This window comes from Pseudomonas anguilliseptica (assembly GCF_900105355.1).
In the GTDB taxonomy this organism is placed as follows: Bacteria; Pseudomonadota; Gammaproteobacteria; order Pseudomonadales; family Pseudomonadaceae; genus Aquipseudomonas; species Aquipseudomonas anguilliseptica.
In genome coordinates, this window is the sequence record NZ_FNSC01000001.1 from 4474075 (window position 1) to 4587361 (window position 113287).

Consider the following 113287-nt stretch of genomic DNA (forward strand, 5'->3'; position numbering starts at 1 on the left):
GCCTGAAGAAGAAGCCGTCCACCAGCGAGCTGGTCGACTGGCTGAAACTGCTGATGGCCGACAATATCGGCGAAGCGGTGCTGCGTGAACGCGACCCGACCAAGGCCATCCCGCCACTGGCCGGTGCCCTGGTGAAAAACGAGCAGGATGTGCAGCTGCTTGAGCGCCTGGCCTTTATGAGCCGCCGCGCTTCGCGTTAAACATTGGCCCAGGGAGGCGAATCCATGCACAGCGGCAGTTGCCTTTGCGCTGCAGTGAGATACCGCATCGATGCGCCTATCGAGTCGGCGACTCATTGCCATTGTTCGATGTGCCGCAAAGCCCACGGAGCGGCATTCGCCACTTACGCCAATGTGCGGCGCAAGGATTTCAACTTCACCCAAGGCAAGGAATCACTGGGCGTCTACCAGTCCTCGTCGGGCGTGACGCGACTTTTTGCAAGCACTGTGGCTCGACCCTGCAGTGGTACAGCGAACAGCCCACCCGAACTGGCTGTCAGTCGCGCTGGGCACGCTGGATACGCCAGTGGGTGAAATCGCGCAGAAGCATATTTTTCCAGAATCGAAGGCCGACTGGTACGCCATCAACGATGGCCTGCCATTGGAGCGGCGCTCCTAGCGCCATAGTCAGTTGAATTCACGAGGGCGCAGCCATGCTGCTCAACCTGTTTAACGAAATGCGCGCTGCCAAGGTGCCGGTGTCGGTACGTGAGCTGCTCGACCTGATCAACGCGTTGAAGCACAACGTGGTGTTCGCCGATATGGACGAGTTCTATTTCCTCTCGCGCACCATCCTGGTCAAGGACGAGCGGCATTTCGACAAGTTCGACCGCGCGTTCGGCGCCTACTTCAAGGGCCTGGAAAACCTTAACCAGCATATCGAGGCGCTGATCCCCGATGAGTGGTTGCGCAAAGAGTTCGAGCGTTCGCTGACCGATGAGGAGCGCGCCAAGATCGAATCCCTCGGCGGTCTGGACAAGCTGATCGAAGAGTTCAAGAAGCGCCTCGAAGAGCAGAAGGAACGCCACGAAGGCGGCAACAAGTGGATCGGCACCGGCGGCACCAGCCCGTTCGGCTCAGGCGGCTTCAACCCGGAAGGCATCCGTATCGGTGACGCCGGCAAGCGCCAGGGCAAGGCGGTCAAGGTCTGGGATCAGCGCGAGTACAAGAACCTCGACGATCAGGTCGAGCTGGGCACGCGCAATATCAAGGTGGCCCTGCGCCGCCTGCGCAAGTTCGCCCGCCAGGGCGCCCAGGACGAGCTGGATCTGGATGGCACCATCGACCACACCGCAAAGGACGGCGGCCTGCTGAATATCCAGATGCGTCCGGAACGGCGCAACGCGGTGAAGTTGCTGATTCTGTTCGACATCGGCGGCTCGATGGACGCCCACGTCAAGGTCTGCGAAGAGCTGTTTTCCGCCTGCAAAACCGAGTTCAAGCATATGGAGTACTTCTACTTCCATAACTGCGTGTACGAGTCGGTGTGGAAGAACAACCTGCGCCGCACATCCGAGCGTTTCTCCACCCAGGATCTGCTGCACAAGTACGGCGCGGACTACAAAGTGGTATTCGTCGGCGACGCGGCCATGGCGCCCTACGAGATCACCCAGGCCGGCGGCAGCGTCGAGCACTGGAACGAGGAGCCGGGTTACGTCTGGATCAAGCGCTTTATGGAGAAGTACAAGAAGCTTATCTGGATTAACCCCTACCCCAAGGACACCTGGAACTACACCGCCTCGACCAACATCATGCGTGAGCTGTTGGATGATCAGATGTACCCCCTGACCCTACAGGGTCTGGAAGACGGGATGAAGTTTCTCTCCAAGTAAAACCAACGGGCCCAGCAGGGCCCGTTGTTCTTTAGGAGGCCTTAATCTGAACGGGTATCGCTGCCAGTCAGGCAGTCGACCAGTGCTGCAGCAAACCCCGACAACAGCTCGCGCTTGCGTACACAGACCTTCAAATCGCGCTGCGCCCAGGGTTCCTCCAGCTCAATCACCGCCAGCTGCGCCCCGGTTACCGCACTGCGCGGCACCAGGCCGATGCCAACGCCTGCACTGACCATGCGGCACACGGCCTCAAAGCTGCGCACCTGAATCCGCACCTCAAGGTGTCGCCCCAGCGCGGCGGCGGCATTCATGGTAAAGGTGTGAATCGCCGAGCCTGAATGCAACATGACAAAGGGGTAATCCAGCACCTGGGCAAACAGGCTGCTGGCACTCGCCGCAAGCGGATGATCAGCCGGTGCAATCAACACCAGGCGGTCGGCCCGGTATGGAATCAGCTCAACTTCAGCCCCCTCAATCGTCCCCGCCACCACGCCCACTTCCACCTCGCCGCGAGCCACCGCCATCAGCACCTGCGGGCTGGTGTGCTCCTCCAGAGAAATACTGACTTGCGGGTGGCGCTGCAAAAAAGTCGAAAGGCTGTCGGGCAGAAAGGTATGGGTGGCGTGGGTGTTGGCCCACAGGCTGACATGCCCACGCACGCCTTTGGCGTATGGGGTAAGGTCGGCATGCATCTGCTCAAGCAGGGCAAACACCTGGCGCGCATGACGCAGTAACGCCTCGCCGGCACGGGTCAGGCTGACCCCGCGTGGTTCACGCAGCAGCAGCGGTGTGCCAATCGACGCTTCCAGCAGACGCATGCGGTGACTGGCCGAAGACGCCGCCAGATGCACACGCTCGGCACCTCGGGTGAGGTTTTTCGCCTCGGCGATGGCGACAAACAGACGCAGATCAATCAGGTCATAGTGCATAGCGTTAGTTAAATCCGAACGATCACTTATGAAATAGCCAATTCCACAGGGATTCTAACCCCAGCATCATTCGGTTCAGCACAACTCTTTAGGGCGTTATTTACCATGCCATGGAAAACCTGGTCAGCCGAACGGTTAGGCATCGCACTCGCGGTGCTCGCTGCATTCGGTTTCTCGTTCAAGGCGATTTTCGTCAAGCTGGCCTACGCCGCCGCACCTGTGGACGCGGTCACCCTGCTGACGCTGCGCATGAGCTTTGCACTGCCTATCGCGCTATGGGCCACGCTGTGGCTGTGCCGCGCTGCGCCGCCGCTAACGCGCAGGGACTGGGGCATGCTGATCGCTTTGGGGCTGCTGGGTTACTACGGGGCCAGCATCCTCGATTTTATTGGCCTGCAGTACATCTCGGCGGCGCTGGAACGCCTGATTTTGTTTATCTACCCGACCATGACCGTGCTAATTGGCGTGCTGTTTATGGGTAAACGTCTGGAGAAACGCCAAGTGGCGGCGCTACTGCTGTCCTACGCTGGTATCGGCCTGGCCTTCGCCCACGACCTGCAAGTAGCAGAGGACCTGCATACGGTTCTGATCGGTGCAGCCTTTATCTTCGGCTCCGCCCTGTCCTACGCGCTTTACAGTTCGGGGGCCGAAGTGGCGATTCACCGCTTGGGCACCATTCGCTTTGCCGCGCTGGCGATTATCGTCTCCACCTTTGCCACGCAGCTGCATTTCCTCGCCACGCAGCCATTCAGCGCACTGCAGCTGCCGGTCGAGGTGTATGCCTACAGCGCGGCAATGGCGATGTTCTCAACCGTGCTACCGATATTTTGGCAATCGGCTGCACTACGGTTGATTGGCTCGGCGCGTACCGTACTGATTGGCACGCTGGGGCCGATCCTGACGATTGTCTTCGCCTGGATGCTGTTATCGGAGCCTGTTTCGCTTGCCCAGCTAGCGGGGGCTGGACTGGTTTTGGCGGGTGTGTTGCTGGTGTCGCGGCGTAAAACTGTGGCCGTTCAGCCCGCACCTACTGCTGAGGGCGTTCACACTAACAAGCAGACACTCGCCACCCCGGCCTCACCCGGTCAGTAGGCTTAGAGCAAGGGCTCTTGCGAGCCCTTGGGTGATTCAACTTAGCGCCAGTGCCGCTGCTGCACCTTCTGGCTGCGACCCACACCAAACAGCATGCCGATCAGCAGAGCCAGGCTTTCCAGCAACCAGGCCAGCAACATGGCGCAGACAATGCCCCAGGCGATGGCCTCGGGAGCGAGCAACACCTGGTAGCGGTAGGCGGCGAAGGTTTCTTCCATTAACTCGTGGTCGGCGGCAGTAGCCAGATGCCAAACCTGACCATACCAGGGCCCTTGCATGGCCTTGGATTCACGCTCAAGAAATGCCGAACGCTCAACCAGGGTGCCCAGGCTCTGCGCATCACTACGCATCACTGGGTCGGTGCTGGCCTGGTAATGGCCAACCAACGCCACCAAATCGCCTTTGAAAAAGCGCCGAGCCGTTTCACGAAAGCCCTTGAGGCCCAGTTCCGACTCAATGCGATGGGCTTCGACGCGCTTACTGTAGTCGTCGATAAACCCCGGCACCTGCACACCAACCAGCAAGCCCAAGGCAAACAAGGCCAACCGCAGATAGCTTCTAAACATCTCCCCTCCCCCAATTCAGTCCGTTATGCCTTGCGCCACACATTCACCGCCACGCCATAAACGCCACTCACCCGGCTGGTAAAGCGTCCAGCTCTCGTTATCGGTCAACGGCTCGGTCGCCAACACGCTGACCACATCATTGGGCGTGGTTTCTGCCTGGAAATCCACCTGCATATCGGAATCTTTCAGGTGCGCCGGGCCAAAGGGCGCTCGCCGGGTTATATGCGCCAGCTTGCTGCTGCAGAAGCTGAACAACCAGTCGCCATCGCTGAGCAGGCAATTGAATACACCGTGCTGACGATAGCCGGCGCAAGCACTGACCAGAGTGGGCAACAACTGCTCCACCGCCACCGGTTCAGGAAGCGCCTGACGCAGGCGATTGAGCAAATCACAGAAGGCCGCTTCGCTGTCGGTGTCGCCAATCGGCCGGTAGTTATCCAGCTGCGGAGCGAAATCGGCTAACTGGCCGTTATGAGCAAAGCACCAGTTACGCCCCCACATCTCGCGTACAAACGGATGGGTATTGGCCAGGCAGACCCGACCGACATTGGCCTGACGAATGTGGCCAATCACCACTTCACTCTTGATCGGGTAGCGCTGTACCAGCTGCGCCACCTCTGATTCACTGCTGGCGCGCGGGTCCTGAAACAGGCGCAGGCCGCGCCCCTCATAAAAGCCGATGCCCCAGCCATCACGATGCGGGCCGGTACGCCCGCCGCGTTGCATCAGGCCGGTAAAGCTGAAGACGATATCGGTCGGCACATTGGCGCTCATGCCCAGCAACTCACACATTGGCTAAAGCCTTGCGCAGTTGCTGCGCCTCAATTGCCAGGCGCGCCTCGATACGTTTGCGCGCCAACGGCAGAAACCGCGTCAGGGCGCGCCAGAGCAACTGCGTGACATCACCGCGGCGCCGTGGAATCAGGTGCAGATGCAGGTGCGGCACATGCTGGTTGGAGGTCGGCCCGTCATTGATCAGAAAGTTGATGCCCTGCTTGCCATACCCGGCCGCGCGCAAGGCGGCGGCCATGCGTTGCGCCAGTGGCAACAACTGCTCACAGGCAGCAGTGGAGAGGTCTTTTAGAAATGGCGCATGTTCGCGACTGACAATCAGCACATGGGCCGGGCGCAGGGGGAAGATATCCAGCAGGACGATAAAGTGTTCATCCTCATAGATACGCTCAGCAGGCAGTTGCTCGGCGGCAATTGCACAGAACACACATTCCATAACCCCTCCTGAGGGTCTGTTCCTGTTTCGTTCGTGGCCGCGCCGGAGCCAGTTTTAGCGCGAGGCAAGGCACGAGAAGCGATGTTTGGTGTTCCAAATGAGCGTCGAGAAACGCAGCATCGCGCTAAAACTGGCCCGGCCCTTCGGGTTGCGCGGAAAATCTCGCCATACGGTGTTGTAGGACTTGGCAAGGGAACACCATTACCTGCGTCCTACGCCTAGCCTGGCGAGATTTTCCGCTGCAACGCGGCTCACGAACGGCACAGGAACAGACCCTCGTAGGGGGCATGCTGAACGGCTGTGTGCTTTGGCGCAAGGGCAGCGGCGTCGGGCGACGCCGCCTAGGCGACTTACAAACGTGGCTCTACGCGCAAGCGGCGGTCGCCACGGGCATCGTAACGGGTGTCGCCGAAATCCTGCTCATCACGCGCCATCACCTCGCGTAGGGTCGGCTCGTCATCGGCAATCGCTGGCCCTTTGCGCGCCTGCCACCAACGTTCCACGGGCCAGCGCACGGCAACAAACAGCAGGTACAGGGTAAACATGATCAGGCCGTACATGCTCAGATCTGCCACCGCGCGCCAGGCGTTATTGCCAACATCAAGCAACAGGTCCATGGCAGTGATCGCTACTGCGGGGGCGAACTGGTCTTTGCCGGGGTCAACAATAGTCGGGCTAAAGAGCAACACCAACACCAGCACACGCAGCGGCTCACGCAGGTAACGCCACATCCAGCTGGTCAGGCGAAACCACACCAACAGGCAGCCAAGTGCCGCCACCAGATAGGCGCTCCAGGCAAGCAGGTAGTCGTTTTCAATCATAAAACGCAAATTCTCTGGCATTGAAGACCGGACGGCGCACACGCAGAAGTGCACAGATTTCAGCAGCCGACGGACGAAGTGGCGCTTATCATAACGGCTTTTGCCTGCTTAGGCGCCCCTGCTGTCGGCCGCAACCCAACGGAGTTACCCCATGCAATACGCCCCCATCGCCCGCGTCGACAATGCTGCCGACCCGTATCGCTGGCTGGAAAAACGCGACAGCGCTGAGGTGCTTGATTACCTCAAGGCGGAAAATGCCTACCTGGAACAGCAACTCAGCGAGCAACTGCAGCTGCGCGAAACATTGTTTCAGGAGATCAAGGGCCGCATCCGCGAAACTGACCTCAGCCTGCCGTCGCCTTGGGGCCCTTATCTGTATTACCAGCGCACCACCGCAGGTGATGAATATCCACGGCATTACCGCTGCCGCAAGCCCGCCGATGGCTCGCTGACGGTCGATGAAGCCAGCGAACAGCTGCTGCTTGACCCCAATGCCCTGGCCGATGGCGGTTTTATCTCGCTCGGCGCCTTCAGCATCAGCCCCGACCATCAACGCCTGGCTTATAGTCTAGACACCAGCGGCGAGGAGACTTACCAGCTGTTCGTCAAGGAGCTGACCGACGACAGCCTGACCGAACTGCCGTTCGAGGACTGCGATGGCAGCATGACCTGGGCCAATGACAGCCAGACCCTGTTCTTTGGCGAACTGGACGACACCCACCGCCCGCACAAGCTGTATCGCCACCAACTCGGCACAGACAGCGCCGAACTGGTGTTCCATGAACCCGACGGCCGTTTCTTCCTCAGTTGCTACCGCAGCAGCTCCGAGCGCCAGCTGATTCTGCAACTGGGCAGCAAGACCACCAGCGAAGCCTGGATACTGGATGCCGCCACCCCACAAGCCGCGTTCAGCTGCGTGTCCCCACGCGAAGAAGGCCACGAATATGACGTCGATCACGGCACGCTGAATGGCGAATGGCGCTGGCTGATCCGCAGCAACCAGCACGGCATCAACTTCGCCCTATTCAGCACCAGCGAAACAGCGCCAAGCCGCAGCGCTTGGCAATTGCTGCGCGCCCATGACCCAGAAGTAATGCTGGAAGGCTTTAGCCTTAATCAGCACGCGCTGGTGCTGAGTCTGCGTGAAGGCGGCCTGCCGATTATCGAAGTGCAGCTTCAGGGGCAAGCGGCCTACCGCGTGCAGCTACCGGACGCCGCCTACAGCCTGTATGTACAGGACAGCCTGGAATTCGACAGCCCGGCGATTCGCCTGCGCTACGAAGCGCTCAATCGCCCGGCGCAGGTGCGTCAGCTGACGCTGGCCACGGGCGCGCAAGTGGTGCTCAAGCAAACCCCAGTGCTTGGCCCGTTCGATGCCGACAGTTATATCAGCCAGCGCCTGTGGGCCACTGCCGAAGATGGCAGCCAGGTGCCGATCAGCCTGGTGGCCAAACGCGACGTGCTCGGTACCTCTGCCCCGCTCTACCTGTACAGCTACGGCGCTTATGGCGAAAGCCTCGACCCCTGGTTCTCCCATGCGCGCCTGAGCCTGCTGGAGCGCGGCTTCGTGTTCGCCATCGCCCATGTGCGCGGCGGCGGCGAGCTGGGCGAAGCCTGGTATCGCGCCGGCAAGCTGGAGCACAAGCAGAATTCCTTTAGCGACTTTATCGCCTGCGCCGAACACCTGATTGCGCAGGGTTACACCAGCTCTCAGCAACTGGTGATCAGCGGCGGCAGCGCCGGTGGTCTGCTGATGGGAGCAGTGCTCAATCAGCGCCCCGAGCTGTTCGCTGCCGCCATCGCAGAAGTGCCGTTTGTCGATGTCCTCAACACCATGCAGAACCCTGACCTGCCGCTGACCGTCACCGAATACGACGAATGGGGCGACCCCAACCAACCCGACGTATTCGAGCGGATCAAAGGCTACGCGCCTTACGAAAACGTGCAGGCTCAGGCCTACCCGGCGATTCTCGCAGTGGCCGGGTACAACGACAGCCGCGTGCAGTATTGGGAAGCCGCCAAATGGGTGGCCAAGCTGCGTGCGCAGAAAACCGACGGCAACCTGTTGCTGCTGAAAACCGAACTGGACGCTGGCCACGGCGGCATGAGCGGCCGCTATCAGGCGCTCAAGGACGCAGCCCTGGAATACGCTTTTATTCTCAAAGTGCTGGGGCTGGCTTGAATCCCCCCGCAGCTCTAGTGAGCTGTCTGTAAAATTCGTTAATCCAATGCCGGGCCAGTATACTGCGCGCTCTATCGTCATGAATTGAGCTCCCATATGGCCCGGCCAGCAGCCCCATTCTTCTTGAGTCCCAGTGATGCCGACATGCTGCAAGGCTGGTTACGCATGGGATCGCTGCCTCAGAGCATCGGCCAGCGGGCCAGAATTCTGTTGCTGCTGGCCAACGGTCTCACGCCCAAGGAGATCAGCGAGCAGCTGCAAGTCTCTGCGCCAGTGGTCTTCAAATGGCGTAAACGCTACCAGGAGACCGGTCTGGAGGGGCTGAGTGACCTGCGGCGCAGTGGAGCGCCTCGCAAGCTCAACGAAGCGAAGATCAAGGAAATCCTGACGCTGACGACCCAGCGAGTCCCGCGCGAAGCTACCCACTGGAGCCTACGGTTGATGGCCAAGTACGCTGGGGTCAGCATCTGGCAGGTCGCACAGGTGTGGGCTGCTGCCGACCTCAAGCCGCACCGGTTGAAAACCTTCAAGATCAGTAACGACCCGCACTTTGCAGACAAAGTGGTCGATGTCGTCGGGCTCTATTTGAATCCGCCCGACAACGCCCTGGTGCTATCTGTTGACGAAAAAACACAGATCCAGGCGCTGGACCGCACACAGCCCATGCTGCCGCTCAAGCCCGGGCAGATTGAGCGGCGGACGCATGACTATAAGCGCCACGGTACGGCCAGTCTGTACGCAGCCTTTGACATCCTGACGGGTAAGGTCATCGGCCGTATCACCCAGCGGCACAGGGCCAAGGAGTTTTTGGAGTTCCTTCGACAGATCGACCGCAGCACCCCCGTCGAGCTGGACCTGCATGTAATTCTGGACAACAGCTCGACTCACAAGACCGCTGCCGTCAGGGAATGGCTGGAGAAGCATCCCCGTTTCAAGCTGCACTTCACACCGACCAGCGCCTCGTGGCTGAACGCCGTGGAGGGCTGGTTTGCGCAACTGGAAAGACGGGCGCTTTATCGTGATGCCTTCAGCAGCGTGGCTGACCTGAGAGCGGCGATACGTCGCTTCATTGAGGCTCATAACGAACATTCGGCTAGGGAAACCCTGAAGAAGACTTCCTGAATTTGGCAAAATACCTGAACTCCACCCGCCGAGTTTTCCGATGAAGCAGATGACCTTCGCCGACGCCGAGTACGCCGGCAAGCGCAAGCAAACCCGCAAAGAGCTGTTCCTGATCGAGATGGATCAGGTTGTGCCGTGGAAGGGTTTGATTGCCTTGATCGAACCGCATTACCCCAAGGGTGAAGGCGGACGTCCAGCCTATCCGCTGATGGCGATGTTACGGGTTCATTTGATGCAGAACTGGTTCGGCTACAGCGACCCGGCGATGGAGGAGGCTCTGTACGAGACCACCATCCTGCGCCAGTTTGCGGGTCTGAGCCTGGAGCGCATTCCCGACGAAACCACCATCCTCAACTTCCGCCGATTGCTGGAGAAACACGAACTGGCTGCGGGCATCTTGGCCGTCATCAATGGCTATTTGGGTGACCGCGGTTTGTCATTGCGCCAAGGCACCATCGTCGATGCCACGCTGATCAATGCGCCGAGTTCGACCAAGAACAAGGACGGTAAGCGTGACCCGGAAATGCACCAGACCAAGAAGGGAAACCAGTATTACTTCGGCATGAAGGCGCACATCGGCGTCGATGACGAGTCGGGTTTAGTGCATAGCGTGATCGGCACGGCAGCCAATGTTGCAGACGTTACTCAGGTCGACAAGCTGCTACACGGCAAAGAAAACATGGTGGGTGCCGACGCGGGTTACACCGGCGTAGAGAAGCGGCCAGAACATGAAGGCCGTGAAGTGATCTGGCAGATCGCAGCCCGCCGCAGTACGTACAACACGTTGAGTAAGCGCAGCGCGCTGTACAAAGCCAAGCGCAAGATCGAGAAGGCCAAGGCGCAAGTTCGCGCCAAGGTCGAGCACCCGTTCCGGGTGATCAAGCGTCAGTTCGGTTATGTGAAGACGCGTTTCCGTGGCCTGGCCAAAAACACCGCACAACTGGTAACGCTGTTCGCCCTGTCGAACCTGTGGATGGCCCGTCGACATTTGCTGACGAATGCAGGAGAGGTGCGCCTGTAATGTGGGAAATGACCGCTGCGAGGTGCTCGCGGCGGCCAGAAACACCGAAATGAGCGGATGACTTGATCGTTTTTGATCAGTTTTCCGCTTTCAAAATCAGCGGAGGCTGAAGTTGACCGGAAATACAGGGCTACTTCAGACCATCCCTAAGCCGTTCCGCTGGAGCAAAACGGCTGAGTCGATTATCAGCTCCGTGCATCGAGCAAAGCTGGCTGTAATTCGGAATGAGTTATTGGATTAACCAGACAGGCCACTAGCGCCCGCTCTTATGCGGGCTAATAGAGCGGCGCAGGCTCAGAGTAATTCGCGCTAAACAGCAAACGTTTAGGGCGAAAAATTACTTGACCGTCCATGCAGATTTAACCCGCCTGACTTGTAAGTTCGACTAGTCTGAATGACACGCTGGCGTACTGCCATCTCACCCATTCAGCTGCCTGCTTACCATGGACGGTCTGTGATGAAAAACTGGAAGATCAGAACCCACCTATTCCTGCTTGCCGGCTGCCTACTTCTTGGCCTGCTGTGTGTTGGAGGTCTTGGCCTGTATGGTTTGCAGGCCACGGTAAAAGGCCTTCAAACGGTTTATCTGGACCGAGTGGTGCCGCTGCGCAACCTCAAACTGATTGCCGACCTGTACGCCGTTAATATCGTCGATGCCACGCACAAGGCGCGCAGTGGTGAGCTGGATGAAAAAACCGCTCAACAGCTGATCGAACAAGCCCAGGTACGTATCGAAGAAACTTGGAAGGCCTATCTGGCCACCGAACTGATCCGCGAGGAAAGCCAGCTGATGCAACAGGCACAGCAACCACTGAATGAGCTGCAAAGCCTGCTCAACCGTGGCGATAAAGCGGGCATCGACGCATTTGCAAGTCAGCGCCTCTATCCACTGATCGATCCGCTGTCGGAGAAGTTTGCCTAACTGATCGACGTGCAACTGCTTGAAGCCAAGCGTCAATACCAGCTGGGCGAAGCCGCCTATGCCAGCAACCTCAACCTGAGCATCAGTGTGCTGCTGATTGCTCTGCTGATTGGCCTGGCGCAGGTAATCTATTTTCTTCGTCTGATGACCCGGCAACTGGGCGCCGAGCCCGGTGAACTGGAAGAAATCAGTGCACGGATTGCCGAAGGCCGTCTGGGCGGCGGCAAAAGCCTGGGCAACCAGGTGCTGACCCGCGTGATGAAATCTGTGCAGAGCATGCGCCGTGGCCTACAGGACATGATCGGCAACATTGGCGAAGCCTCCGAGCAGATCGAATGCGCCACCCTGCAACTGGCCGCCTCCTCCGAACAGGTGCTGACCAGCGCCAACGTGCAGAGCGATACAGCGTCGGCCATGGCTCCCACCGTTGAGCAACTGGCGGTGAGCATCAACCACATTGCCGAAAACGCTCAGCAAACCTACGACATGGCCAAAAAAGCTGGCGACATGACCGATGAGGGCATTTCTGTGATGGCCCGAGCCACCACAGAAATGCACAAGATCGCCGAGCTGGTGGCCGAAAGTTCCCAGGATGTAGAAACCCTAGCCGCGCAATCACGCAATATCAGCGCGATTGTCGATGTGATTCGCGGTATTGCCGAACAAACCAACCTGCTCGCCCTCAACGCCGCCATTGAAGCAGCGCGCGCCGGCGAGCAAGGCCGCGGCTTTGCCGTGGTTGCCGATGAAGTACGCAGCCTCGCCGGGCGTACGGCCCACTCCACCACGGAAATCATCGCCCTGGTCAATGCCATTCACAGCGGCATGCACAAGGCAAAAAGCAGCATGGCCGCTGGCTGTGAACGGGTCAGCATCGGTACCCAGCTGGTCGATCAGGCGGGCAACTCGATGACGGGAATTCGCCAGGCCCTGAATGAATCACTCCAGGCCGTCAGCGTGATTTCGCTTTCGCTGCAAGAGCAGCGGGCTGCCAGCGAGCAGGTGGCCATGAGCGTGGAACTTGTCGCGCAGATCGTCGAAGAAAACTCCGCCGCACAGGGCGGCATCGTCCAAGCCATTCAGGCCCTGCAAGCCATGTCTGGACGCTTGCAGGGTGTAATGCGGCGTTTCAGTTTCTGAACCGTATCCCGTTCAGGCCACTCGGCAGCTAGCCGCGAGTGGCGCTGGCGGGCCTAATGGCGTACGGCTAAGGTCAATCTATGCGACTGACCTCGCGCTACGTTTATCCAGGCTGCCGTCCATGCCCGCCCACTCTCAATTAATTGATGAAATACGCGACATGCTGCTCGATTGCGGCCTGTTCGACAGCCTCACGCCCAACGAGCTGCTCAGCGCCGCCGGCTACTTCAACATCAGTAAATGTGCACCGGAGGCCAGCATCTGCCGCGAAGGCGACCCTGGCACCTTTATGTGCATCATCCACTCAGGTGCCGTGTCGGTGCGCAAGATCAACTCCAGCGGCGAAACCATCGAACTGGCCAAGTTGCGCAAGGGCCGTGCCTTTGGCGAGATGGCGGTGCTCGACGGCGAACGCCGCTCAGCCAGTTGTATCGCCGTAAGCGACTGCAGCCTGCGGATGCTGGCCAGGGACTCCCTGGACAAGATGCTCGGCGAAACTCCGAAAACTGCTGCCAAAGTCATCCGTGCTATTGCTATTGCCATGTCCCGACGTTTGCGCATGGCCGATGGGCAATTGGTCGAGCAACAGCTCTAGGCACCGAAAACTCAGTCGTCGGATTTTGGTAACGGCTGGGTATTGCGTTCGCGCTGCTCTTTCAGCAACGGCAACTCCTGGTCGCGGCGCGGCTGGCTGGACTCTGGCAACGGAGCCTGCTTGAGCAGCGGCGGGTTATTGCGGGTCGGCGCAGGCAGGTGCTGCGGTGCAACCGGCGCATAAGGTTGCGGCGTTGCGGTACCCGGAACACCCGTTGCAGGCCCCGTAGCGGGCATTTTGGGCGGTTGCTGAGCCTGCAGCGAAGTGCTGACAAGCGCGCTTAGAACAAACAACAGAGTAGTCAGGCGCATGCGGGTATCTCCCAAACAGTTAGTCACTTGGGCCTCAACCACGGCGTTAAGTGCGCACGGGCAGTTCTCACTGACCACCGGCAAGGCTAGACTGCAACCAAGGCCCACCGTAAGAGACTCCAGATGAGCAGCGACAGATCCCCCTCCGCCACCGGCAAGCTTGACCGCATTCTCGCCGAGGCCCAACGCTCGCGCGAAGAAGGCTACCGCGACAAGGCGCTGAAGATGTACCCACACGTCTGCGGCCGCTGCGCCCGCGAGTTTTCCGGCAAGCGCCTGAGCGAACTGACCGTGCACCACCGCGACCACAACCATGACAACAACCCGCAGGACGGCTCCAACTGGGAGTTGTTATGCCTGTACTGCCATGACAACGAACATGCGCGTTACACCGACCAGCAGTACTTTAGCGAAGGCTCGCTAAGCAGCCCAAAAACCTCTCAGGCAACCCACAATCCCTTCGCCGACCTGGCTGCAAGGCTTAAAAAACAGTAACGCAATGCTGTAGAAGCCCGCTGCTGACGATCTAAGAGTTAGTTATATCGTCAGCAGCTGTCTCCCAGAAAAATCAGGCTGCTGTCATACAGGTATACTCGCGTCTTTTTTGCCGCCCGCCCCCCTTGGTGCGGCTGAAAAATCCCCCCGAAAATTCTGTGCGAGTGCCACCGTGGCCAACAAGAGATACGCCTGCATCGGCCTGTTCAACCCAAAATCCCCGGAAAACGTCGGTTCAGTGATGCGCGCAGCCGGCTGCTATAGCGCCGCCTCGGTGTTCTACAGCGGTAAACGCTATGCCCGCGCCCGCGACTTTATTACCGACACCCAGCGTATCTATATGGATATTCCGCTGATCGGCGTGGAAGACCTGCAGCAGATCATCCCTATAGGCTGTACGCCGGTCGCCGTGGAGCTGGTCGAAGGCGCACGGCCGCTGCCGCAATACACCCACCCCGACCGCGCCATCTATATCTTCGGCCCCGAAGACGGCTCACTGAGCAAGGAAGTCCTCGACTGGTGTGAGGACGTAATTTATATCCCCACTCAAGGCTGCATGAACCTCGCTGCCACCGTCAATGTGGTGCTCTACGACCGCATGGCCAAAGGCATCAACACCAAGTCCGGGCCCGGGCTCAAGTAGTCAGCCCATCTCGACTTAACACGTCCGCACAGGCTGGACAGCCAAAGGCCAGCCTGGCGGCAGTTGATCAAAAGAACTGAGTAATGCTCAGCTTGGCATTGCGCCCCTGGCTGTAAACCCGATCACCACTGAATGCCGGCTGGTAGAAGCGGTTGAACAGGTTATCCACGACGAAATTCACCTCGGTATCCTTCAGCCCAGCGAGCTGCGGCTTCCAGTTGGCGAAGATGCGCTGAGTGTCGTAACTGGCATTGTCGAAGTGATCGTAATAGGTGTCCCCCACCGAGCTGCCCATGCCACCCGAATAGCGGTCACTGGGCAGGCGGTCGCTCTTGCGTACAAACTCACCCTGCCAGCCAATTCGTGTGTCGATTTCAGGGATTTTCACTCCCAGCGTCGCGACCCATTTGACCGGCTGAATGCCCCCAGCCCAAACATTCGGCCCCCAGGGGTTGGTATAGGCGCCCTCGTGTTCGCCGCTCATCCAGGAATACGACAGCGCTGCAAATACCCGCGTACTGTCGTAGAAGCTCTCGACTTCGACACCTTTGATCGTCAGATCACCGATATTGCGGTAGTTGCCCTGCGGCAGATAAGCCCCACAGCTTCCAGACAAGGAACCGTTGCTGATGGACTGCTCCTTACAGCCCACCCCGACGTTCTTGAAAATTTCATCCTTGATGCGGTTGCGAAACAAGGTGGTGCGAACCTGCAGGCTATCGCTCTGCACCAGCAGGTTGGACAGGCTCAGCACGCTGCCGGCGCGCAGGGCATGCATACGCTCCGGGTCCAGATCACGACTGGTGGCCGGACGGCTGCTGCTGTTCTGTACCTCGTACTGTTCATCAATCAGCGGGGCACGCCAGGTTTGCGTGTAATCGGCAAAGAAGCCAAGTTGCTCAGTCGCAGCCCAGAACAACGACAAGCGTGGCGACCAGCCCGAATAGCTCTGGCTGCTGTAGTCGTGACCGAGGGCCGCATTGTTGTAGATCGGCGCCAGGTTCGGCTCAGCTTCGTTACGCACACTGTCGAAGCGCATGGACGGCGTAACAGTCAGGCGGCCGTAACTGATAGCGTCCTGCACATAGAAACTGTGAGTCAGCTGCTCGCCGCTGGGCATAAAGGTCGGCTGAAACAAGCCATAGTTGTAGCGTGGCTTGTTGTAGGTGGAGGTATCGATATACATCAGCGTGTCGCGGTTGTGCTGACGCCATGCACCGCCCAGAGTCAGCGCATGGGACAGGCGGCCGGTGTCAAAACGGCTGGTATTGCGCAGTTCGATGACCCTGTCGCGGTAACCGGTGTCCATCTTGCGGCCACCGGTTGAGGGCTGCACGAAAGCCCCGGGCTCGCGCTCGTCCACCTGTTCAACATCGGACTGCGAGTAGCTGAGAGTCATATCCAGCAGCGGATTCTCCAGCGGCTGGTAGTGATATTTTGCAGACCAGGTCGTGTCGATGGTTTCCCGATGGGCCAGGAAACGCCGCAAAGCCGCCTCATAACCATATTGGTTGATATTACTCTGGGTGGGCGGTGTCGGGAAGCTGGCCGAGGAGAATGGCGTCCAGCGAGCACTTTTCGAACGCGCCCAGGATAGCCCGAATGCATGCTCATCGGTGGCATACAGATTGAGCTTGAACAAGCCGGCATCGAGATCCTGCGCCGAGTTTGGCAAGCGCTGCGGATTGACCGGATAGCGGTTATCGGGATCAGGAATGGTTCCTGCCAGCTTCATATCGCGCCCATCACGACTGGTCAGGTACACCAGGCCATCGGCTCGACCATCCGACGTCTGCCCATACACCGCGCCACTGTAGATTTTCTGTTGATCGTTGCTGTGGTAACCGTACTTGAGCATGGCGCCCAGGTTTCGTCCTTCTTTCAACAAATCCGGCGCATCCTTGGTTTCCATATGCACTGTGCCGCCAAAGCCGCCATTGCCGGTAAACACCGAATGCGGGCCCTTCTCCACCTCGATACGCTTGATCAGCTCCGGCTCGATAAACACCGTGCCCTGCTGATAACGCTCGAAGCCGCTCTTGGTAGCACCATCGAGGGTAAAGGGCACATCTTCGGCATCGCCCAGGCCCCAGATATTCATCGTTTGCCCACCAGGCTTGGCCGAGCCGCCCATGCTCACGCCTGGCAAGGTCTGCAGCAGGCTGGGGATATTATCGGCCTGCTGGCGCTCGATCTCCCTGTTGGTCAAAGTCGAACGGCCCACAGTGCTGGCATCGACGCTGGTTCCACTGCCGACAATAGTCTGGGCATCGAGCTGAATCGTATGTTGCTGACTGCTCTGCTGAGCACGTTTACGCACCACAAAACCTTCGCCCGCAGGCAGCAGCTCCAAGCCCGAATTGCCCAGCAGCTTCTCCAGCGCATCGCGCGCGCTGAAGCTCCCCAGCAGCGCAGGGGCCTGCAGGTCACGCAATTGCGCTTCATCAAAAAGGATCTGCAACTGGCTCTGTTGAGCCAGTGCGGTGATGGCGCTGGCCATCGGTTGCGCCGGCAGATTGAAACTGAACTCCTGAGCCAGAACACTGCCACTCAGCAGACAAGTAGCCATGGCGGTGCTGGCACAGAGCTGACGCAGGGCAAAACGGGTGGTGCGGGTTTTCATGCAAGTCTCCCAGATACTGCAAAACCGCCCTCGCATAAGGCGGACAACAGGAAGACGCAGCAGGCCGAGAAACCCACATATGCGAATGCAAAATATTTTCATTTGTAAAAATACAAAAGAGCCTGCCGGGCAGGCTCGCTTTTAGAGGGGATGAATCAGCACAACACCATCGCCGCGATGCTCAACCCGAACCGGCAAGAGTTGCGGCAACGCGGCAAGAAAGTCATCCGGCTTGGCGATATTCAGGCTGCCGGACAGGCGCCGCTTGCCAAGACTGGCCTGGGCCAGGTGCACCGGGGCTGCGCGGTAATGCGCCAACTCATCCAGCAGCTGCGCCAGAGGCCGATCACGAAACACCAGTTGACCACGTCGCCAGCTGGCAATCTCTTCGCTAACCAGACGCAGTTGCTGCAAGGTCTTGCTGCGGTAATCGAAGTCGACGCCCTCACCCGCGCTCAGCAGCGTTTGCTGCGCCTTATCGGCCTGCGGCTGCACCGCCACCTTGCCGCTTTCCACTGCCACCGCCAGGCGCTCGTCACTGCGACGCACGCTAAAGCGCGTACCGATCACCCGTACGCTGCTCTCGCCAGCCATCACCTCGAAGGGCCGCGAGGCATCAGCCGCCACAGCGAAAAAGGCCTCACCAGCCAGCAGTTCAACTTCGCGGTGATCCTCATAGATACGCACATACAGTCGGCTATCCACATTCAGATCGATACGTGTGCCATCCGCCAACTCGACCTGTCGTTGCTCACCAGGCGCACTGGACAGGCTCAATTCCTGCGTTGGCGGCGCGCTAAACCAGTTCTGCGGCGCAGCCAACACCGCACATACCAGCACCACCGAAGCCGCCAAGGCGCGCCCCGGAAGCCAACTGCGCTTCGGCCGTAAGGTCAGCACAGCTGCCGCCGGCAAAACGGGTCGCGGCAGCAGATCAAGATCAGCCCAAATCAGCTGCATATCGGCCAGTGCCCGCCCATGGGCCGGATCAGCCGCCAACCAGGTATCCAGCTGCGCCTGCTCAGCCCTCGATAACGGGCCGCGGCAACGCCGGCTAAACCAGATGGCCGCCTGTTCATCGATGGAAAGCGAACGCTCCCTGTGCATGCCTGGGCTCATAGCGGCTCCACCGCGGATTGGCCTTGCACACGCCGTTTGCAGTGCAGCAAGGCACTGGCAATGTGCTTTTCCACCATGCTCAGAGAAATTCCCATGCGCTCGGCCACCTCAACCTGGGACAGGCCATCGAATTTATGCAGCACGAAGGCCTCGCGCCGGCGCGGCGGCAGATCATCCAGGGCACTGGCCAGCAGATGCAAACGTTGATGCTGTTCGACTTTTTCCAAGGGGCCGGCGCCCTGCTCATCAACCATGGCGTCCAACCCATGCTGTGAATCGCCATCCCCACAGCGCTGAGGACGGGACTGCTGACGGCGCCAGTGATCACGCAGCAGATTGCGTGCAATCTGAAAGAGAAACGCGCGGGGATGTTGCACATCACCCCGCCCGTCCCGGCCAAGCCACTGAGTGAAGGCATCCTGAGCCAGATCAGCTGCATCGGCGGAGCTGTCCAGGCGCTTGCCGAGAAACTTCAGCAGTTCGCCATGCAGGGTGCGATAGACCAGGGAAATCGGGCCATGGAGTTGTTTATCCATAGCCATGGCGCCCGTACGCCGTATTGTTCGCTAACACCGCCACACCCTTGCACCGCATCAATCTAACAACGCAACAGGGTGCGTGGATCGACAAGCATTAAATGAGAATACTTATCATTAGATATTGATCGACACCTCAGGGTCAAGCTGGCAATGCCACGACTGAGCAAACTGCACCGCAGAAACAGCAACGCCACCCAGCGGCATAGCAATGGATGGCGTTGGAGCGTCGCACAATACGAGCCTTCAGAGCCCGGATTTAAGCCGACTAAAGGCGCGGGTCAAGGCGCGATTGAAGGCCTTGGCGTTGTCGTTCTTGGTGTACAACTGCGCACGTACATCGGCAGCTGGGTAGGTGCCGGGGTCAGCGAGAATCGCCGGATCGACCGTGGCATTCGCCGCCGGCACCGCGTTGGCGTAGTAGATGGTGTTGGTGATGGCGCCAATCACCTTGGGGGCCATCAGGTGGTCCATCAACGCCAGGCCCGCCTCAGGATGCGGCGCATCTTTGGGGATAACCATCGCATCAAACCAGATCAGCGTGCCTTCGCGCGGGATGCTGTAGTGCAGGCTGTAGGGCTTGCCCGCCTGCTCAGCCTGGCCGGCGGCCATCGACACGTTGCCATTCCACGACATCGCCAGGCAGGTATCGCCGTTGGCCAGGTCGGTGATATTGCGGTCGTTGTCGAAGTAGCGGATCGACGGTCGTACTTTGGCCAGATGCGCCTCGGCCAGTTTCAGGTCATCCAGGCTCTGCCGGTTGATATCCAGGCCCAGGTAACGGAATGCAGCGGCAAATACCTCATTGGGATCGTTGAGAAAACTCACCCCGCAGTCGGCAAACTTCGCCACGACGGCTGGGTCCATCAGCATGGCCCAGCTGTCGGTTGGCGCATCGGTCATGCGCTTGGCAATGGCCTGCTGTTGATAACCAAAACCCGTGGTGCCCCAGACATACAGGCCGGCATAGCGATTTCCCGGATCGAAAGTCGCCATATGCCCGGTGAACTCCGGATCAAGCCCGCTGAAATGCGGTAGCGCGGCCTTGTCCAGCGGTTGCAGCGCGCCACTCTGGATCGCCCGCTGCAGATGCTGACCGGCCGTCAGTACTAGGTCGTAACCGCTGCGCCCGGTAAGCAGTTTGGTTTCCACGGTTTCCAGCGAGTCGAAGTGATCGACCACCACCTTGATTCCGGTCTTCTCCTCAAAACTGCTCAGGGTGTCCGGTGCCAGGTACTCGCCCCAGATAAACAGATTGACCTGCTTCGGCGCCTCGGCCGCCAGCGCCTGAACGCTGGCGGCCAGGCTCATAGCAATGCCCAACAGACTGACAAGCAGTTTCATCGAAGCCTCCTAGGCGCGCTTGGGCGCGGCATATTGCGGCATGGTGATGCAGGCAACGTTACCGCCACCGAGCAGAATCTCCCGCGAGTTCTCGATACCGATAATCCGGTGCTTGGGGAACAGCTCGGCCAGAGTGGCCTGGGCAACACGGTCGCAGGGGTCGTTGAACAGCGGCACGACGATGGCCGAGTTGCCGGTGTAGTAGTTGATGTAGGAAGCGCAGATCTGCGTGCCGGCCTGGCGGGTGTGGGTCGAATCATCCTGATCCAGGCCTTCGGCCTCTTCAGCCGTCCACTCCAGTACGCGCGGTTGCGGCAGCTTGTGGATTTCCAGCGCGCGCCCCTGGGCATCGCGGGTACTGCGCAGAATGTCGTAGGCCTCCTGGTAGATCTCCCACTGCGGATCGTTGCGATCGTCCGTCCACTGCATCACCACCACACCGGGGCGGACAAAGCAGGCCAGGTCATCGATATGGCCGTCGGTTTCATCGAACTTGCAGCCGCGTGGCAACCAGATCACCTGCTCGGCGCCGAGATAGTCCTGCAGGCGGCGGGGCATTTCGTCCTTGCCTAGGTGAGCGTTGCGGTTACGGTTGAGCAGACACTGCTCGGTGGTCAACAAGGTACGTTGGCCATCAGTCTGGATACCGCCCATTTCCGCGATAAAGGGCGCGCGATAGCGATCATAACCTTCGATTTCCAGGATCTTCTGGGCGATCTGATCGTCCTTGTCCCAGGGGTAGTACAAGCCGCCATCGAGACCGCCGTAAGCGTTGAACTCGAAGTCCACACCGCGCACTTCACCACTGTCGTCATTCACCAGAAAGGCCGGGCCGCTGTCGCGGAACCAGGTGTCGTTGCAGGTCATTTCCACCACCCGCACATGGGCCGGCAGCTGACGCCTGGCGTTGGCGTACTGGCTGGCCGAAGCACACACGGTGACCGGCTCGCTGCTGGCAATGGCCGTGACGATATCGACCCAGACCTTCTGCGCCGGCTTGGCACCGTTGCGCCACACATCAGTGCGCTCCGGCCAGCCAAGCCAGCAACCGGCCTTGGGTTCGAATTCGCCGGGCAGACGAAAGCCATCGGCTTTGGGGAGGGAAGTCAGGGAACGCGCCATCGGATGCACCTCATGCCTGTGGGGAAGATGGCCACACAGTACGCGGCGCTCTGACCGAGGTTCCAACGACGATAATTACGGAATAACTGAATTCAATTCATCATTCAGCCAGGTGATCACTCAGCCAATCTAAGAAGTCCGCCACTGCCGACTTCTCCAGACGAATGCGTTCACAGACCAGCGCATACTGCCCAAGCGCTGCCACACTGGCGTTGAATGGACGCACCAGACGACCGCAGGCCAAGTCTTCGGCAGCGGTGAGGTTGTCGCCCATGGCCACGCCCTGCCCTTGCGCCGCCGCCTCCAGCGCCAGGCCGGCATGCCCCAGGTACAGATGACGCGCCGGCTGGATATCACTGGCATGGGTGGTCAGCCAGGCGGTCCAGGTCTTGCCGTCCTGATCATCGTGCAGCAGGCCGTGGCGGGCCAGATCACGCGGATGTTTAAGGCCGCCCTGGTTGAACAGACTGGGGCTGCACACCGGAAAGAACTGCAGGGTCGGCAGCGGCCGCACGAAGTAGGCACTGGCATCCTCAGGCCCGGTGCCATAGGTGATCGCCAGATCGATATCCGGGCTCGGCAAACTGGCTTCCAGCGGCTGTTCGTGAAGATGCAGGGTGATCTGCGGGTAACGGTCGCTGAAATCAGCCAGGCGGCTGACCAGCCACTTCTGCGCCAGCTCGGGCGTTACCGCGATACGCAACACCGCCTGCGAGCCAGGGTCACGCAACTCGTCGCAGGCCTCACCAATCAGCTCAAACGCCTGCTGCAAACGCTGCAACAAACGCCGCGCGGCAGGCGTCGGCACGACCTGACGACCCTCACGGGCAAACAGCGCAGTGCCGAGTTGCTCTTCCAGCTGACGGATCTGATGGCTGACCGCGCTGTCGGTGACACACAACTCGGCCGCTGCCCGGCCGAAGTGGGCATGCCGAGCGGCGCACTCGAAGGTACGCAAGGCAGTGAGAGACGGTAGACGGCGCATGCGGCGCTCCTCGCTGGCAACTGCGCCGCATGCTTACTCAGGCGGGTAACTAGCGCAACAGCTTGTTGTCCAGCACCTCGGAGGCAGCGCCCATGACGTTTTCGCTGATTTCGATAAAGTCCTTGGTGCTGGCTTTGTCCAGGCGCATCAGGCCGCGGGTCACGTCATCCAGCGAACGCGGCTGGGTGGTGCCTTTGGTGGCCTGGCGGATTTCCCGATCCAGCTCCTGCAGCAGCAACACCGCGCGGGCCGTGACCGGGCCGCTGGAGTCGTCGGTGCGCAGGCTTTTGACCGGTTTACTCCAGCGGATCAGTTGCTCGCGGATCTTCTGGTAACGCTCCTCGCTGAGGCCCCCGGCGCGACGCATCAGCTCGATGGCGTAGTACTCGGCCAGGCCTTCGGTGATCCAGTCACTGCGATCACGCACCTTGATCCGGCTGAACACATGCACCAGTTCGTGCACCAGGGAACTGGTGCCGTTCTCGCTGACCAGCGGGCGGGCGCTGTGCATGTAGTAGGAATTGGTGGCCGACAGACCACCGCGCCACATCGGGTCGCCGGCGCCGACGATCAGCAGTTTGGCCGGGTCGCGCGGAAACACGTCCTGAGCATGCGGCCAGATAAAGGTCAGCAGGGTCATCACATCCATGCGGCGCATGCCCTCGCCCACTGGCGCGGCGATAGCCACATCGGTTTCACCCAGTTTGGCGCGGCGCGTACCGATCTTGCCGGCCACCAGCCAGCCAGTCGGGCGGTCGAACTTGCGCTGTGGGTTGTCGATGCGGAATTTGTTCTTGCCGACACGCGGCCAGCCGGTTTCAACACTTTTCCAGCCCTTAGGCAGGTCGAACTGCAGACGTGATACCAGCACGGTGTGATCTTCCTGGCGCAGCTTGACCGCCGGCACCAGATCGTCACCACGCAGCAGCGCCCAATCCTTGGTGATCAACGCATCAAAGCGCCCAGCACTGCGCTCATTATTGATACGCACGCGGTAAGTCAGGGTGGATTGGCCTTTGCTCGGCTGCCAGGTGCCCAACTCAGGGCTGTTCTGCGTCCACTGGCCGTCAGCCTTGAAGTCGCTGTAAACGCCCTGGTCGCCCAGATTGAAAGCCAGGCTGATGACCCGCGCGCCGTCTTCCAGGGTCAGGCTGACTTCGGCCTGCTCGGTCTCAGGCAGAAAACGCACGCGGTAATCCAGGTCGACCTTCTTCGCCCACAGCGGGGTACTCAGGCTCAGCAGTACAACGGACAGCAACAGACGACGCAGCAACATGGCAAAGCTCCACAGTGCAATTGGATGGTTCAGGCGAGTTTAGGCTGGCATTTGCAGGCGAGGTTCAGAGGATGCTTACAAGCGTAGCGAGCGACGGCCAAGCAAGGCGAAAGAAGCCGAAAAAGCGGAGTGTACGAGTTGTACATGAGCATTACTCGTTTCACTCGCCCTGCGGGTCGCGCTAAAGCGCGTTAGCCGCAAGCGGCTTGTTGAGGCTGATTTCAACGCAGAATGGCCGAGCGCAGTAGTTTGTAAACCTCCTCTCAGCCGGCGCGGAAGATCATATGGTCCTCCCACTCATCCTCGACCACGCTGTTTTCACTGAGCATGCGCCCTGCCTGGGAAATCCGTTGTTTGTGCACCTGCTCCGGGTCGCCGCACACCAGGTGGTGCCATAGCAACAAATCCTTGCCTTCGCTGACCAGGCGATAGGCGCAGGTCGGCGGCAGCCACTGGAACTGGTCGGCCTGGGCCGGGGTGAGCTGGATGCAGTCGGGCACAAATTTGCGTCGGTTGCTGTAGTCGGTGCAGCGGCAGGTCTGCAGGTCCGCGTGTAATACACGCTGCCATCGTCCTCATCCTCGAGCTTTTGCAGGCAACACAGGCCGCAGCCATCGCACAGCGACTCCCACTCGTCCTGATCCAGCTGTTCGAGAGTTTTGCGTTTCCAGAAGGGTTCGACTTTGGCGGCCATGGCGAGGGTACGGTGAGGAGCGAAAAGGCCGGCAGTCTAGCGGCTGGGGCTTTAACGGCCAAGGGCGGCGAGCTGAATGGTCAATTAATAACCACGGACAAAGTCCACCTGCCCGCGTAGTGCTGAACCTACCTGCCAGCGCGCCAGGTTATCGACAAACAACTTCACCAATAGATGAGGATCAGTCGGCGCAGCACTGTGCCCAGTCAGCAGCAGACGCGGCGCATCCCAGAATGGATGACCAGCAGGCAGTGGCTCTTCACGGCAGACATCGATCACCGCACCCGCCAGTTGCCCTTGCTGCAAGGCGCTGACCAGTGCCTGATCGACCACTGCAACACCGCGCCCGGCATTGATAAACAGCGCGCTGGGCTTGCAGGCGGCGAACAGCGCCGCGTCATAGATATCGCGGGTAGCCGGAGTATCCGGCAGCAGGTTGATCAGGTAATCGGCCTCACCCACCAGGCTCGGTAGTTCGTCGAGCCCTGCCACCTGACGGAACGGCGGCAGATTGCGCGAGCTGCTGGCAATGCCCAGCAACTGCATGCCGAACGGCACGAGAAACTGCGCCACGCTCAGACCAATATCACCGGTGCCGACGACCAGCACCTTACGCCCGGCCAGGCTGCGCGGTAGGCGATTGTCCCAGTGCTGCTCGACCTGGGCGGCCAAACGCGCCAGCAACTGACGCTCGTGGGCCAGCAGGTGGCACAGCACATACTCAGCCATCACCTGACCGAAGATGCCCACGGCGCGGCTCAGGCGGTAATCGGTTGGCAAATCAGCGGCCAACAAGGGCGTGATGCCTGCCCAGGTCGATTGCAGCCATTGCGGCCGAGCGCCTTGGCGCAGCAAGGCAGCCAACAGGTCAGGCTGACCCAGCCACACAGGACAGGTTGATGCCTGAAGCTGCAAATCGCCCAGCTGGTCGCTGCCGAACACTTCCAACCCAGGCGCCTGCTCACGCAACAGCGCGGCATAGCGGCGATGCTCGCCCTCAGCGATCAGTATGCACAACGGGGTTTCAGCTGGAGGGGTCATCAGACCGGATCGTTACGGCGCAGCAGTTCATCGGGCAGGTGCTCGATGTACTCATCTTCCGGTGGCGGCATTTGCAGGTGGTAACCCTGCTCGTCGAGGTTGGCCAGCACCTTGTGGATGTCCTCGCGGGCCAGTTGGCGCTCGGGGGTGAGGATCAATTCGAAGGCCAGAGCCGGGGGGCCGAAGGCGCTCAACAGCGCTTCTGGCACACGCTTGAGGCCATCGCTGCGCAGTACGTAGAGGTACATCTCGTTCTTGCGCGGGCTTTTGTAGATTGAGCAGATACGTTTCACGCGGACTCTCCGGTTGCAGCCAGGCAATTCAACAGCGCCTGGCCCATCAATTCACGCCGCCAGCCGCGCAGCGACTCCGGCAGCTGGTACGGCCCATTGGGATAGCCGGTTTTCAGCAGGGCTTCGAGGGTTTTCTTGCGCAGCATCAGCTCAGGGGCGATGTTCAGGCGTTCACCCTCTCGCAGGCCAATGGCACGCAGATTTTTCAGCAGTGACCCTACTTCCAGCGGCAAAGGCTCCGGCAGCGCTTCAGGCCAATGCTCAGGCGGAGTGGCAGCCGCCTGCTTGATCAGTTGCAGAATAAATTCGCCGTCCTGACGCACGGTTTTCGGGTGCATATCCTCGATCCGCGCCAGCGCCACCAGGTTATCCGGCTGGGTGCGCGCCAGTGGCCACAACGAATGCTCGCGGATAATCCGGTTGCGTGGCTGATTGCGTTTACGCGCCTGCTCTTCACGCCAGGTGCACAGCGTTTTCAACACCGCCAGCTGTTGCCGGGAGAGTTTCCAGGCCAGCTTGGCTTCGCGGTAGGCCAGTTCGGGATCGACTTCGCGTTTGAGATTGCCGACCAGCTCGGCGCCGTCTTCCAGCACCCAGGCGTACTTCTCGGCTGACAGCTGCGCCTTGAGCTGCGCATACACCTCAGCCAGGTGCAGCACGTCTTCGGCGGCATAGCTGACCTGAGTGGCCGACAACGGTCGCTGCAGCCAGTCGGAGCGGGTCTCGCCCTTGGGCAGTTCGATATTCAGCACCGCCTGCACCAGGCGCGAGTAACCCATGGAGAAACCCAGGTTGAGATAACCGGCGGCCAGTTGGGTGTCGAACAGCGGCGTAGGCAGGCTGCCGGTCAGGCGCAGAAAGACTTCCAGGTCCTCGCTGCAGGCGTGCAGCACCTTGACCACTGCAGGGTCTTGCAGCAGCCCGGCAAAGGGCGTCCAGTCGCTGATCAGCAGCGGATCGATCAGGTACGCTCGCTCGCCCTCGCTGACCTGCAGCAGGCCGGCAATCGGATAAAAGGTGTCGACCCGCATAAACTCGGTATCCACCGCGACAAACGTCAAGCTGCGCCAGGTTGCACAATGCTGCGCCAGGCTGGCGTCATCACCAATCCACTGAATATCAATCGCCACGCGGCTCTCCCATCAAGAATGCCGCGCAGTATATATCGCCACACCCAATAGCCGGGCATTGACAATGCTCGACGGGCTGCAGACGCGCTATTCTGCGCCCGCTTGCATCCAGAACCACCTTCAGCACAGGGAATAACAACAATGAAGAAACTGCTTGGCCTGCTTGTGGCCTTGATTGCTGCGGCGGCGATCTACCTCGCCATCACGCCCAGCCCGATTGATCCACTGGCCTGGGAAGCCCCGGCCATCCCGCCGATGACCGGCGTACTGGAACCCAACGATACCTTGATGAAGGCCGAACTGCTCGGCCGTGGCCAGGTGCATGGCCCGGAAGACACGGCGGTGGATGCCCAGGGGCAGGTGTACAGCGGCCTGCATGACGGCCGCATCGTGCGCATCAAGGCTGATGGCAGTGTAGAAACCTTCGTCGACACCCAGGGCCGCCCGCTGGGCATGGACTTTGACGCCGCCGGCAACCTGATCGTCGCCGACGCCTACAAGGGCTTGCTCAGCATCGATGCCCAGGGCCAGATCAAGGTACTGACCACTGAAGCCGAAGGCGTGCCGTTCAAGTTCACCGACGATCTGGATATCGCCCGCGACGGCACCATCTACTTCAGCGATGCCAGCCAGCGCTTCGAACAACCTGACTACCTGCTCGACCTGCTCGAAGCTCGCCCCTGGGGCCGCCTGCTCAGCTACAACCCGACCAACGGCGAAACCAAGGTGCTGCTCAAGGACCTGTACTTCGCCAACGGTGTGGCGCTGTCGGCCAATGAGGACTTCGTGCTGGTCAACGAAACCTACCGTTACCGCATCACCCGTTACTGGCTGAGCGGCGACAAGGCAGGCACCCACGACATCTTTATCGACAACCTACCGGGCCTGCCGGACAACCTGCAGGGCGACCGCAACGGGACCTTCTGGGTGGCTCTGCCAACCCCGCGCAAGGCCGACGCCGACATGCTGCACCGCTCGCCCTGGGCGAAATCACAGCTGGCCAAACTGCCCCGCGCCTTCTGGCCCAAGGCCGTGCCTTACGGCTTTGCCATCGCCCTCAATGAACAAGGCGAAATCACCCAGAGCCTGCACGACACCAGCGGCACCCACCTGCGCATGATCACTTCAGTCAAGCCGGTGGGCGACTACCTATACTTCGGCAGCCTGGATAATGATCGGATTGGAAAGCTAAAGATTCGCTAAGCCAACCATACAAAAAAGCCCGCGCAGCTGCTTAGCTGCGCGGGCTTTTTAATGTTCGGGATTTGCCTATTTGATCTTTTCGGCGATCCAGATGGTATGCCGGGTGCCCTTGTTGCCATGGGCGTAGACCTGTACTTCTTCTACCTTAAAGCCGGCCTTGCGCACCTTGTCGCTGAATACCCGGTCAGCGCTGGCCGACCACACCGCCAGTACCCCCTTGTTGCGCAATGCCTGGTAACAGCGTTGCAGGCCCTGGGCGGAATACAGCCAGCTGTTGCGTTTCTGGGTCAGGCCTTCGGGGCCGTTGTCGACATCCAGCATGATCGCGTCATAACGCTGCTCGGCGTTTTTCAGGCAGTTGGCCACGTCGTCCTGAATCACGCGGGTACGCGGATCAAGGATGGGGTAACCGGCCTTGGCCCCCAGCGGGCCACGGTTCCACTCCACCACCCCTGGCACCAGCTCGGCGACTTCCACTTCGGCAGTCTTGCCCAGATTCTGCAAGGCGGCAGCAAGGGTAAAGCCCATGCCCAGGCCGCCAATCAGCACCCGTGAGTCGGGGCGACCCGCAACCTTCTTGCAGGGAATCGCCGCCAGCGCATCTTCGGAGCCGTGCATGCGCGTATTCATCAACTGACCGCCATCGCCACCGGCGATCTTGATGACGAAGTCCTCGCCGTACTCGAACAGGCACAAAGCGCCCGAGCCATCGGGAATCGGGGCGGTATCGAGCAGTACAAAACGCTTCATGGCGTGCGCAACCTGGGTCAGCTAAAACGGGGATGCAGCATGCCCATAAACCGACAAAGATGCAGCGCCCAGCGGGCAGAAATCTTCCAGAACCAGGCTGCGACAGCTCAATAGCAGGGTTTATGATGCCGGCTGCCCTAGAATCTGTTCAGTATCTCGCGAGCTAGAGTCATGCAAGGCAAAAACAGGCGAGGAAGCGGAGTGTACTTTTGTACATGAGCATTCCGAGCATGTTTTTAACGCAGCAGGGCCGACGCGCAGCAGATCGTGAGCAGATTCTTATTTACCCACAGGATGACTGTATGCCCCTCGCCCAACTGATCACTGCTGCGCAACTGCAGCAGCGCCTTGTCGAACCCGACCTGCTGATTCTCGATTGCCGCTTTGCCCTCGACGATCTGACCTACGGGCAGCGCAGCTACGCCGACGGGCATATCCCCGGGGCGCAGTTTGCCGATCTGGAGCGCGACCTGTCCGGGCCGATCCACAAAGGCGTCACCGGCCGTCATCCCCTGCCAGAGCCCGCACAACTGCTAAATCGCCTGCGTGAGTGGGGCCTGCACACTCACAGTGACGTGGTGCTGTACGACGACGGCCCCGGCGCCTTTGCCGCTCGTGCCTGGTGGCTGCTGGCCTGGCTGGGTAAAAGTGCAGGCGTGTACCTGCTTGATGGCGGCCTCAAGGCCTGGCGCGAAGCCGGCGGAGCCTTGACCCAGGACCTGCCCACGCCCACACCCGGCATTTTCAGCGGCAACGCCGACGCCAGCCTGCTGGTCAGCGCCGCGCAGCTGCAAGAGCGCCTCGGTGATAGCCAACTAACCCTGCTGGATGCCCGCGGCTTGCCGCGTTTCAGGGGCGAAGTCGAACCCATCGATCCAGTCGCCGGGCATATCCCAGGCGCGCAGTGTGCGGCGTTCACCGACAACCTCGACAGCGACGGCCACTTTCTCAGCCCAGAGCAGCTGCGCCAGCGCTTTGCCGCGCAACTCGGTGAGCGCCCAGCTACGGGCCTGGCGGCCTATTGCGGCTCAGGCGTAACGGCCTGTCATAACCTATTTGCCCTGTGCCTGGCTGGCTATCCGCTGGCACCACTGTATGCCGGCTCCTGGAGCGAATGGATCACTGACCCAGCTCGCCCAGTGGCCACGGGGGACTGATTTGTGCGTGGACAGGCTGGCCATGCGGATATTGCCCTCCAGCCTTGGTTAAGTACCAACTGGAATATAGGCAATAACCGAAAGCCGAAAACAATTTAAAAACAGCCTTTTACAGTAGAAAGGTCGCACTACACTTCAACATGAGCGGCTAACCCCGCTCCCGGTGGGGCCTTTATCAGAATAAGTCGAAGCTGCCAGCGCCCCGGCCCCATCGGTCACCTTTCGCCGAGGGCTATATGGGAATTGCCGCCTGCGAGTTAAGCCAGTACGTCATCCGCCCTACCCTGCTCTACCTTGGGCGTCACTCCAACGCCGCCGAAGCCCTGTTGCTGGGCGCAGCGGCCAGCCAATCCGGGCTCGGCTCGGCTCTCGATGACAAACACGGCCACGGCCTCTACCGCATCGCCGCACTGCGCCACCAGCAGCTCTGGGATCAGCACCTGGCGTTGGATCCAGACCTCGCCAGCCAGGTACGCGGCCTCGCCAGCCAGCATGCCTTCCTTGCCGCGCCGCACCTGGAACTGACCGTCAACCTGCGCTACGCCACGGCGATTGCCTGGATGCTGATTGAAACCGAACACCGCGAACTACCGGCCGCCGATGATTTGCTAGGCATGGCGCAAGTCTGGCGCCGGGTATTCAAACCGCACGGGCGCACCAAAGATTTTCTCGCCGCCTGGCAACGCTGCATCGGCAGCCTCAGCCAGGTGGCCTGACACGAGCGAACGACCCGCATTGTCCGACAAGATCAATGCTACTAGCAGAAAATAGCACCACGTTAAAGGCATAAACCGCTCTATCTCCGGAACTTCGCGGGCTTGGCAGGGGTCAGGAAAAGTTGCTAGTTTCCGCCCCCCGTAAACCTAGGAGTCCTCCGTGACTAGAAGAGTCGTCAAGACCTGCCTGTCCCTTGCCCTTGCTTCTGCCGCCAGCCATGGCTTTGCCATCAACGAACAAAGCGTCAGCAACATGGGCACTGCCTTTGCCGGCCGTTCCTCATCGGCCGATGACGCCAGCACTGTATTCGGCAACCCCGCTGGCATGTCTCGCCTGAAACGTGAACAGGTCAGCGGCGGCATTGCCCTGATCCACGCCAAAACCGATATCGACAACGCCAGCGGTTCTGCCAGCGGCAGCAATGACGGCGACATGGTGCCGTTTATCGGCGCGCCTATGGGCTATTACGTCAAACCGCTGGACGACAACTGGAGCTTCGGCCTGGGCCTGTACGTACCGTTTGGCCTGGTGACCGACTATGAGCGCAGCTTCCAGGGCCGCTATCACGGCGACCGCAGCGAAGTACGGGTGATTACTCTGCAGCCGACTCTGAGCTATCGCTTCAACGAGCAGCTGTCGATCGGCTTCGGCCCAACCATCAACCGTATCGACGCGAGCTGACGTCAGCCATCAACAACCCGATTCCCGGTGCGGGTGACGGCAAGGTCGAAATCAAGGGCGATGACACGGCACTGGGCTACAACGTCGGCGTGCTATTTGAAATCACCCCGCAGACGCGCTTCGGCCTGACCTACCATTCCAAGGTGGACTACCGCCTGAAGGGTGACACCACAGTGTCCGGCCCTGGCTTCGTCATTGGCTCTTCCGCCGGCACCTATGATGCCTCGCTGGAGCTGACCACCCCGGAATCGGTGGATTTTTCCGTCACCCACGAGCTGGATGCCGACTGGACCCTCTACGCTGGCAGCACCTGGACGCGCTGGAGCCGTCTGCAAGAAATCCGCGCAGACAACAAAGGCGTGGGTGGTTTGTTGGCAGGTAACCTCAGCAGCATCAGCGAACTGCAGAATTGGCATGACACCTGGGCTCACGCTGTGGGCGCCGCCTACAAGCTGAACTCGCAGTGGACCCTGCGCGCCGGCCTGGCCGTCGACCAGTCGCCAACCAACAATATCGACCGCTCGCCGCGCATCCCCACCGGCGACCGCACAATCTTCAGCCTGGGCACAGCCTGGAGCCCGAATGAGGATGTGACCATCGATCTGACCTACTCCTACCTGATGGAAGACGACGCCCACATCGAGCGGGACGACTACAGCGCCACCTATAAAAACACCGCTCACGGCCTGGGCGCACAAGTGACGTACCGCTTCTAAATCAACCAGCGGTTTGGGTTACACTCGCGCGGCGCTCACAAAAACAATAATGCCGCCTGAGACAGCCCTGATGACTGCACTCTGCACTGCCTTGCCCGAACAGCTCAGCCTGTTGCTGGTGGATGACCACCGGATCTTTCTCGATGGCCTCAGCCTGGCCCTCGCCCCGCTCTGCGCCGACCTGCAGATTCACACCGCCGAATCCGCTGCTGCGGCCGAAGCCTGCCTGCAACACGCCACCTTCGACCTGATTCTGCTCGACCTACGCCTGCCCGATATGCCGGGTCTGGAGTTGCTGCAACGCTGGCAACAGCAAGGCCGCATGACCCCGGTGGCAATCCTGAGCGCCAGTGACTCCAATCTGGACGCCCAGGCCGCACTGACAGCCGGTGCGCTGGGCTTTATTCCGAAAAGCGCCAATAGCGATGAACTGCGCCAGGCAGTAACCCGCGTACTGCTGGGTGAAACCCTGCCCGTGCCGCAGGCGGGCGACAAACCACAGCTCACACCCCGGCAGATGGAAATCCTCCAGCTGCTCGCCGAAGGCTTGCCGAACAAGTCCATCAGCCGTCAGCTGGGCGTTTCCGAGGACACGGTGAAAACCCATCTGAAATCACTGTTTCAGGAGTTTTCCGTACATACCCGCACGGCCTGCGTCAGTGCGGCGCGGCAACGGGGCTGGCTCTGAGCTCTGCCGGTAACAGCACCGCCAAGGCCTGACGCAAACGGGCCGGCAACAGCGGTTTACCGAGCAAGGTGACATGGGCGCGAGTGCAGCGCTCCTGCAGGTCGGCGCTGACGTCCGCGGTAATCAGTAAGGCTGGCAGCATGCGTCCGGCCTCTTCACGCAAGCGTTCGATAACACGCAAACCGTCCTCGGTGGCTGCCAGGCGATAGTCGCTGATCAGCACCTGCGGCTGCGCCTCGGGCAGACACTGCAAAGCCTCGGCTGGATCGGCGCAGGCCCAGACTGCGCACCCCCAACGCTGCAGCAAACCGGACAGCGCCTCCCGACCAGCAGCATCGTCTTCCAGCAATAGCACCCGTCCATTCAATGCCGCGGCAACGGCTGCGGGAGCTTGCCACTCACCGGCTTCAGCCTGCGGCAGTTGCAGGATAAAGCGTGCGCCCGCGCCTGGGCTGGAGTCGAGCCGCAGCGGATGCCCGAGCAGCTGCGCCAATTGCTGAACGATGGCCAGGCCCAGGCCCAGACCACGCTCGGCATTGCGTCCAGGGTTGTCCAGCTGGCGAAATTCTTCGAATACCTGACTCTGCTCTGCTTCACTCAAGCCCTGTCCATCGTCACCGACCTCCAGCTGCACCACGCCCTGCTCCACGCGGGCATGCAGCCAGACTTGCCGCGCCTGGGCGTGACGCAACGCGTTGCTCAGCAGGTTGCGCAGCACACGCTCCAACAGCAGCGGGTCACTGCGTACCCAGAGTTCCGCGCATTGCAGTTGCAACTCGACACCCTGGGCGTCGGCCTCGGTGCGGCTTTCACCGCTCAGGCGCGCCAGCAAGGGGCGCAAGGCAAATACCTGCGGCTTGGCCTGCACCCCACCGGGCAGAGTCAGGCGGGTGTAATCGAACAGCGACTGCAGCAGCCGGCTGAGCTGCTCCACGGCAATCGCCAGACGACTGCTGATGCGGTGCACGCCGGGGTCCTGGTTCTGCTCCAGCAGGTGCTGGGCATACAGGCCCATGGCGTTGAGCGGTTGGCGCAGATCATGGCTGGCGGCTGCCAGCAGGCGCAGCTTGCGCGCATCGTCGGCTTCGGCGCGCTGCCGCGCCAGATCGAGCAAACGCAGGTTGAGCCAGGCGCCGCGCTGGCCATGCTCCTGCAGGTAGGCACCGACACTGCCGATCAGGTTGGCACAGAACAGAAACAAGCCCTGATAACCCAGCGCCACACTGCCGCCGGTGGCGAAAAACCCCAGCCAGAGGAACAGTCCGCACACGCCCCAGGACGCCAGGCTGACGGCTCGAAACGATACCCCGAGCAGCACGTAACCAAACAGCAGCACCAGAAACAGCCCGTCATAGGGCATGGCCACGCCCAGACTCCAGCACAGATGAATGATCACGGCGACGCAAACGCCGTTAAGGGCGTAAGCAGCCACATAGACCAGTAGCGCGCGGCGCGGCGGACTCTGGGGCCGGCGGCAATAGAAGAAGGACAGCAGCGCACCGACTATGCCCAATAGTCGCACTGGCAAGGTCACAAGGCTGGCATTGAGGGGCAGCAACAACAGATCGAGGGCGGCGTAGACCAGCTGAAAGATCACTGCCGTGCTGATGATCAGCAGCAGACGGCGACGGATACGCTGTACCCGGTGTTCGACAAACTCGTCTTCCAGCACACCGGTAAAACACAGTCGGCGATAACCGCGGCGCTGCTGGGCCAATAGCAGCGCTTCCTGACGTTCCAGGCTCACGGCCTACAACTCGGGCGGTTGATTGTCCTGCTGCTTGGCGGCAATGGCGTCATAGGTTTCCACCCGGTGCTGATCTTCGGCGCTGAATAGACGCTGGCGCAAACGCTGCTGCTCCTGTTGCTGATCCGCCGCACTGAGGCCATTGCCCTGCAAGGCGGCAAGTTCCTGCTGGTAGGTGGCATAACGTTGTTGCCAGGCGCGCTCGTTGCGCTGCTCGCTGAGCAGACGTTCGACCGTGGGCGGATCATAGGTCAAGGCAAGCAGCTGGCGCACCTGCTCTTCGCTGGCGCCTTCCTGCCAAAGCTTGTCAGTCTGAGCCTGCAAGGCCTGCGCTTGGATCTGGCGCTCTTCACTGGCACGCATGGCTTCAGGGAGTTGAGCACGTAAACGCTCCTGCGCCAGGGTTTTGCCGTGCTCGCTCAGATCGTCACGAGCCATCAGCGCCAGGTTGTCCAGGGTGTAACGGCCGTAGGCTTCCTCGGCGCCGAACAGGGCCTCGGTCGCCGCACTGGAGAAGTGTGCCCGGCGTAGCTGCGCCAACTGCTCGAAGGCTCGCTGCAAGGCAACCAGCTGGCCATCGGGGGGGCTTTGCTGGGCACTGCTCAAGGGTTGCTGCAGCAGCGCCAGGCTGGCGCGCTTGTAATCCATATAGTCGCCGAGCAGGCCGATAAACTGCCCCAGGGCAGGCTCTGGCAAACGTCCGCGCGCATCGGCCAACATCACTTCAACCACGGTTTCCAGCCCGGCTTGATCGGCGGCGCTGAGGAAGTAATCCAGATAATCGCGCAGCGCCAGATTCAGCTGCAGATTGCCGGCGCTATCCGCCTTCAGCTCGCCATCCACGTCGGTGCCTTGCAAACCCGGCAGGCTTGCCGGCGCGCTAGCCGCAGCGGTATCTGGCTTGGCGACTGGCAACAGCGGGCTAGGTGCGGCGGCAAGAGGAGTCGTGACGGTAACCGCTGCAGCAGGCGCGACGGCTACAGCAGTGGCAGGCCACTGCCAGTAAAGCGTAAGGCCGGCAACGCTGCCGGCCAGTAGCAAAAGAGCAACAGTTGAGCGCAACGACAGGGCCATATGACCTCCAGAATGCGGGCTGCATGGCGCAGCCCGCTGGTGCGACGGTCAGACGCCTTTGTTTTTCAGGCGGTTGGCATGCTGGCGATACAGCGAGACCGGCTCGGTCCAACCGCGAATGCCGAACAGGTGGTTGATCGCATCCACGTGGTTCATGTTGTAACCATCACCGATCACCTGACCCAGGTAGGTGGAGCAAACGCCAACCAGACCATCGTTCTTCTCGCTACCGAATGCCAAACCAGTGATCGCCAGGAACGGATCGACCGCATCGAACACGTTGGTATAGGAGGTATTACCGGTCCAGGAGAAGTAACGGATGTTGTGCCCACGCACGTTGTGCACTTCGGTGGATTTGGCGCAGTAGCTGCTGCTGTTTACACCCCACGGATGGCGACCGTTCAGCGCAGTCGTACCGGCAGTAGTTAGGGATGGTCTGAAGTAGCCCTGTATTTCCGGTCAACTTCAGCCTCCGCTGATTTTGAAAGCGGAAAACTGATCAAAAACGATCAAGTCATCCGCTCATTTCGGTGTTTCTGGCCGCCGCGAGCACCTCGCAGCGGTCATTTCCCACATTACAGGCGCACCTCTCCTGCATTCGTCAGCAAATGTCGACGGGCCATCCACAGGTTCGACAGGGCGAACAGCGTTACCAGTTGTGCGGTGTTTTTGGCCAGGCCACGGAAACGCGTCTTCACATAACCGAACTGACGCTTGATCACCCGGAACGGGTGCTCGACCTTGGCGCGAACTTGCGCCTTGGCCTTCTCGATCTTGCGCTTGGCTTTGTACAGCGCGCTGCGCTTACTCAACGTGTTGTACGTACTGCGGCGGGCTGCGATCTGCCAGATCACTTCACGGCCTTCATGTTCTGGCCGCTTCTCTACGCCGGTGTAACCCGCGTCGGCACCCACCATGTTTTCTTTGCCGTGTAGCAGCTTGTCGACCTGAGTAACGTCTGCAACATTGGCTGCCGTGCCGACCACGCTATGCACTAAACCCGACTCGTCATCGACGCCGATGTGCGCCTTCATGCCGAAGTAATACTGGTTTCCCTTCTTGGTCTGGTGCATTTCCGGGTCACGCTTACCGTCCTTGTTCTTGGTCGAACTCGGCGCATTGATCAGCGTGGCATCGACGATGGTGCCTTGGCGCAATGACAAACCGCGGTCACCCAAATAGCCATTGATGACGGCCAAGATGCCCGCAGCCAGTTCGTGTTTCTCCAGCAATCGGCGGAAGTTGAGGATGGTGGTTTCGTCGGGAATGCGCTCCAGGCTCAGACCCGCAAACTGGCGCAGGATGGTGGTCTCGTACAGAGACTCCTCCATCGCCGGGTCGCTGTAGCCGAACCAGTTCTGCATCAAATGAACCCGTAACATCGCCATCAGCGGATAGGCTGGACGTCCGCCTTCACCCTTGGGGTAATGCGGTTCGATCAAGGCAATCAAACCCTTCCACGGCACAACCTGATCCATCTCGATCAGGAACAGCTCTTTGCGGGTTTGCTTGCGCTTGCCGGCGTACTCGGCGTCGGCGAAGGTCATCTGCTTCATCGGAAAACTCGGCGGGTGGAGTTCAGGTATTTTGCCAAATTCAGGAAGTCTTCTTCAGGGTTTCCCTAAGGTTTTCAGCGCATCGATGCCGCTCTGCGGGTTGCTGCTGCCGGACATCAGATTGATTACCGCACCCAGAGCATTGGCCAGGGCATTGGCACCGCCTTCAATGGCGCTGTTCGGCGGGATCACGCCACGCAGTACGTCGGCGACTTTCGAGCCTTTGTTCACCCCGTTGACCGAGGTTACCGAGGCCACCAGATCCGGGCGCAGCGAGGCCGCGACGCGCGAGGTTGGCGAGCCCTGGCTATGGCCGATAAGGTTGACCTTGCCGCCATTGGCTCCGGCCCACGGCACAATCTGCTTAGCCAATGCGGCGCCGCGCTGCTCGCTGTCATTCAGAGCCGAAACACTGGCGACATAGACCTTGGCGCCATCGCGCTCGAGGTTCCAGGGGATGGTGTGGAAGTAGTTGATCAGACCGCCGATGGTATCGAAGCCGGTCACCCCGTGTACCAGTACGATCGGGTATTTGGTCTTGGTGTAGTTGGCCTGGGCCTCAACCGCGCCCACCAGGGCGCATACAGCGAGAGCAGAAGTAATAACGCGACGCATGGGTGCCTCCTTATTTTTCTTGTTGGCACGCCGGGAAACTGCGTCCGGCGTACTCACAACTCTAAGGAAACTCTGAATAAGACTTCCTGATTTTGGCAAAATGCCCGGACGCCACCCGCCGAGTTTTCCGATGAAGCAAATGACCTTCGCCGATGCCGAGTACGCCGGCAAACGCAAGCAGACCCGCAAAGAGTTGTTCCTGATCGAGATGGATCGGGTGGTGCCGTGGAAGGGTTTGATCGCACTGATCGAACCGTATTACCCCAAGGGTGAAGGCGGTCGGCCGGCCTATCCGCTGATGGCGATGCTACGTGTGCACCTGATGCAGAACTGGTTCGGCTACAGCGACCCGGCGATGGAAGAAGCGCTGTACGAGACCACTATCCTGCGGCAGTTCGCCGGGCTGAGTCTGGAACGTATCCCCGACGAAACCACCATCCTCAACTTCCGTCGTCTGCTGGAGAAACATGAGTTGGCTGCCGGCATCCTGGCCGTCATCAATGGCTATCTTGGCGACCGTGGCCTGTCGTTGCGCCAAGGCACCATCGTCGATGCCACGCTGATCAATGCGCCGAGTTCGACCAAGAACAAGGACGGCAAACGCGACCCAGAGATGCACCAGGCCAAGAAGGGCAACCAATACTACTTCGGCATGAAGGCGCACATTGGCGTGGATGACGAGTCGGGGCTGGTACACAGCGTGGTAGGCACGGCGGCCAACGTGGCGGATGTCACTCAGGTCGACAAGTTGCTGCACGGCGAGGAAAACGTGGTGTGCGCCGATGCGGGTTATACCGGTGTCGAAAAGCGCCCCGAACATGATGGGCGCGAGGTGATCTGGCAGGTTGCTGCCCGCCGCAGCACCTATAAGAAGCTGGGTAAGAGCAGCCCGCTGTACAAAGCCAAACGCAAGATCGAGAAGGCCAAGGCCCAGGTGCGCGCCAAGGTTGAGCACCCGTTCCGGGTGCTCAAGCGTCAGTTCAGTTATGTAAAGACACGCTTCCGTGGCTTGGCCAAGAACACGGCGCAACTGGTGACGCTGTTCGCGCTGTCGAACCTGTGGATGGCACGCCGACATTTACTGACCAATGCAGGAGAGGTGCGCCTGTAATGCGGGAAATGGCTGCCGCGAGCTACTCGCGGCGGCTAAAAACACAGAAATGAATGGGTAATCTGATCGTTTTTGATCGATTTGCCGCTTTCAAAATCGGCGGGGCTGAAGTCAGCCAGAAATACATGGCTACTTCAGACCATCCCTAGGGAAACTCTGAAGAAGACTTCCTGATTTTGGCAAAATACCCGGATTCCACCCGTCGAGTTTTCCGATGAAGCAGATGACCTTCGCCGACGCCGAGTACGCAGGCAAGCGCAAGCAGACCCGCAAAGAGTTGTTCCTGATCGAGATGGATCGAGTAGTGCCGTGGAAAGGATTGGTCACCCTGATCGATCCGCACTACCCGAAGGGCGAAGGTGGCAGGCCCGCCTATGCGCTGATGGCGATGCTGCGTGTGCATCTGATGCAAAACTGGTTCGGTTACAGCGATCCGGCGATGGAGGAAACGCTGTACGAGACCACCATCCTGCGCCAGTTCGCCGGCTTAAGCCTGGAACGCATTCCCGATGAAACCACCATCCTCAACTTCCGTCGCTTGCTGGAGAAACACGAGCTGGCTGCAGGCATCTTGGCTGTGATTAACGGCTACCTGGGCGACCGTGGTCTGTCACTGCGCCAGGGCACCATCGTCGATGCCACGTTGATCAATGCGCCGAGTTCGACCAAGAACAAGGACCGTAAGCGCGATCCGGAAATGCACCAAACAAAGAAGGGCAACCAGTACTACTTCGGCATGAAGGCGCACATCGGCGTGGATGACGAGTCGGGTCTGGTGCACAGCGTAGTAGGCACGGCAGCCAACGTGGCGGATGTCACCCAGGTAGACAAACTGCTGCACGGCGACGAAAACGTGGTGTGTACTGACGCAGGTTACACCGGTGTCGAAAAGCGTCCGGAGCATGAAGGTCGGAAGGTAATCTGGCAGGTGGCGGCACGCCGCAGCACCTACAGGAAGCTCGATAAGCGCAGCGGGTTATACAAAGCCAAGCGCAAGATCGAGAAGGCCAAAGCCCAAGTGCGCGCCAAGGTCGAGCATCCGTTTCGCGTGATCAAGCGCCAGTTCGGTTATGTGAAGACGCGCTTCCGTGGCCTGGCCAAAAACACCGCACAACTGGTAACGCTGTTCGCCCTGTCGAACCTGTGGATGGCCCGTCGACATTTGCTGACGAATGCAGGAGAGGTGCGCCTGTAATGTGGGAAATGACCGCTGCGAGGTGCTCGCGGCGGCCAGAAACACCGAAATGAGCGGATGACTTGATCGTTTTTGATCAGTTTTCCGCTTTCAAAATCAGCGGAGGCTGAAGTTGACCGGAAATACAGGGCTACTTCAGACCATCCCTAAGGAGGTACTGGGAGCTGGGCTATCGCCCAGATGGGTGATGCCTCAACGCTGCGAGGCGATGGCCTGCTCGACGGCGGCCAGCAATGCAGGGTCATCCGGGGAGGTGCTGCTGGGGAAGCTGGCAATCACCTTGCCCTGGGCGTCGATCACGTATTTGGAGAAATTCCAACGCGGCGCCTGACTTTGCGCTGCCAGCTCCTTGAACAGTGGCAATGCATCGCTGCCGGTAACCTGCTGGGTTTCACTCATGGGGAAGGTCACGCCGTAATTGACGTAACAGACCTTGGCGGTTTCTTCGCTGCTGTCGGCCTCCTGGCGGAAGTCATCGGAAGGCAGCCCGAGGATCTGCAGCCCCTGTTCCTTGTAGCGCTGGTAAAGCGCTTCGAGGCCTTTGAGCTGCGGGGTAAAGCCGCAGAAGCTGGCGGTATTGACCACTATCAGCGGCTTGCCGGCGAACTGTGCGCACAGATCGATACGTTCCTCGCTGCGCAGCTTCTGCACCTCACCCTGCAGCAACGCCGGGCATTCAGCAGCCTGCGTAGAGCCAACCCAGGCACTGAGCAGAACGACAGCCAGCAGGGAAAAACGCCACATACGGATCACCTTGATGACATCAGCAAACACCCAAACCCAGCTGCAGAAAGGCCAAACCACTTTGCAGCCAGCCCCACCAGGCCAGGCCAGGCCCAGGGCCAACATGCCGCCCATCACCAGGGCGGTGTTCCAGCGATAGTCGGTATTCATGCATTCACCTCCTGTTGTTGCAAGCGGGCCACGGGCAGCTCACGTACTGGCCAATTCAGCGCGGCGGCCAGCAAGCTGAGCAGCACGGCAATCTGCCAGACCAGATCATAACTGCCAGTGTGGTCATACAGATAGCCGCCCATCCAGCCGCCAAGAAACGCCCCCAGCTGATGGAACAGAAAGACGATGCCGCCAAGCATCGATAGGTTACGCACGCCGAACAGGGTGGCCACGGTGCCATTGGTCAACGGCACCGTCGACAGCCACAGCAGGCCCATGGCCACACCAAAGGCATAGGCGCTCCACGCCGTCAGCGGCGTCATAAGAAACGCCACAATCACCACTGCCCGGGCCAGATACAGTGCACTGAGCAGGCGCGGCTTGGACATCCGCCCGCCCAGCCAACCGGCAATGTAAGTGCCAAAGATATTGAACAAGCCGACCAGCGCGGGCAGATGTTGATCGACCAGATAGGCCGGCAGATGCACGCCGATAAACACCACCTGAAAGCCGCAGACAAAAAAGCCCAATGCCAACAGCCAGAAACCGGAGTGGCTGCAGGCCTCGCGCAGTGCTTCACCCAGAGTTTGCTCCTGACCGGTCAGCGGCAGCGGTGTGTCCTTGAGGATGGTCTGAAAAAGACTTCCTGATTTTGGCAAAATATCCGCACTCCACCCGCCGAGTTTTCCGATGAAGCAGATGACCTTCGCCGACGCCGAGTATGCCGGCAAGCGCAAGCAGACCCGCAAAGAATTGTTCCTGATCGAGATGGATCGGGTAGTGCCATGGAAAGGGTTGATCGCTTTGATCGAGCCGCATTATCCAAAGGGTGAAGGCGGCCGACCGTCCTATCCGCTGATGGCGATGCTGCGAGTGCATCTGATGCAAAACTGGTTCGGTTACAGCGACCCGGCGATGGAAGAGGCGCTGTACGAGACCACCATCCTACGCCAGTTTGCCGGGCTGACTCTGGAGCGCATTCCTGACGAAACCACCATCCTCAACTTCCGCCGCTTGCTGGAAAAACACGAACTGGCTGCCGGCATCCTGGCCGTGATCAATGGCTACCTGGGTGACCGTGGTTTGTCGCTGCGCCAAGGCACCATCGTCGATGCCACGCTGATCAACGCGCCGAGTTCAACCAAGAACAAGAACGGTAAGCGTGACCCTGAGATGCACTCAACCAAGAAAGGCAATCAGTATTACTTCGGCATGAAGGCGCACATCGGGGTGGATGACGAGTCTGGCTTGGTGCACAGCGTGGTGGGTACTGCCGCCAACGTGGCGGATGTCACCCAGGTCGATAAGCTGCTGCACGGCGAGGAAAACATGGTGGGGGCCGATGCCGGATATACCGGTGTCGAGAAGCGCCCCGAGCATGAGGGCCGTCAAGTGATCTGGCAGGTTGCAGCACGGCGTAGCACTTACAAGAAACTCGGTAAGCGCAGCGCGCTGTACAAAGCCAAGCGCAAAATCGAGAAGGCCAAGGCCCAAGTGCGAGCCAAGGTCGAGCATCCGTTTCGGGTGATCAAGCGTCAGTTCGGTTATGTGAAGACGCGCTTCCGTGGCCTGGTCAAAAACACGGCGCAACTGGTGACTTTATTCGCGCTGTCAAATCTGTGGATGGCGCGCCGACATTTACTGACGAATGCAGGAGAGGTGCGCCCGTAATGCTGGAAATGGCTGCCGCGAGGTGCTCGCGGCGGCTAAAAACACAGAAATGAGCCGGTAATCTGATCGTTTTTGATCGATTTATCACTTTCGAAATCAGCAGAGGCTGACGTCAGCCAGAAATGCATGGCTACTTCAGAGGATCCTTGAGCATTGCCGCCAGCGGCACGATCAATGTTACCAGCAGCCCCAGGGCCATCAGCGCCACCGACCAACCGAGCCAGCTAAGCAGGCCCAGAGTGCCTGGAAGCATAACGAACTGGCCAAAGGAGCCCGCCGCCGCCGCGATACCCATGGCCATGCTGCGTTTTTCCATCGGTACGGCGCGCCCCACTGCCCCGAGAATCACCGAGAACGAAGTGCCGGACAAACCAATACCGATCAGCAACCCAGCGCTCAGCGACAGACTCAGAGGCGAGTCGGCCAGGCCCATGCAACCGAGGCCAATGGCATACAGAATGCCGCCGACAATCACCGTACGTTTAGCGCCAAAACGATCGGCCAGCGCGCCGGTAAAGGGCTGGGTCAGTCCCCAGATCAGGTTCTGCAAGGCAATGGCGAGGGCGAACACCTCACGCCCCCAGCCGAACTCAGCGCTCATCGGTGGCAGGAACAGGCCAAAACCATGGCGAATACCCAGCGAAAGTGCCAGGACCAGGGATGCACCTAGCATTAACCAACCACTGGTGCGCCATAACGAAGTCATACGTTGTCCTTTCCGGGAAGCGACCCGCTTAATCGAGAAATCGGCAATAACCAGCAGGTATATACCGCTACCCGCCAAGGCGACAGCTACAGCTGTTCGGCAATGCAGTGCTACAGATTGCACCCTGAGTTAGTCATGCCGGCAAGCCGACCATCGGCTAACAGGCCGCTGAGAAAACTACCGGCGTGGGCAAGCTTGCGTTGAAAACGGCCGACTAATCGAACAGCAGTGGCGCGGCGCTGGCGCGTTGGGCAAAGAACGCCAGCAACTGATCATGGTAGTGGCTGTACACCTCAGGCGGCAGCCAACGCTGGTAGATCGCCAAAGTGCTGGCGGGTGAGGCCGAAAGCTCACGAATGGCCTGATCGAGACGTCCAGCCATGCGCGCGCCCCATGGCGTGCGCGAGCAATAGATGCCCACCGTCACCAGTTCAGCATTTTCCCGCAGCGGCACACTGACCAGCGCATCACTGAGACTGAAATGGCGCATGACCTCGGTGTAAATCACCGGGTAATCGAAGACATAATCCAGACGGTGATGGCTGACCATTAGCAGCAAGTTCTCCCCCGCCAGGCTGCCACCCAGTTCGGGGATGCGACCTTCGGCGTGAGCCTGGAGCAGGCGCTCACGAATCGGCGCGGGATAGACTCGACTCTTGGCCAGAGCGCCGCGCAGATAGGGATTGCCGAACAGCCAGTCGAGGCTGACCTGACCCTCTTCGATCAGCAGTTGATCCAGAGTCTGCCGGCGTACCAGCACATGAATCGGCGTAGTCGCCACATAGGGTACGAAGTAACCCTGCTGGTCACGTTCGGGGCTCTGCAGCTGGCCACTGCTGCACATTTCGCTCCGCTCGCCCATACGCTGTTCGACGCGGGCCATGGGCAATACCTCATAGCGCATCTGCAGCTCAGGCAGGCGTTCCGCCAGCAGTTGCATGGTCTCGAACAGTACGCCATCAACCACCTCTCCATCGCGCACATTGACGACCCCCGGAATCGGCACAACATCCCACACCAGCTCCTCGGCCTGCAATACACCGGCACAGGGCAAAGCCCCAAGCAACGTTGCCAACAGCGTCGAGTAAAACGGCCTGCGCACCATATAGATTCCTGCCACGCCTTGCTGCCCTTACACGCTAGCAGGCCAACGCCACCAGCACCGCGCACTCGGCTATTTCCAGCAATGCTCCGGCAGTATCACCGGTGGTGCCATCCAGACGTTTGAGCATCAAGCTGCGCAGCCAGATAAACACGCCCCCGGCTACCAGCAAGGCGAGCAACGCCGGCCAGCCAAACAGCAACATGGCCACAGCGTTAGCGGCCAGTACCCAGGGCAGTTGCCGACGCGGCAGATGCTCGGCCAATGCCTGACCCAGCCCGCCGGCCCGCACATAGGGTGTAGTCAGAAACAGCAGCGGCAACAGACAACGCGCCAACCAAGGCACCAGTACCAGCAACAACCCAGAGCCGCTCTCCAGCAAGGCCACCAGCGCAGCGAACTTGAGCAGCAACAGCAGCACCAGCACCACCACTGCGATCGGCCCGCTGCGCGGGTCTTTCATGATCGCCAGGGTGCGCTGTTTATCGCCAAAGCCGCCAACCCAGGCATCGGCGCTGTCGGCCAGGCCATCCAGATGCAGGCCGCCGCTGATGCCCACCCACAGGCTCAATAACAACGCGGCCTGCAACAGCAGCGCGCTATCGCCCAGCAGGTGTTGCACGGCGAGCAGCAACAGGCCGATCAGCAGCCCCACCAGTGGATAGAACAGCAGCGAGCGACCGATCTGCTCAGGCCTCGGCATGCCAGCCAGGATCACCGGTAAACGGGTAAGAAACTGCAGGGCAATCCACCAGGGCGTCATACGCGCTCCCACAGCTCGCCTTGTTCATCCAGGCACAGTTGATAGCGCTCGGCATGGCCCACAGGAACCTGCAGCAGATCATTGCGCGGCAAGCCACGGGCCCGTGCCAGCAGCAGGCGGATTACCCCGCCGTGGGTGACCAACAGCAGGCGCTCGCCGGCATACAGGGCCTGCAAGCGTTGTAAGGTGCCCAGTATCCGTGCCTCAAAGGCCAGCAAGGTCTCGCCCTCAGGCGGAGTAAAACCATAGGGATCGCTCCAGAAACGGCCAAGTTCTGCCGCGCTGGTCTGCATCAGTTCGGCGGTACTGCGCCCTTCCCACGCGCCGAAATGCAGTTCCTGCAGATCAGGTTCCAGGCTCAGCGGTACGTCGTGTTGCGCGGCCAGCTCTTCGGCAAAGCGCGCACAGCGCTGCAAGGGCGAGCTGATCAAGCGATCCCAGGGGCCGGCCTCGGCCACCGCCGCGCGCAGCTGCGCCCAACCGGTTTCGGTCAGGGCATCGTCCAGGCTGCCGCGCAGGCCGCCGCCCAGTTCGGTTTCACCGTGGCGCAGCAGCTCCAGATAGACCGTCATAGCGGACGCTCTGCTACCGCCGCCTCGGCAAAGGTGGCCATGTCGTTGTGCAGGCTGCAGGCCAGTTGCAGCAGCGGCACGGCCAAAGCCGCGCCACTGCCCTCGCCCAGACGCAGGCCCAGATCAAGCAGCGGCTCGGCCTGCAGCGCCTTGAGTACCCGCCGGTGGCCAGGCTCGGCGCCGCTGTGGGAAAACAACAGCCAGTCGCGACAAGCTGGATTCATGCGCACCGCCATAAGCGCGGCCACGCTGCAGATAAACCCATCCACCAGCGCGGTGATGCCCTGCTGCGCGCAGGCCAGATAGGCGCCGCTCAACGCCGCAATCTCGAAGCCGCCGAGGCGCTGCAGGATATCGATGGGTTCGCTGATCCCCGGGCGATGCAAGGCCAGAGCAGCCTCGACGACCTTGGCCTTATGCGCCACGCCCGCGCTGTCCAGGCCGGTACCAGGGCCGACCAGCTCCTGTGCCGAGCCTACCAGCAGCAGGCAGGCCATGGCCGTGGCAGCGGTGGTATTGCCGATGCCCATTTCGCCACCTATAAACAGCTGGCTACCGGCTTCACGGGCGCGCTGCACGCTGGCCTGGCCGGCATCCAAAGCCTGCAGTAACTGCGTGGTAGACATCGCCGAGCCCTGGGCGAAGTTCTCTGTACCCGCACCGAGATGCAGATGATGCACACCGCGCAGCGGCTCCAGCGGCAGTGCGGTGCCCAGGTCGATCACCTCAAGGGTCGCGCCCAGCTGTTTGGCCAATACGCTGATCGCCGCGCCACCATTGACGAAGTTGCGCAGCATTTGCCCGGTGACGGCTTGGGGGAAGGCCGAAACCCCTTCGGCTACCACACCATGGTCACCGGCAAAAATGCTGATCCACAGCTGCTCGACCTGCGGCCGCTGACTGCCTTGCATCGCCGCCAGGTCGATGGCCACTTGCTCCAGCTGGCCGAGCGAGCCGGCCGGCTTGGTCAACTGCTGCTGCCGCGCCTCGGCGGTGTTGCGCGCAGCGCTATCCAGCGCCTGACAGCCCTGTTGCCACCATTGCTCACTCACAGCACTTCCCCCTTGAGAACCATCGGCAGACCCGCCACGGTAAACACCACGCGCTCACAGCGCTCGGCCAGGGCCTGATGCAACCAGCCGGCCTCATCGACATAACGACGGGTCAGCTCGCCCAGCGGCACCACGCCCAGGCCGGTTTCATTGCTGACCAGCAGAAGCCGCCCCGGCAGGTTGTCCAGGCAATCCAGCAGCGCATCGCGCTCGCCGCTCAGGCGCGCCGGGTCGTCCAGCATCAGCAGATTGGTCAGCCACAGGGTCAGGCAATCGACTAACAAACACTTATCCGCGCCAGCCTGCTCACGCAGCACCCGGGCCAGAGCCAGCGGCTCTTCCACCAGCCCCCAATGCGCCGGACGACGCTCACGGTGATGTTGAATGCGCTCATTCATCTCGCCATCCAGCGGCTGGCTGGTGGCGATATAGGTGACCGCCAGGCCGGATTCGGCCGCCAACCGCTCTGCCAGGCGGCTTTTTCCGGAACGGGCACCGCCGAGAATTAATTCATGCATGGTTCACCTAGTTTCCCCGTAGGGTGGATGACACTTTTTATATCCACCATCCCACCGCAAATGCTGGATCGATACAGCGTGATCCACCCTACAGGCCACATAACATTCGCAGTTTTGCCGTATCCAGATGCGCCTCGACCAGATCGGCCAGGCGCTCGATATCACGCTCGCGCAGGGCGTGGTAATCCACCGGCTGCACCTCGCGTAGGCCGGCCCAGCGCAGCAAGGCGCTGCACGCATCGCTGCTCTCGAACAAACCATGCAGATAGGTGCCAAGCACCTGACCATCGGCACTCAACGCACCGTCGCTGCGGCCGTCATCGAGGCGCACAGCTGCGTTCAACCCTAGGCCAGAGCTGATCCCCGCATGAATCTCGTAACCGCTGACCGGAGCATTTTCCAGACACAGCTGGCCGCGCACATTGCGTAGCTGCTTCTCCGGCTCCAGTACCGTGCGGAAATCCAGCAGCCCTAGACCTGGGCTGGAACCCGCCGCGCCTTCCAGGCCATGGGGATCGTCGATCTGCGTACCGAGCATCTGCAGCCCGCCGCAGATACCCAGCAGCTTGCCGCCATAGCGCAGGTGTTTGTCGATGGCCGCCGGCCAGCCCTGCTCACGCAGAAACGCCAGATCGCTGCGTACGCTTTTCGAGCCGGGCAGGATAATCAGATCCGCTGCCGGGATCGTCTGACCGGGGCCGACAAAGCTCAGCTCAACCTGCGGATGCAAGCGCAGCGGATCGAAATCAGTGTGGTTACTGATACGGGGCAACACCGGTACCACCACCTTGATCCGCTCGGCCGTCTTAGCGCTCTGGCGAATATCGATGGCATCCTCGGCCTCCAGGTGAAAATCCATCAGATAGGGCAATACGCCCAGTACCGGTTTGCCGGTGCGCTGCTCCAGCCAATCCAGCCCAGGTTGCAGCAAGGCGATATCGCCGCGAAAACGGTTGATCACAAAGCCCTGCACCCGCGCCTGTTCGCTCTCAGAGAGCAACGCCAGAGTGCCGACCAGATGAGCAAATACGCCGCCCTTGTCGATATCGGCAATCAGGATCACCGGGCAGTCCACCGCCTCGGCAAAACCCATATTGGCAATATCACCGGCACGCAGATTGATCTCCGCAGGCGAACCCGCGCCCTCCACCATCACCACCGGATAGGCCTCGCTCAGACGTCGATGGGAATCGAGTACCGCCTGCATCGCCACTTTTTTGTAGTCGTGATAAGCAACGGCATCCATGCTGCTCAGGGCGCGGCCATGAATGATCACCTGGGCGCCGGTATCGCTATTGGGTTTGAGCAGCACCGGATTCATATCGGTGTGCGGCTCCAGCCCGGCAGCCTGAGCCTGTACCGCCTGGGCGCGACCAATTTCTCCACCGTCGGCGGTAACGGCCGAATTAAGCGCCATATTCTGCGGTTTGAACGGCACCACGCTGACGCCCTGCCGTTTAAGCCAGCGGCATAGCGCGGTTACCAGGGTGCTTTTGCCGGCATCGGAGGTGGTGCCCTGCACCATCAATGTGGTCATGGGAGCTTTTCCCCGAAGGCCGACAGCGCCTGCTGCAAACGCTGCCAGCCGGCTTCATCCGGTGGCAGGCCAAAACGCAGGCTCAGCGGCTTTTCAAACAGGCGAGTAAGAATGCCTTGTCGGGCGAGAAACTCATGCAGCAAGACGGCCTGCGGTGTGCAACAGAACTGGAACAACGCACAACCGCCTGTGGGGCTGAGCCCATGCACAACCAACAGTGCCGCCAGGCGTTCGCCATCGACCAGCAGCCGCTCGCGCTGAACCTGTTGGCCGACCATATCCTGCAACAACGCAGTGGCCACCACTCGACTCGGCCCGCTGATGGCCCAAGGCCCGAGTAACTCGGCCAATTGGTCCAGCAGCTGCGGCGACGCCAGCACAAAACCCAAGCGAATGCCCGCCAAGCCGAAAAACTTGCCAAACGAGCGCAGCACAATCAGCCCGGGCAACTCGCTGAACGCCGCCAGGCTGAATGCCGGCGTGCAATCGATAAAGGCCTCGTCCACAACCAGCCAGCCGCCGCGCTCGGCCAGGCGGGCGTGCCACTCCAGCAGGCGCTGGGGCTCGATACGTCGTCCGGTCGGGTTGTTTGGATTAACCAGCAACAGTACATCCAGGCGCTCCAGCGCCCGCTCGATACCGCCCTCGCTGAGTTCAAGCATCCGATGACCTTCGCGCTGCCAGGCGGCGGCGTGCTCGGCATAGGCCGGCGAGACGATACCGACAGTGGCATTACGTACCAGGCGCGGCAGCGCCTGAATCGCCGCCTGGGAGCCCGCTACCGGCAGCAGATTGCTCACCCCATAGTAATCGCGAGCGGCGATTTCCAGGCCGTCCTCCTGTTCGGGCAGGCGCGTCCAGGCGCTGGCGGGAATCGCCGGCAGCGGCCAACCGTATGGCGCAATGCCGGTGGACAGGTCCAACCAATCCTCCAGGGCGATGCCATAACGCAGCGAGGCCGCGCGCATGCGGCCACCATGTTCAAGCATAAAGAAGCCCCCAAACCAGTAGCAGTGCCAGCCACAGCAGCACGCCACCGTTGACCAAATTGACTGCCCGCTCGACATCCCGTGCTCTGGGCTGCGGACCGGCGCCCAGTTCAGGCCGTACGTGCAGCTCGCCGTGATATTCCGCCGCGCCGCCCAGACTGACGCCCAGCGCCCCAGCACCTGCGGCCATCACCGGGCCGGCATTGGGGCTGTCCCACAGTGGCGCCTGGGTACGCCAGCAGCGCAGCGCCAGCGCAGTTTTGCCGAGCAGCGCGTAAGTCAGTGCCACTAAACGCGCGGGAATGTAATTGAGCACATCGTCGATCTTCGCCGCAGCCCAGCCGAAGCGTTCGAAGCGTTCGTTGCGATAGCCCCACATGGCGTCCAGGGTATTGCTCAGGCGGTACAGCACCACCCCCGGCGCACCGGCAATAACAAACCAGAACAGCGCGGCGAACACAGCATCAGAACCGTTTTCCAGCACCGACTCGCTGCCAGCACGGGCCACGCCGGCAGCATCCAGCTGCGCGGTATTGCGGCTGACCATATAACCGACCCGCTCGCGGGCCAGGCGCAGATCGCCCAGGCGCAGCGCCTGGGCCACCGGCATGGCATGCTCGCCCAGGCTTTTCAGGCCCAAGGCAGCATACAGCGCGATAATCTCCACTGCCCAACCCAGGCCGCTGATCTGGCTTAGCAGCCAGGCCAGCAACGTCAGTGGCAGCACCGCCAGGCACCAGGCGCTGACGCCATGGCTGCGCCAGCCGCCACCCGCTGGATTGAAGCGTTGCTCGATACGCTCGGCCATACGGCCAAAGGCCACCAGCGGGTGCCAACCCTTGGGTTCGCCAAAAATCGCATCCAGAACGACGCCGGAGCAGGTACTCAGCACCAGGCTCATGGCGTGCCCCACTGATTCTCGAACAGCAACTCGCTGAGCGGGCGTGGCTCGGCCCAGCCCTGCTGCACCAGCATCGGCGCCTCGTAAAATTCCGTTACCGGCCCCAGACACAGCACCGCCAACGGTTTACTGCCGGCCGGCATGCCTAGCAAATCTGCCAGAGCCTGCGGCTCGAACAGCGACACCCAGCCCATGCCCAAACCCTCTGCACGGGCTGCCAGCCAGAGGTTCTGAATCGCGCAGGCCAGGGATGCCAGGTCCATTTCCGGCAAGGTGCGCCGGCCGAATACATGGGCCTCACGCCCCTCCATCAGAGCCACCACCAACAGTTCGGCACAGTCGCGGATGCCCTCAACTTTCAGCCGCATAAATTCATCACTGCGCTCGCCCAACGCCTCGGCGGTGCGCGCACGCTCCTCTTCGACCAGGCCATGAATCGCCTCGCGCAAGGCCGGGCGGGTGATGCGAATAAACCGCCACGGTTGCATCAGGCCGACGCTGGGGGCTTGGTGCGCGGCTTCGAGCAGGCGCGCAAGCAGCTCGGGAGCCACCTCGCCGCCGCTGAAATGGCGCATATCGCGGCGCTCGGCAATGGCGCGATACACCGCCGCGCGTTCTTGCGGGCTAAAAGCCTGCTCGCTCATGCCGGCGCTCCGGGGCAAAACAGCGCCGCGGCGGCAACCGGATCGGATGGCAGATAGAAGTGGATATAGGAGGCGGTCATCCGCCCCTGGCGATAGACCGCCTCACTGGTGCGCTTGTAATTCGGGCATTCGCCGCGGGTCAGCGGTTGCAGGCCGCTGCTGAGCGCCGAGTAGTGGAAACTGTGGCCGCGCAGCAGCCCTTCCGGCAATTCGGCCTGCTGCAAGGCCATGGCGGTCATGCGCGGTTGCAGGGTGGCTTCGCCGCTTAGCAAGCCAAGCATTTGCCCACTGACGCCCTGTTTATCGGTCAGTTTGTCGAGCAGATAGAGCATCCCGCCGCACTCGGCATGGATCGGTTTTCCGGCAGCATGGTGCGCGCGAATCGATTCGGCCATGGGCTGGTTGGTTTCAAGTGCGGCCAGGTGCAGCTCCGGGTAGCCGCCAGGCAGATAGAGGCTGTCGATATCGGGCAGTTGCTGATCGCTGAGCGGCGAAAAGAACGCCAATTCAGCACCCAGTTCGCCCAGCAAATCGAGGTTGGCCTGATAGAGAAAGGCAAAGGCGCTGTCGCGCGCCACGCCGATCCGCACGCCCTTAAGCAACGGCGCGGGCCTTACCTGCTCAGGCGCGGCGAAGCTGACCGGCGGCGGCAGGCTGGTATCGGCACTGGCGGCCAAGGCATCGGCGGCGGCGTCCAGGCGCGCATCCAGGTCGGCCAGCTCCCCCGCCTGCACCAGACCCAGATGGCGGCTTGGCAAACCAACTTCGGCGCTGCGCGGCAGCGCGCCGTACCAGCGGATCGAGGCTGGCAGAGCATCACGCAGAATCTCGCCATGCCGCGCACTGCCAACCCGATTACCGAGCACCCCGGAGAACGGCAAATCGGGCTGGAACGTTGCCAGGCCATGGGCCATGGCGCCGAAGGTCTGCGCCATGGCCGAACCGTCGATTACCGCCAGCACCGGCACGCCAAAGTGCCGGGCCAGGTCGGCCGCAGAGGGCGTGCCATCGAACAGCCCCATCACCCCTTCGATCAGAATCAGATCGGCCTCACCTGCCGCCTCCCAGAGCAGACGACGACTCTCGGCTTCGCCGACCATCCACAGGTCAAGCTGATACACCGGCGCACCGCTGGCGCGGGCGAGAATCATCGGGTCGAGAAAGTCCGGGCCGCACTTGAACACCCGCACGCGCTTGCCTTGGCGTGCATGCAAACGCGCCAAGGCAGCGGTTACCGTGGTTTTACCCTGGCCGGAAGCGGGAGCTGCGATCAATAAGGCGGGGCAAGAGCGGGCGCTGCTCAAAACTCCACTCCCTTTTGTGCTTTAACCCCGGCTTTGAACGCATGCTTGACCAGGCTCATTTCGGTGACGGTATCCGCTGCCTCGACCATCCCAGGCAGCGCGCCACGACCGGTCACCACCACATGCTGCAGCAGCGGACGCGCTTCAATATCGGCGAGCACCGCGTCGAGTTCCAGGTAGCCATATTTCAGCGCGATATTCAGCTCATCGAGCACCACCAGACCGATGGCCGGGTCATTCAGCAGCTGCGCCGCCACCGCCCAGGCCTCATGGGCCTTATCGATATCGCGCTGACGATCCTGAGTCTCCCAGGTAAAGCCCTCACCCATTACGTGATAACTGACTTCATCGGGAAAACGGCGGAAGAAGCTTTCCTCGCCGGTGCTGGCCGCGCCCTTGATAAATTGCACCACGCCGACCTTGAGGCCATGGCCCAAGGCACGCGCGACCATGCCGAAAGCGCTGCTGCTCTTGCCCTTGCCATTGCCGCTGTGCACCAGCAGCAGGCCGTATTCGTCCTGGGCCTGGGCAATCTTTTCATCGATCAGGGCTTTCTTGCGGGCCATGCGCGCCTTGTGCCGGGCGTCACGCTCAATCGATTCAGTCATCGCACTGCTCCACCGCCACAGGGCGATCTGGCTGGAAAAAGCATGCGAGGACAGGGAAAGCGCGGGGCCACGCACAGCGCAAACCACACGCCAGCCATCGCCCTCCGCGATGCCGTGGACTGCAACAGGCCGGTCTCCGGGCTTGTGAGCGAACCTTGAGGTTCTCAGAACCTAGCAGGCTCTATGCCGCGCCTTCCCATGCTTGAGCACAGTGGCACTTGCGGCGTTTGACTCACTTACCGTTGCGGGGGCAGCGTCGGAATAGCGGGCGTTCACACGCACAGCGCACCGACTTCCCAGTTTCACCCCACACACGCACAGCGTTCGGGGCACCTGTTACAAGGCGCGAAGGGTAGAGAGTTCGCGATTAAGCGTCAAACGAATGCGCCATTTAGCGCAGACGGCTTAAGCCACCAGGGTTACTTGGCCTGACACTTCATCTCGGGCGAGCCATAGCCCCACACCACGGTCGCCTCACTCTGGTGCTCCCAGAATGATTCATTGCGCCCCTGATATTTACTGCCGCTGGCTGCAGGCTGCTGATACATCAACGACACGCTGTCAGCAAACTCGGCCAGCAGGGTCCCAGGCTCGGTGGGGTAGTAGGTGACGATGACTTCCTTGGCTGGCAGGCCATCGCATTGAAAATGCACCGGACCGGTCCCTTTCAGTAACGCGTAGCGCGCCTGCAGTTCGGCAATCCGCAGGCGATAGCTCTCGGCTACGCACTGCTCACGGTCAGCGGCCTTCCAGCAGTCATTGCGGCCTTTTATCCAACCTCGCTGCTCAGCCTTGAGTACGGGAGGATGCTGGTTTGCGGCCTTGGCCGAAGCCTGCTGATAAATATCCGACATTTTCTGATCAAGTTCGGCCAGAGCAGGCGTCTGACAAATCAGCGCCTCGATACTGCCAGCCTCTACCTTGGTGCAGCTGAACGATGGCTCAGCCGCCTGCAGGGTCGCTAACGGCAGGCCGAGCAGAGCCAAAAGGGCAAAACGCTTAGGGATGGTCTGAAGTAGCCATGTATTTCTGGCTGACTTCAGCCCCGCCGATTTTGAAAGCGGCAAATCGATCAAAAACGATCAGATTACCCATTCATTTCTGTGTTTTTAGCCGCCGCGAGTAGCTCGCGGCAGCCATTTCCCGCATTACAGGCGCACCTCTCCTGCATTGGTCAGTAAATGTCGGCGTGCCATCCACAGGTTCGACAGCGCGAACAGCGTCACCAGTTGCGCCGTGTTCTTGGCCAAGCCACGGAAGCGTGTCTTTACATAACTGAACTGACGCTTGAGCACCCGGAACGGGTGCTCAACCTTGGCGCGCACCTGGGCCTTGGCCTTCTCGATCTTGCGTTTGGCTTTGTACAGCGGGCTGCTCTTACCCAGCTTCTTATAGGTGCTGCGGCGGGCAGCAACCTGCCAGATCACCTCGCGCCCATCATGTTCGGGGCGCTTTTCGACACCGGTATAACCCGCATCGGCGCACACCACGTTTTCCTCGCCGTGCAGCAACTTGTCGACCTGAGTGACATCCGCCACGTTGGCCGCCGTGCCTACCACGCTGTGTACCAGCCCCGACTCGTCATCCACGCCAATGTGCGCCTTCATGCCGAAGTAGTATTGGTTGCCCTTCTTGGCCTGGTGCATCTCTGGGTCGCGTTTGCCGTCCTTGTTCTTGGTCGAACTCGGCGCATTGATCAGCGTGGCATCGACGATGGTGCCTTGGCGCAACGACAGGCCACGGTCGCCAAGATAGCCATTGATGACGGCCAGGATGCCGGCAGCCAACTCATGTTTCTCCAGCAGACGACGGAAGTTGAGGATGGTGGTTTCGTCGGGGATACGTTCCAGACTCAGCCCGGCGAACTGCCGCAGGATAGTGGTCTCGTACAGCGCTTCTTCCATCGCCGGGTCGCTGTAGCCGAACCAGTTCTGCATCAGGTGCACACGTAGCATCGCCATCAGCGGATAGGCCGGCCGACCGCCTTCACCCTTGGGGTAATACGGTTCGATCAGTGCGATCAAACCCTTCCACGGCACCACCCGATCCATCTCGATCAGGAACAACTCTTTGCGGGTCTGCTTGCGTTTGCCGGCGTACTCGGCATCGGCGAAGGTCATTTGCTTCATCGGAAAACTCGGCGGGTGGCGTCCGGGCATTTTGCCAAAATCAGGAAGTCTTATTCAGAGTTTCCTTAGGGGTGAACATGCTGATTCCTCGTCCGCTATCCGTTGGTTTTAAATAGCCGCATCCAGGCTTACATCCTGCTGGCGCCAAGCTGCATGTTTCGTCAGCTAAGGCCAGACCAGAACACCTACCACTGCCCCTTGAGTACCCGCCGGGTTGCTTCACGTACCGTCAGCGGGTAGTCAGTATTCATGTACCAGACTGCCGGGTGCTCGGTGACAGATAGCGCTCGCTGATCCGGTGGCAGGTTGGTACGCAGCAGCAAGATCACATCACTGCTGACCCAGGGGTGACGGTACCAGTAGTGATGCCCGACGATATCAAAGCCGCGCTCGCTGCTATTACCGGAAACATCCAGCAGGGTGACATTGTTCAAGTGCCGCCTGCGGGTGAACTGGTACAGGCTCTGCTCGGCCCGACTGCTGCCAATCCGTGCGCCACCGGGCATCAGGCGCTGCGCGTAATCCAGCGCCTCGTCCTGATCAGACACAGTGATCATCACCTGTTCAGCGACGCGACTGATTGCTGGCAGACGCCCCTCAAATACTTCCTCGGGAACATCCGCAGCGGCAAACACCACCGCGCCAATCCGATAACGCGCCTGTAACTGCGCGGTATTCAAATCCGGATGACGATTCTGGAACGTCTGCAACGCCAGAGATGCCACGCGCCCACCGGCGCTGTAGGCGACCAGGTTGATCCGCTCGGCAGCGATATGTCGCGCCAGCAGCTCGATCAACTGCGCCAACGCCTGGCTGGAATCGCGAGCACGATTCACATCGATGCCGAGCAGATAGCTGGCAATGTTCTGGTGTGACGGCCAGTCGAACGCCAGACCGACAAAGTCGCGCCCGGCAAAATGCACAAGCTCGCCCGTCAGCTCACAGGCATTGGCGAAATCAACCTTTGCGCCATGCACATAGATGATGATTTCCTTGTCGCGGGCCTTGTCCAGCGCCAGATTGATCGCATCGACATAGCTCTGCACTGGCGGCGCCAAAGGCACATCAACCGGTCGCTGCACCGGCAATACCGCTGTTTGCTGAGCCGCAATCAGACTCAGTGGCAGCTCACGCGCGCGCAGCTCGCTGACCGAGGCCGAATGCAATTGCGACCAATCACTCTGCTGGTCGCCCAAACGCACCTGGGCACGCCCCAACTGCAAGGTCGGGCTGACGCGATTGCCATAGCCCGCGCCCTCTGGCGTCCGGGTAGTGGCGTAGAACAGTGCCACATCGGGCACCCGTTCTGCCGGCGACAAATGGGCGAAAGGATCGATAGCAGCCTGGTGATAAATCACCGGCGTGCTCATCAGCATCAGCGGCGTTGGCCCAGCACAGGCGCCCAACAGCAGAGCAAGGCATACACATGACAGCGCGCGCAAACAGGTCATCGGCAGTCGCCACTAATTAAGGGGTCAGAAGGTCATCACAAACAAACAGCAAGCCTAGGGAAACTCTGAATAAGTCTTCCTGATTTTGGCAAAATGCCCGGACGCCACCCACCGAGTTTTCCGATGAAGCAGATGACCTTCGCCGATGCCGAGTACGCCGGCAAGCGCAAGCAGACCCGCAAAGAGTTGTTCCTGATCGAGATGGATCGGGTGGTGCCGTGGAAGGGCTTGATTGCCCTGATCGATCCACATTACCCCAAGGGTGAAGGCGGTCGCCCGGCGTACCCGTTGATGGCGATGCTGCGTGTTCATCTGATGCAAAACTGGCTCGGTTACAGCGATCCTGCGATGGAAGAGGCGCTGTACGAAACGACCATTCTGCGGCAGTTCGCCGGGTTGAGCCTGGAGCGTATCCCTGACGAAACCACCATCCTCAACTTCCGTCGCGTACTGGAAAAAAACGAACTGGCGGCTGGCATCTTGGCTGTGATCAACGGCTACCTGGGGGATCGCGGCCTGTCCCTGCGCCAGGGCACCATCGTCGATGCGACGTTGATCAATGCGCCCAGCTCGACCAAAAACAAAGACGGTAAACGCGACCCGGAGATGCACCAGACCAAGAAGGGCAACCAGTACTACTTCGGCATGAAGGCCCACATCGGTGTGGATGACAAGTCTGGACTGGTGCACAGCGTGGTGGGCACGGCGGCCAACGTGGCGGACGTCACCCAGGTGGATAAGCTGCTGCATGGCGACGAGAACGTGGTTTGTACCGACGCAGGTTACACCGGTGTGGAAAAGCGTCCGGAGCATGAGGGTCGGAAGGTTATCTGGCAGGTGGCGGCACGCCGCAGCACCTACAAGAAACTCGATAAGCGCAGCGCGCTATACAAAGCCAAGCGCAAGATCGAGAAGGCCAAAGCCCAGGTGCGCGCCAAGGTCGAGCACCCGTTTCGGGTGATCAAGCGGCAGTTCGGCTATGTGAAGACGCGCTTCCGCGGCCTGGCCAAGAACACGGCGCAGTTGGTCACGCTGTTTGCGCTGTCGAACCTGTGGATGGCACGCAGACATTTACTGGCAACTGCAGGAGAGGTGCGCCCGTAATATGGGCAATAGCCGCCGCGAGGTGCTCGCGGCGGCTAAAAACACAAAAATAAGCGGATGATATGATCGTTTTTGATCGATTTTCCGCTTTCAAAATCAGCGGAGGCTGAAGTCGGCCTGAAACGCATGGCTACTTCAGAGGATCCCTAGCCGCGACTCAATGCCTGGGCATAAAGCCCGCCGGGTTGCTGGCCAGCCACTCGACAAAGGTACGCAGGCGTTCATCACTGAGCAGGCTGTCGCGATTGTTATAGGTCAGCGCCAGCTCCTTTTCGCTGAACAAGCGGTGGATCTGGTTGTGGCAGGCGCGGCAGACCCAGAGCGTGGCGCTGATGCGCTCGCTTTTGCCGAAGCGCTTCTGCACATAAACCTTGTTGTGCAGCGCCTTGGGGATCAGATGGTGACGCGTCAAAGCGGCCGCACGGGCGCAGAGCTCGCAGGCATCAGGTTGTTCGGGCAGACGAATCGGTTCAGGCATACGGGTTCAGCGTTTACGGCACAGGCTCAGCCCGTCACCCAACGGCAACAGGGACAGGTCGATCCGTGGGTCATCGCGCAGCGCCAGGTTAAGCGCCTGAATGGCTCTGGTGTCGGCGCTTTCGGGGTTTTCCTCAAGCACCCGCCCACTCCACAGGGTGTTATCGAACAGGATCAGCCCCCCTGGCGCACCAGGCGCAGGGCATGCTCTAGGTAGGCGGGGTAATTGGCCTTGTCGGCGTCGATAAACAGCAGATCGATACTGCCAGCCAAACCCTCAGCCTCTAGCTCCGCCAGGGTCTGTAGCGCAGGCGCCAAACGCTGTTCGATACGTTCACTCAGCCCCGCTTCGCGCCAGTAACGCTCGGCCGTGACGTTGTATTCGCCGGGAATATCACAGCAGATCAGCCACCCCCCTCAGGCATGGCCTGGGCCATACAGATGGCGCTGTAGCCGGTAAAGGTGCCGACCTCGACAATCCGCCGCGCCCCCGTCAGCTGCACCAGCAAGGCCATGAACTGACCCTGCTCAGGGGCAACCTGCCAACGCGCCATACTCAGCTGTGCGGTCTCCTCGCGCAGACGCCTGAGCAGCGGTGTTTCACGCAAGGAGACATCCAGCAGGTATTGATACAGGCCGGTATCGAGATTGAGCGTTCGATTGGTCATGCCTACTCCCTCTGCAAACCACAATTGTCAGGGGTTACGCGCCAACTCCGGGGTGAACACGCGCTTGGCATTCAGGTAGGTGCGCTGCCAATAGGTATTGCTCAGGCTATCCAGACGCACAGTACCGCCGCTGGAAGGCGCGTGAACAAAGCGCCCGTCACCAACATAGATGCCAGCATGACTAACCTGGCTGCCGCCATTGGTAGCGAAGAACACCAGATCACCACTTTGCAGACGGTCGCGGCCGACAGTTGGGGCGCGCATGCTGATCAGCTCGCGGGTCGAACGCGGCAGACTGATACCCGCCGCATCGCGGTAGACATAGCCAATCAGACCACTGCAATCAAAGCCGCCATCCGGGGTATTGCCGCCGTAGCGATAGGGTGTGCCGACCAGGCCAAGGGCACGAAACAGTACATCTTCAGCACTGCCGTTAAAGCTGCCGATAGGCGCATGCACAACAGGCTTGGGAGATGGAGTGGGGGCATTGCTGGCGCAGGCACTGAGCAGCGCGGCAAGCATAATCAAGCTGAGACGGGCGATAGCGGTCATGGACGAGCGATCCTGAGCCGGGATGCGCTCTACTCTGCCGGCTTGCACATCGTAGTGCAAGCTTTAGCTTTGTTTGGCAGGCTATTGAAAATTATCGAGATAGGTCTGAAGTATCAGTTAATCGAGCGACCGAACAGATTCGGTCGCCACTCACGAGACTCAAGGGTGACGTACAACCGACTCGCTTGGAGCCAGCGCCAGGGCACGTTTGGCTTCGATAAAGGTACGCGACCAGTAACGATCATCCAGGCTATCGACCCTCACGCCGCCGCTGCGGCTGCTGCTGCTGGAGTGAATAAACTGGTTATCGCCCATGTAAATACCGGCATGGCTGACGCGATTACGGCCATTGGTGCTGAAAAACAGCAGATCGCCCGGTTCCAGCTCATCACGCGATACCAGCGGTGCGTCGATATTGATCATGTCGCGGGATGAGCGCGGCAGTTTCATGCCCAGCTCTTCCTTGAACAGATAACCGATAAAACCGCTGCAGTCGAAGCCCGATTTCACCGAACTGCCGCCATAACGATAACGGGTCCCCACCAGCGACAGACCATGAGTCAGGATGCTGTCAGCCAGTTGCGGCAGTTTGTAGGATTTCTCTTCAGTGAAGTCGCCCAGAGCCGCTTCTTTGGCTTGTTCGTCAAACTCGGCAAGTTCTGTCGAGGAGAGCACCGCAGGCTGGGTTGCCAGCTCCGGCTGTGGGGCATGGTTGGCGCAGGCGGCCAAAAACAGGGAGAGTGCGATAGGCACGAGGGGTGCGAGGCGTTTGAGCATGGGCACGACCGTGTCGGTGAATTTCACAAGAGCGCGACTATGCCCTCTATGACATGCATTTGCAAATTCTATGCCTCTAAATGTGACTCAGCAGTTCTGGTAGAACATCTAACGCCCGCCCTTGTAGATGCACATCCACGCGAGAGCTCAAGTCGGTGCGCTGCGGGTTGATCTCTACCGTAAAGCCCCCCGCCTGGCGTGTACGTAGCAGCGGCTCGACGATATACGGAAAGCTCGCGCTGGTGCCGATGCTGATCACCACCTCAAAGCCTTTGCGCACTTCGGTATAGAGCGTGTCGATGGCCTTTTCGGGCAGCATTTCCTCGAACAGCACCACGGGCGGACGCAACACCCCGGCGCATTGCCGGCATTTGGGTGGCAGCGGCCGCTCGAGATGTTCTGCCAGCTCACTGTCCACAGCCCCACAGGACTGGCAATACAGCGGCGCCAACTCACCATGAATCTCGATCACCCGCTCCATCGGGCTGCCGGCTGCACGGTGGTAGCCGTCGATATTTTGGGTCAGCAGCCAACACTGCGGCTTTCTGCGCTGCAGCTCGGCAATCGCATGGTGCCCGGCATTGGCCTGGGCACCCAGGCAAGCCTTGCCCAGTTCCGCCAGGTACTTCCAGCACAACGCGGGGTCACGCTGCAGCATCGAGCCGGACAAAGCCGCTTCAATCGGCAAGCCTTCGGCGGTGTGACCGTTATACAGGCCACCGAGGCCGCGGTAAGTGGGCAAACCGGAATCGGCTGACAGCCCGGCACCGGTAATCAGCAGAATGTGTTCAGCCTGCTTGAGCTGCTCAGCGACCTGCTTGATCGCCCGTTCCATTGCCAAACCCTCAGTGGTTGACCGTATGCGCCAGCATCACCGACAGCTGACATAACGGCCGCCCGCTCTGCTCCTGCCATTGATTGAACGCCGCCTGCACGGTAGCCAGCTCCTTCAAGCTGGTCGGCGCCTTGTCGATGATCTTCTGCGCCTTCAGCGCCGCGACCATGTCATCGGTGGGGACGAAGGTGTCTTTGCCGATCATGCGCAGAAAACGCGGCGCGGACAGCCCGCCAAGCTGACTGCCGCGCTTGGCCAGGTACTTCCACAGGCCGACCACGTCGCTCACCGGCCAGTCGGCGATCAGCGCGCCAAAGCTGCCCTTCTCCTTCTGCACATCGAGGATGAACTGGGCGTTGCGCGGCACACTCTTGAGCTTACCCAAGTGACGGATGATGCGCGCATCCTGCATCAGGCTTTCCAGGCGTTCAGCCCCCATCAGCACGACTTTCTCCGGATCAAAACCGAAGAACACCTGCTCGAAGGCCGGCCACTTGGCGTCCACCAGGCTGTGCTTGAGGCCGGCGCGAAAGATCCGCAGGCTGATAATCGACAGGTAGCGATCATCACTGATCGCGCCCAGCTCATCAGCGCTGCGTGGCTGCGGCAGGATCGACTCCAGCGCAGCGACCGAGCCAAAACGGTTCAGGCAGTATTCGTTAAGCCATTTGTAATCGCGCATCAGGCAATCCTTGAGCCGAGAAACCGCGGGATCAGAGGTTCATCACATCGAGAAAGCGTGGCGTAGCGCTGTCGTCGATTTTCAGGTTCTGGAAGTCGAACAGGTTGCGGTCAGCCAGCTGCGACGGCACCACGTTCTGCAGGGCGCGGAACATGATCTCGGTGCGTCCCGGCGACTTGCGCTCCCAGTCCTGGAGCATTTCCTTGACCACCTGGCGCTGCAGGTTTTCCTGGGAGCCGCAGAGGTTGCACGGAATAATCGGGAATTCCTTGAGCTGACTGTAAGCCTCGATATCCGCCTCATTGCAGTAAGCCAGCGGGCGAATCACCACGTTGCGACCATCATCGGCGCGTAACTTGGGCGGCATGGCCTTGAGGGTGCCGCCGTAGAACATATTAAGGAAGAAGGTTTCCAGGATGTCGTCGCGGTGATGTCCCAGGGCCATCTTGGTTGCACCGATTTCATCGGCAAAGGTGTACAAGGTGCCGCGCCGCAGGCGTGAACACAGCGAACAGGTGGTCTTGCCTTCCGGGATCTTCTCCTTGACCACGGAGTAGGTGTCCTTCTCGACGATGTGATACGGCACACCGATGGACTCCAGATAGGCCGGCAGCACGTGCTCAGGGAAGCCCGGCTGTTTCTGATCCATGTTCACCGCAACAATCTCGAACTTGATCGGCGCGACCTTCTGTAAGTGCAACAGCACGTCGAGCATGGTGTAGCTGTCCTTGCCACCGGACAGGCAGACCATGACCTTGTCGCCATCCTCGATCATGTTGAAGTCGGCAACGGCTTCGCCGGCCTGACGACGCAGGCGTTTTTGCAGTTTGTTCTGATTGACCGAGAAGGTGCCCATGGTGCGCTGGAATCCGGAGGGTTACGAAAGTGCGGCATTTTACCCAGAAAGCGTGACGCGCCCTACCCCACAGTTGCGGAAATGCTAGGCTCGGCCGATGAACGACGATTTCGACCCGGGCCTCGATCTGCCCGAACAACTGCATCTGCTGCTACGCGCGACCCCTGAAGGCCTTGGCGAATACCAGCTGATCCAGCTGCTGAAAGCCCGCCAGTGCGTGCACATCCCCAATCTGCCACTGACCGACAAGCTGGTGCTGTTCCGCACCCACTTTCTGCTGTTCAACGCTCTCTACCGCCTGCGCGATCAGCTCTGGGCCAGCCAGAGCGGCTACCTGCAGATCAGCGCACTGAAAATCCAGCTACTGCCCTATCAGCCCGGCAGCAGCGAACTGAGCGAGCACGACCCACTGCGCGACTATTACCTCGACCTCAGCCTGCTCAACGACACCAACGAACAGGATGTAGCCAAATTGCTGCTGAGCTTCTGGACGCGCATGCATGGCAGCGAAGAAAAACAGGCGGCGCTGGAGTTGTTCGAGCTCGAAGGCAGCGAGCAGACGCTCAATCTCGCCACTATCAAGCACCGCTACCGGCAACTGGTGAGCCTGCATCACCCGGATCGCGGCGGTAACACAGCACGCCTGCAGTCGATCAACAAGGCCATGGAAATCCTCGAACGCTATTACGGGCGTGCTTGAGAGTCCGATTTGCTCTAATGCCCAGCCTTTGCCAATCGCGACCTCTGCCTATACTGCGACATACGGTCGCATAGGTTCGGCCTTGTACCTGATGGCGCTGCATACGCGAATCAGGCGCTGCGCTGGGGGGCGACCGCTATAAAAATAGGAGGTCTGGCATGATCCATCACGTTTGGGGGCTATTCACCCATCCTGACCAGGAATGGCAGGAAATCCGTGGCGAAGAAGAAACCATCAGCCACATGTATCTCACCCACGTACTGATTCTCGCGGCTATTCCCGCTGTTTCGGCCTATATCGGCACCACCCAGGTCGGCTGGGCAATCGGCGATCGAGCGCCGGTGATGCTGACCGAGGCCAGTGCGTTGCAAATGACCGTCATGACCTACCTGGCAATGCTTGCCGGGATCGCAGTGATGGGCGCGTTTATCCACTGGATGGCACGTACCTACGATGCCAGCCCGAACCTCACGCAATGCGTGGTATTTGCAGCTTATACCGCTACACCGCTGTTTATTGGCGGGCTGGCGGCGCTCTATCCACATCTTTGGCTGGCCATGGTGGTGGGCACGGCGGCCATCTGTTACACGGTTTATCTACTCTACGTCGGCATACCGACCTTTATGGGCATCCCCGAGGACGAAGGCTTTATGTTCTCCAGTTCGGTGCTCGCAGTAGGCTTGGTGGTGTTGGTGGCGATGATCGCCAGTTCGGTGATTCTCTGGGGCTTTGGGGTCGGCCCGGTCTACACCAGCTAGCGCGACAGCTGATGACACAAGACGAAACCACCTGCGGGTGGTTTCGTCGTTTCAGGGCTGTGATCGCTGCGTTGCTTGGGCATAATCGCTGCCCCAGCCGCGATAACCGCATGTATGCCCGAACACCTCCTGAGCCGCGTAGAACACTGCTACCAACAGGCTGAAGCCTTTTTCAAACGCCCCTTTGCCCGCGCCGAGGTGAGTTTCAAGCTGCGTGGGCAAAAGGCTGGCGTGGCGCACCTGACGGAAAACAAGCTGCGCTTCAACCCGCAGCTGTACCGGGAAAACCGCGAAGACTTCCTCAGGCAGACCGTACCCCACGAAGTGGCGCATCTGATCGCCCATCAGCTGTTCGGCCTGAAGATTCAACCCCATGGCGAGGAATGGCAGCTGATCATGCGCGGCGTCTATGAACTGCCGCCCAATCGCTGTCACAGCTATGCGGTGCAACGGCGCGCAGTTAGCCGCTATATCTACCGTTGCAGTTGCCCGCAGGGCGAGTTTCCCTTCACAACCCAGCGCCATGCACTGGTCAGCAAGGGTCGGCGCTACTACTGCAGGCGCTGCAAGGTGACCTTGAGCTATACCGGCGAACAGCGGGTCGAATAACCCGCCGGGCAATTAAAGGACATAACGCAACACCGCGACAAAGTGCATCAGACTGCCGCCCATGACGAACAGATGCCAGATGCCGTGCCAGTGACGGAAGCGGCTGTCATAGGCGAAGAAGATGATGCCCACCGTGTACAGCACCCCACCGCCGGCCAGCCAGATAAACCCGGCCATGCCCAGCGCAGCAATCAGCGGTTTGACCGCAATCAGTACGATCCAGCCCATCACCGCGTAAATCACAATCGACAGCACCCGCGCCTCGGAGCGCGGCTTGATCTCCTGCAGCATGCCAATCACGGCCAGCGTCCAGACGATGCCGAACAGCGTCCAGCCCCAGGCACCTTCGAGGGTCACTAGGCAGAACGGCGTATAGCTGCCGGCAATCAGCAGATAGATCGACAGATGATCGAGCTTGCGCATCAACACTTTCGCCCGCCCCTGCACGCTGTGGTAAAGCGTGGAGATGCTGTAGAGCAGCACCAGCGTCAAACCATAGATCGCCACGCTGATGATCTTGCGCTGCTCGCCCTCCAGGCTCGCCAGCAGCAATAGCCACACCGCCCCCGCGCAGGCCAGAAGCGCCCCGACCAGATGGGTCCAGGCATTGAAGCGTTCCCCGTGATACATGTTTTCCGTTCCCAAGCTGCCCACTGGCGCGAATGCCCCAGGCTTATGCCGGAAAAAAGCCTGTTTGACGAGCGTCACGTCACCGTCCCACACAAAGTACGGGGTCAATCACGACCTCGGCATACACTCAGGCACGCGGCAGGCTGACGCGAATCACGCAACTCTCGCCGTCATCTTCCTGCTGCACGTCGCCGCCCTGGGCGCGGGCCAAAGCCCGGGCGGCGGCGAGCGGTTTGTTGCTGGCAGGGCGCACAGGCAGCAGCAGTTTTACCTGCGCGGGGTTCTCATCAATCATCACCAGGCTCAGCTGGCTACCCACCGGGCATGCGGCATGAGCGTGCTTGAGCACGCGGTAGAGCAAGGCATGGCAAAGCCCGGGGTCGGCCATTACCGCTGTACTGCTGCCCAGCGCGGTCTCCAGCTGGATATCGACGCCGCGGTCGCCATAACGCTGGCGCAGCTCGCCGATCAGTTCACGCAGAAGCGGATTAAGCCGGATGCTTTCAGGGCACAATTCGCGCTGCCCGGCTTCGACGGATAACTGCTCACCCGCCAACTCAAGCAGCTCCTTCATCTGCTGACTGCCTTGCGTGGCCAACTGCACATGTTGCTTCTGCGCAGGATTAAGTGCGCCGCCCTGCGCAAGGCCCTGCAACGCCTCGGCGCATTGGTTGAGTGGTTGCAGCAGGTCATGACTGATCAGGTGCAGCATGTCCGCGCGCAGAGCGGCCAGCTCCAGCAACTGATCCAAGTCTGTCTGTAGCTGTCGACGATGCTCGACATAGCGCATCAGGTTGCGCACACGAATACGCAGCAGCGTCGGATCAATCGGTTTGAAGACATAGTCCACCGCGCCCAGTGACAGGCCTTGTTCACGGGAACGCTCATCGCTCAAGGCGGTGACGAAAATAATCGGGATATGCTCAGACGCATGGTGCTGACGCAGCCGGCGCGCCACTTCGAATCCGTCCATGTCGGGCATCATTACGTCCAGCAGGATCAGGTCCGGCGGGTTGTCCGAGTGGCAGATGGCGATAGCTTTTTCGCCGTTATGCGCCAGTTTCACCTTGAACTGATCGCGAAATAGCCCAGCCAATAGCTGAAGATTCTCCGGCGTGTCATCGACCACCAGAATGCTCGCGCACTCCTCGCCCTGTGGCAGGCTGGTTTGCGCGAGCAGATCATCACGTTGCAGGGAGCGCTGAATCCGCTCCAGCAGGCGCTGAGTGGTAAAAGGTTTAACCAGCAGGTCGCGGATGCCCAACTGGATAGCCCGCTGCACATCCTGACGCTGCATGGCGCTGGACATCAGCACAAAGGGAATTTCCGCCAGCGTTTCATCGCTGCGCATGCCTTCAAACAGCGCCAGGCCGGTGGGGCCCGTCAGGTTCTGCTCACTGAGCACCAGCGAAACCGACGCTTGTCGCAGCTGCTGCAAGGCACTCGCCACATCATTGGCCTGCAGCACCTGAGCAAAGCCATGGCGCTGTAATTCATCGACCAGAGCGCGAATCAGCACCGGGTCGCTATCGACAACTAACAGCGTAGTGGCATTGATTGACATGCTGCAGCACACCTCTATGCGCTGGAGTCCGGCTCATCGCTGTATTGCTGGGCGATCTGGGCAAAGGCGTCACTGATCTGCACAAAGCCATCGACGATATCCGGGTCAAAATGACTGCCACGGCCCTCGCGGATGATCTTCAGAGCCTGCTCGTGGCTAAAGGGCGGCTTGTACACCCGCCGCGAGATCAGCGCGTCATACACATCGGCCAGGGCCATCAAGCGGGCCGACAAGGGAATCGCTTCACCCACCAGGCCTTGCGGGTATCCGCTGCCGTCCCATTTCTCTTGGTGGCTGTAGGCTATTTCCTTGGCGTGACGCAAAAAGGCGATGGATTCACCCAGTTCCTGCTCCGCATGCACGATGGCATCGCGGCCCAAGGTGGTGTGGGTTTTCATGATTTCAAACTCGTCAAAATCGAGTTTGCCCGGTTTGAGCAGAATGCTGTCGGGAATGCCGACCTTGCCAATGTCATGCAGTGGCGCTGATTTGAATATCGACTGGATCGTCGCGGCGATTAGTTCGCAGGCAAAACGCGGGTGGGCCTGCAGATGCTCAGCCAGGGCCTTCACATAGAACTGGGTACGACGAATATGATTGCCCGTTTCGTTGTCACGGGTTTCCGCCAGGGAGGTAATCGCCCGAATGGTGACATCCTGAATCGTCATCACTTCACGGGTGCGCTTTTCCACTTCGCGCTCAAGGAAAGCATTCTGGTTCTGCAGAAAGTCACGGGCGAATTTGAGTTGCAGCTGCGTGTGCACACGGGCCAGAACAATCGCCGGATTGATCGGTTTGCTGATGTAATCGACGGCACCTAGGTCCAGGCCGATCTTCTCATCCTCGGCAGCGGTCATGGCGGTAAGGAAAATCACCGGAATCGCCGCAGTTCCAACATCCTGTTGCAGGCGGCGCAGCACTTCGTAGCCGTCCAGGCCGGGCATCATGATGTCGAGCAGAATCAGATCGGGCTTGGCCTCACCGCTGGCAATCTGCAGCGCACGTTCGCCGCTGGGTGCCAGCTTGACCTTGTAGTCCTCGCGTAACAAACCGCTCATCAGCGAAAGGTTATCGGGAGTGTCGTCCACCACCAGAATCGTCGGTTTTTCCCTGCCAGCCAGTAGCCTGTCCATTACCTCGCACCCTTACCCAGTGCCGGATTGTTCTGTATCGCCGCCCGCAGAACCGCCAGGGCGTCGTCGAGAATATAACTGTTGATGGCTCGCTCAATATCCGAAAATCCCGCGCCCAGCACAGCCTTGAACAAGGCCGCTTCCTGCTGGAACAACTCGATGGCATCGGCATCGTCATCACTGAGCAGGTATTCCAGGCGAGCCACCAGCTGACGTACACGTGGCCAGTCGATAGCGCCTGCTGCTGCCTCCGTGACGGCTTGCGCGGGCAATACCGCCTGTAAGCGCGCGATCAACTCAGCGCAGTTTTCGCCCAGCGTACTGAGCCGTGCATCGAACTGGCTATCCGGCGGCCCCTGCCTGAGGTGGTTTTCCAGCACGCCGGCCTGCTCGGCCAGACTATTGGCACCAATGGTCGCGGCAGTGCCCTTGAGGGTATGCAAGGCACGCAAGGCATCATCGTGCCGGCCTTCGGCAAGCAGACGCCGCGTCTGCGGGGCGGCATCCGCCTGCCCCTGAACAAATTTGCGCAGCATCGACTCATAGGCCGTGCGTTTGTTCAGCACGCGGCGCAGGCCACCCTGTACATCGACGCCAGCAATGTCGGGAAAGCCTGCTTCAGCCTGGGCCGGCATCCGAGCGGCGGGCAGCGCGTTGCCCGGGCCAGCCGCCGCTGGCAGCCATTTCAGCAGCAGCGCGAACAGCTCATCCGGGTCGATGGGTTTGGTCAGATGCGCATTCATGCCTGCCGCCAGACACTGCTCACGGTCACTGCTCATGGCGTTGGCAGTCATGGCCAGCACGGGTAGATCAGCCCAGCGCGGATTAGCACGAATCTGCCGGGTAGCGGTCAGGCCATCCATTACCGGCATCTGCATATCCATCAGCACCACTTGGTAATCGTTGCTGGCTAGCATATCCAGGGCAACCTGGCCATTCTCGGCCACGGCCACGCAGACCCCGGCGGCCTCCAGCAGGTCGCGACCGACCTGCTGGTTCAGCTCGTTATCATCCACCAGCAACACCTGCGCGCCCTGCAGCGAGCTGAGGTCCTGCACGCTGGCGTTACTGGCCGGGCGCAGGCTGGTGTCGCTGATGGTATTGCCGCCCAGGGCGCGGATCGCCGCATCGAACAGCAGCGACGGACTCACCGGTTTGACCAGCAGCAAGGCAATCCCGGCCTGCTCGGCCTCGTGGAACACTTCTTCGCGACCATAGGCTGTGACAATCACCGGCTGCGGCGCCGGTTCGAGCAGGGCCAGCTGACGACAGGTTTCCAGGCCGTTTATACCGGGCATTTTCCAATCGACAAACGCAGCTTCAAAGGGGGCTCCGGCAGCGCAGGCCTGGGCTGCAAGTTCCAGCGCCTGCTCACCGCAGTCAGCTTCCGTCACCTGAAAACTCATGGAGCGCAGCAAGCTGGCATGGATATGCAGCGCCTGTGGGTTATCGTCCACCACCAACACCCGGCGGTTACGCAAATCCGGCGAGGGTTGCAGCGACAGCACTGTTTTTGGCGCAGCGACCACGCCCAGGCGGGCGGTAAACCAGAAGGTGCTGCCCTGCCCCAACACGCTGTCGACACCGACCTCGCCATGCATCAGCTCAGCCAGCTTGCGAGAAATGGCCAGGCCCAGCCCGGTGCCGCCGTACTTGCGCGTGGTCGAGCTGTCGGCTTGCTGGAATGACTGAAACAGCCGCGCCTGCTGCTCGGGCGAGAGGCCGATACCGGAGTCCTCGACCTCAAAACGCACCCGGACGCCCTTGGCATCCTGCGCCAACAGGCGTGCGCGAATCACCACACCGCCGTGCTCGGTAAACTTGACCGCATTGTTGGCGTAGTTGATCAACACCTGGCCCAGGCGCAGGGGATCACCGATAAAACTCTCGGGCAGCTGTGGATCAATGTCGAAAATCAGCTCCAGATCCTTGGCGGCGCATTTTTCACCGATCAAGCTGGCCATATTTTCCAGCACGGCCTGCAGCTCAAACGGCACCGACTCGACATCCAGTTTGCCGGCCTCGATCTTGCTCAAGTCGAGGATGTCATTGATCAACCCCAGCAGATGCTGGCCTGAGCGCTGAATCTTCTCTACATAGTCGCGCTGCTTGGCGGTCAGGTCGCTACTGAGGACCAAGTGGCTCATGCCAATGACCGCATTCATCGGCGTACGAATCTCATGGCTCATATTGGCCAGGAAGTCCGACTTCAACTGCGACGCGCTCTCGGCCTTGGCGCGGGCGATCTGCAGTTCCTCTTCATGCTCACGCAGCGTCTGGTTGGCCTCGGCCAGCTCCTGGGTGCGCTGCTGCACGCGGCCTTCCAATACCTCTTCATTTTCCTGCAGGGCTTCCACCAACTTGCCTTGCGCCGCCAGCAGCTCACGCTGGGCTTGCACGCGCTGGCGCGATTGACGCAGCATGGCGAGGCCGAACATCAGGGTGAGAAAACCTTGAAACAGGGTCAACGCAGTGGTGACCACAACCTGAGAGCGCAGCTCGGCGTTACGCCCATCGACAGTACGCGCCGCCAGCTGGGCCGAGGTGTAGCCAAGCTCCTGCACATCATCCTGCAGCAGCTGCAACTGCTCCCGCAGCGAGGCGGCATCCAGCGGTCTGGCATGTCTGGCGAAATTTTCAAGGGCAGCGTCGGCTGCCTCGATAAAGCGCTCCAGGTTCTGCAGAGTTTGCTGGTAAATCGCCTCATCGCCCATCAGAAGCCGCGCCGACTGGGTTTTGATGGTGCTGACACGACTGACGAAGATGTCGTAACGCAGCTGCAGCTCATCAATGCCAATGCTGCCCAGCTCATCGGCCGCCTGATTACGGTGCGACCTCACGGGATCGAGGATGTAAGTGTGCAGCGCATGGTCAAAGCGCTGGTACTCGGTACTCAGCTGGGCAAAGGCCCACAACGCGTTGTCGTCACCACTGCGCATAACCTCGCTGAGGTTGCGGTACTGATGAGCGAGAATCGCCCCGATTGCCAAGTACAGCAGCACCAGGCTGATGATCAACAGCCACAGCAGGCGGAACTGGCGCATGGTTATTTGATCTTCAGGGCGCGCAGTTGCCAGGCCGAGCGATTGTAGAAAGTCGCGGCCTGCAGCTCGGCTTTGCTATCGAACGGGTAAACCAGAAACAACGGGCCCTTTTCACGCACCGGCATGGGTTGGTCATTCATCAGAATGGCCACAATCAGGTCGTATTTGACGGCGTCGTTGAAGGGGATTTCGGTGCGGTAATCATTCAGGGCAATCGCGGTAATGCCCTCGCCTTTGGCCCCGGCTGCGGCCAGCACATCACGCAGCAAGGGCCCCGTGAACTTCAGCGGCTCGGCATACCAGGGCGTTTGCGTGGTGAAACTGTGCTGCGGCAGGGCTTGCAGCATCGGCATATCGAAAACAGCCTGCTGCTGCATATTCGGCTGTGTCACCAGCCCGAAGATACGCAGCACGGCGGGACCGATGGGCTTTTCGAGCGCCAGGCTGAGGCCCGAGAACAGTAGCAATGCGCTCAGCGCAAAAGCTCGCAAGTGATAGTGGCTGGTAGACACAGGCATTCCCCTCAACATCCATTATTCGGAGATATCACGACAAATAGCGGCACTGTCCATGACAACCATCCGCGCAGAGCAGCGAATGATTCTCGAAGCGTAGAACAGTTGCTCGCCACAAGTCGTGTTTGTGCCGATTAATGCCTGAGTTTGAGAGGCAACGCCAGCCTTAATACTGATGCCGTTAGGCCACCACCTTGGCCGCCTTGAGTTGGGCAATCTGCTCAGCGCTGTAGCCCAGTTCTGCCAGCACCTCGCTGGTATGTGCACCCAGGGTTGCGCCGATATGCCGAGGTTCGGGCAAACCGCTGGAGAATTTGATCGGGCAGGCAATCTGTGCCTGCGGGCAACTGCCCGCGCGTGGCACCTCGGTGACCAGGCCACGAGCCTTGATCTGCGGGTGTTCGACCGCCTCGCTAAGGTTGAGCAGCGGTTCCACGCAGGCATCCAGCCCGGCGAACACCTGGCCCCACTCGGAGAAATCGCGTTTTTCGAACTCGATTTCGATCTCGCGCTTGAGCGCTTGCTGATCTTCAGGCTTCTGCGACAGCCCCCGCGCAGCCAGCTCCGGACGGCCGATGGCGGCGCAGAACTGCTGCATAAACTGCGGCTCCAGGCTGCCGACCGAGAACCAGCGGCCGTCGCGGGTGCGGTAGTAGTCGTAGAAGCTGCCGCCATTCAGCGCCTGGTTTTCCATCGCCGGCTCCACCCCTGCGGCCAAATAGCCCGCGCCGGCCATACCGTGCAGGCTGAAGACGCAGTCAGTCATGCTGATATCCACCTGCTGGCCCAGCCCCGTGGCCTGGCGCTGGATCACTGCGGCGAGCAGGCCGATTACCCCGTGCAGCGAGCCACCCGCGATATCCGCCGCCTGAATACCCAGTGGCAACGGCCCGCTGTCGCGGCGCCCGGTGTAGCTGGCGATACCGGCCAGAGCCAGGTAGTTGATGTCGTGGCCGGCGCGGTCCTTGTACGGGCCGCTCTGGCCGTAGCCGGTGACCGATACATAAATCAGCTTCGGGTTGATTGCCTTAAGCGCCTCGTAGCCCACGCCGAGCTTGTCCATAACACCGGGACGAAACTGCTCCAGCACGATGTCGTACTCGGCCACCAGCTGCTTGACCATCTCCACCGCTTCAGGCTTTTTCAGATCCAGAGCGATGCAGCGCTTGTTGCGATTGAGGTACGCATGGCTGGCCGATACGCCGCCGTCATGCGGCGGCAGCACACGCACCAGATCCATTCGGCTGGGCGATTCCACGCGCAGTACCTCAGCGCCCATATCAGCCAGCAGCAAAGAGGCAAACGGCCCCGGCAGCAGAGTGGAGAAATCCAGCACTTTCAGTGACGACAGCGGGCCTGACATAACAGCTCCTTGGGGTAATCGTTAACACCGATGGGTATCGCTGCGCTCAACCTCTGCGGCCCGCGCCCATCCTACGCAGTGCAGCTACTGCCAATGCAGCGGCTGCTTGGCATCCAGCTCACTGAGCTGATCGGCAAAGCGAGCTTCCAGTACGTTGCGGCGGATTTTCATGGTCGGGGTCATGCAGCCGTTGTCCACCGTCCAGGCTTCACGCACCAGTACAAAGTGGCTAAGGCGTTCATGGGGCTGCAGCTGGTTATTAAGCTGCTGCAGGGTTTGCGCAAGGTCGGCCGCCACCTGCTCGCGAGCCTGCTCACGGGCAGCCGGAGACAGCTCGATCAGCGCCAGTGGCTGATCCAGATTACTGCCCATCAGACACACCTGCTCAACCCAGAGATTCTTGGCGATCTCGCCTTCAATCGGCGCCGGGGCGATGTACTTGCCCTTGCTGGTCTTGAAGATGTCCTTTACCCGTCCGGTGATTTTCAGGTAACCGGCCGCGTCGACCTCGCCCTTGTCGCCGGTATGCAGCCAGCCATCGGTGATGGTTTCTGCAGTTCTCTCCGGATCCTGGTAGTAGCCCAGCATCAGACTGGGGCAACGCAGGAAGATTTCGCCATTCTCGGCGATGCGCAGTTCATTGCCCGGCATTGGTCGGCCCACGGTGCCGAAACGCACCTGCCCTGGCCGGTTGAAACAGCCATAGGCCAGGTGCTCGGTCATGCCGTAGCCCTCGCAGATGGTGATGCCGATACTCTGATACCAATCGAGCAACGCACGTGGAATCGCCGCCGCGCCGCTGACCAGAATGCGCGCACGATCCAGGCCCAGGCCTTTGCGAATCTTGCTCGCCACCAGGCCGCCGATCAGAGGAATACCCAGCAACCGCGCCAGCTTGGGCTGCGGCAGCTTTTTCAGCACGCCCTGCTGAAAACGCGTCCACAAGCGTGGCACAGAGAAGAACACGGTCGGCCGCACATGGCGCAGATCACTGGCAAAGGTTTCCAGCGACTCGACAAAGGCGATTCGCCCACCGCTGTACAGTGCCGTCATTTCCACTAGAAAACGTTCGGCGGCATGCGACAGCGGCAGATAGGAGAAATACTGATCCTGCTCGGTGATCTGCAGCTCTTTAACCGAGCGCCCACCAGCAATGGCAAAGGCCTTGGCCGAGAGCATCACGCCCTTGGGCTGACCGGTGGTGCCGGAGGTATAGAGAATGCTCAGCAACTCATCCGGCGACTGCGTGTGGCTATCACGTAACGGTTGATGCGCTGTCAGCAAGGCATGCCAACCGTGGTTGGCGTCGATGGTCGGATACGGCATGGCGATACGCATGACTTCAGCCGAAATACCCGGCGCCAGCTTGGCCGGCTCATCCAGCTTGCCAAGGAAGATCGCCTTGCACTGCGAGTGGCGCAGCACATAGTCAATGCTCTCGGCCGACTGCAGCGGATACAACGGCACACTGATCAGCCCGGCGAGCATGATCGCCAGGTCGGCGATGATCCACTCGGCACAATTCTTCGCCAAGAGCGCAACCCGGTCTCCCGGCGCGCAGCCCAGCGCGTGCAAGGCCGTGGCCATGCGCCGCGCCTGGTCATCCACCTGGGCCCAGGTGAGGTCATGCCACTGGCCGTTTACCGGCTGGCTGAGCCAGACCGCATCGGGGCGCTTCTCAACCCAGAGCGCCAGGCGCTCCAAGGGCAGTTGATCGATCATCGCAATCCCTCGTTCTTATTGTTGTCGATGGCGCAGCGTTCAGAGTTTGAATACCCGCCGCGCATTGCCATACAGAAACCGGGCCTCCACCTCCTCGCTCAAACCGAGCTCTTTGACCTGAGCCATGCAACGGCTGAGCGACAACTGCGGGAAGTTGCTGCCAAACAACACCTTGCCCGCCCCGTAGCTCTGCATAAACTGCAGCAGCTGCGCCGGGTAGTAGCGCGGCAGGTAGGCCGAGGTATCGATATAAACGTTGTCGTGTTTCCAGGCCACGCCGATCATCTCGTCGGTCCAGGGATGGCCGATATGCCCGGCGACTATGCGCAGCTCGGGAAAATCCAGCGCCACCTCATCCAGATAGGGCACCGGCCGCCCGGTTTCCGAGGGCATCAGCGGCCCGGTGTGGCCGACCTGGGTGCAGAACGGGATGTCCAGCTCGATGCACTTCACATACAGCGGGTAGTACAGGCGGTGGTTGGGCGGTAATTTCCACAGCCACGGCACGATGCGCAGCGCCTTGCTGCCCAGCTCATGCACCGCCCGCTCCAGCTCGCGTACCGCCGCGACCGGCTTGCTCAGATCGACCGTGGCCACGCCGACGAAGCGCTCGGGAAAGGCGCGAGTGAACTCGGCCACCTCATCATTCGTGATGACCCAGCCTTCCGGGCGACACCAAGCCGCCAGCATCAGCGTGTCCACCCCGGCCTCGTCCATCTGCACCACGGTCTGTTCCGGAGTCAGGCGCTGCTCAAGCAAATGCCCGCTGCCAGACTTCTCGAACAGCCGCGCCACTTCTGGGATACGTTCGCGCAACAGGCCACTGGCCGGTTGTGCCCAAACATCGATAGCGCCACGTACTCGATTCATTACACCCTCCGACGGAGCTAGCTGACTCACAGTTTCATACCACGGCTGATAATTTCTTTCATAATCTCCGAGGTGCCGGCGAAGATGCGCTGGATGCGTGCGTTCGCGTACATCTTGCAGATCGGATACTCCCACATATAGCCCCAGCCGCCGTGCAGCTGCACACCCTCATCGACCACCTTGCACAGCAGCTCTGTGGTGAACAGCTTGGCCTCGGCGGCCACTTCCGGGGTGAGTTTCTTCTCGTTGTGGTCGGTTACGCAGCGGTCGACAAACACCTGCGCCACGTCGATCTGCGTACGCATTTCCGCCAGCTTGAAACGGGTGTTCTGGAAGTGCGAAATCGGCCGGTCGAAGGCCTTGCGCTCTTTCACATAGTCGATGGTGGTCTGTAGCGCAGCCTCGGCTGCCGCCACCGCGCCGCAGGCGTTGGTCAGGCGTTCCTGGGCGAGCATATTCATCAGATAGAAGAAGCCGCCTTTGGCGTCGCCCAACAGGTTGGCCTTGGGCACCTTGACGTTATTGAAGAACAGCTCGGCGGTGTCCTGGCTCTTCATGCCGAGTTTTTCCAGGTTCTTGCCGCGCTCGAAACCTTCCATTCCGCGCTCCACCAGGAACAGGCCCATGGCGTGCTTGTTGTTCGGGTCGGTCTTGGCCGCCACGATCACCACGTCGGCCAGCAGGCCGTTGGAGATAAACACCTTGGAGCCGTTGAGCACATAGTGATCGCCCTGATCCACCGCGTTGGTACGCATACCCGCCAGGTCCGAACCGGCGCTCGGCTCGGTCATCGCCACCGCCAGAATCAGCTCACCGCTGATGATGCCCGGCATAAAACGCGCCTTCTGCTCGGCATTGCCGTATTCGGCGACATAGGGGCCGCACAGCGCCGAGTGCAGCGGCAGCATAAAGCCCGGCTCATTAATCTTCGCCAGTTCCTCACACATGATCTGCTCGTAACGGAAGTCCTTGAGCCCGGCACCGCCGTACTCCTCATCCGCCCACGGCAGCAGAAAGCCCATGTCGCCAGCCTTCTTCCACGCCTCGCGGCTGACCACGCCGGCCGCTTCCCATTCATCCTGATGTGGCAACACTTCCTTTTTCAGAAAGGCGGCGAACGCGTCTCGAAACATGTTGTGTTCGGTATCGAAAATAAGGCGCTGCATGCGGATGTGCTCCCTGAGCTGAAGTCGTGCAGCAGGTTAGGCCCCAGCCCCCTAGCGCCTCAATGACCCATGCGCTCAGCCTGGATTGACCCAATCGCTCGACCGGCTTGTCGGCGGTGCAGTGTGCTGCCTACCATCGGCGTACTTTCAAGGAGCCGTCATGCGCGAACGCACCATCGCCAGCCACTTTGTCTGCGCCGCCTTGCGCGGCGCCGAACGCCAGGGCCACGACTGCACACAACTGCTGCGCCAATTGTGCATCCAACCGGCATTGCTCGACGAGCCCCGCGCGCGGGTCGCCCCGGAACAGTTCGCCCGCCTGGTGCAACTGCTGTGGGAAAGCCTCGACGACGAATACCTGGGTTTCGGCCGCCTGCGCAGCAAACGCGGCACCTTCGCCATGATGTGTTACGCGATCATCCACTGCCATTCCCTGGAAAAAGCCCTGGGCCGTGGCGCGCTGTTCTACAGCCTGTTCCCGGAAGCTCCGACCATCAGCATCCAGCGTGAAGGCGACTGGGCACGGCTGAGCGTGGACGACTCCACCCTATGGGACCCCGACCACTTTCTAGTGGAAAGCCTGCTGGTGATCTGGCATCGCCTCGGCAGCTGGCTGATCGGCCAACGCATCCGCCTGGAAGAAGCTACCTTCACCTACAGCCAACCCGCCCACGCCGGCGAATACGAACTGCTTTTCCCCTGCACCAGACGCTTTACCGCAGGTCGCACCAGCCTGCTGTTCCATGCGCGCTACCTGACCATGCCGCTGCTGCAGGATGAACGCACCCTCAAACAGTTCCTCCAGCACTCCCCCGCCGACCTACTGGCCCGCCCGGATGGCGGCGATAGCCTGATCAGCCAAATCCGCCGCCTGCTAGGGCGCGACTGCAGCAACTGGCCGGACCTGGACGCCGTCGCCCAGCAACTGCATATGAGCCCGCAAACCCTCCGCCGGCATTTACGCGAGGAAGGCTCGAGCTTTCAGGAATTGAAAGACCACCTGCGCCGCGACCTGGCGATTTATCACCTGGGCCGCGATGAACTGGCGATTCAGGATATTGCTGAGCAACTGGGGTTTTCTGAACCGTCGGCCTTTCACCGGGCGTTTAAGAAATGGACGGGGTTAACGCCTGGGGCTTATAGAGCGCAGGAAGGGTGAGGCTGCCGAACGCCGACAGAAACCTGAACGGTTATGCCGTGATCAACAATCGGCTGAAAGCCCTGCAATTTCGGTATGCAAGCTGGCGCATGCCTGCTTTGATGCGCATCGACCGCTATGATCCCGAGACATTTTCGACATACCAGCTAGACAGCCGTGTAACCGATCAGTAGCGTCTGGACATCACGACGCGTGGGCTGGCTTGGTAGATGTAGCCATTCATGTCGCTTTATCACCTCGTTTAGTCGCGTTCAGCATTCGCGACTCTATGCAAATCAAGTGATTACTGCGTGACAAGGAACGTTATCAGACACACTCAAGCGTTTTATGCGACAGGAATGTCGCCTAATTATAGTTAGGGATGGTCTGAAGTAGCCCTGTATTTCCGGTCAACTTCAGCCTCCGCTGATTTTGAAAGCGGAAAACTGATCAAAAACGATCAGGTCATCCGCTCATTTCGGTGTTTCTGGCCGCCGCGAGCACCTCGCAGCGGTCATTTCCCACATTACAGGCGCACCTCTCCTGCATTCGTCAGCAAATGTCGACGGGCCATCCACAGGTTCGACAGGGCGAACAGCGTTACCAGTTGTGCGGTGTTTTTGGCCAGGCCACGGAAACGCGTCTTCACATAACCGAACTGACGCTTGATCACCCGGAACGGGTGCTCGACCTTGGCGCGAACTTGCGCCTTGGCCTTCTCGATCTTGCGCTTGGCTTTGTACAGCGCGCTGCGCTTACTCAACGTGTTGTACGTACTGCGGCGGGCTGCGATCTGCCAGATCACTTCACGGCCTTCATGTTCTGGCCGCTTCTCTACGCCGGTGTAACCCGCGTCGGCACCCACCATGTTTTCTTTGCCGTGTAGCAGCTTGTCGACCTGAGTAACGTCTGCAACATTGGCTGCCGTGCCGACCACGCTATGCACTAAACCCGACTCGTCATCGACGCCGATGTGCGCCTTCATGCCGAAGTAATACTGGTTTCCCTTCTTGGTCTGGTGCATTTCCGGGTCACGCTTACCGTCCTTGTTCTTGGTCGAACTCGGCGCATTGATCAGCGTGGCATCGACGATGGTGCCTTGGCGCAATGACAAACCGCGGTCACCCAAATAGCCATTGATGACGGCCAAGATGCCCGCAGCCAGTTCGTGTTTCTCCAGCAATCGGCGGAAGTTGAGGATGGTGGTTTCGTCGGGAATGCGCTCCAGGCTCAGACCCGCAAACTGGCGCAGGATGGTGGTCTCGTACAGAGCCTCCTCCATCGCCGGGTCGCTGTAGCCGAACCAGTTCTGCATCAAATGAACCCGTAACATCGCCATCAGCGGATAGGCTGGACGTCCGCCTTCACCCTTGGGGTAATGCGGTTCGATCGTAAGCGCTCCATAAACCTCATCTACAAATGATCCGCAGGCCAGCCAATGCTGAGCTCCAATTTCTTTCTGGAGCCAGCCGTCATGATGCGCCCCGACGCCAAAGTCGAAAAAGTCTATCTATACCCCAAGCCGGTGGATTTCCGAAAATCCATCGATGGCCTGGCCGCCCTGGTCGAGCTGGATATCAAGGTGGCGGTGTTCGACCCGGTGCTGTTCGTCTTCCTCAACCGCGCGCGCAGCCGGGTGAAGATTTTGTATTGGGAGCGCAACGGCTTTTGCCTGTGGCTCAAGCGATTGGAGGCTGAACGCTTCAAGTCGCATCCGGAACCTGGCGAAGATGCGATCGTGCTGACGGCCCAGGAGTTGAACTGGTTGTTGGACGGTATCGACCTGTGGCGCAACCGGCCGCACCAGGTTTTGACCCCTAGGTTCGTCACCTGAGCCGGTATAATCCACGGCATGATTTCTGTGCCCGAAACCCTTCCTGATGACCCCGCCGCGCTCAAGCAATTGCTCGCTGAGGTGTTGTCGTCGGCGCAGGAATTGGCCAAGGACAAGGATGGGCAGATCGAGCGCCTGCGCGAACAAAACGCGCTGTTGATCCAGCGCCTGTTCGGCCGTAAATCCGAGCAGAGCAGCGACCCGGATTCACCGCAGCTAGAGATGTTCAACGAAGCGGAAAGCCTGGCCGAAGCGGCGGCTGAAGCTCCGGCCGCTGAGGTCGAGGAAGAAGTCGTTGCGCCGACCAAGCGCCGCGGCAAGCGCAAGCCGTTACCGGCCGAACTACCGCGTGTCGAGGTCATCCACGAACTGCCCGAACACGAACTGACCTGCGAATGCGGTTGCCGCAAGCAGGCCATCGGCGAAGAAACCAGCGAGCAGCTGGAAATCATCCCGATGCAGGTTCAGGTGATCCGCCACATTCGCAAGACCTATGCCTGCAAGGCCTGCGAAAGCGCGCCGGTCACCGCTGACAAACCGGCCCAACTGATCGAGAAAAGCCTGGCCAGCCCGAGCGTGCTGGCGATGCTGCTGACCAGCAAATACGCCGACGGCATCCCACTGTATCGCTTCGAAAAGATGCTCAGTCGCCATGGCATCGACATCCCCCGGCAGACCCTGGCGCGCTGGGTGATCCAGTGCGGCGAACTGCTACAACCGTTGCTCAACCTGATGCGCGACAGGCTGCTGGACAGTCCGGTGATCCACTGCGATGAAACCCGCGTGCAGGTGCTCAAGGAGCCTGGGCGCGATCCGAGCAGCCACTCCTGGATGTGGGTGCAGACCGGTGGCCCGCCTGGCAAACCGGTGATCCTCTTCGACTACACAACCAGCCGCGCGCAGGAGGTGCCGCTGCGCCTGCTCGACGGTTATCGCGGCTACCTGATGACCGACGATTACGCCGGCTACAACGCCGTGGCCGCACAACAAGGTGTTGAGCGCCTGGCCTGCTGGGCGCATGCGCGGCGCAAGTTCGTCGAAGCGCAAAAGGTGCAACCGAAGGGCAAAACCGGGCGTGCCGACATCGCGTTGGGGATGATCAACAAGCTCTACGGCATCGAGCGCGAACTTAAGGATGCCAGCGATGAACAGCGCTACCGGGGCCGCCAGCAGCACAGCCTACCGCTCCTCGATCAGCTCAAGACCTGGCTGGAGAAAACCCAGCCGCAGGTCACGGCGCAGAATGCCCTGGGCAAAGCAGTGAACTACCTGGCGAGCAACTGGAGCCGACTCGAACGCTACATCGAGGCTGGCCACCTGCCGATCGATAACAACGCTGCCGAGCGCGCGATCCGGCCCTTCGTCATAGGTCGCAAGAACTGGCTGTTCAGCGACACGCCGAAAGGCGCGACCGCCAGCGCCCAACTCTACAGCCTGGTGGAAACCGCCAAGACCAATGGCCAGGAGCCCTACGCCTGGCTGCGCCATGTCCTCGAACGCCTGCCGCTGGCCAACAGCGTTGAAGCCTACGAAGCGCTGCTGCCTTGGAACTGCCAACCAACGACGCCACTGTAAAACGCAAAACCTCTCCAGAGGGAGGTGGGGTCTATGGAGCGCTTACGTTCGATCAAGGCAATCAAACCCTTCCACGGCACAACCTGATCCATCTCGATCAGGAACAGCTCTTTGCGGGTTTGCTTGCGCTTGCCGGCGTACTCGGCGTCGGCGAAGGTCATCTGCTTCATCGGAAAACTCGGCGGGTGGAGTTCAGGTATTTTGCCAAATTCAGGAAGTCTTCTTCAGGGTTTCCCTAGAATTCATAGCAGTACTGCCATTCAAACCTCGACTCAAGGGAATGACTCTTACTGCAGAAGTAAAAAAATCAAACCATCCCGTGACACTGCAGATATCCCCAGAGAATAAATTCGACATTATTCCTGGTATTAAGTCAATTGACACATCCCATATGCTAATCGTCAAACTAACCATGCATATAACGCATGCCGGAGATAAAGCGTCGCTCACCAAAAGATGCCAGCCTGACAAACTCCTATGGGAGATATTAGGATATCTGAATACAATTTTATTCATTGCGAAATTCAATGATGGCAACACGAAGAACACAAAAGAAATACGAAGCGCAGGAATAATAGATTTACTTTTTTATCAGTTAGTGGTTGATGGTGAAGCACAAGCAATGCAAGGAAACTCAAGTTTCTATGCGGAAAATCAATCACTACAAACCTCCTTGCCCCACAAACCATCAGTGCCATCCAACGAGTGGTATACATTAGTTAGAGCCTCCGAACTCGTGGAGCGTGGATATAACAGTGAAGGCCTACTAATTGCATTCTCATTGCTTGACAGTTCAGCCCAAGACCACCTAAAGAAAAAAATGGCAACTCTATCAAGCGATGAAAGTGGCGATTTACTTTCCAAAGTAGGTTATGACCGATTGAGAATTTATCTTGGCAGCTTCCACAAAGCTCTTACAGGTGTATTTATAATCGAGAAGGGGCAGCTTACTGGCGAGCTTAAGTGGCTTAACAACACACGAAACGATGCTATTCACAATGGCATGAACTGCGAAAGATCCGATGCAATAAAAGGCATAAATTTAATAATTAAAATAATGCACCTATTAAATGAGTTTGGTGCCGAATACAAACTACCGGACGCGTTGTTTGAAACATAACAACTGGTATATGGACTCTCCCCACAAGTAGTGAGCAAAGCTTTGCTTTTGCACCTGTCGTCAGCGCGGTTGCATTCGTATATCCGGCCTGTTTTGGGCTCACCGCCCTGGCCACTCTGTAGTTCGCGCAGCGGGGGCCAAGCGTTCAATCGATCACGCGGATCATGATTGTTATCGGCCTTATTCCGCTGCAGGACTCGCCTGTTCCGACAGTGCTGCTGCTCACCACAACCACAAGAAAACCATCTCTCCCTTCTGATTACCCCGCCGTCAGGCGGGCTTTAGGCTTTGCCAGTTACCACTGAAACGCCGCTCATGGCACCACACGGCCCAGCAAATCCTGACCAACTTGTTGGCCAGGGCTACAGCCGCTTTGTTGTGGCCGATACGGGCTGCCGTCTCGACGGCCCAGCGTTGCAATTGGGTCAGTTTTTCCGGTGAGCGAGCCTGACAGCGCTGTGCTGCCAGCAAGGCCGCTCGCGAGCCGTGGATTAACAAGGTGCGCACATAGACGTTGCCCTGTCGGCTGATGTGACCCAACTTGCGCCGGTCGCCGCTACTGAATTCGCGTGGTGTCAGGCCCAGCCAGGCGCTGAGTTGACGACCACTGGCAAAGCGCTCGGGCTTGCCGACTGCGTTTTTCAGGGCGCTGGCGGTCAGCAGGCCAATACCGCTGACTTCATCGAGTTTGCGCACCACTTCATCGTCGGCGTGCCAGCGTTTGAGTTGCTGCTCACACTTGGCCACGCACTGTTCGTGCAGGTTGATTTCCGCAAGGACGATATGCAGTTGATGGCTCAAGGGGGCGACTTCTGGGCGCTCAACCAACTCGTGGGCCGCACGGATAAACGCGGCGGTGGCGACCGGGGCTTCGATACCCGCTTCGCGCAGGATGCCGCGCAGCAGGTTGATCCGCTGGGTACGGCTTTTCTTCCAGGTTTCGCGCAGCCCGTGCAGTTGCTGCACCTGTTGTTGCTCATGGGTTTTCACCGGCACCGGATAGATATCCTTGCAGCGCGCGGCCTCCAGCATCGCATCACAGTCATTACGGTCGGTTTTGTTGCGGCGTCGATACGGGCGTACATAGCGCGGGTGGATCAGCTTTATCGAATGGCCCAGTGCCTGTGCCACGCGCCCCCAGTAATGGGCCGTGCCGCAAGCCTCCATCACCCACTCGACCGGCTCAGTTTGCTCCTGTATATATCGCCTGAACGCCTCTCGGTTCAGCCGCTTGCGCTGCACCACCTGGCCGGAACGGACACTCTCGGCAACTTGGTAAACGGACTTGGCCAGATCAACCGCAATTCGTTTCATCGCGCCTCTCCCTTTGTTCAGTCACCGCGGTTCTGGGTATAGAACTGTGGCGCGGGGAGAGTCCATTACAGCATTCAAATCGTTCGCTTCGCTCACTGGGACGGGCTAAAGCCCGCCCCTTAACCAAACGTTAGGCAATCAAAAATGAACATCTACGCACTTACGATTGGCATATTCATAGCAGTTATCGTTGTTCTACGATTTAGGACGAGGAGATTGGAAAAACCCCGATGGGCGTACCCAATGTTGCTAGCTACGCTCCCTATCTATTATTGGGTTTTTGCTGTGTACGCCACTGATTACACCGCCTTACTTAATGAGCTTATGGCAAGCGTAGCCTTTCTCGCCATTGCCTATGTTGCCTACAGATCCAGATCGTTTGCTACTTTGGTGCTGCTAGCCATCGGCTATGTCGCACACGCCGCTTATGATTTCTATCACGATGTTTTGTTTGTCAATGCTGGCGTTCCAACTTGGTGGCCCGAATTTTGTGGTTCAGTTGATGTTCTTATTGGAGGCTACGTTGCATATCTGGCGTTTTCTTTGCGCAAGCGGGTCGCCATTGCCTAACATGGCGCTTGAGAGGGACGCGCCAAAAGCGGCGCGCCCCTCAACTTTACGTTAGAGGATGCACATGAAATACACTGAACTCCTGAGCATCCCTATCCGGGTTCTTGGAATTTATATTTTCTACTCGACTTTTCTTGCAGTAATACGTCAGTATTTTTTATTGACCCAGGTAGCAGCAACAAATTCTGGCGAGTATAAGACTTATGCAGCAATTGCAATATTTGAAATAAACGTCATGTTAATCGCAGCATTAGCACCAACAAAGCTTCCACTGACAATCTCCAAGTTTCTTACGCCAGTAAATTCTGAAAGTACGCTCAACACAAATATTACCGCCGAGCAACTACAATCAGCAGCACTATGTATATTGGGTATTTACATCATCACCAAAAACATATCCGACCTAATATTTAATGCTGCCTGGCTTATTAGCTACATTGGACAACCGCCAGAATATCCCGGCAGGATCGGCGAACTCGCAATAAACGAACTCATTACAATCGTTGAAATATTCATCGGAATAATACTTTGCATAAAATCCGACGGAATCAATCTGTTAATAAAACGCATGAGAACAGCTGGAATATCGGCACCACCCTCTAACTAGTGGTTCAAACCGTTCGCTTCGCTCACTGGGACGGGCTAAGGATGGTCTGAAGTAGCCCTGTATTTCCGGTCAGCTTCAGCCCTTGCTGATTTTAAAAGCGGCAAATCGATCAAACGCTCAGATCAGCCGCTCACTTCTGCGTTCTTGACCACCGCGAGCACCTCGCGGCAGCCATTTCCCGCATTACAGGCGCACCTCTCCTGCATTGGCCAGCAAATGTCGGCGCGCCACCCACAGGTTCGACAGCGCGAACAGTGTCACCAGTTGCGCCGTGTTCTTCGCCAGACCACGGAAGCGCGTCTTCACATAACCGAACTGCCGCTTGATCACTCGGAACGGGTGTTCGACCTTGGCCCGAACCTGCGCCTTGGCCTTCTCGATCTTGCGCTTGGCTTTGTATAAAGCGCTGCGCTTGCCCAGTTTTTTGTAGGTGCTGCGGCGTGCCGCGATCTGCCAGATCACCTCACGCCCATCATGCTCGGTACGCTTCTCGACACCGGTATAACCGGCATCGGCGCAGACTGCGTTCTCCGCGCCGTGCAACAGTTTGTCGACCTGGGTGACATCCGCCACGTTGGCCGCCGTGCCTACCACGCTGTGCACCAGGCCCGACTCGTCATCCACACCGATGTGGGCCTTCATGCCGAAGTAGTACTGGTTGCCTTTCTTGGTCTGGTGCATTTCTGGATCGCGTTTGCCGTCCTTGTTCTTGGTCGAACTCGGCGCTTTGATCAGTGTGGCATCGACGATGGTGCCTTGGCGTAACGACAGGCCCCGGTCACCCAGATAGCCATTGATCACCGCCAGAATGCCAGCCGCCAGTTCATGTTTCTCCAGCAGGCGACGGAAGTTGAGGATGGTGGTTTCGTCGGGAATGCGCTCCAGATTGAACCCGGCGAACTGACGCAGGATGGTGGTCTCGTACAGCGCCTCTTCCATCGCAGGATCGCTGTAGCCGAACCAGTTCTGCATCAGGTGCACACGTAGCATCGCCATCAGCGGATAGGCCGGCCGACCGCCTTCACCCTTGGGGTAATACGGTTCGATCAGTGCGTTCAAACCCTTCCACGGCACCACCTGATCCATCTCGATCAGAAACAGCTCTTTGCGGGTCTGTTTGCGCTTGCCGGCGTATTCGGCATCGGCGAAGGTCATCTGTTTCATCGGAACACTCAGCGGGTGGAGTGCGGATATTTTGCCAAAATCAGGAAGTCTTTTTCAGACCATCCCTAAGGATCCTCTGAAGTAGCCATGCATTTCTGGCTGACGTCAGCCTCTGCTGATTTCGAAAGTGATAAATCGATCAAAAACGATCAGATTACCGGCTCATTTCTGTGTTTTTAGCCGCCGCGAGCACCTCGCGGCAGCCATTTCCAGCATTACGGGCGCACCTCTCCTGCATTCGTCAGTAAATGTCGGCGCGCCATCCACAGATTTGACAGCGCGAATAAAGTCACCAGTTGCGCCGTGTTTTTGACCAGGCCACGGAAGCGCGTCTTCACATAACCGAACTGACGCTTGATCACCCGAAACGGATGCTCGACCTTGGCTCGCACTTGGGCCTTGGCCTTCTCGATTTTGCGCTTGGCTTTGTACAGCGCGCTGCGCTTACCGAGTTTCTTGTAAGTGCTACGCCGTGCTGCAACCTGCCAGATCACTTGACGGCCCTCATGCTCGGGGCGCTTCTCGACACCGGTATATCCGGCATCGGCCCCCACCATGTTTTCCTCGCCGTGCAGCAGCTTATCGACCTGGGTGACATCCGCCACGTTGGCGGCAGTACCCACCACGCTGTGCACCAAGCCAGACTCGTCATCCACCCCGATGTGCGCCTTCATGCCGAAGTAATACTGATTGCCTTTCTTGGTTGAGTGCATCTCAGGGTCACGCTTACCGTTCTTGTTCTTGGTTGAACTCGGCGCGTTGATCAGCGTGGCATCGACGATGGTGCCTTGGCGCAGCGACAAACCACGGTCACCCAGGTAGCCATTGATCACGGCCAGGATGCCGGCAGCCAGTTCGTGTTTTTCCAGCAAGCGGCGGAAGTTGAGGATGGTGGTTTCGTCAGGAATGCGCTCCAGAGTCAGCCCGGCAAACTGGCGTAGGATGGTGGTCTCGTACAGCGCCTCTTCCATCGCCGGATCGCTGTAACCGAACCAGTTTTGCATCAGATGCACTCGCAGCATCGCCATCAGCGGATAGGACGGTCGGCCGCCTTCACCCTTTGGATAATGCGGCTCGATCAAAGCGATCAACCCTTTCCATGGCACTACCCGATCCATCTCGATCAGGAACAATTCTTTGCGGGTCTGCTTGCGCTTGCCGGCATACTCGGCGTCGGCGAAGGTCATCTGCTTCATCGGAAAACTCGGCGGGTGGAGTGCGGATATTTTGCCAAAATCAGGAAGTCTTTTTCAGACCATCCCTAAAGCCGCCCCTTAACCGAAACGTTATGTAGCAAAGACAAATGACCAAGCACTCGAACGCCAGACACATCACCGTTTAATCGATTTCCACACGATTTCGGCCACTTGCCTTGGCTCGATACAGCGCCAGATCCGCGCGCTGGTAGAGAGTGGCGGTCGTGTCGCTGGCATTGCTGAAGCTCGCACCGAGGCTAGCGGTCATCACCTGCGCGGGGTTTTTCTGGTGCTCAATTGCCAATTCTTCGCAGATTTTACGGCGGATGCTTTCGCAGGTACTGGCCAGGTAGGTGCTATCAGGGTTACGCAGCACCAGGGCGAACTCCTCACCACCCAAACGCGCGGCAAAGTCCAGATCACGGCGCGGATGCTTGGCCAGCACAGCGGCAATGCGCTGCAAGGCAAGGTCTCCGGCCGGATGACCATAACAATCGTTGTAAGCCTTGAAGTGGTCGAGATCGAGCATGATCAATGCAATGCGCATTTGCTCACGCTTGGCTTCCTGCAAAGCACGCTGTAACAACAGGTCAAAACTGCGGCGATTGTAGAGCTGGGTCAGACCGTCGGTATCGGCCATGGTTCGCAAATCGCGTTTGGCAAGAAACAGCCCGCGCATTGAATGTTCCTGGCAGTAACCGGCGTTGCCCCAGCTAGAGTCGCTATCGTCAGGTAGGCCAAGGACGACAGGTCTTGGATAGACGATTCGGCTGAGGTGGTCAGCTGTATTGCCAGGCAGGTACATAACAACGTGGTGATGCCCAAACAGAGGCTATTGCGGTAGCTGTAGCCGATGGGCACAAAGATCACTATCTGGATCAGCATCATACCCTCCAGACTGTAGGGCAACTGCATCTGCTCCTGAGCCTGGTGGTACATCAACGTCACCAGCAGCATGCCCAGACTAAGGCTTCCCAGAGCAATCGGTATCCAGCGATAGCCAGTGACAAGGTCCGGACGCCTCAACACTCGATAGGCGCTAAACATGATGATCAACAGCGCACACAACCGCACCAGCATGACCGGCAAGGTCGTAGGGTTTGCACCAACGCTGTAGAGCAACAACAGATCAAACGCAAAGAAGGCCAAAAAGCTGAGCAGCAGTAAGCCGATAGCCACGCGCCGGGTTTGCCGGTAGCTGGAATAAGAGAAGTCACGGTATTCGGCTTCAAGTTCAGACTCGAAGCGGCGTAAGGCAAAACCTGTTGCTAACCGCTCTACAGCGACGACGTGGTGATTGGCAACGGTTGATTCAGCTGGAGACGGCATGGCTGACCTCTCGACGAGCCTTATCGGCTGGCCTATAGCAAAGGTTTAAGGAAAGCTCACTAAGGCTGACAATAGTCGACCAGTACGCGTACTAGAGCAATTCACCTCTGCTCTTCTGCCACCGCGCATCCACGGCTTGCTTCAATCGCTCAGCCGTACACGAAAACTAGCGCCACCCAACGCCGAATCCTCTAGCAGCAACTCTCCGTCGTAGCTTTCGATGATGTCCTTGACCACAGCGGTACCGATGCCCTGCCCCGGATGCTGGGCATCCAGCCGCTCACCACGGCGCAGAATGCGCTCACGCTGATCAGCCGGCACCCCGGGGCCGTCGTCTTCGACGCAGAGTTCGAGCACACTGCCCTGCTGACGCACGCTCACACGCACCTGGCCAAGACATAGGCGGTAGGCGTTTTCCAGCAGGTTGCCGAGCAGCTCCAGCAGCGCGCCGCGCTCCATTGGCAGGTGCTGCTCGCTGGCGAAATCGCGCAGTATCTGCACCTGCTTGTCGCGGTAGACCTTGTCCAGCGCACCGCAGAGCGTATCGAGTAAAGGCGCCAGGTGTGTGCTATGACGGATCAAGCCGCTTTTGCGCAGGCTGGCGCGTTGTAGCTGATAGCCGATCTGCTGACTCATGCGCTCAATCTGCTGCTGCAGCACCTGTGACTGCTCATGGTTCTGCGGCTGCTTGTCGATCACCTCGGCCACGCTTTGCAGCACGGCCAAGGGGGTTTTCAGACTGTGCGCCAGGTCGTCCAGGGAATGTCGGTAGCGTTCGCGTTGCTGGCGTTCACTTTCCAGCAGGCGGTTGAGCGAGCCGGTCAGGCGCAACAACTCGCGTGGGTGCTCCTCACTCAGGCCGGCGCGGGTACCCGCCTCCACCTGATCCAGCTCGGCGCTAAGCCCGCGCAGGCTGCGAAAGCCCCAGGTCAGGCCGAACCACAGCAGCCCGAGCAACACCAGCAGCGCGCCGCCGAGCCAGAGGTAGAGCCGGCCCATAAAACCGTCGTACATGGCCTGGTAATCGCTGGCCGGCTGCATGGTCACCACACTGAAGGCCGCGCTCTGCCCGCGCAGCAGGTCGATTTCCACGTCATAGACGAAGAACTCGCGGCCATGAGCATCGGTGATGCGCACAAATTCGTGGCCACTGCCATCGTAGCGTGGGCGGTAGCTGACGCTTTCGTCCAGGGAGGAACGTGACTGCCAGACCAGTTTGCCCTGGCGGTCATAAATAAAGCCCAGCAGCTTGGCTTCCAGCGTGTCGAATTCCTCTGCTGGCAGTTTGTCCGGCATGCTCAATCGGCCTTGCTCGTTACGCGCGGCAGTAACCAGCCCGGCGGCGTCCGAAGCCAGGCGCTTTTCGATGGACTGCTCCAGGGCGATGACAAAAGCGCCGCGCAAGGCCGGCAGCAGTGCCAGCATAAACAGCACAGCCAATACCGCTGTGCCGAGCATCAGACGCAAGCGCAAGGATTCGCCGCGACGGCCCGCGCCCGGTTTACTCAGTTCGGCCTCACTCATCGGCAGCGCTCGCTAAACAGGTAGCCTTGACCGCGCACGGTTTCAATCGGTTTGAAATCCAGCTGGCCTTCGAGCTTGCGGCGCAGACGGCCGACCAGCACCTCGATCACATTGGGGTCGCGCTCTTCGTCATCCGGGTAGAGCTGCTCAATCAGCCGCTCCTTGGCCACCACCTGCTGCTGGTGGCGCATCAGGTATTCGAGAATGCGGTACTCGTAGGCCGTCAGTTGCAGGGCTTCGCCTTCAAGCAGCGCCTGTTTGCGGTTGAGGTCGAGCACGAGCGGACCGGCGGCAATGCTCGCCTGGGTAAAGCCCGAAGCACGGCGCAGCAAGGCGTTCAGGCGCGCTTCCAGCTCCTCGAATTGAAAGGGTTTGACCACGTAATCATCAGCTCCGGCGGCCAGGCCTTCGACCTTGTCCTGCCAGTTGCCGCGGGCGGTGAGAATCAGAATGGGGAAGCTCTTGTCCTGACTGCGCAGCTGACGAATCAAGTCCAGGCCGCTCATGCCGGGCAAGCCAAGATCGATCACCGCCAGGTCATGGTTGTATTCGGCAGCGCGGTACAGTGCTTCTTCGGCATTGGCCACGGCATCGACCACGTGGCCCTGCTCGCCCAGCAGGCTATAGAGGTGGTGACGCAGCAGCGCTTCATCTTCCACGACCAACAGTTTCATCCTGCACATTCCTCCAATAAAGCGGCCGGGCATTGTGCCCGGCCCTTTTGGCCTAGCGGATTAAAACTTGTAGTTGGCACCCAGGTACAGCTGGCCGCTGCTGTGCAGGTCCAATGAGCCGACTTTGCCTGCACCGTGTGGTGCCATTTCAGTGCTGGCATTGGTGCGCAGGTAGCGGTAACCGGCTTCAATCGAGGCATTCTGGTTGATGTCCTGAAGAATGCCAGCCTGCAGGCCGAGGGCATAACCAATATCGCTGTCACGCTTAAAGCCTTTGCTCTCCTGCTCCAGCTTGACCAGGCCGGCGGTAGCACCACCGAACAGTTTGGTGTTGTAGTCACCAATCGGCAGGAACACATCGTAGCTGCCCAGCAGGTTCTGCTGACGCAGCTTGTTGCCGCTGTCGGTATCCGAGACATTTTCGTAGGTCATGTAGTAACGGTTTGTCTCGCTGACCTGACCAGCTCGCACGCCCCAGGTGCCCGTGTCGTTGATCACCTTGTCGAGCTTGGGATTGTTCAGGTTGCTGTTGAGCGCGCTGGATTTCTGAATGTTGTTGTCGGTCTGGCCCCAGGTCAGGCCAACAAAGTTGTCGCCGGCATTGGCCGCAGCCGCCGCGAAGGTCAGGGAAGTTGCCAGGGCCAGTTTGCTAAGAGTGCGGTTCATGGTGTGTCCTCAGTGATTAGTCGGTGTTGCTTAACTCGAGGTCCATGTTGCCTACCCCAAGCTGAACGCCCACTGAACCCTTGCTGAACAAATGCTGAACGACCCTCTTACAACTTGCGCGCACTGATCCCAGCAGCGACAAACAACGCCGCCAGCACGGCGAGCATCGGCAGCCAGCCCGCATGCTCCCAGATATACCCGGCGGCGTAGCCGATCACGCTGGAGCCCAGGTAGTAGGCGCACAAGTACAACGCCGACGCCTGCGCCTTGGCGCCATGCGCGCGCTGCCCCACCTGGCCGCTGGCCACCGCATGGGCGGCAAAGAAGCCCAGGGTAAACAAGGCCAGACCCGCCACCGCCGCGCTGAGCCAAGGCGTGGCACCAGCCGCCCCGCCCAACCGGCGCTGACGATACCCAGCAGATACACCGTAAACAGCAGGCCAATCAGGCTGGAAGATAGATTGAACGGCGCCGCGACCAGACGAAAGCCGACGTAGTTGAATAAGGCGACGAAGCCGCCCATCAACAGAAACGCCAACAGAAACAGACGGCGTAATTCAGCGTTGCCCAGGTGCAGCGCAAAGTTACGCAGCAGGCCGCGTAGCGACAACGACTGCGCGGTGAAATGCCGCGACGGCGGTAGCAGCCAGGTAAACAGCCCCAGCGCCAGCAAACCCATGCCGGCAATCCCGGCCAGGGCTAGCGGCCAGCCACCGAGATCACTGAGCAAGCCTGCCAGCAGCCGGCCAAGCAAACCACCTAAAGCGGTGCCGCCTATATACAGGCCCATCGCCGCAGGCAACGCTTCGGGATCGAACTCCTCGCCAACATAGGCCATGGCCAGCGCCGGCAATCCGCTCAGGGCCAGGCCAAGCAAGGTACGCAGCCAGAGCAGATGATCCCAGCTATTCACCAGCGCGCAGGCAATCCCCAACAGCGACGCAAGCCCCAGGGCGGCCACCATCACCGGCTTGCGCCCCCAACTCTCGGCCAGCGCACCGGATACCAGCAGGCAGACGGCCAGACTCAGGGTGGTCAGCGACAACGCCAGGCTACTGCCCGCCGCCGATACGGAAAAGTGCGCGGCCAGCTGCGGCAACAGCGGCTGCACGCAGTAGAGCAAGGCAAAGGTGGCAAACCCGGCGCAGAACAGCGCCAGGGTCGCGCGCCGGTAGGCGGGAGTACCGCGCATCAGGTGCGCTGAGGAATTGGCAGCAGGCATCGGCAGGCTCACAAAAGGCTCTAAATCGGCCGCTCTGGCAGATTAGCACGCAGTCATTCGGGATGGTTTTGCGCGCAGTGCATAGCCATTGTGCGTTTCGATCAGCTACTCACTGGGCAAAACCGTTCATCACCCTGTGCCGCAGTTTTTTGTTGCACCAGAGCAGTGGAACTAGCCTGACTAGCAGGCGAAAAAAGACGCAGCCGGGAGCGGCGCTGTAGCGGTCACGGCTTGGCGTTGCTTACCGCCCCACCCAGTGATTTCGGCACGCAAGCCGACTGGGCCTTATCGGCTCAGATACGCCAGCCAGGTCGTAGACGCAGCGCATGGAGCCACTTGTGCAACAGCCAAGGAGTACTTGCGATGAACGACTTTGTAGTCAGCGCCCGCCGTGTAAAACAAGCCGCGTTCGATGCCGAACCCGGCCCTTCACATATGCTGCTGGTGCCTGCGGATGTCGACGAGCCCATCCCCAAACACGGGCGCATGGGCGAAACCTGGGTCAAGGCCTGGGTGCAGCAGTTGCTGGCCAAGGCCATCTGGGGCACGGATGAGCGCACCGGCGCCGAGCGTGGAGACATCCTGGTCTACGTGCATGGCTACAACAACAGCGCACCTGAAGTGCTCAAGCGCCATCGCCAGTTGCAGAGCGACCTCAAGGCGTTGGGCTGGAAAGGCGTTGTGGTGTCGTTCGACTGGCCCAGCGACAACAAGACCGTTGGCTATCTGGAAGACCGTCACGACGCCAAGCTCAGTGCGATGCAGCTGGTTACCGACCTGATTGCCCTGCTGGCCGCCAAGCAGACTCCGGATTGCGCGGTAAACACGCATATTCTCGCCCATTCAATGGGCACCTACGTGGTGCGCGAAGCCTTCGACGACGCCGACGACGCACGCTTGGAAAACAACAGCTGGATGATCAGCCAACTGTGCTTTATCGGCTCCGATGTCTCGGCCTCGTCGTTGAGCCAGGGGCATGCCAGCAGCGATTCGCTGTACCGTCACTGCACGCGTCTGACCAACTACTTCAGCTTTGGCGACAGCGTGCTGAAACTGTCCAACGTCAAACGCGCCGGCGTAGCGCCACGCGCAGGTCGGGTGGGCCTGCCGGATAATGCGCCGGACTCGACAGTCGATATTGACTGCACCGCCTACCACCAGCAGCTGCTCAGCGATAAAGCCCTGCAAGCCCGCGACCAACCGCATAAGTTTCTCGGCAGCGAGGACCACTCCTGGTACATCGGCAACCGCGTATTCACCCGCGACCTGTTCGAAACCCTCAAGGGCGACCTGGATCGCAGCATCATAGCCGCGCGCAGACCGATACCAGGCAGCAGACGTTTAAGCCTGGTGGGCAAATAGCACAGGGGTTGGAGCGTTAGACAGGCAGCGCGACGGCCCGCAGGGTGGCGGCCAGGGATGGCAGACAAAAAAACGGGAGCCCAAACGGGCTCCCGTACTCATTCTCAGAGAAATGCCGGAACAAGCCTCACGCCTGCACCAGCTACAACCTCACCTGCGTCCCCGAAGAAACGCATGCCGCAGTGTGGCAAAAAAGTCTCGGCAACTCCGTTTAGCTTTGTTGCGGCTTTGCAAAGAAATGTAAACGCCCGCGCCAGCTGGCCGTACCAAACGCCGCGCGGCAGAATAGGCCGATGAATACAGCCTACTTGCCATCCTGCTGCAGCCCGCTGAATGACCACTGGCCATTGCCGCACAAGCTGCCGGCGGTGCAGCTGATCAGCACCCTCTTTACTCCAGAGCTGCTGGATATGGCGGACTTCAGCCGCTGCACCATCGAGCCGGTGCGCGGCGTGGCTAAACGCCAGGCCGAATACCTGGCCGGCCGCCTGTGCGCGCGTGAAGCCTTGCTGCGCGTGACCGGTACAGCGGCAGTTCCAGCTTCTGGTGAAGATCGCGCGCCGCAGTGGCCAGTCGGTATGGTCGGCTCCATCACCCACGGCAGCGGCTGGGCCGGCGCCGTGGTGGGCAAAAGCACGGATTGGCGCGGCCTTGGACTGGATATCGAGCAGATCATGTCGGCCAGCCGCGCCGAACGCCTGGCCGGGGAAATTCTTACTCCAGCCGAGCTGTTCCGCCTGGAAGCCTTGCCGAGCGAGCAGCGCGCGCAACGCATCAGCCTGACCTTCTCGCTCAAGGAAAGCCTGTTCAAGGCGCTCTACCCACAGGTATTGCAGCACTTCTATTTTCAGGATGCCGAACTGCTCAGCGTCGACGCCGACAATAAGGCGCGTATGCGGTTACTGATTGACCTGCATACGGACTGGCCCGCCGGCAGTGAGCTGGAAGGCCAGTTCGCCGAGTTCGACGGTTATCTGCTGAGCCTGATCAGCATTGCACGCTGATCTGTCGAGCGCGGCAGCCCAAAGCGCCAGGCAAATCCGCTAAACTCGGCCGATTGCCGTCTGGAGTGCCCTATGCGCGAAGATTTGAATCAAGGCCTGATCGAGTTCCTCAAGGCCTCGCCAACCCCTTTTCATGCCACCGCCAGCCTCGCATTGAGCCTTGAAGCGGCCGGCTTTCAGCACCTGGACGAGCGCGCCAGCTGGCATACTGAGGCCGGCGGTCGTTATTACGTCACGCGCAACGATTCCTCGATCATCGCCTTCAAGCTGGGCAAGCGCGCGCCGCTGGAAGGCGGTATCCGCCTGGTCGGCGCACACACCGACAGCCCGTGCCTGCGGGTCAAACCGCAGCCGGAGTTGCAGCAACAAGGCTTTTTCCAACTTGGCGTTGAGGTCTACGGCGGTGCCTTGCTGGCGCCCTGGTTCGACCGCGATCTATCGCTGGCCGGTCGAGTCACCTACCGCCGCGACGGTAAGGTGGAAAGCCAGCTGATCGATTTTCAAAGCCCGATTGCGATCATTCCCAACCTGGCCATCCACCTCAACCGTGAAGCCAACCAGGGTTGGGCGATCAACCAGCAGATTGAGCTGCCGCCAATCCTCGCGCAATTATCCGGCGATGAGCCCGCCGACTTTCGCGCACTGATCACCGATCAACTGGCCCGCGAACACGATTTCAGCGCCGATGCGGTACTCGATTACGAGCTGAGTTTCTACGACACCCAAAGCGCTGCAGTCATTGGCCTGAACAACGACTTTATCGCTGGCGCACGGCTGGACAATCTGCTGTCCTGCTACGCCGGCCTGCAGGCACTGCTGGCCGCGCCGGATGAAGAAAGCTGCGTCTTGGTCTGTACCGACCATGAAGAAGTCGGCTCCTGCTCGGCCTGCGGCGCCGACGGCCCGATGCTCGAACAGGTATTGCGTCGCGTGCTGCCGGACGGTGATGCCTTCGTCCGTACCATCCAGCGCTCGCTGCTGGTTTCCGCCGACAATGCCCACGGCGTACACCCCAACTACGCCGACAAGCATGACGCCAACCACGGCCCCAAGCTCAACGCCGGTCCGGTGATCAAGATCAACAGCAACCAGCGCTACGCCACCAACAGCGAAACCGCCGGATTTTTCCGTCACCTGTGCCTGGAAAATGAAGTGCCGGTGCAGAGCTTCGTCACCCGCAGCGACATGGGTTGCGGCTCGACCATCGGCCCGATCACCGCCAGCCAGCTGGGCGTACGTACCGTGGATATTGGCCTGCCGACCTTCGCTATGCACTCGATCCGCGAACTGGCCGGCAGCCATGATCTGGCGCACCTAGTGAAAGTGCTGACGGCGTTTTACGCCAGCGCCGAGTTGCCCTGATGCTGACGGGGAGCTGTTTGTGCGGTGCGCTGGCCTACAGTGTCGCGCGCCTGGACAAGCCGATTGGCCACTGTCACTGCCTGACATTCCAAAAAGCTCATGCCGCCCCGTTCGCCACTACGGCTGGCGTGCTGCGTGAGGATTTTCACTGGCTGCGTGGTGAAGACAAGCTATCCAGCTATGAGTCTTCGCCGGGCAAGCTGCGCCACTTCTGTTCGGTCTGCGGCTCTCAGCTGGTGGCTGAACGACCTGCCCAGCCCCATGTGATCATCCGCGTGGCAACGCTGGATCAGGACCCCGGCGAACGCCCTGCCCAACACATCTGGACTAGTCATGACAAGCCATGGCTGGCAAGCGCCGATTTACCCAGCCATGACGAGTGGCCGCCAGGTCGCTAAATCACTCTGGCACTTCGACACTTACATGCAGGGCGTCGTGGCGCCAGAACTCCAGGTCGCAATCAATCAAGCGGCCATGCTGGTCGCGGTTGATCCGCACGATACGCAGCGCCGGGCTGCCCACCGCTACCTTCAATGCCGACGCGGCTTCGCTGTGCAAGGCCGTGGGCACCATATCGAACCGCACTCGGCCGTAATGAATGTCGTATTCACTGGCATACAATTCGGTCAGCGAACGGGTCAGGTCGAAGTCCAGAATGCCCGCGAAGTAGTTCGGATTGAGGTAGTGCTCGACATACAACACCAGGCGGCCGTCGATGCGCCGCGCGCGACGGATCTGGTAGACGCTGGACAGCGCTGGCCGGAATCAGCCGCGCGCTCAGCACTTCGGTGGCCGGCACCCGCCCCTGCTCGCCGACCATGGCGTGAAAGTGGCTGCGCACCAGCGGGTTGTAGGCCACGCGCGGTGGCGAAACAAACCAGCCGCGACGCTCCTCGCGATAGATCAGCCCCTGAGCCTCCAGCTGGCCCAGCGCCTCGCGCAGGGTGATGCGCGTGGTATCGAATACCTCGCTGAGCTTGCGCTCGGCCGGCAGCTGACTGCCCGACGGCAACAGGCCGTGTTCGATCTGTTCTTCCAATGCCCGGCATATAGCTGTGACTGCCCGCGGCGCTTCATCGCGCATCAAAACCTCCAAAATTGGACTAGTCCAACCCCATTTCGGGGCATCAACCTGTGGGTGCAGCAGTAAAAACCATGTTTCAAGTTTAAGCAGTCTTGATGACCACGCCATGAAAACTTTCTTTCAGTAGCAGCAAAAGCTTATAAATCTTGGGCTGCAGGCCTTACATGACTGAATTTGTTCATGGTCTACGCTAGTGGTGCGCCAGTTTGTGCAACCCGGCCCGAGCCGGTAAATGACCAACGTACATAAAACTGTCATTTAACACGCCTAAATTGGCCTGGGTCTTGCTGATCTAGACCAGAACTTTTCACTGCACGCACTTCAATCGCAAAGGAGTTTCCAATGAAACAACTGCTGCTGGCTTCACTGATGGGCTCAGCCATCGCCCTGGCCACCTCGGCCATGGCTGCTGAAACGGATTTGCAAGCACTGGAAAAAGCCGCGCGCGCTGAAGGCGCGGTGAACAGTGTGGGCATGCCAGATAGCTGGGCCAACTGGAAGGACACCTGGGTTGACCTGAACAAGCTGTATGGCTTGAAGCATATGAACACCGACATGAGCTCGGCCCAGGAAATTGCCAAGTTCGCCGCTGAAAAAGACAACGCCACCGCAGATATCGGCGACGTCGGCGCGGCCTTCGGCCCCATCGCCGTGCAGCAGGGTGTAACCCAACCCTACAAGCCGAGCACCTGGGAACAGATTCCAGCCTGGGCCAAGGACGCTGACGGCCACTGGATGCTCGCCTACACCGGCTCCATTGCCTTTATCGTCAACAAGCAGCTGGTCAAGGATATCCCGCGTTCCTGGGCTGACCTGAAAAAGGGCACTTACAAAGTCTCTGCCGGCGATGTCAGCACCGCCGCACAAGCCGTAAACGGTGTACTGGCTGCCGCCATCGCCATGGGCGGTAATGAAAGCAACGTGCAACCGGCGCTGGATTTCTACGGCGAGCTGGCCAAACAAGGCCGTCTGTCGCTGGCCAACCCAACCATCCAGACCCTGGAAAAAGGCGAAGTGGAAGTGGGCGTGGTATGGGACTTCAACGGCCTGAGCTACCGCGACCAGATCGACCCAAGCCGCTTCGAAGTACTGATTCCTTCCGATGGTTCGGTGATTTCCGGCTACAGCACCATCATCAACAAGTGGGCGAAAAACCCCAACGCAGCCAAACTGGCGCGTGAGTACATCTTGAGCGACGCTGGCCAGATCAACCTGGCAAAAGGCAACGCCCGCCCAATCCGTGCCGAGCACCTGACCCTGCCAGCCGAAGTACAAGCCAAGCTGCTGCCGCAGGAGCAATACGCCAAGGTTCAGCCAATCAAGGATGCTGCTGCCTGGGAAGCCACGTCCAAAGCACTGCCGCGTCTGTGGCAGGAACACGTCATCATCAATATGAACTAATGCAATCTGGCCCCGGATACACTCCGGGGCCGATTCGGTTGCTAAGGCTTTCAATCATGTCGCACAACGTCATCCTCGTGGTTCGGATGGCTTGAGCTATCAGGTGGCTCAGCACGCGCTGGGGCATCTGCAGGCTTACTGCCAGGCTGGACGCGCCGCGCTGTACAAGCTCGACTGTGAACTCCAGGCCCTGTCACGCCCGCTGTATGAAGCGATTCTGACCGGTGTTGCGCCCATCGACAGCGGCATCGTCAATAACGATGTCTCGCGCCTGTCGACTCAGCGCAGCATGTTCCACTACGCCCGCGACGCCGGGCTGATTACCGCTGCAGCGGCCTATCACTGGGTCAGCGAGCTGTATAACCGCTCGCCATTCCAAGCAGCGCGCGACCGTCACACGACAGACGCCAACCTGCCAATTCAGTACGGCCACTTCTACTACGCCGATCATTACCCGGATCACCTGTTCGCCGATGCGGAAAGCCTGCGCCTGCGCCGTGCGCCCAACCTGCTGCTGGTGCACCCGATGAATATCGACGACGCCGGCCACAAGCACGGCCTCGACAGCGCGCAATACCGCAACAGCGTGCGCATGGCCGATGTGTTGTTGGCCGAATATATTCAGCCCTGGCTCGATGCCGGCTACCAGATTCTGGTGACCGCCGACCACGGCATGAACAACGATCGCAGCCACAACGGTTTGCTGCCAGAGGAACGCGAAGTACCGCTGCTGGTACTCGGCAGCGCCTTCAGCCTCGATCCCAACGCCCAGCCCAAACAGCTGGAGTTGTGCGGTACGGTCTGCGAGCTACTCGGCGTGGCCCACGACAAACCTGTCTGCCGGGAGCTCCTCGCATGATGTCTGCTCTGCGCGGCAAATGGCTGGCGCTGCTGTGCCTGCTGCCCTTTGCCCTGTTCTTTATCGCCTTTCAGATCGCCCCGCTGCTCTGGGTGGCCAGCAACAGCATGCACACTAGCGAGGGCTGGGGCCTGGGCAACTTCCAGCAAGCCTTCTCCTCACCGTTCTACCGTCAGGCCATGCGTCACAGCCTGGAAGTGGCGTTCTGGTCGAGCTTGATCGGCATCAGCATTGCCATTCTCGGCAGCTACTCGCTGCGGCAAGTCGACAGCAAATTGCGCGACTTCGTCATGGCGTTTTCCAACATGACCAGCAACTTCTCCGGGGTGCCGCTGGCCTTCGCCTTTATCATCCTGCTGGGCTTCAACGGCGCACTGACCATCCTGCTCAAGCAGGCGGGGATCATCGAGGATTTCAACCTCTACTCGAAAACCGGCCTGATCGTCCTCTACACCTACTTCCAGATTCCCCTGGGTGTGCTGCTGCTCTACCCGGCCTTCGACGCCCTGCGTGATGACTGGCGCGAATCGGCCGAGTTGCTCGGCGCAAGCAACTGGCAGTTCTGGCGGCATATCGGCTTGCCGGTGCTGACCCCAGCGCTGCTAGGCACCTTCGTGATTCTGCTGGCCAACGCCCTCGGCGCCTACGCCACGGTGTATGCGCTGACCACTGGCAACTTCAACATCCTGCCAATTCGGATTGCCGCCATGGTTTCCGGCGACATCTTCCTCGACCCGAATATGGCCAGTGCCCTGGCGATGATTCTGGTTGGCCTGATGACGCTGATCACCATCGTCCACCAATGGCTGCTGCGCCGGAGCTACCATGTCCCACGCTGAAAAACGCTCGCCTCTGTTCCACCAGCTGGTGGTCTACAGCCTGCTGCTGATCCTTTTGCTGCCGCTGCTCGGCACCCTGCTTTACTCGTTTTCCACCAGCTGGTCGGCCAGCGTGCTGCCTAGCGGACTGACCTTCAAGTGGTATCTGGCGCTGTGGAGTGATGCACGTTTTCTCGCCGCCTTCGGCCGCTCCTTGCTGGTCTGTCTGGCCGCGCTTGCGCTGTCACTGGTGCTGATTCTGCCGCTGCTGTTTGTGGTCAGTTACCACTTCCCCAAACTCGACGCGGTGATGAACGTGTTGATCCTGCTGCCGTTCGCCATTCCTCCGGTGGTGTCCTCGGTCGGTCTGATGCAGCTGTTCGCTGGCGGCCCGCTGCCAATCCTCGGCACACCGTGGATTCTGATTGGCTGCTTCTTCACCATCGCCCTGCCCTTTATGTACCGGGCGATCAGTAACAACCTGCAGGCGATCAATTTGCGCGACCTGATGGACGCGGCCCACCTGCTTGGTGCCAGCACCTGGCGCGCGGCCTTTATGGTGGTGCTGCCCAACCTGCGCAAGGGCCTGATGGTCTCGGTGTTTCTCTCCTTCAGCTTCCTGTTCGGTGAATTCGTCTTCGCCAACCTGCTGGTCGGCAGCCGCTATGAAACCCTGCAGGTGTACCTCTACAACATGCGCAACGACAGCGGTCATTTCACCAGCGCGTTGGTGATTTCCTACTTTATGTTCGTGCTGCTGATGACCTGGGCGGCCAACCGCCTGAATAAGGACAAGTCATGAGTTATCTGAGTATTCAAGGCCTGCACAAGAGCTACGGCGATACCGCGATTTTCAGCGACATCAACTGCGAGATCGCCAAGGGTGAATTCATCACCCTGCTCGGCCCGTCCGGCTGCGGCAAATCCACCCTGCTGCGTTGCATTGCTGGCTTAACCGGGGTGAATGGCGGGCAGATTCTGCTCGATGGCGAGAACCTGGTGCCCGTCGCCCCGCAAAAACGCGGCATCGGCATGGTGTTCCAGAGCTACGCGCTGTTCCCCAACATGACCGTGCAACAGAACGTCGCCTTTGGCCTGCGTATGCAGAAGGTCAAAGGCAGCGAGGCCGAACAGCGGGTCAAGGAAGTACTGGAGCTGGTTGAGCTGAATGACTTTTCCGGCCGCTATCCGCAGCAATTGTCCGGTGGCCAGTGCCAGCGCGTGGCCCTGGCCCGTTCCTTGGTCACCCGCCCGCGCCTGTTGCTGCTCGACGAGCCGTTGTCGGCGCTGGATGCGCGGATTCGCAAGCACCTGCGCGAGCAGATCCGCAGCATCCAGCAGGAGCTGGGCCTGAGCACCATCTTCGTCACCCATGATCAGGAAGAAGCGCTGGTCATGAGCGACCGTATCTTCCTGATGAACGCCGGCAAGATCGTCCAGAGCGGCGACGCAGAAACCCTCTACACCGCCCCGGCCGATGTTTTTGCCGCCGGGTTTATCGGCAACTACAACCTGCTCGACGCCGATGCCGCCAGCCGCCTGCTGCTGCGCCCGGTCAACAGCCGCGTGGCGATCCGTCCGGAAGCCATCCAGATTGGCGCCCAGGGCAGCATCGACGGGCAGATCCACAGCCATCGCCTGCTCGGCAACGTGATCCGTTACCGTGTCGAGGCGCGCGGCGTCGAACTGCTGGTGGACGTACTCAACCGCTCCCCGGCGGATCTGCACACCAGCGGGCAACGCATCAACCTGAACATCGAAGACAACGCAATCTGTGAGGTGGCCTGATGGCCCTGGCAATTTTCGACCTGGACGAAACCCTGATCGGCGGGGACTGCGCCAGCCTGTGGACCCAGGAAATGGTCAAGCTCGGCTGGGCAGACGCCGACAGTTTTATCGCCCATGAGCAGGAGCTGATGCGCCAATACGCGGCCGGCAGCCTGGCCATGGAAGACTATATGGCCTTCACCCTGTCGCCGCTGGTGGGCCGCACGCCGGAAGAAGTCGCCCATGTGGTCGAGCCCTTTGTCGAAGACGTGATCGAGCCGATTTTCTACAGCGACGCCACCCGCTGCCTGGCCAACCACCGCGCCGCCGGTGACCGGGTGCTGGTGATTTCCGCCTCGGCGCACTTTCTGGTCAGCGCCGTTGCTGCACGCTTGAAGATTGAAGAAGTGCTGGCCATCGACCTGGAAGTTCAGCACGGCCACTACAGCGGCCGTACCCAGGGCGTGATGACCTACCGCGAAGGCAAGGTCACGCGCCTGCGTGCCTGGCTGCAAGAGCATGGCGAAGTTCTCGACGGCGCCTACTTCTACTCCGACTCACGCAACGACCTGCCGCTGCTGCAGGTGGTCGACAAACCCTATGTGGTCAACCCCGACCCAACCCTGCTTGCGCACGCCCAGCAGGCCGGCTGGCCAATTCTGAGCTGGCGCTGATAGCGCTCGGTTGAATGCAAAAGACCCACACATGTGGATCTTTTGCTATGCGCTCGGGTAAAGTGCCAGCGCGACGCTGACCCGATTATCTCGCCCAGATGGACGCCCATGAACGTTTACCGTCACCCGCCGGCTGCGGCCGCCAAGGCGTTACTGGCCGCGGCCGGGCTACCAACAGCGGATCTTGTAGCCGAACACTTCGCGCACTTTATCGCCGCAGGGCCAACGCACGCCCCCGATGCGCTGATCGGCCTGCAGCCTTATGGCGAGGTGGCGCTGCTGCGCTCACTGGTGGTCAGCCCAGCAGCGCGCGGCATGGGTTATGGAGGTGCGCTGGTTGCCGAGGTCGAAGCCTACGCGCAACAACTGGGCGTACATGAGCTGTACTTGCTTACCAACAGCGCCGAGGCCTTCTTCAGCCGCCGGGGTTACAGCAGCGTCGAGCGAGCCGGCGTGCCTGAAGCGATCCGCCAGACCGCAGAATTCTCCAGCCTCTGCCCTGCCAGTGCGGTGTATATGCACAAGCGGATCGAGACGCGCTGATGGACTGCAGCTCCCCACTCGCCACCTATCAACAGGCCATCAACCGCGACGGTTTCAAGTCCGACCCTGCGCAGTGGCAGGCCGCGCAGGCATTGCACGACTGCCATCAGGCGTTGCACCAAGACGAACCCTTGAGCTCGATCAACGGTGTGTATCTGTGGGGGCCGGTGGGCCGTGGCAAAACCTGGCTGATGGACAGCTTTCACAAAGGACTGAAGGTCCCGGCACGGCGTCAGCACTTTCATCACTTTATGCGCTGGGTACATAGGGATGGTCTGAAGTAGCCATGTATTTCTGGCTGACTTCAGCCCCGCCGATTTTGAAAGCGGCAAATCGATCAAAAACGATCAGATTACCCATTCATTTCTGTGTTTTTAGCCGCCGCGAGTAGCTCGCGGCAGCCATTTCCCGCATTACAGGCGCACCTCTCCTGCATTGGTCAGTAAATGTCGGCGTGCCATCCACAGGTTCGACAGCGCGAACAGCGTCACCAGTTGCGCCGTGTTCTTGGCCAAGCCACGGAAGCGTGTCTTTACATAACTGAACTGACGCTTGATCACCCGGAACGGGTGCTCAACCTTGGCGCGCACCTGGGCCTTGGCCTTCTCGATCTTGCGTTTGGCTTTGTACAGCGGGCTGCTCTTACCCAGCTTCTTATAGGTGCTGCGGCGGGCAGCAACCTGCCAGATCACCTCGCGCCCATCATGTTCGGGGCGCTTTTCGACGCCGGTATAACCCGCATCGGCGCACACCACGTTTTCCTCGCCGTGCAGCAACTTGTCGACCTGAGTGACATCCGCCACGTTGGCCGCCGTGCCTACCACGCTGTGTACCAGCCCCGACTCGTCATCCACGCCAATGTGCGCCTTCATGCCGAAGTAGTATTGGTTGCCCTTCTTGGCCTGGTGCATCTCTGGGTCGCGTTTGCCGTCCTTGTTCTTGGTCGAACTCGGCGCATTGATCAGCGTGGCATCGACGATGGTGCCTTGGCGCAACGACAGGCCACGGTCGCCAAGATAGCCATTGATGACGGCCAGGATGCCGGCAGCCAACTCATGTTTCTCCAGCAGACGACGGAAGTTGAGGATGGTGGTTTCGTCGGGGATACGTTCCAGACTCAGCCCGGCGAACTGCCGCAGGATAGTGGTCTCGTACAGCGCTTCTTCCATCGCCGGGTCGCTGTAGCCGAACCAGTTCTGCATCAGGTGCACACGTAGCATCGCCATCAGCGGATAGGCCGGCCGACCGCCTTCACCCTTGGGGTAATACGGTTCGATCAGTGCGATCAAACCCTTCCACGGCACCACCCGATCCATCTCGATCAGGAACAACTCTTTGCGGGTCTGCTTGCGTTTGCCGGCGTACTCGGCATCGGCGAAGGTCATTTGCTTCATCGGAAAACTCGGCGGGTGGCGTCCGGGCATTTTGCCAAAATCAGGAAGTCTTATTCAGAGTTTCCATAGGCGCTTGTTTCAGCTCACCGGCACGCCTGACCCGCTGCAGGCCCTGGCTGTGGAGCTGAGTCGCGAAGTGCGCGTGCTGTGCTTCGATGAGCTGTTTGTCAGCGATATCGGCGATGCGATCATTCTCGGCCGCCTGTTCCAGGTGATGTTTGAACAGGGTGTGGTGCTGGTGGCCACCTCCAATCAGCCGCCCGAACTGTTGTATGCCGAAGGCTTTAACCGTGAGCGCTTTCTGCCAGCAGTGGCCGCCTTGCAGCGGCATATGCAGGTGGTGAGCATCAATGGCGAGCAAGACCATCGCCTGCACCCAGGCGCCGCGCACACCCGTTACTGGGTTGCCACGCCTGGGCTGCCAAGTGTGCTAAGCCGAACCTTTAGCCAACTGGCCGCAGGTAGGCCCAGCAGCGATCAACCGCTCACACTCGGCAACCGCAGCGTAAAGACTCTGCGTCACTGCGACGACGTGCTCTGGTGCCGATTTGTGCGAGCAGCCCTTGGCCGCGCCGGACTTTATCGCCCTGTGCGACCGCTTCCAGGCCATTCTGCTCAGCGAGGTGCCCAACCTGAGCAGCCCGCAACGCGCGGCGAAGATCGCCCGTGGCACCGAAGATGGCGTCGAGCGGGTGCAGGCGGGCGATCGCCAGCTACCCGCCCTGTCGCTCAAGGATGACAGCGTGCGGCGCTTTATCGCCCTGGTCGATGAGTGCTACGACCGCAAGGTGCCGCTGTATCTGGAAGCCCAGGTACCGCTCGCCGAGTTCTATAACGAGGGCTACCTGAGCTTCGCCTTTCGCCGCACCCGGAGCCGCTTGCAAGAGATGCAACTCCAGCGTTTCGGCGCGTAATGCTTTGGGGCTTTAAGAATCTTTTTGAAGTCTTGCGAGCTAGAGCCATGCAAGGCAAAGCAGGCAAGGAAGCGGAGTGTACTTTTGTACATGAGCATTCCGAGCCTGCTTTTAACGCAGCAGGGCCGACGCGCAGCAGACTGTAAGTAGGCTTAGGCCTGCATGGCCCAGCCATGCACACTCATCGCCGCCTGGCGTAGCGCCTCCGAGCGGGTCGGATGCGGGTGGCAGATCAGCGCGATATCTTCAGCCGATGCGCTGAATTCCAGCGCCACGCAGTATTCGCCGATCAGCTCGCCTGCGCTGGGGCCGACGATATGCACGCCGAGAATCTGGTCGGTGCGCTCATCGGCCAGCACTTTGACGAAGCCTTCGGCCTCGTGATTGATCTTCGCCGACTGTTGGCGGTAAAGGGAAATTTGCCGACCTTGTAGGCGCGCCCTTCGGCTTTCAGCTGCTCCTCGGTCTTGCCCACGGTGGCGACTTCCGGCTTGGTGTAGATGACGCCGGGAATCGCCTCGTAATTGACCTCGGCGGCATGCCCGGCAATCCGTTCGATACAGGCGATGGCTTCATCTTCAGCCTTGTGCGCAAGCATCGGCCCGGAGGTGACGTCGCCGATAATCCAGATGCCCGGCACGCTGCTGCGGTGCTGCTGGTTTTCCAACATGCCGCGCTTGTCGGTGGCCAGGCCCACGGTCTCCAGCCCCAGGCCGGCTGTATAAGGCCGGCGGCCAATCGCGACCAGCACATAGTCAGCCTGTAATGGCTCGACAGCGCCGCCAGCAGCAGGCTGCAGCTCAAGGGTCACGCCTTTGGCCGTGGCCTTGACGGCGTTGACCTTGGTGGCCAGTTTGAAATTCATGCCCTGCTTGCTCAGGGTGCGCTGCAGGGTTTTCGCGGTTTCGTTGTCCAGGCCCGGGCAAATGCGGTCGAGGTATTCCACCACCGTCACTTCGCTGCCCAAACGCCGCCATACTGAACCCAGCTCCAGGCCGATCACCCCCGCACCGATCACCACCAAGTGCTTGGGTACCTTCGGCAAGGCCAGCGCGCCGGTGGAATCGAGGATGCGCTGGTTATCAATCGTCACCCCAGGCAGTGGCGTCGGCTCCGAGCCGGTGGCGATCACGATATCCTTGGCCTGCAGCTCACGCACACTGCCATCGACAAGGGTCACCGTGACCTTGCCCGGCCCGTTCAAACGGCCCCAGCCCTTGATCCACTCGACCTTGTTCTTGCGAAACAGAAACTCGATGCCCTTGGTCAGGGCCGTTACGCTCTCATCCTTCTGCTTCATCATCTGCATCAGATTAAGCGTCGGCTTGACCTCGATGCCGAGGTTTTTGAGCTCGCCACTGGTCGCCGCCTCGTACAACTCCGAGGCATGCAGCAGTGCCTTCGATGGCATGCAGCCGACATTCAGGCAGGTGCCGCCCAGAGTCTCGCGGCCCTCGATGCAGGCGGCCTTGAGGCCCAGTTGCCCGGCGCGGATGGCGGCGTTGTAGCCGCCGGGGCCGCCACCGATGATCAGCACGTCATAGTTGCTCATTCAGTTACTCCTAGCCTGCAGAGGTTTAGCGAACCAAAGCCGCGCTCGCTGCCGGCCGTGGGCGCAGCAGGTGGAAGGCGCAGAACGCCGCGACGGCAAATAAACTGTTCAGCAACACCATAGGCCACGCCGAGCCATCCGCCAGCATGCTAAGCAAGACGCCGCTGCAGGTGGCGCCGGCCATTTGCGCAAAGCCCATAAAGCCAGCGGCCAGCCCAGCGCGGTGGGCATTGGGAATCACCGCACCAGCCACCGATGCCGGCAGCAACATGCCACCACCCAAGGGAACCAAAACCTGGGGTATCGACAGGCCAAGCAGCGACAAACCAAACAGCAGATAGATCGCCAAGGTGGCCAGGGCACCGCTCGCTACCAGCGCCGCGCCTATGCCGACGATCTTCTCCGGGCCCAACTGCAAAATGCGTCGCTGGGTAAACAGCGCGCCGGCGATCAGCGCCGAAACAATTGCCGCAAAGGTGATGCCGTATTGCGCCGTGCTCAACCCGAGCAGACCGATGTATACAGCTGACGAGCCGGCGATTACCGCAAACATCGCGCCATAGGTGCAGGCCAGCGTCAGGGCCAGTGCGCGGAACGAGGCGGCGCGCAGCAGATCGGCATAGTTGCCGGCCAAGCGGCTTAGCTGCCCGGCCTGCGGGTCGAGCTGCCGATTGCTTTCGCGATACAGGCCCAACACGGCAACAACAATGGCAATGCCGATCAGCAGTGCCAAGGCAATCGGCGCACGCCAGCCGCCATATAGCACCAACACGCCGCCCAGCATCGGCGACAGGACAATGGCGCAGAGCATGCCGATCACCGTCAACGCCAATGCCGGCCCAGCCTGCGCTTGCCACACATCGCGAACGATGGCCCGCGCCAAAACCAATGCCGCGCAGGCCCCAAACCCCTGCAGCACGCGGGCAGCAATAAATTCGTCCATGCTGCTGGCCAGCAGCATCCACAAGGTGGCGAGTAGATAGACCAGCACCGGACGTCGGCCTATGCGATCCGACAGCGGGCCGAGCAGCAACTGGCCCAGGCCAAAGGCGGCAACGAAAGCCGATAAGGCCAGCAGGCTGCTGCCAGGACGCGCGTTCATGATCAGTTCGATAGCGCCCAGGCTGGGGATGATCAGTTGGGTGGAAATCTCTCCAAGGGCAGTCAGTGCCACCAGAATCAACAGCAGGCTGCCCGACGGCAAGGGATACATGGGCGTGGGTCCTGTGATCACGGGTAGGCGTGGTTCGCCAACCATTTAATATTTCAGCCATAATATAAAAAATTACATTATGCTTGTAATTTTAAAGCCACCCGCCAACGAGATCTGTCCATGAGCATCCCATCACGCGAAGAAAAACTGGCCGAATAGCTTGCCGCCGAACAGGCCATGCGCGCCAGCCTCGGCGCACCCGGCAGCATGAGCCTGGCGCAGGTCAGCGAACTGTTACCACAGGAGTTCTTTGACGGCATCGGCCGCGGTGAACTGCCCTCGCCGCCCATCGGCCATCTGCTGGATTTTGTCCCGTTGCAATGGTCATCCGGGCGCTTCGTCTTCCAGGGCACGCCCGATGCGCGCCACTACAACCCGCTGGGCAGCGTGCATGGCGGATATGCGGCCACCCTGCTCGACTCCTGCATGGGCTGCGCTATCCACACCCAATTGCAGCGCGGCCAGGGTTACACCACTACTGACCTACGCATCAGCTACATCCGCGCCCTCAGCACCAAGGTCGGGCCGATTCGCGCCGAAGGCCGCATCGTGCATATCGGCCGCACCACGGCGCTGGCCGAAGGGCGCATTTACGATGTCGACGACCGTCTGTACGCCGTTGGCTCAACCACCTGCCTGATTCTCAGCATGCCTGGGACATCGCCTGCACCCGGCACTGAAACACCGGGGCGAAGCGAGTAAGATGGCAGGTAACATCTGAAACCAGCGGCCAGGTACTCCATGCGCTATTCCGAAGACCACAAAGCCCAGACCCATCAGCGCATCATCGAAGAGGCCGCGCGCCTGTTCCGTCGCGACGGCGTTGGTGCCACCGGCCTGCAGCCGCTGATGAAAACCCTGGGCCTGACCCATGGCGGCTTCTACGCCCACTTCAAATCGAAAGATGAGCTGGTGGAAACTGCACTGCGCCACAGCGCTGACAAGCTGACGGCGGTCACCAACGAGATGGCCAACAGCGATAAACCGCTGACCCGCCTGATCAGTGGTTACCTGTCGTCCGCCCACCGCGCCGATCCGGGCGATGGCTGCCCACTGCCGACCATATCCGCCGAGCTGGGCCAGCGCGGCGCACCCAGCCCGGTGACCGATGAGCTGATCCGTGACCGCCTGCAAGCCATCGAAGCCGGCCTTGGCGTTGAGCATGCCGATGAGCAGAGCGTGCTGATTCTTAGCGCCATGGTCGGCGCCCTGCTGCTGTCGCGCAGCGTCAGCGACCCGGAACTGTCTGACCGGCTGCTGAAAACCACCCGCCGCCTGCTGATTGAGCAGAACACCGGCGACGCGACCTGATTGCAGAAAATTAGTGGCACACAGCAAAAGCCCTGACTGTCTCCAGCCAGGGCTTTTCTTGTTACTGCCAGCGCTTTACTTGTAACGGGCAGCGGCGCTGCTGTGCGACAGGTTCGGCGCCAGCTTGCCACGGGCATCGGTAAAGGCCTGCCAATCCGCCGCATCAGGCAGCGATGGAGTGGTGATCAGCTCGCCCTGGTCGAAACCGGCCAGCGCTGCATCGACCATTTCGCCGACCTCCATGATCATGCTCGCCGGCAGTGCCGAATCATCCATGCCACTGCGCTCCCAGATCTCGGTGCGGGTAATACCGGGCAACACGGCCTGCACCTGCACACCCTGCGCCTTGACTTCACCGTTAAGGGTCTGAGTCAGGCTCAGGACATAGGCCTTGGTGGCGCTGTACACGGCATTGAACATTTCCGGCGCCAGGGCCACCACCGAGGCGATATTGATGATTGCCCCACGCCCGGCGGCGGTGAAATTGGCAGCGGCTGCGGTAGACAGGTGAGTCAGCGAAACCACGTTGAGCAGAATCATCCGATCAACGGTGTCGAGATCGGCCTCGGCTAGCTGGCCGCCCATGGCCATACCGGCGTTATTGACCAGCGTGCTGATGGCCTTGTCGGTACGCAGGCGCTGGGTAACGGCATGCAGATCAGCCTTGTCAGTCAGGTCGGCCTTCAGCGTTTCGATCTTTACCCCGTACTGCTCGGTCAAGCGTGCAGACAGTGCCTGCAAGCGCGGCAGATCGCGGGCAACCAACAGCAGGTCGTAACCGCGTTGCGCCAGGCGCTCGGCGTAGGTGGCACCAATGCCTGATGAAGCGCCGGTGATCAATGCAGTGCCTTTCTCGTTATGTGTGTTCATGGTGCGTCTCCTGGCTGTACGGGGGTAGGTGGTGCGTCTGGAGGTATAGTGCGCTAACTCATATTGCACGCATAATATAAATATTATATGTCGCTTATAATAAAACCTATCGACAGCCATGCCGCAAACACTTGAGACATAAAAACACCCGAAAAAGGATCGCTAACTGCCTGATGGCAGAGCACAAAAAAGCGGACAACCCGCAAAGGTTGTCCGCTCTGGTGCGACGTAGATCGTCGAGCGTGTTAGCTGCGGATCAGGTGATCGAAGGCACTCAGGGAGGCCTTGGCGCCCTCGCCCACCGCGATAACGATCTGCTTGTACGGCACAGTCGTCACGTCACCGGCAGCAAACACACCCGGGATATTGGTAGCGCCCTTGGCGTCGACAATGATCTCACCGAAACGCGACAGTTCTATGCTGCCCTTCAACCAATCAGTGTTAGGCAACAGACCGATCTGCACGAAGATGCCTTCCAGCTCGACGCTGTGCAGTTCTTCGGTGGTGCGGTCCTTATAGACCAGCGCATTGACCTTCTGGCCATCGCCTTTGACCTCGGTGGTCTGCGCGCTCTTGATCACGGTAACGTTGGGCAGGCTGTAGAGTTTCTTCTGCAGCACAGCGTCGACACGCAGCGTGTCGGCGAATTCCAGCAGGGTCACGTGAGCAACGATACCGGCGAGATCAATCGCTGCCTCGACGCCGGAGTTACCACCGCCGATGACTGCAACACGCTTACCCTTGAACAGCGGGCCGTCGCAATGCGGGCAGAAGCACACACCCTTGGCCTTGTATTCCTGCTCACCGGGCACCCCCATCTCGCGCCAGCGCGCGCCGGTAGAGAGAATCAGGGTCTTAGCCTTGAGACTCGCGCCATTGTCGAACTTCACCTCATGCAAGCCGCCTTCGCTGCTCGCAGGAACCAAGGCGCTGGCGCGCTGCAGGTTCATGATGTCGACTTCGTATTCACGCACGTGCTCTTCCAGAGCGCGTACCAGTTTCGGGCCTTCGGTTTCCTTCACCGAGATAAAGTTCTCAATCGACATGGTATCGAGCACCTGGCCACCGAAACGCTCGGCAGCAAGGCCGGTACGAATACCTTTGCGCGCCGCGTAAATGGCCGCAGCAGCACCAGCTGGGCCACCACCGATCACCAGCACATCGAAGGCTTCTTTGGCGCTCATCTTCTCGGCATCGCGGTTAGCGGAGCCGGTGTCGATCTTGGCGAGGATTTCCTTCACGTCCATACGGCCGGATGCAAACACTTCGCCGTTCAGGTAGATGCTCGGCACGGCCATCACCTGGCGACGCTCGACTTCTTCCTGGAACAGTGCACCGTCGATCGACACGTTACGGATATTCGGGTTAAGCACCGCCATCAGGTTCAGCGCCTGAACCACGTCCGGACAGTTCTGGCAGGACAGCGAATAGTAGGTCTCGAACTCGAACGAGCCTTCAACGCTCTTGATCTGCTCGATGGTCTCGGCATCCAGCTTGGACGGATGTCCACCCACCTGCAGCAGCGCCAGTACCAGCGAGGTGAACTCGTGGCCCATGGGAATGCCCGCGAAGGTCAGACCGATGTTTGCGCCAGGGCGGTTCAGCGAGAACGACGGACGACGAGCATCGCTACCATCGGTCTTCAGGGTGATCTTGTCGGTCAGGCCGACAATGGTCTGGAGCAGTTCAAGCAGCTCCTGGGATTTTGCACTGTCATCGAGGGACGCAACGACCTCGAACGGCAGAGTGACCTTTTCCAAGTAGGCCTTCAACTGGGTTTGCAGGTTAGCGTCCAACATAGCGGATAGTCCTCAATGACAAAAATTCTGGACAATAAAAAATTTTCAGGAACAATTTTTAACGTCGCGTAGCGACGGCCTGCAGGGTGCCGCCATGGAATGGCAGGCAATAAAATGCCCGGGCGGATCGCGCCCGGGCATCGGGCACCACTAGGGTCGGGTTGCGACCCTGACAGCGCTAAGTACTCCCCTCCCCGAACCTGAGCCCAGGGAGGGTGCTGGCAGATTTAGATCTTGCCAACCAGGTCCAGGGAAGGAGCCAGAGTCTTCTCGCCTTCTTTCCACTTGGC

The 113287-nt window shown here is 60.0% G+C and carries 107 protein-coding genes, 13 pseudogenes and 1 riboswitch (2 of these 121 running past the window's edge); of the genes and pseudogenes, 46 read left to right on the plus strand and 74 right to left on the minus strand.

Annotation, left to right across the window (positions count from 1 at the left end):
- The 3 genes from BLW24_RS21770 to BLW24_RS21780 all read left to right on the plus strand — a co-directional run.
- On the plus strand, positions 1 to 200 hold the end of the coding sequence (locus BLW24_RS21770) for an AAA family ATPase (protein ID WP_090386864.1). The gene continues 646 nt to the left of window position 1, outside the view; 200 of the gene's 846 nt are visible here — the last part of the coding sequence; its start codon lies off the left edge, out of view; it ends in the stop codon at positions 198 to 200.
- Positions 201 to 224: 24 nt separating this feature from the next.
- On the plus strand, positions 225 to 533 hold the full coding sequence (locus BLW24_RS21775; RefSeq protein ID WP_477742881.1) for a GFA family protein: 309 nt from the start codon (positions 225 to 227) through the stop codon (positions 531 to 533).
- A 119-nt stretch (positions 534 to 652) separates the two neighbouring features.
- Positions 653 to 1831 (plus strand): vWA domain-containing protein, encoded by a 1179-nt coding sequence (locus tag BLW24_RS21780; RefSeq protein WP_090386866.1) that lies wholly within the window; start codon positions 653 to 655, stop codon positions 1829 to 1831.
- Positions 1832 to 1872: 41 nt separating this feature from the next.
- Here BLW24_RS21780 and BLW24_RS21785 read toward each other — a convergent pair whose 3' ends face one another.
- The gene (locus BLW24_RS21785) at positions 1873 to 2760 is read right to left on the minus strand and encodes a LysR family transcriptional regulator (protein ID WP_090386868.1); all 888 of its coding nucleotides are present in this window, start codon (positions 2758 to 2760) and stop codon (positions 1873 to 1875) included.
- A 105-nt stretch (positions 2761 to 2865) separates the two neighbouring features.
- On the opposite strand from BLW24_RS21785, the gene BLW24_RS21790 reads away from it, so the two are divergent.
- Positions 2866 to 3852 carry a DMT family transporter gene (locus BLW24_RS21790; RefSeq protein WP_090386870.1) on the plus strand — a complete coding sequence of 329 codons (987 nt, stop codon included), beginning with the start codon at positions 2866 to 2868 and terminating at the stop codon, positions 3850 to 3852.
- 41 nt (positions 3853 to 3893) lie between these two features.
- On the opposite strand, the gene BLW24_RS21795 is transcribed toward BLW24_RS21790, so the two are convergent.
- The 4 genes from BLW24_RS21795 to BLW24_RS21810 form a co-directional block, all read right to left on the minus strand.
- Positions 3894 to 4418 (minus strand): DUF2937 family protein, encoded by a 525-nt coding sequence (locus tag BLW24_RS21795; RefSeq protein WP_090386872.1) that lies wholly within the window; start codon positions 4416 to 4418, stop codon positions 3894 to 3896.
- Positions 4419 to 4433: 15 nt separating this feature from the next.
- A complete protein-coding gene (locus BLW24_RS21800) occupies positions 4434 to 5210 on the minus strand; it encodes a class II glutamine amidotransferase (RefSeq protein WP_090386875.1) in 777 nt (258 codons plus the stop codon).
- A complete protein-coding gene (locus tag BLW24_RS21805) occupies positions 5203 to 5646 on the minus strand; it encodes an HIT family protein (protein ID WP_090386876.1) in 444 nt (147 codons plus the stop codon). Before BLW24_RS21805 ends, BLW24_RS21800 begins: the two co-directional genes overlap by 8 nt.
- 350 nt (positions 5647 to 5996) lie before the next feature.
- Positions 5997 to 6467: a sensor histidine kinase family protein gene (locus tag BLW24_RS21810; RefSeq protein ID WP_090386877.1), complete on the minus strand. Its 471-nt coding sequence runs from the start codon at positions 6465 to 6467 to the stop codon at positions 5997 to 5999.
- Between the two features lie 151 nt (positions 6468 to 6618).
- Between BLW24_RS21810 and BLW24_RS21815 the strand changes: the two genes are divergently transcribed.
- From BLW24_RS21815 to BLW24_RS21835, 7 genes are all read left to right on the plus strand, one after another.
- Positions 6619 to 8649 (plus strand): S9 family peptidase, encoded by a 2031-nt coding sequence (locus BLW24_RS21815; protein ID WP_090386879.1) that lies wholly within the window; start codon positions 6619 to 6621, stop codon positions 8647 to 8649.
- A gap of 96 nt (positions 8650 to 8745) precedes the next feature.
- Positions 8746 to 9771: an IS630 family transposase gene (locus BLW24_RS21820; RefSeq protein WP_420875010.1), complete on the plus strand. Its 1026-nt coding sequence runs from the start codon at positions 8746 to 8748 to the stop codon at positions 9769 to 9771.
- Between the two features lie 40 nt (positions 9772 to 9811).
- Positions 9812 to 10792, plus strand: a complete 981-nt coding sequence (locus tag BLW24_RS21825; protein WP_090375421.1) for an IS5 family transposase — start codon at positions 9812 to 9814, stop codon at positions 10790 to 10792.
- 112 nt (positions 10793 to 10904) lie between these two features.
- On the plus strand, positions 10905 to 11033 hold the full coding sequence (locus BLW24_RS26895; protein WP_276326451.1) for a hypothetical protein: 129 nt from the start codon (positions 10905 to 10907) through the stop codon (positions 11031 to 11033).
- Positions 11034 to 11249: 216 nt separating this feature from the next.
- The gene (locus BLW24_RS26705) at positions 11250 to 11714 is read left to right on the plus strand and encodes a Tar ligand binding domain-containing protein (protein WP_244161230.1); all 465 of its coding nucleotides are present in this window, start codon (positions 11250 to 11252) and stop codon (positions 11712 to 11714) included.
- A 552-nt stretch (positions 11715 to 12266) separates the two neighbouring features.
- A complete protein-coding gene (locus tag BLW24_RS27300; RefSeq protein WP_420875045.1) occupies positions 12267 to 12854 on the plus strand; it encodes a methyl-accepting chemotaxis protein in 588 nt (195 codons plus the stop codon).
- Positions 12855 to 12975: 121 nt separating this feature from the next.
- Positions 12976 to 13449 carry a cyclic nucleotide-binding domain-containing protein gene (locus tag BLW24_RS21835; RefSeq protein WP_090386881.1) on the plus strand — a complete coding sequence of 158 codons (474 nt, stop codon included), beginning with the start codon at positions 12976 to 12978 and terminating at the stop codon, positions 13447 to 13449.
- A gap of 11 nt (positions 13450 to 13460) precedes the next feature.
- Here the strand turns inward: BLW24_RS21835 and BLW24_RS21840 are convergent, their stop codons facing one another.
- Positions 13461 to 13760, minus strand: a complete 300-nt coding sequence (locus tag BLW24_RS21840; protein WP_090386884.1) for a hypothetical protein — start codon at positions 13758 to 13760, stop codon at positions 13461 to 13463.
- Between the two features lie 123 nt (positions 13761 to 13883).
- Here BLW24_RS21840 and BLW24_RS21845 point away from each other — a divergent pair, with 123 nt between their 5' ends.
- Positions 13884 to 14255 (plus strand): YajD family HNH nuclease, encoded by a 372-nt coding sequence (locus tag BLW24_RS21845; protein WP_090386886.1) that lies wholly within the window; start codon positions 13884 to 13886, stop codon positions 14253 to 14255.
- Positions 14256 to 14427: 172 nt separating this feature from the next.
- A complete protein-coding gene (locus BLW24_RS21850) occupies positions 14428 to 14898 on the plus strand; it encodes an RNA methyltransferase (RefSeq protein ID WP_090253162.1) in 471 nt (156 codons plus the stop codon).
- A gap of 67 nt (positions 14899 to 14965) precedes the next feature.
- On the opposite strand, the gene BLW24_RS21855 is transcribed toward BLW24_RS21850, so the two are convergent.
- From BLW24_RS21855 to rnd, 11 genes and pseudogenes are all read right to left on the minus strand, one after another.
- Positions 14966 to 17521 (minus strand): TonB-dependent receptor, encoded by a 2556-nt coding sequence (locus tag BLW24_RS21855; protein WP_420875011.1) that lies wholly within the window; start codon positions 17519 to 17521, stop codon positions 14966 to 14968.
- A gap of 141 nt (positions 17522 to 17662) precedes the next feature.
- Complete coding sequence (locus BLW24_RS21860; RefSeq protein WP_090386888.1) at positions 17663 to 18640, minus strand: FecR family protein; 978 nt, start codon at positions 18638 to 18640, stop codon at positions 17663 to 17665.
- Positions 18637 to 19176, minus strand: a complete 540-nt coding sequence (locus BLW24_RS21865) for a sigma-70 family RNA polymerase sigma factor (protein WP_090387837.1) — start codon at positions 19174 to 19176, stop codon at positions 18637 to 18639. The genes BLW24_RS21860 and BLW24_RS21865 overlap by 4 nt, the downstream gene beginning before the upstream one ends.
- 246 nt (positions 19177 to 19422) lie before the next feature.
- The gene (locus BLW24_RS21870) at positions 19423 to 20487 is read right to left on the minus strand and encodes an extracellular solute-binding protein (protein WP_244161290.1); all 1065 of its coding nucleotides are present in this window, start codon (positions 20485 to 20487) and stop codon (positions 19423 to 19425) included.
- A 42-nt stretch (positions 20488 to 20529) separates the two neighbouring features.
- Positions 20530 to 21642, minus strand: coding sequence for an agmatine deiminase (gene aguA, locus BLW24_RS21875; protein WP_090386892.1), 1113 nt, complete (start codon positions 21640 to 21642; stop codon positions 20530 to 20532).
- 100 nt (positions 21643 to 21742) lie between these two features.
- A complete protein-coding gene (locus tag BLW24_RS21880; protein ID WP_090386895.1) occupies positions 21743 to 22627 on the minus strand; it encodes a LysR substrate-binding domain-containing protein in 885 nt (294 codons plus the stop codon).
- Between the two features lie 49 nt (positions 22628 to 22676).
- The gene (locus BLW24_RS21885; protein WP_090386897.1) at positions 22677 to 23903 is read right to left on the minus strand and encodes a hypothetical protein; all 1227 of its coding nucleotides are present in this window, start codon (positions 23901 to 23903) and stop codon (positions 22677 to 22679) included.
- 263 nt (positions 23904 to 24166) lie between these two features.
- Positions 24167 to 24597: pseudogene (locus BLW24_RS21890) on the minus strand (YcgN family cysteine cluster protein).
- An 84-nt stretch (positions 24598 to 24681) separates the two neighbouring features.
- Entirely contained in the window at positions 24682 to 25614 is a 933-nt protein-coding gene (locus BLW24_RS21895; RefSeq protein ID WP_090387838.1) for a D-2-hydroxyacid dehydrogenase, read from the minus strand.
- 23 nt (positions 25615 to 25637) lie between these two features.
- A complete protein-coding gene (locus tag BLW24_RS21900; RefSeq protein ID WP_090386900.1) occupies positions 25638 to 25931 on the minus strand; it encodes a YcgL domain-containing protein in 294 nt (97 codons plus the stop codon).
- A complete protein-coding gene (gene rnd / locus BLW24_RS21905; RefSeq protein WP_090386902.1) occupies positions 25928 to 27061 on the minus strand; it encodes a ribonuclease D in 1134 nt (377 codons plus the stop codon). The genes BLW24_RS21900 and rnd overlap by 4 nt, the downstream gene beginning before the upstream one ends.
- A 141-nt stretch (positions 27062 to 27202) precedes the next feature.
- Between rnd and BLW24_RS21910 the strand changes: the two genes are divergently transcribed.
- On the plus strand, positions 27203 to 28264 hold the full coding sequence (locus BLW24_RS21910; RefSeq protein ID WP_090386904.1) for an SMP-30/gluconolactonase/LRE family protein: 1062 nt from the start codon (positions 27203 to 27205) through the stop codon (positions 28262 to 28264).
- Positions 28265 to 28330: 66 nt separating this feature from the next.
- On the opposite strand, the gene BLW24_RS21915 is transcribed toward BLW24_RS21910, so the two are convergent.
- The gene (locus BLW24_RS21915; RefSeq protein WP_090386906.1) at positions 28331 to 29014 is read right to left on the minus strand and encodes a spermidine synthase; all 684 of its coding nucleotides are present in this window, start codon (positions 29012 to 29014) and stop codon (positions 28331 to 28333) included.
- Positions 29015 to 29316: 302 nt separating this feature from the next.
- On the opposite strand from BLW24_RS21915, the gene BLW24_RS21920 reads away from it, so the two are divergent.
- From BLW24_RS21920 to BLW24_RS21935, 4 genes and pseudogenes are all read left to right on the plus strand, one after another.
- Positions 29317 to 30171: a sulfurtransferase gene (locus tag BLW24_RS21920; RefSeq protein ID WP_090387839.1), complete on the plus strand. Its 855-nt coding sequence runs from the start codon at positions 29317 to 29319 to the stop codon at positions 30169 to 30171.
- Between the two features lie 236 nt (positions 30172 to 30407).
- The gene (locus tag BLW24_RS21925) at positions 30408 to 30887 is read left to right on the plus strand and encodes a hypothetical protein (protein WP_090386908.1); all 480 of its coding nucleotides are present in this window, start codon (positions 30408 to 30410) and stop codon (positions 30885 to 30887) included.
- A 160-nt stretch (positions 30888 to 31047) separates the two neighbouring features.
- A pseudogene (locus BLW24_RS21930) lies at positions 31048 to 32285 on the plus strand (OmpP1/FadL family transporter).
- Between the two features lie 70 nt (positions 32286 to 32355).
- Positions 32356 to 32973 (plus strand): response regulator, encoded by a 618-nt coding sequence (locus BLW24_RS21935; RefSeq protein WP_090386910.1) that lies wholly within the window; start codon positions 32356 to 32358, stop codon positions 32971 to 32973.
- Here BLW24_RS21935 and BLW24_RS21940 read toward each other — a convergent pair.
- The 5 genes from BLW24_RS21940 to BLW24_RS21960 all read right to left on the minus strand — a co-directional run bounded on the left by BLW24_RS21940 (position 32942) and on the right by BLW24_RS21960 (position 37965).
- The gene (locus tag BLW24_RS21940) at positions 32942 to 34720 is read right to left on the minus strand and encodes a hybrid sensor histidine kinase/response regulator (RefSeq protein ID WP_244161232.1); all 1779 of its coding nucleotides are present in this window, start codon (positions 34718 to 34720) and stop codon (positions 32942 to 32944) included. The two genes, BLW24_RS21935 and BLW24_RS21940, sit on opposite strands and share 32 nt — an antisense overlap.
- A gap of 3 nt (positions 34721 to 34723) precedes the next feature.
- Positions 34724 to 35794 (minus strand): lipase secretion chaperone, encoded by a 1071-nt coding sequence (locus BLW24_RS21945; RefSeq protein ID WP_090386911.1) that lies wholly within the window; start codon positions 35792 to 35794, stop codon positions 34724 to 34726.
- A 48-nt stretch (positions 35795 to 35842) separates the two neighbouring features.
- Positions 35843 to 36139 carry a hypothetical protein gene (locus tag BLW24_RS21950; protein WP_244161233.1) on the minus strand — a complete coding sequence of 99 codons (297 nt, stop codon included), beginning with the start codon at positions 36137 to 36139 and terminating at the stop codon, positions 35843 to 35845.
- A 230-nt stretch (positions 36140 to 36369) separates the two neighbouring features.
- Positions 36370 to 37350 carry an IS5 family transposase gene (locus BLW24_RS21955; RefSeq protein ID WP_090378610.1) on the minus strand — a complete coding sequence of 327 codons (981 nt, stop codon included), beginning with the start codon at positions 37348 to 37350 and terminating at the stop codon, positions 36370 to 36372.
- 54 nt (positions 37351 to 37404) lie between these two features.
- Entirely contained in the window at positions 37405 to 37965 is a 561-nt protein-coding gene (locus BLW24_RS21960) for an esterase/lipase family protein (protein ID WP_244161234.1), read from the minus strand.
- A gap of 130 nt (positions 37966 to 38095) precedes the next feature.
- Here BLW24_RS21960 and BLW24_RS21965 point away from each other — a divergent pair, with 130 nt between their 5' ends.
- Together BLW24_RS21965 and BLW24_RS21970 are read left to right on the plus strand one after the other, a co-directional pair.
- Positions 38096 to 39076, plus strand: a complete 981-nt coding sequence (locus BLW24_RS21965) for an IS5 family transposase (RefSeq protein WP_090384114.1) — start codon at positions 38096 to 38098, stop codon at positions 39074 to 39076.
- A gap of 214 nt (positions 39077 to 39290) precedes the next feature.
- Entirely contained in the window at positions 39291 to 40271 is a 981-nt protein-coding gene (locus BLW24_RS21970) for an IS5 family transposase (protein ID WP_090381501.1), read from the plus strand.
- Between the two features lie 192 nt (positions 40272 to 40463).
- On the opposite strand, the gene BLW24_RS21975 is transcribed toward BLW24_RS21970, so the two are convergent.
- Positions 40464 to 41015, minus strand: a complete 552-nt coding sequence (locus BLW24_RS21975; protein ID WP_090387841.1) for a glutathione peroxidase — start codon at positions 41013 to 41015, stop codon at positions 40464 to 40466.
- A gap of 146 nt (positions 41016 to 41161) precedes the next feature.
- Positions 41162 to 41788 (minus strand): annotated as a pseudogene (locus BLW24_RS21980) (MFS transporter); the annotation flags it as partial.
- Positions 41789 to 41855: 67 nt separating this feature from the next.
- Between BLW24_RS21980 and BLW24_RS21985 the strand changes: the two are divergent.
- The gene (locus tag BLW24_RS21985) at positions 41856 to 42836 is read left to right on the plus strand and encodes an IS5 family transposase (RefSeq protein WP_090375326.1); all 981 of its coding nucleotides are present in this window, start codon (positions 41856 to 41858) and stop codon (positions 42834 to 42836) included.
- Between the two features lie 142 nt (positions 42837 to 42978).
- Here BLW24_RS21985 and BLW24_RS21990 read toward each other — a convergent pair.
- The 15 genes and pseudogenes from BLW24_RS21990 to BLW24_RS22060 all read right to left on the minus strand — a co-directional run.
- Positions 42979 to 43542: pseudogene (locus BLW24_RS21990) on the minus strand (MFS transporter); the annotation flags it as partial.
- 214 nt (positions 43543 to 43756) lie between these two features.
- Positions 43757 to 44644: a hypothetical protein gene (locus BLW24_RS21995; protein WP_139272731.1), complete on the minus strand. Its 888-nt coding sequence runs from the start codon at positions 44642 to 44644 to the stop codon at positions 43757 to 43759.
- Between the two features lie 37 nt (positions 44645 to 44681).
- A complete protein-coding gene (locus BLW24_RS22000) occupies positions 44682 to 45407 on the minus strand; it encodes an adenosylcobinamide-GDP ribazoletransferase (protein ID WP_090386915.1) in 726 nt (241 codons plus the stop codon).
- Complete coding sequence (cobC, locus tag BLW24_RS22005) at positions 45404 to 45979, minus strand: alpha-ribazole phosphatase family protein (protein ID WP_090386917.1); 576 nt, start codon at positions 45977 to 45979, stop codon at positions 45404 to 45406. Before cobC ends, BLW24_RS22000 begins: the two co-directional genes overlap by 4 nt.
- Complete coding sequence (cobT, locus tag BLW24_RS22010) at positions 45976 to 47031, minus strand: nicotinate-nucleotide--dimethylbenzimidazole phosphoribosyltransferase (RefSeq protein WP_090386919.1); 1056 nt, start codon at positions 47029 to 47031, stop codon at positions 45976 to 45978. Before cobT ends, cobC begins: the two co-directional genes overlap by 4 nt.
- Positions 47028 to 47549, minus strand: a complete 522-nt coding sequence (gene cobU, locus BLW24_RS22015; protein ID WP_090386921.1) for a bifunctional adenosylcobinamide kinase/adenosylcobinamide-phosphate guanylyltransferase — start codon at positions 47547 to 47549, stop codon at positions 47028 to 47030. Before cobU ends, cobT begins: the two co-directional genes overlap by 4 nt.
- Positions 47550 to 47637: 88 nt before the next feature.
- Positions 47638 to 49086 (minus strand): cobyric acid synthase, encoded by a 1449-nt coding sequence (locus BLW24_RS22020; RefSeq protein ID WP_090386923.1) that lies wholly within the window; start codon positions 49084 to 49086, stop codon positions 47638 to 47640.
- Positions 49083 to 50075, minus strand: a complete 993-nt coding sequence (cobD, locus tag BLW24_RS22025) for a threonine-phosphate decarboxylase CobD (RefSeq protein ID WP_090386925.1) — start codon at positions 50073 to 50075, stop codon at positions 49083 to 49085. Before cobD ends, BLW24_RS22020 begins: the two co-directional genes overlap by 4 nt.
- Positions 50068 to 50976: an adenosylcobinamide-phosphate synthase CbiB gene (gene cbiB, locus BLW24_RS22030; RefSeq protein WP_090386927.1), complete on the minus strand. Its 909-nt coding sequence runs from the start codon at positions 50974 to 50976 to the stop codon at positions 50068 to 50070. Before cbiB ends, cobD begins: the two co-directional genes overlap by 8 nt.
- A complete protein-coding gene (gene bluB / locus BLW24_RS22035) occupies positions 50973 to 51620 on the minus strand; it encodes a 5,6-dimethylbenzimidazole synthase (protein WP_090386929.1) in 648 nt (215 codons plus the stop codon). The genes cbiB and bluB overlap by 4 nt, the downstream gene beginning before the upstream one ends.
- Positions 51617 to 52924, minus strand: coding sequence for a cobyrinic acid a,c-diamide synthase CobB (locus BLW24_RS22040; RefSeq protein ID WP_090386931.1), 1308 nt, complete (start codon positions 52922 to 52924; stop codon positions 51617 to 51619). Before BLW24_RS22040 ends, bluB begins: the two co-directional genes overlap by 4 nt.
- A complete protein-coding gene (gene cobO, locus BLW24_RS22045) occupies positions 52921 to 53532 on the minus strand; it encodes a cob(I)yrinic acid a,c-diamide adenosyltransferase (RefSeq protein WP_090386933.1) in 612 nt (203 codons plus the stop codon). The genes BLW24_RS22040 and cobO overlap by 4 nt, the downstream gene beginning before the upstream one ends.
- Positions 53533 to 53642: 110 nt before the next feature.
- A riboswitch (cobalamin riboswitch) is annotated at positions 53643 to 53884 on the minus strand.
- A gap of 67 nt (positions 53885 to 53951) precedes the next feature.
- Positions 53952 to 54518, minus strand: coding sequence for an MliC family protein (locus BLW24_RS22050; protein WP_244161235.1), 567 nt, complete (start codon positions 54516 to 54518; stop codon positions 53952 to 53954).
- Positions 54519 to 54680: 162 nt separating this feature from the next.
- Positions 54681 to 55661: an IS5 family transposase gene (locus BLW24_RS22055; protein WP_090384114.1), complete on the minus strand. Its 981-nt coding sequence runs from the start codon at positions 55659 to 55661 to the stop codon at positions 54681 to 54683.
- 185 nt (positions 55662 to 55846) lie between these two features.
- Positions 55847 to 57037 (minus strand): alpha/beta hydrolase, encoded by a 1191-nt coding sequence (locus tag BLW24_RS22060; RefSeq protein WP_167360426.1) that lies wholly within the window; start codon positions 57035 to 57037, stop codon positions 55847 to 55849.
- A 198-nt stretch (positions 57038 to 57235) separates the two neighbouring features.
- Here BLW24_RS22060 and BLW24_RS22065 point away from each other — a divergent pair, with 198 nt between their 5' ends.
- Entirely contained in the window at positions 57236 to 58216 is a 981-nt protein-coding gene (locus tag BLW24_RS22065; protein WP_090375222.1) for an IS5 family transposase, read from the plus strand.
- Between the two features lie 157 nt (positions 58217 to 58373).
- On the opposite strand, the gene BLW24_RS22070 is transcribed toward BLW24_RS22065, so the two are convergent.
- From BLW24_RS22070 to ttcA, 7 genes and pseudogenes are all read right to left on the minus strand, one after another.
- Positions 58374 to 58694, minus strand: coding sequence for a hypothetical protein (locus tag BLW24_RS22070; RefSeq protein ID WP_090386937.1), 321 nt, complete (start codon positions 58692 to 58694; stop codon positions 58374 to 58376).
- 6 nt (positions 58695 to 58700) lie between these two features.
- A pseudogene (locus BLW24_RS22075) lies at positions 58701 to 59361 on the minus strand (O-methyltransferase).
- Between the two features lie 27 nt (positions 59362 to 59388).
- Positions 59389 to 59913 (minus strand): C40 family peptidase, encoded by a 525-nt coding sequence (locus BLW24_RS22080; RefSeq protein WP_090386939.1) that lies wholly within the window; start codon positions 59911 to 59913, stop codon positions 59389 to 59391.
- A 159-nt stretch (positions 59914 to 60072) separates the two neighbouring features.
- Positions 60073 to 60690, minus strand: coding sequence for a C40 family peptidase (locus tag BLW24_RS22085; RefSeq protein WP_090387843.1), 618 nt, complete (start codon positions 60688 to 60690; stop codon positions 60073 to 60075).
- Between the two features lie 76 nt (positions 60691 to 60766).
- Complete coding sequence (locus BLW24_RS22090) at positions 60767 to 61525, minus strand: NAD-dependent deacylase (RefSeq protein ID WP_090386941.1); 759 nt, start codon at positions 61523 to 61525, stop codon at positions 60767 to 60769.
- A 10-nt stretch (positions 61526 to 61535) separates the two neighbouring features.
- The gene (locus BLW24_RS22095; RefSeq protein WP_090386943.1) at positions 61536 to 62207 is read right to left on the minus strand and encodes a DNA-3-methyladenine glycosylase I; all 672 of its coding nucleotides are present in this window, start codon (positions 62205 to 62207) and stop codon (positions 61536 to 61538) included.
- A 31-nt stretch (positions 62208 to 62238) separates the two neighbouring features.
- The gene (gene ttcA, locus BLW24_RS22100; RefSeq protein ID WP_090386945.1) at positions 62239 to 63063 is read right to left on the minus strand and encodes a tRNA 2-thiocytidine(32) synthetase TtcA; all 825 of its coding nucleotides are present in this window, start codon (positions 63061 to 63063) and stop codon (positions 62239 to 62241) included.
- Between the two features lie 97 nt (positions 63064 to 63160).
- Here ttcA and BLW24_RS22105 point away from each other — a divergent pair, with 97 nt between their 5' ends.
- The 3 genes from BLW24_RS22105 to BLW24_RS22115 all read left to right on the plus strand — a co-directional run bounded on the left by BLW24_RS22105 (position 63161) and on the right by BLW24_RS22115 (position 65130).
- A complete protein-coding gene (locus BLW24_RS22105) occupies positions 63161 to 63763 on the plus strand; it encodes a DNA-J related domain-containing protein (protein ID WP_090386947.1) in 603 nt (200 codons plus the stop codon).
- Positions 63764 to 63921: 158 nt separating this feature from the next.
- Positions 63922 to 64521, plus strand: a complete 600-nt coding sequence (locus BLW24_RS22110) for a Yip1 family protein (RefSeq protein WP_090253063.1) — start codon at positions 63922 to 63924, stop codon at positions 64519 to 64521.
- A 114-nt stretch (positions 64522 to 64635) separates the two neighbouring features.
- On the plus strand, positions 64636 to 65130 hold the full coding sequence (locus BLW24_RS22115; protein WP_090386949.1) for a SprT family zinc-dependent metalloprotease: 495 nt from the start codon (positions 64636 to 64638) through the stop codon (positions 65128 to 65130).
- A gap of 12 nt (positions 65131 to 65142) precedes the next feature.
- Here the strand turns inward: BLW24_RS22115 and trhA are convergent, their stop codons facing one another.
- The 9 genes from trhA to BLW24_RS22160 form a co-directional block, all read right to left on the minus strand.
- Complete coding sequence (trhA, locus tag BLW24_RS22120; RefSeq protein ID WP_090386951.1) at positions 65143 to 65760, minus strand: PAQR family membrane homeostasis protein TrhA; 618 nt, start codon at positions 65758 to 65760, stop codon at positions 65143 to 65145.
- Positions 65761 to 65887: 127 nt separating this feature from the next.
- Positions 65888 to 67324 carry an ATP-binding response regulator gene (locus BLW24_RS22125; protein WP_090386953.1) on the minus strand — a complete coding sequence of 479 codons (1437 nt, stop codon included), beginning with the start codon at positions 67322 to 67324 and terminating at the stop codon, positions 65888 to 65890.
- 14 nt (positions 67325 to 67338) lie between these two features.
- Positions 67339 to 68457, minus strand: a complete 1119-nt coding sequence (locus BLW24_RS22130; protein ID WP_090386955.1) for a response regulator — start codon at positions 68455 to 68457, stop codon at positions 67339 to 67341.
- A complete protein-coding gene (locus BLW24_RS22135) occupies positions 68457 to 71501 on the minus strand; it encodes a hybrid sensor histidine kinase/response regulator (protein ID WP_090386957.1) in 3045 nt (1014 codons plus the stop codon). The genes BLW24_RS22130 and BLW24_RS22135 overlap by 1 nt, the downstream gene beginning before the upstream one ends.
- Positions 71502 to 71503: 2 nt before the next feature.
- Positions 71504 to 72013: a putative pterin-binding protein gene (locus tag BLW24_RS22140; RefSeq protein WP_208600206.1), complete on the minus strand. Its 510-nt coding sequence runs from the start codon at positions 72011 to 72013 to the stop codon at positions 71504 to 71506.
- Between the two features lie 184 nt (positions 72014 to 72197).
- Positions 72198 to 73379: a CaiB/BaiF CoA transferase family protein gene (locus tag BLW24_RS22145; RefSeq protein WP_090386961.1), complete on the minus strand. Its 1182-nt coding sequence runs from the start codon at positions 73377 to 73379 to the stop codon at positions 72198 to 72200.
- An 84-nt stretch (positions 73380 to 73463) separates the two neighbouring features.
- The gene (locus tag BLW24_RS22150; protein ID WP_090386963.1) at positions 73464 to 75101 is read right to left on the minus strand and encodes an AMP-binding protein; all 1638 of its coding nucleotides are present in this window, start codon (positions 75099 to 75101) and stop codon (positions 73464 to 73466) included.
- 39 nt (positions 75102 to 75140) lie between these two features.
- Positions 75141 to 75971, minus strand: coding sequence for an amidohydrolase family protein (locus BLW24_RS22155; RefSeq protein ID WP_090386965.1), 831 nt, complete (start codon positions 75969 to 75971; stop codon positions 75141 to 75143).
- A gap of 26 nt (positions 75972 to 75997) precedes the next feature.
- Positions 75998 to 77137, minus strand: a complete 1140-nt coding sequence (locus tag BLW24_RS22160; protein ID WP_090386967.1) for an acyl-CoA dehydrogenase family protein — start codon at positions 77135 to 77137, stop codon at positions 75998 to 76000.
- 160 nt (positions 77138 to 77297) lie between these two features.
- Between BLW24_RS22160 and BLW24_RS22165 the strand changes: the two genes are divergently transcribed.
- Positions 77298 to 78296, plus strand: coding sequence for an AraC family transcriptional regulator (locus BLW24_RS22165; RefSeq protein ID WP_090386969.1), 999 nt, complete (start codon positions 77298 to 77300; stop codon positions 78294 to 78296).
- 505 nt (positions 78297 to 78801) lie between these two features.
- Here the strand turns inward: BLW24_RS22165 and BLW24_RS22170 are convergent.
- Positions 78802 to 79665, minus strand: a pseudogene (locus tag BLW24_RS22170) (IS5 family transposase); the annotation flags it as partial.
- A gap of 48 nt (positions 79666 to 79713) precedes the next feature.
- On the opposite strand from BLW24_RS22170, the gene tnpB reads away from it, so the two are divergent.
- On the plus strand, positions 79714 to 80109 hold the full coding sequence (gene tnpB / locus BLW24_RS22175) for an IS66 family insertion sequence element accessory protein TnpB (RefSeq protein ID WP_244161054.1): 396 nt from the start codon (positions 79714 to 79716) through the stop codon (positions 80107 to 80109).
- A gap of 18 nt (positions 80110 to 80127) precedes the next feature.
- Complete coding sequence (gene tnpC / locus BLW24_RS22180) at positions 80128 to 81684, plus strand: IS66 family transposase (protein WP_090375474.1); 1557 nt, start codon at positions 80128 to 80130, stop codon at positions 81682 to 81684.
- 47 nt (positions 81685 to 81731) lie between these two features.
- Here tnpC and BLW24_RS25785 read toward each other — a convergent pair.
- A pseudogene (locus BLW24_RS25785) lies at positions 81732 to 81854 on the minus strand (IS5/IS1182 family transposase); the annotation flags it as partial.
- A gap of 242 nt (positions 81855 to 82096) precedes the next feature.
- Between BLW24_RS25785 and BLW24_RS22190 the strand changes: the two are divergent.
- Positions 82097 to 82804, plus strand: a complete 708-nt coding sequence (locus BLW24_RS22190; RefSeq protein ID WP_167360427.1) for a hypothetical protein — start codon at positions 82097 to 82099, stop codon at positions 82802 to 82804.
- A gap of 270 nt (positions 82805 to 83074) precedes the next feature.
- Here BLW24_RS22190 and BLW24_RS22195 read toward each other — a convergent pair whose 3' ends face one another.
- Positions 83075 to 84118 (minus strand): IS110 family RNA-guided transposase, encoded by a 1044-nt coding sequence (locus tag BLW24_RS22195; RefSeq protein WP_090386975.1) that lies wholly within the window; start codon positions 84116 to 84118, stop codon positions 83075 to 83077.
- 285 nt (positions 84119 to 84403) lie between these two features.
- Between BLW24_RS22195 and BLW24_RS22200 the strand changes: the two genes are divergently transcribed.
- Both BLW24_RS22200 and BLW24_RS22205 read left to right on the plus strand, forming a co-directional pair.
- Positions 84404 to 84688 (plus strand): hypothetical protein, encoded by a 285-nt coding sequence (locus BLW24_RS22200; RefSeq protein ID WP_139272733.1) that lies wholly within the window; start codon positions 84404 to 84406, stop codon positions 84686 to 84688.
- Positions 84689 to 84752: 64 nt separating this feature from the next.
- On the plus strand, positions 84753 to 85295 hold the full coding sequence (locus BLW24_RS22205) for a hypothetical protein (RefSeq protein WP_090386979.1): 543 nt from the start codon (positions 84753 to 84755) through the stop codon (positions 85293 to 85295).
- A gap of 183 nt (positions 85296 to 85478) precedes the next feature.
- On the opposite strand, the gene BLW24_RS22210 is transcribed toward BLW24_RS22205, so the two are convergent.
- The 8 genes and pseudogenes from BLW24_RS22210 to BLW24_RS22240 all read right to left on the minus strand — a co-directional run bounded on the left by BLW24_RS22210 (position 85479) and on the right by BLW24_RS22240 (position 93070).
- Entirely contained in the window at positions 85479 to 86459 is a 981-nt protein-coding gene (locus BLW24_RS22210; protein ID WP_090386981.1) for an IS5 family transposase, read from the minus strand.
- 215 nt (positions 86460 to 86674) lie between these two features.
- A complete protein-coding gene (locus tag BLW24_RS22215) occupies positions 86675 to 87655 on the minus strand; it encodes an IS5 family transposase (RefSeq protein WP_090375326.1) in 981 nt (326 codons plus the stop codon).
- 142 nt (positions 87656 to 87797) lie between these two features.
- Positions 87798 to 88295 (minus strand): GGDEF domain-containing protein, encoded by a 498-nt coding sequence (locus tag BLW24_RS22220; protein WP_167360428.1) that lies wholly within the window; start codon positions 88293 to 88295, stop codon positions 87798 to 87800.
- Positions 88274 to 88984 carry a hypothetical protein gene (locus tag BLW24_RS26100; protein ID WP_167360429.1) on the minus strand — a complete coding sequence of 237 codons (711 nt, stop codon included), beginning with the start codon at positions 88982 to 88984 and terminating at the stop codon, positions 88274 to 88276. Before BLW24_RS26100 ends, BLW24_RS22220 begins: the two co-directional genes overlap by 22 nt.
- A 141-nt stretch (positions 88985 to 89125) precedes the next feature.
- Positions 89126 to 90508, minus strand: coding sequence for an ATP-binding protein (locus BLW24_RS22225; protein ID WP_090386985.1), 1383 nt, complete (start codon positions 90506 to 90508; stop codon positions 89126 to 89128).
- A complete protein-coding gene (locus BLW24_RS22230) occupies positions 90505 to 91182 on the minus strand; it encodes a response regulator (RefSeq protein WP_090386987.1) in 678 nt (225 codons plus the stop codon). Before BLW24_RS22230 ends, BLW24_RS22225 begins: the two co-directional genes overlap by 4 nt.
- Positions 91183 to 91242: 60 nt before the next feature.
- Entirely contained in the window at positions 91243 to 91848 is a 606-nt protein-coding gene (locus tag BLW24_RS22235) for an outer membrane beta-barrel protein (RefSeq protein ID WP_090386989.1), read from the minus strand.
- A gap of 107 nt (positions 91849 to 91955) precedes the next feature.
- Positions 91956 to 93070, minus strand: a pseudogene (locus tag BLW24_RS22240) (MFS transporter).
- Between the two features lie 363 nt (positions 93071 to 93433).
- Between BLW24_RS22240 and BLW24_RS22245 the strand changes: the two are divergent.
- From BLW24_RS22245 to BLW24_RS22260, 4 genes are all read left to right on the plus strand, one after another.
- The gene (locus BLW24_RS22245; protein WP_090386990.1) at positions 93434 to 94432 is read left to right on the plus strand and encodes an alpha/beta hydrolase; all 999 of its coding nucleotides are present in this window, start codon (positions 93434 to 93436) and stop codon (positions 94430 to 94432) included.
- 293 nt (positions 94433 to 94725) lie between these two features.
- Entirely contained in the window at positions 94726 to 95436 is a 711-nt protein-coding gene (locus BLW24_RS22250) for a 4'-phosphopantetheinyl transferase family protein (RefSeq protein WP_090386993.1), read from the plus strand.
- A 72-nt stretch (positions 95437 to 95508) separates the two neighbouring features.
- Positions 95509 to 96798: a M18 family aminopeptidase gene (locus BLW24_RS22255; protein WP_090386995.1), complete on the plus strand. Its 1290-nt coding sequence runs from the start codon at positions 95509 to 95511 to the stop codon at positions 96796 to 96798.
- Positions 96798 to 97196, plus strand: coding sequence for a GFA family protein (locus BLW24_RS22260; RefSeq protein ID WP_090386997.1), 399 nt, complete (start codon positions 96798 to 96800; stop codon positions 97194 to 97196). The genes BLW24_RS22255 and BLW24_RS22260 overlap by 1 nt, the downstream gene beginning before the upstream one ends.
- Before the next feature lies 1 nt (position 97197).
- Here the strand turns inward: BLW24_RS22260 and BLW24_RS22265 are convergent.
- A pseudogene (locus BLW24_RS22265) lies at positions 97198 to 97882 on the minus strand (UTRA domain-containing protein).
- Positions 97883 to 98224: 342 nt separating this feature from the next.
- Here BLW24_RS22265 and BLW24_RS22270 point away from each other — a divergent pair.
- From BLW24_RS22270 to zapE (BLW24_RS22305), 8 genes and pseudogenes are all read left to right on the plus strand, one after another.
- Positions 98225 to 99283, plus strand: coding sequence for an ABC transporter substrate-binding protein (locus tag BLW24_RS22270; protein ID WP_090386999.1), 1059 nt, complete (start codon positions 98225 to 98227; stop codon positions 99281 to 99283).
- Positions 99284 to 99339: 56 nt separating this feature from the next.
- Positions 99340 to 100142, plus strand: a pseudogene (locus tag BLW24_RS22275) (alkaline phosphatase family protein).
- Positions 100142 to 100981: an ABC transporter permease gene (locus BLW24_RS22280; protein ID WP_167360452.1), complete on the plus strand. Its 840-nt coding sequence runs from the start codon at positions 100142 to 100144 to the stop codon at positions 100979 to 100981. Before BLW24_RS22275 ends, BLW24_RS22280 begins: the two are co-directional and overlap by 1 nt.
- A complete protein-coding gene (locus BLW24_RS22285) occupies positions 100968 to 101762 on the plus strand; it encodes an ABC transporter permease (RefSeq protein WP_090387003.1) in 795 nt (264 codons plus the stop codon). The genes BLW24_RS22280 and BLW24_RS22285 overlap by 14 nt, the downstream gene beginning before the upstream one ends.
- Complete coding sequence (locus BLW24_RS22290; RefSeq protein WP_090387005.1) at positions 101759 to 102748, plus strand: ABC transporter ATP-binding protein; 990 nt, start codon at positions 101759 to 101761, stop codon at positions 102746 to 102748. Before BLW24_RS22285 ends, BLW24_RS22290 begins: the two co-directional genes overlap by 4 nt.
- Positions 102748 to 103401 carry an HAD family hydrolase gene (locus BLW24_RS22295; protein ID WP_090387007.1) on the plus strand — a complete coding sequence of 218 codons (654 nt, stop codon included), beginning with the start codon at positions 102748 to 102750 and terminating at the stop codon, positions 103399 to 103401. Before BLW24_RS22290 ends, BLW24_RS22295 begins: the two co-directional genes overlap by 1 nt.
- Positions 103402 to 103509: 108 nt before the next feature.
- Entirely contained in the window at positions 103510 to 103944 is a 435-nt protein-coding gene (gene arsN2 / locus BLW24_RS22300) for an arsenic resistance N-acetyltransferase ArsN2 (RefSeq protein WP_090387009.1), read from the plus strand.
- Positions 103944 to 104213, plus strand: a pseudogene (gene zapE / locus BLW24_RS22305) (AFG1/ZapE family ATPase); the annotation flags it as partial. The gene arsN2 and the pseudogene zapE (BLW24_RS22305), both read left to right, overlap by 1 nt.
- A gap of 144 nt (positions 104214 to 104357) precedes the next feature.
- Here the strand turns inward: zapE (BLW24_RS22305) and BLW24_RS22310 are convergent.
- On the minus strand, positions 104358 to 105338 hold the full coding sequence (locus BLW24_RS22310) for an IS5 family transposase (RefSeq protein ID WP_090375425.1): 981 nt from the start codon (positions 105336 to 105338) through the stop codon (positions 104358 to 104360).
- A gap of 64 nt (positions 105339 to 105402) precedes the next feature.
- Between BLW24_RS22310 and zapE (BLW24_RS22315) the strand changes: the two are divergent.
- Positions 105403 to 106252: pseudogene (gene zapE, locus BLW24_RS22315) on the plus strand (cell division protein ZapE); the annotation flags it as partial.
- A gap of 152 nt (positions 106253 to 106404) precedes the next feature.
- Here the strand turns inward: zapE (BLW24_RS22315) and lpdA are convergent.
- A pseudogene (lpdA, locus tag BLW24_RS22320) lies at positions 106405 to 107804 on the minus strand (dihydrolipoyl dehydrogenase).
- 25 nt (positions 107805 to 107829) lie between these two features.
- Complete coding sequence (locus BLW24_RS22325; protein ID WP_090387013.1) at positions 107830 to 109017, minus strand: MFS transporter; 1188 nt, start codon at positions 109015 to 109017, stop codon at positions 107830 to 107832.
- Positions 109018 to 109194: 177 nt separating this feature from the next.
- Between BLW24_RS22325 and BLW24_RS22330 the strand changes: the two genes are divergently transcribed.
- Both BLW24_RS22330 and BLW24_RS22335 read left to right on the plus strand, forming a co-directional pair.
- Positions 109195 to 109719, plus strand: coding sequence for a PaaI family thioesterase (locus BLW24_RS22330; protein ID WP_244161236.1), 525 nt, complete (start codon positions 109195 to 109197; stop codon positions 109717 to 109719).
- A 39-nt stretch (positions 109720 to 109758) separates the two neighbouring features.
- Positions 109759 to 110328, plus strand: a complete 570-nt coding sequence (locus BLW24_RS22335; protein WP_090387015.1) for a TetR/AcrR family transcriptional regulator — start codon at positions 109759 to 109761, stop codon at positions 110326 to 110328.
- Positions 110329 to 110403: 75 nt separating this feature from the next.
- Here the strand turns inward: BLW24_RS22335 and BLW24_RS22340 are convergent, their stop codons facing one another.
- The 3 genes from BLW24_RS22340 to ahpC form a co-directional block, all read right to left on the minus strand.
- Complete coding sequence (locus BLW24_RS22340; protein ID WP_090387016.1) at positions 110404 to 111198, minus strand: SDR family NAD(P)-dependent oxidoreductase; 795 nt, start codon at positions 111196 to 111198, stop codon at positions 110404 to 110406.
- A 245-nt stretch (positions 111199 to 111443) separates the two neighbouring features.
- Positions 111444 to 112997 (minus strand): alkyl hydroperoxide reductase subunit F, encoded by a 1554-nt coding sequence (gene ahpF, locus BLW24_RS22345; RefSeq protein ID WP_090387018.1) that lies wholly within the window; start codon positions 112995 to 112997, stop codon positions 111444 to 111446.
- A gap of 227 nt (positions 112998 to 113224) precedes the next feature.
- On the minus strand, positions 113225 to 113287 hold the 3' end of the coding sequence (ahpC, locus tag BLW24_RS22350; RefSeq protein ID WP_090252986.1) for an alkyl hydroperoxide reductase subunit C. Its footprint extends 501 nt past the window's final position; only the last 63 of its 564 coding nucleotides appear in the window; its start codon lies beyond the right edge, outside the window — the gene reads right to left on this strand; it ends in the stop codon at positions 113225 to 113227.

Coding starts and splice junctions, on each gene's coding strand:
- BLW24_RS22255 (WP_090386995.1), top strand. CDS start 95,509: ATGCGCGAAGATTTGAATCAAGGCCTGATCGAGTTCCTCAAGGCCTCG.
- BLW24_RS22055 (WP_090384114.1), bottom strand. CDS start 55,661: ATGAAGCAAATGACCTTCGCCGATGCCGAGTACGCCGGCAAACGCAAG.
- tnpC (WP_090375474.1), top strand. CDS start 80,128: ATGATTTCTGTGCCCGAAACCCTTCCTGATGACCCCGCCGCGCTCAAG.
- BLW24_RS22195 (WP_090386975.1), bottom strand. CDS start 84,118: ATGAAACGAATTGCGGTTGATCTGGCCAAGTCCGTTTACCAAGTTGCC.
- BLW24_RS22160 (WP_090386967.1), bottom strand. CDS start 77,137: ATGCAGCGCCTTATTTTCGATACCGAACACAACATGTTTCGAGACGCG.
- BLW24_RS22330 (WP_244161236.1), top strand. CDS start 109,195: ATGCGCGCCAGCCTCGGCGCACCCGGCAGCATGAGCCTGGCGCAGGTC.
- BLW24_RS22110 (WP_090253063.1), top strand. CDS start 63,922: ATGATCCATCACGTTTGGGGGCTATTCACCCATCCTGACCAGGAATGG.
- BLW24_RS22095 (WP_090386943.1), bottom strand. CDS start 62,207: ATGCGCGATTACAAATGGCTTAACGAATACTGCCTGAACCGTTTTGGC.
- BLW24_RS21975 (WP_090387841.1), bottom strand. CDS start 41,015: ATGTGGCGTTTTTCCCTGCTGGCTGTCGTTCTGCTCAGTGCCTGGGTT.
- aguA (WP_090386892.1), bottom strand. CDS start 21,642: ATGGCGCGTTCCCTGACTTCCCTCCCCAAAGCCGATGGCTTTCGTCTG.
- BLW24_RS21910 (WP_090386904.1), top strand. CDS start 27,203: ATGAAGAAACTGCTTGGCCTGCTTGTGGCCTTGATTGCTGCGGCGGCG.
- BLW24_RS21800 (WP_090386875.1), bottom strand. CDS start 5,210: ATGTGTGAGTTGCTGGGCATGAGCGCCAATGTGCCGACCGATATCGTC.
- BLW24_RS21775 (WP_477742881.1), top strand. CDS start 225: ATGCACAGCGGCAGTTGCCTTTGCGCTGCAGTGAGATACCGCATCGAT.
- BLW24_RS21795 (WP_090386872.1), bottom strand. CDS start 4,418: ATGTTTAGAAGCTATCTGCGGTTGGCCTTGTTTGCCTTGGGCTTGCTG.
- BLW24_RS22060 (WP_167360426.1), bottom strand. CDS start 57,037: ATGCTGATGAGCACGCCGGTGATTTATCACCAGGCTGCTATCGATCCT.
- BLW24_RS21810 (WP_090386877.1), bottom strand. CDS start 6,467: ATGATTGAAAACGACTACCTGCTTGCCTGGAGCGCCTATCTGGTGGCG.
- BLW24_RS22310 (WP_090375425.1), bottom strand. CDS start 105,338: ATGAAGCAAATGACCTTCGCCGATGCCGAGTACGCCGGCAAACGCAAG.
- BLW24_RS21960 (WP_244161234.1), bottom strand. CDS start 37,965: ATGCGTCGCGTTATTACTTCTGCTCTCGCTGTATGCGCCCTGGTGGGC.
- BLW24_RS22080 (WP_090386939.1), bottom strand. CDS start 59,913: ATGACCGCTATCGCCCGTCTCAGCTTGATTATGCTTGCCGCGCTGCTC.
- bluB (WP_090386929.1), bottom strand. CDS start 51,620: ATGAGCGAGCAGGCTTTTAGCCCGCAAGAACGCGCGGCGGTGTATCGC.
- BLW24_RS22225 (WP_090386985.1), bottom strand. CDS start 90,508: ATGAGTGAGGCCGAACTGAGTAAACCGGGCGCGGGCCGTCGCGGCGAA.
- BLW24_RS22155 (WP_090386965.1), bottom strand. CDS start 75,971: ATGAATCGAGTACGTGGCGCTATCGATGTTTGGGCACAACCGGCCAGT.
- cobU (WP_090386921.1), bottom strand. CDS start 47,549: ATGCATGAATTAATTCTCGGCGGTGCCCGTTCCGGAAAAAGCCGCCTG.
- BLW24_RS22335 (WP_090387015.1), top strand. CDS start 109,759: ATGCGCTATTCCGAAGACCACAAAGCCCAGACCCATCAGCGCATCATC.
- arsN2 (WP_090387009.1), top strand. CDS start 103,510: ATGAACGTTTACCGTCACCCGCCGGCTGCGGCCGCCAAGGCGTTACTG.
- BLW24_RS22115 (WP_090386949.1), top strand. CDS start 64,636: ATGCCCGAACACCTCCTGAGCCGCGTAGAACACTGCTACCAACAGGCT.
- BLW24_RS22280 (WP_167360452.1), top strand. CDS start 100,142: ATGTCTGCTCTGCGCGGCAAATGGCTGGCGCTGCTGTGCCTGCTGCCC.
- BLW24_RS21985 (WP_090375326.1), top strand. CDS start 41,856: ATGAAGCAGATGACCTTCGCCGACGCCGAGTATGCCGGCAAGCGCAAG.
- BLW24_RS21780 (WP_090386866.1), top strand. CDS start 653: ATGCTGCTCAACCTGTTTAACGAAATGCGCGCTGCCAAGGTGCCGGTG.
- cobO (WP_090386933.1), bottom strand. CDS start 53,532: ATGACTGAATCGATTGAGCGTGACGCCCGGCACAAGGCGCGCATGGCC.
- BLW24_RS21920 (WP_090387839.1), top strand. CDS start 29,317: ATGCCCCTCGCCCAACTGATCACTGCTGCGCAACTGCAGCAGCGCCTT.
- BLW24_RS21885 (WP_090386897.1), bottom strand. CDS start 23,903: ATGTTGCTGCGTCGTCTGTTGCTGTCCGTTGTACTGCTGAGCCTGAGT.
- tnpB (WP_244161054.1), top strand. CDS start 79,714: ATGCTGAGCTCCAATTTCTTTCTGGAGCCAGCCGTCATGATGCGCCCC.
- BLW24_RS21835 (WP_090386881.1), top strand. CDS start 12,976: ATGCCCGCCCACTCTCAATTAATTGATGAAATACGCGACATGCTGCTC.
- BLW24_RS21815 (WP_090386879.1), top strand. CDS start 6,619: ATGCAATACGCCCCCATCGCCCGCGTCGACAATGCTGCCGACCCGTAT.
- BLW24_RS21970 (WP_090381501.1), top strand. CDS start 39,291: ATGAAGCAGATGACCTTCGCCGACGCCGAGTACGCAGGCAAGCGCAAG.
- BLW24_RS22135 (WP_090386957.1), bottom strand. CDS start 71,501: ATGCGCCAGTTCCGCCTGCTGTGGCTGTTGATCATCAGCCTGGTGCTG.
- BLW24_RS21820 (WP_420875010.1), top strand. CDS start 8,746: ATGGCCCGGCCAGCAGCCCCATTCTTCTTGAGTCCCAGTGATGCCGAC.
- BLW24_RS22105 (WP_090386947.1), top strand. CDS start 63,161: ATGAACGACGATTTCGACCCGGGCCTCGATCTGCCCGAACAACTGCAT.
- BLW24_RS21805 (WP_090386876.1), bottom strand. CDS start 5,646: ATGGAATGTGTGTTCTGTGCAATTGCCGCCGAGCAACTGCCTGCTGAG.
- BLW24_RS22065 (WP_090375222.1), top strand. CDS start 57,236: ATGAAGCAGATGACCTTCGCCGATGCCGAGTACGCCGGCAAGCGCAAG.
- BLW24_RS21855 (WP_420875011.1), bottom strand. CDS start 17,521: ATGAAAACCCGCACCACCCGTTTTGCCCTGCGTCAGCTCTGTGCCAGC.
- BLW24_RS21915 (WP_090386906.1), bottom strand. CDS start 29,014: ATGAAGCGTTTTGTACTGCTCGATACCGCCCCGATTCCCGATGGCTCG.
- BLW24_RS21785 (WP_090386868.1), bottom strand. CDS start 2,760: ATGCACTATGACCTGATTGATCTGCGTCTGTTTGTCGCCATCGCCGAG.
- trhA (WP_090386951.1), bottom strand. CDS start 65,760: ATGTATCACGGGGAACGCTTCAATGCCTGGACCCATCTGGTCGGGGCG.
- cobC (WP_090386917.1), bottom strand. CDS start 45,979: ATGACGGTCTATCTGGAGCTGCTGCGCCACGGTGAAACCGAACTGGGC.
- BLW24_RS21935 (WP_090386910.1), top strand. CDS start 32,356: ATGACTGCACTCTGCACTGCCTTGCCCGAACAGCTCAGCCTGTTGCTG.
- BLW24_RS21945 (WP_090386911.1), bottom strand. CDS start 35,794: ATGGCCCTGTCGTTGCGCTCAACTGTTGCTCTTTTGCTACTGGCCGGC.
- cobD (WP_090386925.1), bottom strand. CDS start 50,075: ATGCTTGAACATGGTGGCCGCATGCGCGCGGCCTCGCTGCGTTATGGC.
- BLW24_RS21825 (WP_090375421.1), top strand. CDS start 9,812: ATGAAGCAGATGACCTTCGCCGACGCCGAGTACGCCGGCAAGCGCAAG.
- BLW24_RS26705 (WP_244161230.1), top strand. CDS start 11,250: ATGAAAAACTGGAAGATCAGAACCCACCTATTCCTGCTTGCCGGCTGC.
- BLW24_RS22070 (WP_090386937.1), bottom strand. CDS start 58,694: ATGCCTGAACCGATTCGTCTGCCCGAACAACCTGATGCCTGCGAGCTC.
- BLW24_RS22205 (WP_090386979.1), top strand. CDS start 84,753: ATGAAATACACTGAACTCCTGAGCATCCCTATCCGGGTTCTTGGAATT.
- BLW24_RS22290 (WP_090387005.1), top strand. CDS start 101,759: ATGAGTTATCTGAGTATTCAAGGCCTGCACAAGAGCTACGGCGATACC.
- BLW24_RS22220 (WP_167360428.1), bottom strand. CDS start 88,295: ATGGCCGATACCGACGGTCTGACCCAGCTCTACAATCGCCGCAGTTTT.
- BLW24_RS22340 (WP_090387016.1), bottom strand. CDS start 111,198: ATGAACACACATAACGAGAAAGGCACTGCATTGATCACCGGCGCTTCA.
- BLW24_RS22165 (WP_090386969.1), top strand. CDS start 77,298: ATGCGCGAACGCACCATCGCCAGCCACTTTGTCTGCGCCGCCTTGCGC.
- BLW24_RS21880 (WP_090386895.1), bottom strand. CDS start 22,627: ATGCGCCGTCTACCGTCTCTCACTGCCTTGCGTACCTTCGAGTGCGCC.
- BLW24_RS22190 (WP_167360427.1), top strand. CDS start 82,097: ATGCATATAACGCATGCCGGAGATAAAGCGTCGCTCACCAAAAGATGC.
- BLW24_RS22085 (WP_090387843.1), bottom strand. CDS start 60,690: ATGCTCAAACGCCTCGCACCCCTCGTGCCTATCGCACTCTCCCTGTTT.
- BLW24_RS22260 (WP_090386997.1), top strand. CDS start 96,798: ATGCTGACGGGGAGCTGTTTGTGCGGTGCGCTGGCCTACAGTGTCGCG.
- BLW24_RS21925 (WP_090386908.1), top strand. CDS start 30,408: ATGGGAATTGCCGCCTGCGAGTTAAGCCAGTACGTCATCCGCCCTACC.
- BLW24_RS21955 (WP_090378610.1), bottom strand. CDS start 37,350: ATGAAGCAGATGACCTTCGCCGACGCCGAGTACGCCGGCAAGCGCAAG.
- BLW24_RS22295 (WP_090387007.1), top strand. CDS start 102,748: ATGGCCCTGGCAATTTTCGACCTGGACGAAACCCTGATCGGCGGGGAC.
- BLW24_RS22145 (WP_090386961.1), bottom strand. CDS start 73,379: ATGTCAGGCCCGCTGTCGTCACTGAAAGTGCTGGATTTCTCCACTCTG.
- BLW24_RS22130 (WP_090386955.1), bottom strand. CDS start 68,457: ATGGACAGGCTACTGGCTGGCAGGGAAAAACCGACGATTCTGGTGGTG.
- BLW24_RS21840 (WP_090386884.1), bottom strand. CDS start 13,760: ATGCGCCTGACTACTCTGTTGTTTGTTCTAAGCGCGCTTGTCAGCACT.
- BLW24_RS21965 (WP_090384114.1), top strand. CDS start 38,096: ATGAAGCAAATGACCTTCGCCGATGCCGAGTACGCCGGCAAACGCAAG.
- BLW24_RS22215 (WP_090375326.1), bottom strand. CDS start 87,655: ATGAAGCAGATGACCTTCGCCGACGCCGAGTATGCCGGCAAGCGCAAG.
- BLW24_RS26100 (WP_167360429.1), bottom strand. CDS start 88,984: ATGCCGTCTCCAGCTGAATCAACCGTTGCCAATCACCACGTCGTCGCT.
- BLW24_RS21790 (WP_090386870.1), top strand. CDS start 2,866: ATGCCATGGAAAACCTGGTCAGCCGAACGGTTAGGCATCGCACTCGCG.
- BLW24_RS22230 (WP_090386987.1), bottom strand. CDS start 91,182: ATGAAACTGTTGGTCGTGGAAGATGAAGCGCTGCTGCGTCACCACCTC.
- BLW24_RS21860 (WP_090386888.1), bottom strand. CDS start 18,640: ATGAGCCCAGGCATGCACAGGGAGCGTTCGCTTTCCATCGATGAACAG.
- BLW24_RS22150 (WP_090386963.1), bottom strand. CDS start 75,101: ATGATCGATCAACTGCCCTTGGAGCGCCTGGCGCTCTGGGTTGAGAAG.
- BLW24_RS22125 (WP_090386953.1), bottom strand. CDS start 67,324: ATGTCAATCAATGCCACTACGCTGTTAGTTGTCGATAGCGACCCGGTG.
- BLW24_RS22235 (WP_090386989.1), bottom strand. CDS start 91,848: ATGAACCGCACTCTTAGCAAACTGGCCCTGGCAACTTCCCTGACCTTC.
- BLW24_RS22210 (WP_090386981.1), bottom strand. CDS start 86,459: ATGAAACAGATGACCTTCGCCGATGCCGAATACGCCGGCAAGCGCAAA.
- BLW24_RS22090 (WP_090386941.1), bottom strand. CDS start 61,525: ATGGAACGGGCGATCAAGCAGGTCGCTGAGCAGCTCAAGCAGGCTGAA.
- BLW24_RS22270 (WP_090386999.1), top strand. CDS start 98,225: ATGAAACAACTGCTGCTGGCTTCACTGATGGGCTCAGCCATCGCCCTG.
- ahpF (WP_090387018.1), bottom strand. CDS start 112,997: ATGTTGGACGCTAACCTGCAAACCCAGTTGAAGGCCTACTTGGAAAAG.
- BLW24_RS22000 (WP_090386915.1), bottom strand. CDS start 45,407: ATGACGCCCTGGTGGATTGCCCTGCAGTTTCTTACCCGTTTACCGGTG.
- BLW24_RS21865 (WP_090387837.1), bottom strand. CDS start 19,176: ATGGATAAACAACTCCATGGCCCGATTTCCCTGGTCTATCGCACCCTG.
- BLW24_RS22020 (WP_090386923.1), bottom strand. CDS start 49,086: ATGACCACATTGATGGTGCAGGGCACCACCTCCGATGCCGGCAAAAGC.
- BLW24_RS22285 (WP_090387003.1), top strand. CDS start 100,968: ATGTCCCACGCTGAAAAACGCTCGCCTCTGTTCCACCAGCTGGTGGTC.
- BLW24_RS22325 (WP_090387013.1), bottom strand. CDS start 109,017: ATGTATCCCTTGCCGTCGGGCAGCCTGCTGTTGATTCTGGTGGCACTG.
- ttcA (WP_090386945.1), bottom strand. CDS start 63,063: ATGGGCACCTTCTCGGTCAATCAGAACAAACTGCAAAAACGCCTGCGT.
- cbiB (WP_090386927.1), bottom strand. CDS start 50,976: ATGAGCCTGGTGCTGAGTACCTGCTCCGGCGTCGTTCTGGATGCGATT.
- BLW24_RS22245 (WP_090386990.1), top strand. CDS start 93,434: ATGAACGACTTTGTAGTCAGCGCCCGCCGTGTAAAACAAGCCGCGTTC.
- BLW24_RS22250 (WP_090386993.1), top strand. CDS start 94,726: ATGAATACAGCCTACTTGCCATCCTGCTGCAGCCCGCTGAATGACCAC.
- BLW24_RS21870 (WP_244161290.1), bottom strand. CDS start 20,487: ATGAGCCTGGCCGCCAGCGTTCAGGCGCTGGCGGCCGAGGCGCCGAAG.
- BLW24_RS21845 (WP_090386886.1), top strand. CDS start 13,884: ATGAGCAGCGACAGATCCCCCTCCGCCACCGGCAAGCTTGACCGCATT.
- BLW24_RS27300 (WP_420875045.1), top strand. CDS start 12,267: ATGCACAAGATCGCCGAGCTGGTGGCCGAAAGTTCCCAGGATGTAGAA.